Origin of the sequence: Tissierella pigra (genome assembly GCF_009695605.1) — a bacterium.
Classification (GTDB): Bacteria; Bacillota; Clostridia; order Tissierellales; family Tissierellaceae; genus Tissierella; species Tissierella pigra.
Window position 1 is genome coordinate 1 of the sequence record NZ_VUNQ01000008.1, and the last position, 102,452, is coordinate 102,452.

The 102,452-nt window shown below is 30.3% G+C and carries 111 protein-coding genes, 1 tRNA gene, 2 rRNA genes and 2 other annotated features; of the genes, 12 read left to right on the plus strand and 102 right to left on the minus strand.

The window, feature by feature from the left end; translation table 11 throughout:
- The 15 genes from FYJ83_RS04985 to FYJ83_RS05055 form a co-directional block, all read right to left on the minus strand.
- Positions 1–532 (minus strand): GTP-binding protein (locus FYJ83_RS04985; protein WP_154439237.1); only part of this gene is annotated, 532 nt, incomplete at its 3' end.
- A gap of 107 nt (positions 533–639) precedes the next feature.
- Positions 640–715: transfer RNA gene (locus FYJ83_RS04990), tRNA-Thr, on the minus strand.
- A 54-nt stretch (positions 716–769) separates the two neighbouring features.
- Positions 770–1,414, minus strand: a complete 645-nt coding sequence (sigH, locus tag FYJ83_RS04995; protein ID WP_326828302.1) for an RNA polymerase sporulation sigma factor SigH — start codon at positions 1,412–1,414, stop codon at positions 770–772.
- A 62-nt stretch (positions 1,415–1,476) separates the two neighbouring features.
- Positions 1,477–2,019, minus strand: a complete 543-nt coding sequence (locus FYJ83_RS05000) for an NYN domain-containing protein (RefSeq protein WP_154439238.1) — start codon at positions 2,017–2,019, stop codon at positions 1,477–1,479.
- Complete coding sequence (rlmB, locus tag FYJ83_RS05005) at positions 2,012–2,746, minus strand: 23S rRNA (guanosine(2251)-2'-O)-methyltransferase RlmB (RefSeq protein WP_154439239.1); 735 nt, start codon at positions 2,744–2,746, stop codon at positions 2,012–2,014. The genes FYJ83_RS05000 and rlmB overlap by 8 nt, the downstream gene beginning before the upstream one ends.
- 182 nt (positions 2,747–2,928) lie before the next feature.
- Positions 2,929–3,693 (minus strand): FAD-dependent thymidylate synthase, encoded by a 765-nt coding sequence (thyX, locus tag FYJ83_RS05010; protein WP_154439240.1) that lies wholly within the window; start codon positions 3,691–3,693, stop codon positions 2,929–2,931.
- A 16-nt stretch (positions 3,694–3,709) separates the two neighbouring features.
- Positions 3,710–4,132, minus strand: a complete 423-nt coding sequence (locus FYJ83_RS05015) for a Mini-ribonuclease 3 (protein ID WP_154439241.1) — start codon at positions 4,130–4,132, stop codon at positions 3,710–3,712.
- 3 nt (positions 4,133–4,135) lie between these two features.
- Positions 4,136–5,533, minus strand: a complete 1,398-nt coding sequence (cysS, locus tag FYJ83_RS05020; protein WP_154439242.1) for a cysteine--tRNA ligase — start codon at positions 5,531–5,533, stop codon at positions 4,136–4,138.
- A gap of 43 nt (positions 5,534–5,576) precedes the next feature.
- A complete protein-coding gene (gene gltX / locus FYJ83_RS05025; protein WP_154439243.1) occupies positions 5,577–7,058 on the minus strand; it encodes a glutamate--tRNA ligase in 1,482 nt (493 codons plus the stop codon).
- 149 nt (positions 7,059–7,207) lie between these two features.
- Positions 7,208–7,363, minus strand: a complete 156-nt coding sequence (locus FYJ83_RS05030; RefSeq protein WP_154439244.1) for a hypothetical protein — start codon at positions 7,361–7,363, stop codon at positions 7,208–7,210.
- Positions 7,364–7,595: 232 nt separating this feature from the next.
- Complete coding sequence (locus FYJ83_RS05035) at positions 7,596–9,317, minus strand: proline--tRNA ligase (protein WP_154439245.1); 1,722 nt, start codon at positions 9,315–9,317, stop codon at positions 7,596–7,598.
- A gap of 523 nt (positions 9,318–9,840) precedes the next feature.
- Positions 9,841–10,042: a binding site (T-box leader), on the minus strand.
- A 34-nt stretch (positions 10,043–10,076) separates the two neighbouring features.
- Positions 10,077–10,556: a 2-C-methyl-D-erythritol 2,4-cyclodiphosphate synthase gene (gene ispF, locus FYJ83_RS05040; protein WP_154439246.1), complete on the minus strand. Its 480-nt coding sequence runs from the start codon at positions 10,554–10,556 to the stop codon at positions 10,077–10,079.
- 17 nt (positions 10,557–10,573) lie between these two features.
- A complete protein-coding gene (gene ispD, locus FYJ83_RS05045) occupies positions 10,574–11,314 on the minus strand; it encodes a 2-C-methyl-D-erythritol 4-phosphate cytidylyltransferase (protein WP_154439247.1) in 741 nt (246 codons plus the stop codon).
- Positions 11,315–11,401: 87 nt separating this feature from the next.
- Positions 11,402–12,496 (minus strand): PIN/TRAM domain-containing protein, encoded by a 1,095-nt coding sequence (locus tag FYJ83_RS05050; RefSeq protein ID WP_154439248.1) that lies wholly within the window; start codon positions 12,494–12,496, stop codon positions 11,402–11,404.
- Between the two features lie 69 nt (positions 12,497–12,565).
- Entirely contained in the window at positions 12,566–13,072 is a 507-nt protein-coding gene (locus tag FYJ83_RS05055; protein WP_154439249.1) for a CarD family transcriptional regulator, read from the minus strand.
- Between the two features lie 234 nt (positions 13,073–13,306).
- Between FYJ83_RS05055 and FYJ83_RS05060 the strand changes: the two genes are divergently transcribed.
- On the plus strand, positions 13,307–13,720 hold the full coding sequence (locus tag FYJ83_RS05060; RefSeq protein WP_154439250.1) for a nucleoside triphosphate pyrophosphohydrolase family protein: 414 nt from the start codon (positions 13,307–13,309) through the stop codon (positions 13,718–13,720).
- 165 nt (positions 13,721–13,885) lie between these two features.
- On the opposite strand, the gene radA is transcribed toward FYJ83_RS05060, so the two are convergent.
- The 6 genes from radA to fusA form a co-directional block, all read right to left on the minus strand.
- Entirely contained in the window at positions 13,886–15,262 is a 1,377-nt protein-coding gene (gene radA, locus FYJ83_RS05065; RefSeq protein ID WP_154439251.1) for a DNA repair protein RadA, read from the minus strand.
- A gap of 53 nt (positions 15,263–15,315) precedes the next feature.
- Positions 15,316–17,742 (minus strand): ATP-dependent Clp protease ATP-binding subunit, encoded by a 2,427-nt coding sequence (locus FYJ83_RS05070; protein WP_154439252.1) that lies wholly within the window; start codon positions 17,740–17,742, stop codon positions 15,316–15,318.
- A 4-nt stretch (positions 17,743–17,746) separates the two neighbouring features.
- Positions 17,747–18,772: a protein arginine kinase gene (locus FYJ83_RS05075; RefSeq protein ID WP_154439253.1), complete on the minus strand. Its 1,026-nt coding sequence runs from the start codon at positions 18,770–18,772 to the stop codon at positions 17,747–17,749.
- The gene (locus FYJ83_RS05080; protein WP_154439254.1) at positions 18,765–19,280 is read right to left on the minus strand and encodes a UvrB/UvrC motif-containing protein; all 516 of its coding nucleotides are present in this window, start codon (positions 19,278–19,280) and stop codon (positions 18,765–18,767) included. The genes FYJ83_RS05075 and FYJ83_RS05080 overlap by 8 nt, the downstream gene beginning before the upstream one ends.
- A 15-nt stretch (positions 19,281–19,295) precedes the next feature.
- On the minus strand, positions 19,296–19,754 hold the full coding sequence (locus tag FYJ83_RS05085) for a CtsR family transcriptional regulator (protein ID WP_154439255.1): 459 nt from the start codon (positions 19,752–19,754) through the stop codon (positions 19,296–19,298).
- 257 nt (positions 19,755–20,011) lie between these two features.
- On the minus strand, positions 20,012–22,075 hold the full coding sequence (gene fusA / locus FYJ83_RS05090; RefSeq protein WP_154439256.1) for an elongation factor G: 2,064 nt from the start codon (positions 22,073–22,075) through the stop codon (positions 20,012–20,014).
- 223 nt (positions 22,076–22,298) lie between these two features.
- Between fusA and hisC the strand changes: the two genes are divergently transcribed.
- Entirely contained in the window at positions 22,299–23,378 is a 1,080-nt protein-coding gene (hisC, locus tag FYJ83_RS05095) for a histidinol-phosphate transaminase (protein ID WP_154439257.1), read from the plus strand.
- Between the two features lie 28 nt (positions 23,379–23,406).
- Here hisC and FYJ83_RS05100 read toward each other — a convergent pair whose 3' ends face one another.
- From FYJ83_RS05100 to FYJ83_RS05280, 38 genes are all read right to left on the minus strand, one after another.
- A complete protein-coding gene (locus FYJ83_RS05100) occupies positions 23,407–24,570 on the minus strand; it encodes an AI-2E family transporter (RefSeq protein WP_154439258.1) in 1,164 nt (387 codons plus the stop codon).
- Between the two features lie 102 nt (positions 24,571–24,672).
- The gene (dapG, locus tag FYJ83_RS05105; RefSeq protein ID WP_154439259.1) at positions 24,673–25,887 is read right to left on the minus strand and encodes an aspartate kinase; all 1,215 of its coding nucleotides are present in this window, start codon (positions 25,885–25,887) and stop codon (positions 24,673–24,675) included.
- Between the two features lie 179 nt (positions 25,888–26,066).
- Entirely contained in the window at positions 26,067–26,471 is a 405-nt protein-coding gene (gene ndk, locus FYJ83_RS05110; RefSeq protein ID WP_154439260.1) for a nucleoside-diphosphate kinase, read from the minus strand.
- Positions 26,472–26,559: 88 nt separating this feature from the next.
- Positions 26,560–28,122 carry a DUF4179 domain-containing protein gene (locus tag FYJ83_RS05115; RefSeq protein ID WP_154439261.1) on the minus strand — a complete coding sequence of 521 codons (1,563 nt, stop codon included), beginning with the start codon at positions 28,120–28,122 and terminating at the stop codon, positions 26,560–26,562.
- A gap of 1 nt (position 28,123) precedes the next feature.
- Positions 28,124–28,576 carry an RNA polymerase sigma factor gene (locus FYJ83_RS05120; RefSeq protein WP_154439262.1) on the minus strand — a complete coding sequence of 151 codons (453 nt, stop codon included), beginning with the start codon at positions 28,574–28,576 and terminating at the stop codon, positions 28,124–28,126.
- 153 nt (positions 28,577–28,729) lie between these two features.
- On the minus strand, positions 28,730–29,341 hold the full coding sequence (locus tag FYJ83_RS05125; protein ID WP_154439263.1) for a DNA-3-methyladenine glycosylase: 612 nt from the start codon (positions 29,339–29,341) through the stop codon (positions 28,730–28,732).
- A 19-nt stretch (positions 29,342–29,360) separates the two neighbouring features.
- Positions 29,361–30,008 carry a signal peptidase I gene (lepB, locus tag FYJ83_RS05130; protein ID WP_154439264.1) on the minus strand — a complete coding sequence of 216 codons (648 nt, stop codon included), beginning with the start codon at positions 30,006–30,008 and terminating at the stop codon, positions 29,361–29,363.
- Positions 29,998–30,372 carry a DUF2500 domain-containing protein gene (locus FYJ83_RS05135; protein ID WP_154439265.1) on the minus strand — a complete coding sequence of 125 codons (375 nt, stop codon included), beginning with the start codon at positions 30,370–30,372 and terminating at the stop codon, positions 29,998–30,000. The genes lepB and FYJ83_RS05135 overlap by 11 nt, the downstream gene beginning before the upstream one ends.
- A 144-nt stretch (positions 30,373–30,516) precedes the next feature.
- Positions 30,517–32,595, minus strand: a complete 2,079-nt coding sequence (locus tag FYJ83_RS05140; RefSeq protein WP_154439266.1) for a methyl-accepting chemotaxis protein — start codon at positions 32,593–32,595, stop codon at positions 30,517–30,519.
- Positions 32,596–32,670: 75 nt separating this feature from the next.
- A complete protein-coding gene (locus FYJ83_RS05145) occupies positions 32,671–33,843 on the minus strand; it encodes a class I SAM-dependent methyltransferase (protein ID WP_154439267.1) in 1,173 nt (390 codons plus the stop codon).
- Between the two features lie 106 nt (positions 33,844–33,949).
- Positions 33,950–34,123 carry a hypothetical protein gene (locus FYJ83_RS05150; protein WP_154439268.1) on the minus strand — a complete coding sequence of 58 codons (174 nt, stop codon included), beginning with the start codon at positions 34,121–34,123 and terminating at the stop codon, positions 33,950–33,952.
- Positions 34,124–34,344: 221 nt separating this feature from the next.
- Complete coding sequence (locus FYJ83_RS05155) at positions 34,345–35,076, minus strand: NAD-dependent protein deacylase (protein WP_326828303.1); 732 nt, start codon at positions 35,074–35,076, stop codon at positions 34,345–34,347.
- Entirely contained in the window at positions 35,069–35,275 is a 207-nt protein-coding gene (locus tag FYJ83_RS05160; RefSeq protein WP_154439270.1) for a cysteine-rich CWC family protein, read from the minus strand. Before FYJ83_RS05160 ends, FYJ83_RS05155 begins: the two co-directional genes overlap by 8 nt.
- A gap of 18 nt (positions 35,276–35,293) precedes the next feature.
- Positions 35,294–35,662: a zinc ribbon domain-containing protein gene (locus FYJ83_RS05165; RefSeq protein ID WP_154439271.1), complete on the minus strand. Its 369-nt coding sequence runs from the start codon at positions 35,660–35,662 to the stop codon at positions 35,294–35,296.
- A 20-nt stretch (positions 35,663–35,682) separates the two neighbouring features.
- On the minus strand, positions 35,683–36,285 hold the full coding sequence (locus tag FYJ83_RS05170; protein ID WP_154439272.1) for a histidine phosphatase family protein: 603 nt from the start codon (positions 36,283–36,285) through the stop codon (positions 35,683–35,685).
- An 11-nt stretch (positions 36,286–36,296) separates the two neighbouring features.
- Entirely contained in the window at positions 36,297–36,887 is a 591-nt protein-coding gene (locus FYJ83_RS05175) for a class I SAM-dependent methyltransferase (RefSeq protein ID WP_216584917.1), read from the minus strand.
- A 47-nt stretch (positions 36,888–36,934) separates the two neighbouring features.
- On the minus strand, positions 36,935–37,321 hold the full coding sequence (locus FYJ83_RS05180; protein WP_154439273.1) for a TIR domain-containing protein: 387 nt from the start codon (positions 37,319–37,321) through the stop codon (positions 36,935–36,937).
- 54 nt (positions 37,322–37,375) lie between these two features.
- Positions 37,376–37,972 (minus strand): DEAD/DEAH box helicase family protein, encoded by a 597-nt coding sequence (locus tag FYJ83_RS05185; RefSeq protein WP_154439274.1) that lies wholly within the window; start codon positions 37,970–37,972, stop codon positions 37,376–37,378.
- 76 nt (positions 37,973–38,048) lie between these two features.
- On the minus strand, positions 38,049–38,858 hold the full coding sequence (locus tag FYJ83_RS05190) for an ABC transporter permease (RefSeq protein ID WP_154439275.1): 810 nt from the start codon (positions 38,856–38,858) through the stop codon (positions 38,049–38,051).
- Positions 38,855–39,748 carry an ABC transporter ATP-binding protein gene (locus FYJ83_RS05195; RefSeq protein WP_154439276.1) on the minus strand — a complete coding sequence of 298 codons (894 nt, stop codon included), beginning with the start codon at positions 39,746–39,748 and terminating at the stop codon, positions 38,855–38,857. Before FYJ83_RS05195 ends, FYJ83_RS05190 begins: the two co-directional genes overlap by 4 nt.
- Positions 39,749–39,780: 32 nt before the next feature.
- Positions 39,781–40,566 carry a GNAT family N-acetyltransferase gene (locus FYJ83_RS05200; RefSeq protein ID WP_154439277.1) on the minus strand — a complete coding sequence of 262 codons (786 nt, stop codon included), beginning with the start codon at positions 40,564–40,566 and terminating at the stop codon, positions 39,781–39,783.
- A 137-nt stretch (positions 40,567–40,703) separates the two neighbouring features.
- Positions 40,704–40,919 (minus strand): hypothetical protein, encoded by a 216-nt coding sequence (locus tag FYJ83_RS05205; protein WP_154439278.1) that lies wholly within the window; start codon positions 40,917–40,919, stop codon positions 40,704–40,706.
- A complete protein-coding gene (locus tag FYJ83_RS05210; protein ID WP_154439279.1) occupies positions 40,919–42,025 on the minus strand; it encodes a GerAB/ArcD/ProY family transporter in 1,107 nt (368 codons plus the stop codon). The genes FYJ83_RS05205 and FYJ83_RS05210 overlap by 1 nt, the downstream gene beginning before the upstream one ends.
- Positions 42,026–43,198 carry a Ger(x)C family spore germination protein gene (locus FYJ83_RS05215; protein ID WP_154439280.1) on the minus strand — a complete coding sequence of 391 codons (1,173 nt, stop codon included), beginning with the start codon at positions 43,196–43,198 and terminating at the stop codon, positions 42,026–42,028.
- A gap of 26 nt (positions 43,199–43,224) precedes the next feature.
- The gene (locus FYJ83_RS05220) at positions 43,225–44,775 is read right to left on the minus strand and encodes a spore germination protein (RefSeq protein WP_195837922.1); all 1,551 of its coding nucleotides are present in this window, start codon (positions 44,773–44,775) and stop codon (positions 43,225–43,227) included.
- A gap of 131 nt (positions 44,776–44,906) precedes the next feature.
- A complete protein-coding gene (locus FYJ83_RS05225; protein ID WP_154439282.1) occupies positions 44,907–45,425 on the minus strand; it encodes a GNAT family N-acetyltransferase in 519 nt (172 codons plus the stop codon).
- Positions 45,426–45,445: 20 nt separating this feature from the next.
- Positions 45,446–45,985 carry a GNAT family N-acetyltransferase gene (locus tag FYJ83_RS05230; RefSeq protein WP_154439283.1) on the minus strand — a complete coding sequence of 180 codons (540 nt, stop codon included), beginning with the start codon at positions 45,983–45,985 and terminating at the stop codon, positions 45,446–45,448.
- A 41-nt stretch (positions 45,986–46,026) separates the two neighbouring features.
- Entirely contained in the window at positions 46,027–46,587 is a 561-nt protein-coding gene (locus tag FYJ83_RS05235; protein WP_154439284.1) for a DEAD/DEAH box helicase family protein, read from the minus strand.
- A gap of 40 nt (positions 46,588–46,627) precedes the next feature.
- Entirely contained in the window at positions 46,628–47,479 is an 852-nt protein-coding gene (locus FYJ83_RS05240; protein ID WP_154439285.1) for an MBL fold metallo-hydrolase, read from the minus strand.
- 159 nt (positions 47,480–47,638) lie between these two features.
- Entirely contained in the window at positions 47,639–48,055 is a 417-nt protein-coding gene (locus FYJ83_RS05245; protein WP_154439286.1) for an NUDIX hydrolase, read from the minus strand.
- Between the two features lie 69 nt (positions 48,056–48,124).
- Positions 48,125–48,661: a GNAT family N-acetyltransferase gene (locus tag FYJ83_RS05250; protein WP_154439287.1), complete on the minus strand. Its 537-nt coding sequence runs from the start codon at positions 48,659–48,661 to the stop codon at positions 48,125–48,127.
- A 51-nt stretch (positions 48,662–48,712) separates the two neighbouring features.
- Positions 48,713–49,084, minus strand: coding sequence for a 5'-methylthioadenosine/S-adenosylhomocysteine nucleosidase (gene mtnN, locus FYJ83_RS20205; RefSeq protein WP_216584915.1), 372 nt, complete (start codon positions 49,082–49,084; stop codon positions 48,713–48,715).
- On the minus strand, positions 49,062–49,400 hold the full coding sequence (gene mtnN / locus FYJ83_RS20210) for a 5'-methylthioadenosine/S-adenosylhomocysteine nucleosidase (RefSeq protein ID WP_216584914.1): 339 nt from the start codon (positions 49,398–49,400) through the stop codon (positions 49,062–49,064). The genes mtnN (FYJ83_RS20205) and mtnN (FYJ83_RS20210) overlap by 23 nt, the downstream gene beginning before the upstream one ends.
- A gap of 42 nt (positions 49,401–49,442) precedes the next feature.
- Positions 49,443–50,012 (minus strand): class I SAM-dependent methyltransferase, encoded by a 570-nt coding sequence (locus FYJ83_RS05260; protein ID WP_154439288.1) that lies wholly within the window; start codon positions 50,010–50,012, stop codon positions 49,443–49,445.
- Positions 50,013–50,057: 45 nt separating this feature from the next.
- Positions 50,058–50,606 carry a GNAT family N-acetyltransferase gene (locus FYJ83_RS05265; protein ID WP_154439289.1) on the minus strand — a complete coding sequence of 183 codons (549 nt, stop codon included), beginning with the start codon at positions 50,604–50,606 and terminating at the stop codon, positions 50,058–50,060.
- A gap of 77 nt (positions 50,607–50,683) precedes the next feature.
- On the minus strand, positions 50,684–51,187 hold the full coding sequence (locus FYJ83_RS05270; RefSeq protein ID WP_154439290.1) for a GNAT family N-acetyltransferase: 504 nt from the start codon (positions 51,185–51,187) through the stop codon (positions 50,684–50,686).
- A gap of 21 nt (positions 51,188–51,208) precedes the next feature.
- Positions 51,209–52,246, minus strand: coding sequence for a DmpA family aminopeptidase (locus tag FYJ83_RS05275; protein ID WP_154439291.1), 1,038 nt, complete (start codon positions 52,244–52,246; stop codon positions 51,209–51,211).
- A gap of 181 nt (positions 52,247–52,427) precedes the next feature.
- Positions 52,428–53,168 (minus strand): SagB/ThcOx family dehydrogenase, encoded by a 741-nt coding sequence (locus FYJ83_RS05280; protein ID WP_154439292.1) that lies wholly within the window; start codon positions 53,166–53,168, stop codon positions 52,428–52,430.
- 359 nt (positions 53,169–53,527) lie between these two features.
- On the opposite strand from FYJ83_RS05280, the gene sfsA reads away from it, so the two are divergent.
- Both sfsA and FYJ83_RS05290 read left to right on the plus strand, forming a co-directional pair.
- Positions 53,528–54,229: a DNA/RNA nuclease SfsA gene (gene sfsA / locus FYJ83_RS05285; protein ID WP_154439293.1), complete on the plus strand. Its 702-nt coding sequence runs from the start codon at positions 53,528–53,530 to the stop codon at positions 54,227–54,229.
- A 104-nt stretch (positions 54,230–54,333) separates the two neighbouring features.
- Positions 54,334–55,356, plus strand: coding sequence for an alpha-hydroxy-acid oxidizing protein (locus FYJ83_RS05290; protein ID WP_154439294.1), 1,023 nt, complete (start codon positions 54,334–54,336; stop codon positions 55,354–55,356).
- An 84-nt stretch (positions 55,357–55,440) separates the two neighbouring features.
- Here FYJ83_RS05290 and FYJ83_RS05295 read toward each other — a convergent pair whose 3' ends face one another.
- From FYJ83_RS05295 to FYJ83_RS05315, 5 genes are all read right to left on the minus strand, one after another.
- Positions 55,441–55,998 carry a signal peptidase II gene (locus tag FYJ83_RS05295; protein WP_154439295.1) on the minus strand — a complete coding sequence of 186 codons (558 nt, stop codon included), beginning with the start codon at positions 55,996–55,998 and terminating at the stop codon, positions 55,441–55,443.
- A 123-nt stretch (positions 55,999–56,121) separates the two neighbouring features.
- Complete coding sequence (locus FYJ83_RS05300; RefSeq protein WP_154439296.1) at positions 56,122–56,889, minus strand: Nif3-like dinuclear metal center hexameric protein; 768 nt, start codon at positions 56,887–56,889, stop codon at positions 56,122–56,124.
- Between the two features lie 97 nt (positions 56,890–56,986).
- The gene (locus FYJ83_RS05305) at positions 56,987–57,856 is read right to left on the minus strand and encodes a phosphotransferase (protein WP_154439297.1); all 870 of its coding nucleotides are present in this window, start codon (positions 57,854–57,856) and stop codon (positions 56,987–56,989) included.
- Positions 57,857–57,899: 43 nt separating this feature from the next.
- On the minus strand, positions 57,900–58,463 hold the full coding sequence (locus FYJ83_RS05310; RefSeq protein WP_195837923.1) for a histidine phosphatase family protein: 564 nt from the start codon (positions 58,461–58,463) through the stop codon (positions 57,900–57,902).
- A 51-nt stretch (positions 58,464–58,514) separates the two neighbouring features.
- Positions 58,515–58,793 carry a hypothetical protein gene (locus FYJ83_RS05315; protein ID WP_154439299.1) on the minus strand — a complete coding sequence of 93 codons (279 nt, stop codon included), beginning with the start codon at positions 58,791–58,793 and terminating at the stop codon, positions 58,515–58,517.
- Between the two features lie 495 nt (positions 58,794–59,288).
- Here FYJ83_RS05315 and FYJ83_RS05320 point away from each other — a divergent pair, with 495 nt between their 5' ends.
- From FYJ83_RS05320 to FYJ83_RS19895, 3 genes are all read left to right on the plus strand, one after another.
- Entirely contained in the window at positions 59,289–60,038 is a 750-nt protein-coding gene (locus tag FYJ83_RS05320; RefSeq protein WP_154439300.1) for a DUF2087 domain-containing protein, read from the plus strand.
- Between the two features lie 11 nt (positions 60,039–60,049).
- Positions 60,050–60,151, plus strand: a complete 102-nt coding sequence (locus FYJ83_RS20540; RefSeq protein ID WP_412034776.1) for a VOC family protein — start codon at positions 60,050–60,052, stop codon at positions 60,149–60,151.
- A 99-nt stretch (positions 60,152–60,250) separates the two neighbouring features.
- Positions 60,251–60,478, plus strand: a complete 228-nt coding sequence (locus FYJ83_RS19895; RefSeq protein ID WP_326828305.1) for a VOC family protein — start codon at positions 60,251–60,253, stop codon at positions 60,476–60,478.
- Between the two features lie 298 nt (positions 60,479–60,776).
- On the opposite strand, the gene FYJ83_RS05330 is transcribed toward FYJ83_RS19895, so the two are convergent.
- The 20 genes from FYJ83_RS05330 to FYJ83_RS05420 form a co-directional block, all read right to left on the minus strand.
- Entirely contained in the window at positions 60,777–61,079 is a 303-nt protein-coding gene (locus FYJ83_RS05330) for a hypothetical protein (RefSeq protein WP_154439301.1), read from the minus strand.
- A 17-nt stretch (positions 61,080–61,096) separates the two neighbouring features.
- Complete coding sequence (locus FYJ83_RS05335) at positions 61,097–62,071, minus strand: NAD-dependent epimerase/dehydratase family protein (RefSeq protein WP_154439302.1); 975 nt, start codon at positions 62,069–62,071, stop codon at positions 61,097–61,099.
- Between the two features lie 60 nt (positions 62,072–62,131).
- Positions 62,132–63,055 carry an AraC family transcriptional regulator gene (locus tag FYJ83_RS05340; RefSeq protein WP_154439303.1) on the minus strand — a complete coding sequence of 308 codons (924 nt, stop codon included), beginning with the start codon at positions 63,053–63,055 and terminating at the stop codon, positions 62,132–62,134.
- 70 nt (positions 63,056–63,125) lie between these two features.
- Entirely contained in the window at positions 63,126–64,058 is a 933-nt protein-coding gene (locus FYJ83_RS05345; protein WP_154439304.1) for a N(4)-(beta-N-acetylglucosaminyl)-L-asparaginase, read from the minus strand.
- 10 nt (positions 64,059–64,068) lie between these two features.
- Positions 64,069–64,992, minus strand: a complete 924-nt coding sequence (locus FYJ83_RS05350; protein WP_154439305.1) for an ROK family protein — start codon at positions 64,990–64,992, stop codon at positions 64,069–64,071.
- 10 nt (positions 64,993–65,002) lie between these two features.
- Complete coding sequence (locus FYJ83_RS05355; protein WP_154439306.1) at positions 65,003–65,752, minus strand: copper homeostasis protein CutC; 750 nt, start codon at positions 65,750–65,752, stop codon at positions 65,003–65,005.
- Between the two features lie 136 nt (positions 65,753–65,888).
- A complete protein-coding gene (locus tag FYJ83_RS05360) occupies positions 65,889–67,358 on the minus strand; it encodes an alanine/glycine:cation symporter family protein (RefSeq protein WP_154439307.1) in 1,470 nt (489 codons plus the stop codon).
- Positions 67,359–67,573: 215 nt separating this feature from the next.
- Positions 67,574–68,413, minus strand: a complete 840-nt coding sequence (locus FYJ83_RS05365) for a response regulator (RefSeq protein ID WP_154439308.1) — start codon at positions 68,411–68,413, stop codon at positions 67,574–67,576.
- On the minus strand, positions 68,410–69,687 hold the full coding sequence (locus FYJ83_RS05370; RefSeq protein WP_154439309.1) for an ATP-binding protein: 1,278 nt from the start codon (positions 69,685–69,687) through the stop codon (positions 68,410–68,412). The genes FYJ83_RS05365 and FYJ83_RS05370 overlap by 4 nt, the downstream gene beginning before the upstream one ends.
- 70 nt (positions 69,688–69,757) lie before the next feature.
- Complete coding sequence (locus FYJ83_RS05375; RefSeq protein WP_154439310.1) at positions 69,758–70,696, minus strand: dipeptidase; 939 nt, start codon at positions 70,694–70,696, stop codon at positions 69,758–69,760.
- 85 nt (positions 70,697–70,781) lie between these two features.
- A complete protein-coding gene (locus FYJ83_RS05380; RefSeq protein ID WP_154439311.1) occupies positions 70,782–71,549 on the minus strand; it encodes an N-formylglutamate amidohydrolase in 768 nt (255 codons plus the stop codon).
- A 68-nt stretch (positions 71,550–71,617) separates the two neighbouring features.
- A complete protein-coding gene (locus FYJ83_RS05385) occupies positions 71,618–72,340 on the minus strand; it encodes a PP2C family protein-serine/threonine phosphatase (RefSeq protein ID WP_154439312.1) in 723 nt (240 codons plus the stop codon).
- 52 nt (positions 72,341–72,392) lie between these two features.
- A complete protein-coding gene (locus tag FYJ83_RS05390; RefSeq protein ID WP_154439313.1) occupies positions 72,393–72,542 on the minus strand; it encodes a hypothetical protein in 150 nt (49 codons plus the stop codon).
- Between the two features lie 67 nt (positions 72,543–72,609).
- Entirely contained in the window at positions 72,610–73,659 is a 1,050-nt protein-coding gene (locus tag FYJ83_RS05395) for a MerR family transcriptional regulator (RefSeq protein ID WP_229768494.1), read from the minus strand.
- A gap of 40 nt (positions 73,660–73,699) precedes the next feature.
- Entirely contained in the window at positions 73,700–74,203 is a 504-nt protein-coding gene (locus FYJ83_RS05400) for a GNAT family N-acetyltransferase (RefSeq protein ID WP_154439315.1), read from the minus strand.
- A 172-nt stretch (positions 74,204–74,375) separates the two neighbouring features.
- Entirely contained in the window at positions 74,376–74,498 is a 123-nt protein-coding gene (locus FYJ83_RS20215; RefSeq protein WP_268233507.1) for a hypothetical protein, read from the minus strand.
- Between the two features lie 45 nt (positions 74,499–74,543).
- Positions 74,544–75,404, minus strand: coding sequence for an alpha/beta hydrolase (locus tag FYJ83_RS05405; protein WP_229768497.1), 861 nt, complete (start codon positions 75,402–75,404; stop codon positions 74,544–74,546).
- Between the two features lie 106 nt (positions 75,405–75,510).
- Complete coding sequence (locus tag FYJ83_RS05410) at positions 75,511–75,975, minus strand: GNAT family N-acetyltransferase (RefSeq protein WP_154439317.1); 465 nt, start codon at positions 75,973–75,975, stop codon at positions 75,511–75,513.
- A 142-nt stretch (positions 75,976–76,117) separates the two neighbouring features.
- Positions 76,118–76,444 (minus strand): hypothetical protein, encoded by a 327-nt coding sequence (locus FYJ83_RS05415; RefSeq protein ID WP_154439318.1) that lies wholly within the window; start codon positions 76,442–76,444, stop codon positions 76,118–76,120.
- 249 nt (positions 76,445–76,693) lie between these two features.
- Entirely contained in the window at positions 76,694–77,173 is a 480-nt protein-coding gene (locus tag FYJ83_RS05420; protein WP_229768495.1) for a GNAT family N-acetyltransferase, read from the minus strand.
- 336 nt (positions 77,174–77,509) lie between these two features.
- Here FYJ83_RS05420 and FYJ83_RS05425 point away from each other — a divergent pair, with 336 nt between their 5' ends.
- A complete protein-coding gene (locus tag FYJ83_RS05425; RefSeq protein WP_154439319.1) occupies positions 77,510–77,986 on the plus strand; it encodes a GyrI-like domain-containing protein in 477 nt (158 codons plus the stop codon).
- A gap of 324 nt (positions 77,987–78,310) precedes the next feature.
- Here the strand turns inward: FYJ83_RS05425 and FYJ83_RS05430 are convergent, their stop codons facing one another.
- The 5 genes from FYJ83_RS05430 to ileS form a co-directional block, all read right to left on the minus strand.
- Positions 78,311–78,676 carry a RidA family protein gene (locus tag FYJ83_RS05430; protein WP_154439320.1) on the minus strand — a complete coding sequence of 122 codons (366 nt, stop codon included), beginning with the start codon at positions 78,674–78,676 and terminating at the stop codon, positions 78,311–78,313.
- 67 nt (positions 78,677–78,743) lie between these two features.
- On the minus strand, positions 78,744–79,499 hold the full coding sequence (locus tag FYJ83_RS05435; protein WP_154439321.1) for an alpha/beta hydrolase: 756 nt from the start codon (positions 79,497–79,499) through the stop codon (positions 78,744–78,746).
- Between the two features lie 66 nt (positions 79,500–79,565).
- Positions 79,566–80,381 carry a GNAT family N-acetyltransferase gene (locus FYJ83_RS05440; protein WP_154439322.1) on the minus strand — a complete coding sequence of 272 codons (816 nt, stop codon included), beginning with the start codon at positions 80,379–80,381 and terminating at the stop codon, positions 79,566–79,568.
- A 144-nt stretch (positions 80,382–80,525) separates the two neighbouring features.
- On the minus strand, positions 80,526–81,293 hold the full coding sequence (locus tag FYJ83_RS05445; protein ID WP_154439323.1) for a hypothetical protein: 768 nt from the start codon (positions 81,291–81,293) through the stop codon (positions 80,526–80,528).
- A 194-nt stretch (positions 81,294–81,487) separates the two neighbouring features.
- Positions 81,488–84,592, minus strand: coding sequence for an isoleucine--tRNA ligase (gene ileS, locus FYJ83_RS05450; RefSeq protein WP_326828304.1), 3,105 nt, complete (start codon positions 84,590–84,592; stop codon positions 81,488–81,490).
- A 252-nt stretch (positions 84,593–84,844) separates the two neighbouring features.
- Positions 84,845–85,059: a binding site (T-box leader), on the minus strand.
- A 348-nt stretch (positions 85,060–85,407) separates the two neighbouring features.
- Between ileS and folE the strand changes: the two genes are divergently transcribed.
- From folE to folK, 4 genes are read left to right on the plus strand one after another with little or no spacing between them, the layout of a single operon-like run.
- Positions 85,408–85,971 (plus strand): GTP cyclohydrolase I FolE, encoded by a 564-nt coding sequence (gene folE, locus FYJ83_RS05455; protein WP_154439325.1) that lies wholly within the window; start codon positions 85,408–85,410, stop codon positions 85,969–85,971.
- Positions 85,972–85,987: 16 nt separating this feature from the next.
- Entirely contained in the window at positions 85,988–86,803 is an 816-nt protein-coding gene (gene folP, locus FYJ83_RS05460; protein WP_154439326.1) for a dihydropteroate synthase, read from the plus strand.
- Positions 86,796–87,170 (plus strand): dihydroneopterin aldolase, encoded by a 375-nt coding sequence (gene folB, locus FYJ83_RS05465; protein WP_154439327.1) that lies wholly within the window; start codon positions 86,796–86,798, stop codon positions 87,168–87,170. Before folP ends, folB begins: the two co-directional genes overlap by 8 nt.
- The gene (gene folK, locus FYJ83_RS19900; protein ID WP_216584897.1) at positions 87,160–88,113 is read left to right on the plus strand and encodes a 2-amino-4-hydroxy-6-hydroxymethyldihydropteridine diphosphokinase; all 954 of its coding nucleotides are present in this window, start codon (positions 87,160–87,162) and stop codon (positions 88,111–88,113) included. Before folB ends, folK begins: the two co-directional genes overlap by 11 nt.
- A gap of 34 nt (positions 88,114–88,147) precedes the next feature.
- Here the strand turns inward: folK and FYJ83_RS05480 are convergent, their stop codons facing one another.
- The 13 genes from FYJ83_RS05480 to FYJ83_RS05540 all read right to left on the minus strand — a co-directional run.
- Positions 88,148–89,440, minus strand: coding sequence for an NAD(P)H-dependent oxidoreductase (locus tag FYJ83_RS05480; RefSeq protein WP_154439328.1), 1,293 nt, complete (start codon positions 89,438–89,440; stop codon positions 88,148–88,150).
- A gap of 17 nt (positions 89,441–89,457) precedes the next feature.
- Entirely contained in the window at positions 89,458–90,684 is a 1,227-nt protein-coding gene (locus tag FYJ83_RS05485) for a BaiN/RdsA family NAD(P)/FAD-dependent oxidoreductase (protein WP_154439329.1), read from the minus strand.
- 99 nt (positions 90,685–90,783) lie between these two features.
- Positions 90,784–92,505, minus strand: coding sequence for a phosphoenolpyruvate--protein phosphotransferase (ptsP, locus tag FYJ83_RS05490; protein ID WP_154439330.1), 1,722 nt, complete (start codon positions 92,503–92,505; stop codon positions 90,784–90,786).
- A 10-nt stretch (positions 92,506–92,515) separates the two neighbouring features.
- Positions 92,516–92,779 carry an HPr family phosphocarrier protein gene (locus tag FYJ83_RS05495; protein ID WP_154439331.1) on the minus strand — a complete coding sequence of 88 codons (264 nt, stop codon included), beginning with the start codon at positions 92,777–92,779 and terminating at the stop codon, positions 92,516–92,518.
- Positions 92,780–92,799: 20 nt separating this feature from the next.
- Complete coding sequence (locus tag FYJ83_RS05500) at positions 92,800–93,888, minus strand: DUF871 domain-containing protein (RefSeq protein WP_154439332.1); 1,089 nt, start codon at positions 93,886–93,888, stop codon at positions 92,800–92,802.
- Entirely contained in the window at positions 93,881–94,213 is a 333-nt protein-coding gene (locus tag FYJ83_RS05505) for a PTS lactose/cellobiose transporter subunit IIA (RefSeq protein ID WP_154439333.1), read from the minus strand. The genes FYJ83_RS05500 and FYJ83_RS05505 overlap by 8 nt, the downstream gene beginning before the upstream one ends.
- An 85-nt stretch (positions 94,214–94,298) precedes the next feature.
- A complete protein-coding gene (locus tag FYJ83_RS05510) occupies positions 94,299–95,582 on the minus strand; it encodes a PTS sugar transporter subunit IIC (protein WP_154439334.1) in 1,284 nt (427 codons plus the stop codon).
- 36 nt (positions 95,583–95,618) lie between these two features.
- Positions 95,619–95,930: a PTS sugar transporter subunit IIB gene (locus FYJ83_RS05515; protein ID WP_195837924.1), complete on the minus strand. Its 312-nt coding sequence runs from the start codon at positions 95,928–95,930 to the stop codon at positions 95,619–95,621.
- 173 nt (positions 95,931–96,103) lie between these two features.
- Complete coding sequence (locus tag FYJ83_RS05520) at positions 96,104–98,812, minus strand: sigma 54-interacting transcriptional regulator (RefSeq protein WP_154439335.1); 2,709 nt, start codon at positions 98,810–98,812, stop codon at positions 96,104–96,106.
- 109 nt (positions 98,813–98,921) lie between these two features.
- Complete coding sequence (locus tag FYJ83_RS05525; protein ID WP_154439336.1) at positions 98,922–100,184, minus strand: uracil-xanthine permease family protein; 1,263 nt, start codon at positions 100,182–100,184, stop codon at positions 98,922–98,924.
- 245 nt (positions 100,185–100,429) lie between these two features.
- Positions 100,430–101,299 carry a radical SAM protein gene (locus FYJ83_RS05530; protein ID WP_154439337.1) on the minus strand — a complete coding sequence of 290 codons (870 nt, stop codon included), beginning with the start codon at positions 101,297–101,299 and terminating at the stop codon, positions 100,430–100,432.
- Positions 101,300–101,684: 385 nt separating this feature from the next.
- A 5S ribosomal RNA gene (rrf, locus tag FYJ83_RS05535) occupies positions 101,685–101,801 on the minus strand.
- A gap of 112 nt (positions 101,802–101,913) precedes the next feature.
- Positions 101,914–102,452, minus strand: a 23S ribosomal RNA gene (locus FYJ83_RS05540); the annotation flags it as partial.

Here is a 102,452-nt window from a genome sequence, read left to right on the forward strand (position 1 = left end):
TTAATGCTGAACCTACTACGATTGGTGTTCCATCTCCATCAAAGTCATATTCTGATAATAATTCTCTTACTTCCATTTCTACTAATTCGATTAACTCTTCGTCATCTACCATATCTTGTTTGTTTAAAAATACTACTATCTTTGGTACTCCTACGTTTCTTGATAATAGGATATGCTCTCTTGTTTGTGGCATTGGACCATCTGCTGCTGATACTACTAAGATTGCTCCATCCATTTGTGCTGCTCCTGTTATCATGTTCTTAACGTAGTCAGCGTGACCTGGGCAGTCTACGTGTGCATAGTGACGATTTGCTGTTTCATATTCTACGTGTGATGTAGATATTGTGATTCCTCTTTCTCTCTCTTCTGGTGCTTTATCTATGTTGTCATAGCTTATTGCTTCTCCTGAACCAAATCTTTTGTTTAATACCATTGTTATAGCTGCTGTTAATGTTGTCTTACCATGGTCTACGTGTCCTATTGTTCCTATGTTTACGTGGGGTTTAGTTCTTTCAAATTTTGCTTTTGCCATTTCGGTATTCCTCCTTAATATTTATATTTTAATAATTTTACTTTAAGTCTTTTTAGAAACATTCTAAGAAAACTCGTCCTGGTGTTTCATGACTTGTAAAAAAAATGTGGAGCCCACGACCGGACTCGAACCGGTGACCTCTTGCTTACCATGCAAGTGCTCTACCTCCTGAGCTACGTGGGCATTTTCACTCACTGTTTGTTATTTTACTATTTACCTTTAAAATTGTCAAGCCATTTACATCTTATTTTCTAGTATTCCCTCTAATTTCCTTTTTACCCTTTGTAAAGCATTATCAATACTCTTTACATGTCTGTCTAAGTTTGCTGCAATTTCTTGATAGCTCATTCCATCTACATAGGACATTAAAACTTCCCATTCTAGTTCAGATAATATTTCTCCTATTTTGCCTTCCATAAAATCTAGTTCTTCCCTACCTATCATTAACTCTTCTGGGTCTGATGTATTTACACCAGTAACAATATCTAGTAAAGTTCTGTCGGACTCCTCATCGTATATAGGTTTATTAAGAGAAACATAAGAATTTAATGGAATATGCTTTTGTCTAGTAGCAGTTTTAATAGCTGTAATAATTTGTCTCGTGATGCAAATTTCTGCAAAGGCTTTAAATGAAGCAAGCTTGTCCTTATCATAATCGCGAATAGCCTTGTAAAGACCTATCATGCCTTCCTGTATAATATCTTCTTTGTCAGCACCTATTAAGTAATAAGATCTAGCTTTGCATTTTACAATATTTTTATATTTATTGATTAAATATTCCAATGCCATATCATTATCAGCTTTAGCAAATGCCACTATTTCTTCATCACTCATATTCATATAGGTGGTTAATTCCATGTCGTTATACAAACTTAAATGCACCAATAATCCCCCCAGCATAGATGTTAAATTCTGTCAACTTTATTATATTCAATAGTTTTTTATTAGTCAAGGTCATTTGAATTACTAATTAGATTATTCAATCTTTTTATAGTTTCTTCATCTAATCTACCTAGTAATAAATCATTTTTCTTATTTTCATTGCTTCTTTTTCGTTTCATCAGTTTTTTTTGGTTGAATATTTCCATCTCCAATTCTCTTGCAGATACTCTAGTGCCTCCACGACCTAGTATAATCTGTTGTTCCATCCAATCTGATGTAGCTACCCGTACTGTTTTTATTCTGCCTATTTCATCTAGTTTTTTCTCTATATATTGATCTGCTGTTTCATTTTCTTTAGTATATATTACTTCCAACCCATTGTGGCTCTCCTGTGCTCCATAATTCCCTTTTACTAAATGTGCATCAAATACAACTATTACTTCAATACCAGAATAATGCTTATATTCCATCATAATTTCTATGAGTTCATTGCGTGCTTCTTCTAGGTGCGCTTTTTTTAGATTATTAAACCTGTCCCATGAATTAATAATATTATATCCGTCAACAAAAAGATATTCTTTAATCTTTTTATTTCTTTTAGCCATTGCTTTGTCTTACTACCTCATACATTAATATAGATGCCGCATTAGAAGCGTTTAAAGAAGATACTTTACCTAGCATTGGAATTTTAACTAGTACATCACATTTCTCTTTAACTAGTCTGGAAATCCCTTTCCCTTCATTGCCTATTACCAATGCTACTCCACCATTTAAAGATGTTTTATAATAATCAGCACCAGTCATATCTGCACCATAAATCCATAGGCCCTTTTCTTTTAACTCCTCTATTGCATTGACAATATTATTTACTTTTGCCACAAGCATATGCTCTACTGCTCCAGCAGAACTTTTGTATACCGTTTGATTAACTGCTGCAGAACGTCTTTTAGGAATAATTATCCCATGAACCCCTGCACATTCTGCTGTTCTAATTATGGAACCCAAATTATGTGGATCTTCTAATCCATCTAAGATTACAACAAAGGGTGGCTCTTCTTTTTCTTTAGCCTTATTTAATATATCATCTATATCTACATAGGTATAGGAGGTAACTAAAGCAACTACCCCTTGATGTGCATTACCTTCTGATAAAGAGTCAAGTTTATTTTTATCCACTTGTTGAATTACAATATTTCTATCCTTTGCCATACCAATTATTTTATTTATGGAGCCTTGGAGTTCTCCTTTTAAAATATATAGTTTTTCTATTTCTCTGTCTGTTTTAAGTATTTCTAAAACAGGATTTCTTCCTACAACATATTGAAAATCCATTTATTCACACCTTTCTTTAATTCAGTGAATAACTAATAACTAATGGTGAATAGTTGTGGTAGTTTCAAGCGAACTTGAAACTATTGACTTACCTTTTCCAAGAATGACATATCTTTCGTTTTTCACTCTTCACTGTTTCTTAACTATTCACCTTTCACTATTCACTCTTCACTATGTTTTAACTATTCACTGGTTCTAAACCTTTCCCTAACTTCAACCATTTTTCCACAACTCATCTTTCCTTCCGGACAAGGTCCATTCACACATCTAGGACCTGCATTTTTAAATAGTATTGGATATACTTTTCTAACTTCTTTTAACATTGATGTTGCAAGACTTCTTATTTCCCATTGAGCCCTATTACAGCATCTTAAATTAAAGAAATTAAGCAATGACCTTGCATTCATAGTAATTACTATTTTGGTTTCGCAGGCATTTGGAAAAATATATCTAGCATCTTCTATAGATTCTTTTTCTGCCTTGTTTTTAGATTCCTTTTCTGAAAATCCTTGGTTTATATATTTATTATAATGTTCTTGAAATAATATTTCAGTTATTTCATTATAATACTTTTGGTCATCTTCCATTGCCTTTATAAACAATTCTTTAGCACTTTTATTACTTGAAATATTAGGTGGTATTATATATTCAAATTGTTCAAGTTTTACATATCTTTGGGATTGCTGAGAAAAACTTGCAATTCTATGTCTCACCAATTGATGAGTCAATGTCCGTGATACTCCTTCAATTCCGAATGTAAAGCTAATATGTTCTATTGGACTTTCATGGTTTAAATCCATTAAGAGAGATAAAAAGGACTCAACTTTTTCTTCGTCTAAACTTTCTTCAATTTCATCAATCCCTACAGGAGAGTAGCATAGTTTTGCAGCTGATGCAACTAACTTTTCACCATCAGGTGTATATCTTAAAAGTTTTACCTTTAACATTTCAACCCCCCTCTATTTATTCAATATCCATATTTGAAATCATTTCAAATATTTCAGATATTCTTTCATCCTTTTTTTGTAAATAAAGATACCCTATTAACGCCTCAAATCCTGTAGCATATTTATAATCTATCATATTTGCATTTTTAGGCATTGTATGTGATTTAGCATTTCTTCCTTTTTTTACTATTGTTTGCTCTTCTTCACTAAGGTCTTCCTCCAATATATGGACAATATTTGCTTGTGCCTTAGCTTTTACATATTCAATTGTTGCTTTATGCAGTTTATTTACTGGAAGTTTTTTTTGCAGTAAATAAGTTCTCACTAATAATTCATATACTGCATCGCCTATATAAGCAAGCTGCAAAGGAGACAGCATAGCTATATCCTCTGCAGTTAATTTTTGGTTTGTTTTTCTAAATAAATTGTCTTTTTCCATAATCTACACTCGTTTCCATTTCACACCCTCTTGGGTGTCCTCTAAAACTATTCCTTTTTCTTTTAATATATTTCTAATTTCATCAGCTAGTTTGAAATCTTTATTTTTTCTTGCTTCAGTTCTTTTTTCAATAAATTCTACTATTTCTTCTTCTAGGATTTCTTCCTTTTTATTTAATATTCCTAGAACATTACATAATTCCATAAGAAGATCATAAGTTTTTCGTATCAATTCTTTAGAGTTCTTTTCATTTACATGGGTATTGGCATATTTTACTAGCTCAAATACTGCTGCAATAGCATCTGCAGTGTTTAAATCATCTTCCATACTCTCTATAAATTCTTCTTTAAATTTCTCGATTTCTTTCAGATGATTATCTTCTTCTTCATTTAATTCTCTATCTTCAGCCTTGTCATATAAATATTCTAAATTTTTCTTGCCATTATATAGCCTTTCTAAAGCATTTTCCATTTGATACATTATTTCTCTAGTAAAGTTTATAGGAGATCTATAATGTGCAGATAATAGGAAAAATCTAAGAATCTCCAAGTCAAATTCCTCTCCAACTTCTTTTACAGTAAAAAAATTACCTAAGGATTTTGACATCTTTTGATTTTCTACATTTAACATAGCATTATGCATCCAGTAATTAGCAAAGGGCCTCTCCGTTAACGTCTCAGACTGAGCAATTTCATTTTCATGGTGTGGAAACTGAAGATCATCTCCACCTGCATGTATATCTATTGTATCTCCTACTAAAGTCCTAGCCATTACAGAACACTCTATATGCCATCCAGGTCTACCTAATCCCCATGGACTTTTCCATGATGGTTCTCCTTCTTTAGCCTTTTTCCATAATGCAAAATCCATAGGATTTTGTTTTTCATCACTTACTTCAACTCTAGCACCACTTAGTAAATCCTCAATATTTTTCTTGGATAATTTACCATAATCCTTAGCACTATTTATATTAAAATAAACATTTCCATCTACATTATAGGCTGCATCTTTTTCTATCAAAGCTTCTATAAATTCTATCATTGGCTGAATAAATTCTGTAGCTTTCGGATGTATAGTTTTTTCTTCATATACATTTAAGCCTTTTGTATCATTCATAAAAGCTTCTATATATCTCTCGGATATTTCTTTAAATGTAGTATTTTCTTCATTTGCTTTGCTTATTATTCTATCATCAATATCTGTGAAATTTGAAATATATTTAACCTCATATCCCCTATACATAAAAAATCTTCTTAAAGTATCAAATATTACTATGGGTCTAGCATTTCCAACGTGTATATAGTTATATACCGTTGGTCCACAGGTATACATACTAACCTGTCCTTCCACTACTGGTATAAATTCTTCTTTTTTTCTTGTTAAAGTATTATAAATCCTCATACCTAACCTCCTTCTTTTTTAGTGAAGGGTCTTTTTCTTTTCACTAAATATAATTCTTCTCTACATACTCAATTCTCTTTATTATATTTTCTTTCCCTAGTAAAACTAGTATATTCACAAACTCTGGTCCGTGTGCTGTTCCTGTTAAAGCTACTCTTGCTGGCATAAATAAATTTTTGCCTTTTACTCCAGTTGCTTTTTGGATTAGCTTCATAAATCCTTTAGCATATTCTTCATCTACTACTTCTACATTGTTTAACTCTTCCTTAATAGCCGTAAGTACAGAGCTTACTTGTTCACCTTTTATTATTTCCAACGCATCTTCTTCGACTATCTCTACATGATCTTTAAATATGAATTCTACTTTTTCCACTACATCACTTATAGTATCTAAACTCTCTTGAACAGTATGAACCAATAATTTAAGCCAATCATATTTATCTCTAGTAAAAGATTTGTCAATTAAACCAGCTTCTGTTAAATGAGGAATAGCCAAATCTGTGATTTTCTCCACAGACGAACTTCTTATATAATGTCCATTTACCCAGTTTAATTTATCTTTATCAAAAATTCCACCTGTTTTTGATACTCTTTCAAAGGAAAACTTGTTTATTAATTCTTCCATAGATAATATTTCTTCATTATCTTCTGGACTCCATCCCACCAATGCTAAATAATTTACTAATCCCTCTGGTAAATATCCCTTATCTCTAAAATCTTCTACAGAAACATCTCCTTGACGCTTACTTAATTTCTTTCTGTCTTTATTTAAAACAGTAGGTAAATGCACATATGTTGGTTTTTCCCATCCAAATACTTCATATAAATAAATATGTTTTGGTGTAGAAGGCAGCCATTCTTCTCCTCTAACTATATGGGATATTTTCATTAAATGGTCATCTACTACTACAGCCATATGATAAGTTGGATATCCATCAGACTTCAGTAGTACTTGATCGTCAATATCGTCAGTATTTATTACAATATCTCCCCTAACTAAATCGTGGAACTTTATATCATAGTTCTGAGGTAATTTTAATCTAACAACATATTCTTCACCATTGGCAATTCTTATTTTTGCTTCTTCTAAAGAAATATTTCTACAGAATCCATCATATTTTGGAACTAGACCCTTAATTTTTTGTTCCTCACGAACACTTTCAAGTCTTTCTTTAGAGCAGAAACAATAATAAGCATGACCTTTTTCAATAAGTTCATCTACATATTTCTTATATATATCTAATCTTTCAGATTGAATATATGGACCATAATCTCCTTTTTGAACAATCTTTCCATCTTCCACAAATATTCCTTCATCATATTCTATTCCGGCCCAATGCAAAGACTCTATTAAATTCTCTATAGCTCCTTCAACAAATCTAGTTTGATCAGTATCTTCTATTCTCAAAATAAACTTTCCATTATTGCGTCTAGCAAATAGATAATTGTATAAAGCAGTCCTAATAGAGCCTATATGTATGAAACCCGTTGGACTTGGGGCAAATCTTAATCTAATTTCTTTCAAAACTGTTACCTCCTTAAATTAATTATATTATATTATATATCACCAGTTCATTACTGTAAACTCTCTATCTAAATAAGTAAAAATACTATAGTAAAAAATCTTTGAAAAGATTTTACTATAGTATTGCCCATTTTAAAAATATTATGGTTTTAAGATTCTAAAGAGGATTTTTCTTCTATAAACTTTTCTTTTATCTTTGAGTGTAGTATAAATTCTTCTTCTGTTATTAAATCATTTGTTTTCAGTACCTCTAATATACAAATAAATTCTTCACATACCTTAGCCAATTCTAAACCTACATTCATAACTCCCTCACCTTTCATTAGTATTATAATATATTTTTATTATTTACCTTATGTTTATATTTCTTAGAAATTACTTAAATGCTTGAAAACAATGTTTTATTTTAGATATTTTTTAGCCTTCTCCATGTTTGAATCTTCTGAAATATTATACTTATATATATTCGACATAATTTAAAAAATTCCTTCTTTTATAATAAAAAAGATAGTCCCCTTGGACTATCTTTTTATCATACTATAATTTCAAACCCTCTTTAGTAAATTCTTCTTCTATTAAAGATATTAATTTATCTACTTCTACTTCTTGTTTATCTTCTTCTCCTCTAACTGAGTATTCTACAATAGATTCTCCTGCTTTTTTTCCTACAGTTATTCTAATTGGAATTCCTATTAAATCTCTATCTTTAAATTTAACTCCTGCTCTTTCATTTCTATCATCTATTATAACTTCAACACCTAATACTCCTAATTCTTGGTATAACTTTTCACCTAAGTTTACTTGACTTTCATCCTTTGTGTTTACTACAGTTATAATTACATGATAAGGAGCTACAACTAATGGCCATATTATACCATTTTCATCATGATATTGTTCTACAACTGCTGCCACTGACCTAGAAACTCCTATACCATAACATCCCATTACAAATGGCTTTTCCTTACCATTTTCATCTAAAAAGTTAGAATCTAAAGCTGATGAGTATTTAGTACCTAACTGGAATATATTTCCTACTTCAATTCCTCTTTCCATTTTAAGCTGCTCACCACATTTAGGGCATATATCTCCTTCTCTTACTAAAAGTAAATCTTCTACTACTTCTCCTGTAAAGTCTCTACCATAATTTACATTTTTTAGATGGTAATCTGTCTCATTTCCACCTACTATTAAATTTTTCATTTTGGCAATTCTAGAATCTACTAGAACTTTAACTCCCTTCTTAATTCCTACTGGCCCTGTAAAGCCTTTATTTGCTCCAGTTATATCTAGTATAATTTCTTCATTGGCTAATTCTAAATCATGTTCTCCTATTCCTAAATAATTACATAACTTAGTTTCATTTAGTTCTCTATCTCCTGGGATGATTGCAACTATTGGTTCTCCTATATTATATACCAACGCTTTTCCAAATCTGCCATGATCAATGCCAAAGAATTCTACTAAAGATTCAATAGTAGTTACATTTGGAGTATGAACTCGCTCCATATTTAATTCTTCTTCTATTTCATTGTTTACTTTATATACTACATCTGCCTTTTCATCAGTAGCTGCATAGTTGCAATTATCGCAATAAGCAACCAAGCTTTCTCCTGCTTCTGACATTGCCATGAATTCGTGAGATATTTTTCCTCCCATGGCTCCTGTATCTCCTTGAACTACTTTATATTTCAGTTTAAGCCTTGTAAATACTTCATCATAAGCTTCCCACATTATTTGATATGATGTTTTCATATTTTCTTCATCTACATCAAAGCTATAGGCATCTTTCATTATAAATTCTCTACATCTCATTAAGCCAAATCTTGGTCTTTTCTCATCTCTATATTTTGTTTGAATCTGATAAAGATTTAATGGAAGTTGTTTATAAGATTTTACTTCATCCTTTATTAAATCTGTAAAATATTCTTCATGGGTAGGTCCAAGGCAGAATTCCCTACTGTTTCTATCTTTAAGTCTAAACATTTCTGGACCAAAATTTTCCCATCTTCCAGAAGCTTCCCATATTTCCTTTGGTTGAATTGCAGACATCAATAATTCCTGAGCACCTGCCCTATCCATTTCTTCCCTAACTATTTGTTCTACCTTCCTTATTACTCTATATCCCATTGGAAGATAAGAATACACACCACTAACTAATTTTCTCATCATACCTGCTCTTAAAAGTAATTTATGACTTGCTATTTCTGCATCTGATGGCATTTCTCTTAAAGTAGGTATATAAAATTTTGACATTCTCATAAAAATCACTCTCCTTATATTTATATAAAAAATTAAAAATGTTGACTAGGTTATAAATTTGTTGACTTAGTTAAATTCAGTTGTTTGATATGGTGACTACGCAGTTTCGAAATCCCAATTTATTTACTCGCTATGTTCTTATGAATTTGGTTCTCGTTGCCTTTTTGTCCAATGAGCATAGCGAATTGTAGATAAAACGGACAGAGTAGGTACGTTTGACCTACCATCGATTTGTTACCTTCGTTAAATTCAATTGTTTGACACGGTGGCTACGCAGTTTCGAAACTCAAATTCATTTACTCGCTATGCTCGTATGAATTTGGTTCTCGTTGCGTTTGACCTACCTACAGTTTGTTGACTTCGTTGAGTTGGATTGTTTGATGCAGTGACTACGCAGTTTCGAAACACCAATTTATTTACTCGTTACACTCGTATAAATTGGGTTCTCATTGCGTTTGACCTACCATCGATTTGCAAAAAACGCAAATCGGGTTAGGTCATAAAAAAAGCCTTTCATCTCTTTGTAAGAGACGAAAGGTTAAATTCCGCGGTACCACTCTAATAAACCTAAACAGGTTCACTCAATAGTTATAACGCACAACCGTTTAAGCTTTTGGCTTAAATGCTCTGGGGTAGGTTCAATATTAGGAAGGACAGAAGTTTTCCACCATTTAACTTCCTCTCTAGGACCTATAATACTTACTATTTCCCTTCTTTGCTAGGATATTATACATATTATACTAGTACTATTATATTGTGTCAATTATTTTCTTTTTTAAGCATACAAACACTATAGGAAGATATTCCCTCTTCTCTTCCTTCAAAGCCTAACCATTCTGTAGTAGTGGCTTTTACATTTATATTGTCTATGGAAGTATGTAAAGTATTGGCAATATTTTTTCTCATTTCCTCTATATAAGGAGCTAATTTAGGTCTTTGAGCCGCAACAGTTACATCTATATTTCCAATAGTATATCCTGCTTCTTCCATAAGTTCGTAAACTTGAGACAAAAGATAAATACTTGATATATCTTTATATTTATTATCAGTATCTGGAAAATGTTTGCCTATATCACCTAAAGCTAATGCCCCTAGAATACTGTCCATTACAGCATGAACTAAAACATCTGCATCAGAATGACCTAATAGACCTTTTTCAAAGGTCACATCTACACCACCCAGTATTAACTTTCTGTTTTCTACAAGTTTATGAACATCATAACCAAATCCAATTCTCATATTATCACCTATTTCTATTATCTACTTTGAAATACAAACTCTCTTCTGTTAAAAATCATATCCCTGTCTTTGATTAAGGACTCTGCAAGAATAATATCTTCTGGGGTAGTAATCTTTATATTTTCATAACTTCCCATAATCATCTTAACATTATAACCAATTTCCTCAACAATTGAACTATCATCAGTTCCAAAAAATCCAGTGGACATTGCATTTTCATAGCCTTTAACAAGTATTTCTTTAAAGAAACATTGTGGAGTTTGGGCGGCCCAGATTAGATTTCTTGGTGGAGTATCATCTATATTATTTTCACTGCCTACAATCTTTATTGTATCCTTTACAGGTACTCCTATGACACAAGCCCCATGGTCTATTACACCCCTTATACCATCTTCAATATTTTCATTTTTTACAAAAGGTCTAGCACCATCATGGGTAAGCACTATATTTGAGCATTCATTTAAGGCTAGTATACCATTATATACCGAATCCTGTCTTTCCTTTCCACCTCTTATTATATTAGCAACTTTATTAAATTTATATTTTCTAACGATTTCTTTTCTACAATATTCAATTTCCTCTTCTTTTGCTACTAAAATTATTTCATCAATGTATCTGCATCTTTCAAATTTTTCTATTGTATGAGCTAATATAGGCTTGCCACCTATTGCAATAAATTGTTTATTGATTTTGCTTCCCATTCTATTACTCATTCCAGCAGCAGCTATGATTACAGATACATAGTAGTCTTTATACATCATCTCACCTCTTAGAGTATTATAACATAGTACATTATAAATAAATATATTATTTTTTATACCAAAAATAAAAGACCCCTAAGGGTCTTAAACTGCTCTATCTACCATTGACTTTGGCTTGGCAAATATCATTCTACCCGCAGATGTTTGGAGTACTGATGTAACTACTACATCTATGGTTTCACCTATGAACTTTCTACCGCTTTCTACAACTATCATGGTTCCATCATCTAAATATGCAAGACCTTGACCTAATTCTTTTCCATCTCTTACTACCTGCACAAGCATTTCTTCTCCTGGAAGTACAACTGGTTTAACTGCATTTGCTAATTCATTTATATTCAGCACATCAATTCCTTGTACTTCTGCTACTTTATTTAGGTTGTAATCATTTGTTATTATTTTCCCTTTAAGTAGTTGAGTTAATTTTAATAGTTTTGAATCTACTTCAGGAACATCTTCAAATTTCTTGTCATGAATTATTACCTCAATGTCTAATTCTTTTTGTATTTTATTCAATATATCCAATCCTCGTCTTCCTCTATTTCTTTTTAGGGAATCAGAAGAATCTGCTATATGCTGTAATTCTGACAATACAAATTCTGGTATAACAAGAGGTCCTTCAATAAATCCTGTTTTACATATATCTGCTATTCTACCATCGATTATAACAGATGTATCTAGTACTTTAGGATATGTTCTATTTTGGGCTTTAGCCCTATCTCTTGGTGTCTTTCTAATGTTGCCTAAAGTTGAAGTTATATCATCCTTTTTCCTATTTGGTATAGATAATCCTAAATATCCAAGTACAACATAAAGAGCTATGGATACTGGAACTCCCACATAAGGTATGCCTAAATTGTTTAATGGCTGAGTTAATAAAAATGCAATTATAAGTCCAAGAATAAGTCCAACAGCTGATATAGCAATATCATATGCAGAAAACTTTTCTAATTCGTTTTCAATCAATCTAACTAACTTTCTTCCTTTGTCAATTATTTTAGATGATAAGGAAAAGAATATAATTCCGAATATAATAGATACACCTAAATATAAGACTAAATTCAGCCATCCTGCCTTATTAATCTGTATAATCTCTAAACTGATGAATAAAGATAAAATACCATATCCTATTAGCATACCTAGTATTCCTATTGCCCCTTTTAAAATTTTACCAATCATCTATTCACCTCCTATATATATTTATTGCCAGTTTTTCTAAAAATAAACCATTTCTTTATACTTTGACAATTATTTTTCTGTAATGTCTTCCTCTTCTTCATGTTTAATAGCCTCTAATACTACTTCTTCAACTTGCTCAACATCATACTCTGATACTAAAACCATTTCTGAAAGCAACATTTGTTTAGCAGAAATTAACATCTTACGTTCTCCCGTAGATAATCCTTTTTCCATATCCATCATCAAAAGATTTCTAACAACAGCTGCAATTTCAAAAATATCACCAGATTTTATCCTATCCATATTTATTCTATATCTTCTGTTCCAATTTTGAGGCATAGATGTTTTATTACCTTTAAGTATAGAAATTACCCTTTCTAAATCCACTTTAGTAATTACTTCCCTAACTCCTACTTCTTCTACATTGTCTACAGGAACCATAACTTTCATATCTCCAATGGGCATTCTCATAATAAAATATTTTCTTTTTTCTCCCAATATTTCTCTTTCTTCAATACCTTCAATAATTCCAGCACCATGCATAGGATATACAACTTTATCACCAATATTAAACATTCCACTACCTCCTATTCACCTTTTCTCTTTATATTATACCTTAAAATGCTGAAATTGTAAAGTTTATATTGTATCATAGTCTCATTTCAGTTGTCAATCATTTTTATTATGTTTTTTTCAACGAATTATAAAAATTATATTTTTTAAATAATTGATAGAAATATTTGACAACTGCTTGTCTCCATAAGTATAATTGAACTATAACAGCAAAAAATTTTGACGGGAGTGGAGAGTATGAGTAATAATATAAATATTGATAAAAATTCATTATGTAAGGATCTTCAAGAACAAGTTTCACAAGTTCTTATTAGGCATAAAAGTATATTAGATATAACTACCAAGCTTGATGAATATAATGCCAGAATTAATAGAGCAGTGGCAAAATCAGTTACTTCTTGCGGATGTATTTCTATCAATGCAAGTAAGCAAGACTTCAGCAACGATAGTTTTGAAGAAATGCTAGATTCAGTTAAGAACCACCTTAATGGGGAAATTTGTAATAGTTGCAAAGAAGTTCTTAGTGGAGAAATTGGTTCCTATATTTTTTACTTGGCTGCTCTTTGTAACTCTTTAGATTTGGATTTAGATGAAATCTTAAAAAGCGAATATAATACAATTAAAACCTTAGGTGTATTTAGCTTAAAATAACAAAAGCTTATGTGAAAACATTAAATGTATCTGTTGTTGATACTCATTAATTGAAAGTTCTTTATAAAATATAAAACTGTAGAACTTTCATATTCGCCATAAAATGGCTATGCCAATTTAAAATTATAATTAAAAAACCAAGCTTAGTATTTAGGCTTGGTTTTCTTAATTAAAAATACTTCTTATAACATCTCTTAAAGTCTCTAATTCTATAATCTTTAAATTATTAGTCTTTATCCCCTTTCCACTATGAGGGGCTACATATGCCTTTTTAAATCCCATTCTATCCAGTTCTCTAAGTCTAGTTTCAAGAGATGGCACTCTTTTTAGCTCTCCTGTTAAACCAACATCAGCTATGAAAACAGTATCATTAGGTATCCCAACAGATTTCACAGAAGATATAATACTCATGAGAACAGCTAGATTAGATGCCTGTTCCTTTAGCTTTATACCTCCAGTAGTTTTGATTACTACATTCTTATCATAAAATTTCATTCCACCTCTCTGTTCTATTATGGATACTAAAGTATTTAATTGCTCTCTCTTTAGACATTCCCCTATTCTTGAAGGATAAGGAGTAAATGAATCTGAAACTAAACTTTCTATTTCTAGAATAATAGGTCTAGTTCCTTCCCTAACTACAGTAATTGCATTTCCTGGCATAACTTTATTGCCTTCTCTTGATGTCATAAAATACTCAGAAGGATTATCTATAGAAATCATGCCTTTATCTGTTATATAAAAGAAACCCATTTCTCCAGTGGAGCCATATCTATTCTTTGTAGTTAATAAGGTCCTTAATTCTTCTCCACTTTCACCTTCTATAATAAGGACTGCATCTACTAAATGTTCTAATGCTCTTACACCTGCTATTTCATCTTCTTTAGTCATCTGTCCAACTAAAATAATTGCTCTAGGCCTGTCTATATTTTTTGCCACCTCTACTAAAGCATTGGCACATTCCATGGTCTGAGTAGGAGAACCTGCTCTAGAACTAGGAAATTCATCTAAAGTAAAAGTTTGAATACTATCAATTATTATTAAATCAGGGTCAACCTCATTTATAATGCCTAAAACATTATCCATACTATTATCAGATATTACCCATACATCATCATTAATTTTTTCTATAATTCTATCAGCACGGCTTTTTATTTGAGACTCACTTTCTTCTCCTGAGGCATATAGAACTTTATAGTTCATATTGGCTAAGTCATTGGCTACTTGTAACAATAAAGTTGATTTACCCGCTCCTGGCTTTGCCGAAAGTATAGTAATTGAATCCTTTACTATTCCTCCACCCATTACTCTGTTAAACTCATTTATACTGGTTACAATCCTATGACTATTTGTAGTCGCTACTTCTTGTAACCTTTTAATTGGTTTTCTTTCTGCTTTTATTTTAGATTTTGAAGTTTCTTTTTTGTCTTCCATCAAAGTCTCTTTAATACTATTCCAAGCACTACATTCAGGACACCTTCCCAAATGTCCGCTACTTTGATAACCACAATTTTCACATCTATATATAATCCTTTTTTTCATATTTATCTCCTAATACATATTTTAGGCGGTCAAAGACCGCCTTTATACATTATCTAAATTTTAAATGCTAATTTATCATTTTCATAATCAATTATAATACTATCGTCTTTAGATACATTTCCCCTTAAGATTTCTTCTGCCAATTCATCTTCTATCATTCTTCTTATGGTTCTCTCAAGAGGTCTTGCTCCATAAATAGGATCAAATCCCTTACTTGCAATATAATTTTTTGTGTTTTCGGATACATTTATTTTTACACCTATACTTGAAAGACGTTTTTCTAAATCCTTTATCATAACTTCCACAATCTCTTTTATGTGTTTCTCCTCTAAGCTATGGAATACTATGGTTTCATCAAGCCTATTTAGAAACTCTGGTCTAAAAGTCCTTTTTAGTTCTTCCGTTATGGTTTCTTTCATCTTTTCATATTCTTCTCTATTATCAGCTTTACCAGCAGAGAAACCTAATACATTTTGCTTTCTAATAGATGTAGCTCCCACATTTGAAGTCATTATAATTACAGTATTTTTAAAATCTACAGTTCTACCCTTTGAATCCGTTAGTCGTCCATCATCTAATATTTGTAAAAGCATATTGAATACATCGGGGTGGGCTTTTTCAATTTCATCAAATAAGACCACAGCATAAGGTTTTCTTCTTATGGCTTCTGTTAATTGACCCCCTTCATCATAACCAACATATCCTGGAGGTGAACCCACTAATCTAGATACTGAGTGTTTTTCCATATACTCTGACATATCTATTCTAATCATAGCCTCTTCATCACCAAATAAAGCCTCTGCCAATGCTTTCGCTAAATATGTTTTACCTACTCCTGTAGGCCCTACAAATATAAAGCTTCCTACTGGCTTTTTAGGGTCTTTAAGTCCTACTCTAGATCTTCTTACTGCACTTGCTACAGCCTTTACTGCCTGTTCTTGGCCAATGACTTTCTCATGTAATATCTTTTCTAAGTTTAACAGTCTCTCACTTTCTTCTGTTGTCATCTTAGTCACTGGTACTCCGGTCCAATTGGATACAACTTTAGCAATTTCATCATATCCGACCTTCATACTTGATATTTGTTTTTCTTGATGCCATTTTACCTTGTTGCTTTCCAGCTCTTCCTTTACTTGTCTTTCCATATCCCTTACTTTTGCTGCTTTTTCATAGTTTTGAGTATTGATTGCCTCTTCTTTTTCTTGTGACAGTTCTTCTAATCTTTCCTCTAAACTTTTAAGTTCATCTGGAGCAACATAAGAATTTATTCTAATCATAGATGCAGCTTCATCTATTAAATCTATTGCCTTATCAGGTAAAAATCTATCAGTTATATATCTGCTAGATAGTTCTGTTGCTGCTTTTATAGCTTCATCTGTTATTTTAACCCTATGATGGGCCTCATATTTATCCCTTAATCCTTCCAATATCTTAATCGTATCTTCTATAGTAGGCTCTTCAACCATTATAGGCTGAAATCTTCTTTCTAAAGCAGAATCCTTTTCTATATGCTTTCTATATTCATCTATAGTAGTTGCTCCTACTACTTGCAGTTCACCTCTGGCTAATATTGGCTTTAAAATATTAGAAGCATCTATAGCCCCTTCTGCAGCTCCTGCCCCTACTATTGTATGAAGTTCATCTATAAAAAGAATAACATCTCCTGCTTCCTTCAATTCTTTCATTACAGATTTTAATCTTTCTTCAAACTCTCCTCTGTATTTTGCTCCAGCTATCATTCCAGGTAAGTCCAATGTAACCACTCTTTTATCCTTTATGATTTCTGGTATATTACCTTCTATTATTCTTTGTGCTAATCCTTCAGCTATGGCTGTTTTTCCTACTCCTGGTTCTCCTATTAAAACTGGATTATTTTTTGTTCTCCTACTTAAAATTTGGATTACCCTTTCTATTTCCTTTGCTCTACCTATTACTGGATCTATTTCTCCTGCTTGAGCCATTTTATTTAAATCTATACTATATTTAGCCAGATTTGGAGTATTAGGATTACTAGATTCTGTATTTTGTCCTCCTTTTTGATTTGCATCTGTTATCATACTAAGAATCATTTCCGTTAGTTTATCTATATCTACTCCTAACTTTTTCAATACAACTATAGCAACACCTTCACCTTCTTCTAATAATCCAAGTAATAGATGCTCTGTACCTACATAATTATGTCCAAGATTTCTTGCCTCTACAAATCCTAATTCAAATATCCTTTTAGTTCTAGGAGTAAATCCTAAAATATCTGCTCCATATTCACCTTGACCTATGGCGGAAATCACTTCGCCTCTAGCTCTATCTAATGTAGCACCTAGTTTGGATAATGCTTTTGCAGCTACTCCTTCTCCTTCTGCAATAAGACCTAGGAGCAAATGTTCTGTACCTACATAATTATGCTTTAGGCTCTTTGCCTCCTCCTGAGATAATAGTATTGCTCTTTGTGCTCTTTCTGTAAATCTTCCAAACATTGCCATATTACTACCCCTCCATATCTATGAATTTATTCCTTATTATTTGTGCCCTATATACATCTCTTTCATCTTTCATCATTTCCTTATTGGAACTTTTTTGTATATTTGCTGGCTGTATGTCTATCATTAGTTTAACTATATCCTTAGGATTAATACCACTTATTATACCTACATCACATCCTAATTTAACATTAGATAAGTGAGCCATTGCCTCTGTAGATGATATAAGTCTACTATAGTTTAAAATACCTAAGGATCTAAATACTTTATCTTCCAACTCTATCTTTTTTCTATCTAACATATACCCTCTAGTACTTCTTTCCCTTGCTACTATTTGTAAAACTACTTTATTTAATTTTTTAATTATATCCTCTTCTTTTTCTCCTAAGGTAATTTGGTTAGATATTTGAAATAAATGCCCCAATGCTTTAGAGCCTTCTCCATAAATCCCTCTAGAGGTTAGCCCTATTTTCCCTAGACCATCTATTATAGTATTTATATGTCCTGTCATAGATAGACAAGGTAAATGAACCATTACTGAAGCTCTAAGACCTGTACCTACATTAGTTGGGCAAGAAGTTAAATATCCAAATTTCTCATGAAAAGCATACTCAATATTTTTTTCCAAATAATCATCTATTTCTGAACAAAGTTCCCATCCTTCGTAGGTATTTAAACCAGATAATAAAACTTGTATACGTATATGATCTTCCTCGTTAATCATTATAGTGGATTTCTCATCATCTCTCAAAAGAAAGCTTCCACTTTTAGTAGTTGTTGCCAAACTAGGGCTTATTAAATGGTCTTCTACAAATCGAGTCTTTTCCAATTGAGATAAATCCTCTATTCTGTAGAATTTATATATATCCTTATTGTCTTTCATAGCATTTAAAACTTCTTCTGTAACAGATTGACCTTCGTCTATAGTCATAAAATCTGGAAACTTATAATTTGATATATTCCTTGCTATTCTAAGTCTAGTGCTAATTACCACATCTTCATCTGTACCTACACTTTCTAGCCATTTAGTCATATTCATCACATCCTTGACTGATATTACAACTTAATCTTTTTATCTCATCTCTTAGAAAGGCAGCTCTTTCAAAATCTTCTTTAACAATAGATTCTTCTAATTCCTTTCTCAAAGAATCAATGGCTTTTTTATGCTGAATTTTGTTACTTGCACCAGCTGGTATCTTTCCCTTATGTTCCGTATGACCATGAATTCCCTTTACTAAGGATTCAACATCTTCCTCAAAGGCTTCATAACATTTATCGCACCCAAATCTTCCTGCCTCTAAAAACTTCTTATATGTTAATCCACATTTTGGACAAGTAATATTTTTAAACTCCTGTTGTCCTTCCTGAACTGAACCTATAAGTCCTGTGAAAATTTTTTGAAATGGAAATGGGAAATCTAAATCAAAATCATTTTTCTTCTTAGCACAACTATCACACAAATGAGTCTCTTCTATATTTCCATTGATTATTTTTGTAAAATGTATAGTAGCATTATTTTTATTACATGATTGACATAACATCAAACCACCTCCTACTTAAATAAGAATTAATAAAATATTCTTCAATATATTTGCCCTTAATTTATTTCTATTCTCTGCAGTTTCCACACTTAAAGCCCTATCTTCCATTACAGACTTTATAATTTTTCCTTCTCTTTCACTTATAAATTCTTCTTCCACTAACCCATCAATTATATGATATGCCTTATTTCTGGTAATGGATTCACCAATAGTATGTGAAATAATATTATTTATGTCTTCATTTATATCTATTCCTACTTTTATAATCTTAATATACCCACCACCACCTCTTCTACTCTCAATATAATATCCTTTATAGGGTGTAAATCTAGTTGTTAATACATAATTTATCTGAGAAGGAGCACAATCAAACTTTTCAGCTAGCTCATTTCTCTGAATTTCAATTGTACTATCTTCTGCTGCTTCTATCATAGATTTAATAAACCTTTCAATTATATTGCTTAAACCAGACATATCAATTCTCCTCTTCTTGACTTTCTCTGACCTTCCTTTTAAAATATTTGCTCTAAGAATTCGTTAGAGCAAATATTTATTATATTAAGATTATCTACCACTATTATACTATTTATTATCATTTATCATGCTAACTTTTAAATTTACTTTTTTTAGTATATTATATTCAATCTCTTAATTTTATTATAATCATATTTTATATTATTTACAATAGTTTATGTAAAAAGTCCAGCCACAATAGGCTGGACAAATTATTTCTATTCTTTTTCAATTTTTGATTCCGCTATAATCTTCTCTGCAATATTAGATGGTACTTCTTCATATCTTGCAAACTCCATTGTAAAGCTTCCTCTAGCTTGAGTCATAGCTCTTAAATCAATGGCATACTCAAACATTTCAGAGTGAGGTGCTTCTGCAGTAACTTTCTGACTTCCGTCATCCTGCTGTTCCATACCTAATATTCTTCCTCTACGTTTATTCATATCTCCCATTACATCGCCCATATAATCTTCAGGTATAGATATTTCATATTTCATTATAGGTTCAAGCAATATGGGTTTTGCTTCTTCTATACCTTTTTTAAATGCAAGGGAAGCAGCTATTTTAAATGCCATCTCATTAGAGTCTACAGGATGGTAAGATCCATCAAATAAAGTAGCCTTTACATTTACTACTGGATAACCCGCTAATACTCCTTTTTCCAAGGATTCTGAAAGTCCTTTTTCTACTGCTGGGAAGTAGTTTCTAGGAACTGCACCGCCAAATACTTCTTCTGCAAATATAAAGCTTTCTTCACATGGCTCGAATCTTATATGAACATCTCCATATTGACCTGCACCACCAGATTGTTTCTTATGTTTTCCTTGAACAGATGAAGTGTTTTTTATTGTTTCCCTATATGCAATCCTTGGATTAGTTAAATTTACATCTACTCCAAAGGTATTTTTTAATTTATCCACAATAACAGTTAACTGCATATTGCCTTGACCACCTATTAGAAGTTGTTTAGTTTCAGAGTTTCTTTGAACTATAAAAGTAGGGTCTTCTTCTGTTAATCTTTGTAATGCTGTACCAATTTTTTCTTCATCACCTTTAGATTTTGGTTCTACAGCTAAAAATAATGTTGGTTGAGGATATTTAATTTCTTCATAACGAATAGGGTCATTTTTAGCACAAAGAGTATCTCCTGTTTGAGTAAAGTTTAATTTCGCAGTGGCTCCAATATCTCCTGCCTGTATTTCATTAACTTCCACCTGGTTTTTACCTCTAAGTAAGAATAATCCCCCTAGTTTTTCCAACTTATCTTTGGTGGAATTATATAATTCCATATCTTTAGTTATTTTACCTGACATAACTTTAAATAAAGTTAATTTACCAACAAATGGGTCTATAATTGTCTTAAATACAACTGCTGAAAATGGCTGAGAAGAATCCAGTTTTCTTTCTATTTCTTTGCCATCTTTTAATCCCTTAGCTGGCTCTACATCCATTGGTGATGGTATGTATTTTTCTATTGCTTCTAATAAAATGTCTACACCTAAGGCTTTTTCTGTACATCCTATTAATAATGGAACTAAATCTCCATTTTTAACTGCAAGTTTTAATCCTTTATTTATCTCTTCAGCAGTAAAAGCCTCTCCTTCAAAGTATTTTTCCATTAAAGCTTCGTCTGTTTCCGCTATTTTCTCAACTAATTCTTCTTTTATAAATTCTATTTCCGATTTTTGATCTTCCGTAAGACTTACTTCTTTTCTTTGAGTTCCGTTATATTCATATGCTTTTTCATCTATTACATCTATAATTCCTTTAAAATCACTTGACACTCCTATTGGTAGTGTAAATGGTATTATTTTATCTCCAAATTTTGATTTTAATTCAGATACTAAATTATCAAAATCAACTTCTTCTTTATCCATTTTATTTACAAAGATAATTCTTGGAGTTATATATTTTTCTAAGTTTTTCCATGATTTTTCTGTACCAACCTCAATACCTGCAGAAGCATCTACCAATAATATAGAACCTTCAGATGCTCTCTTTGCACCATACATCTCACCGATAAAATCGAAGTATCCTGGTGTATCCAATAAATTAAATTTGAAATTATTCCATTCAACTGGAATAACAGTTGTACCTATGGATACTTTTCGTGCAATTTCTTGTTTATCAAAATCTGATACAGTATTTCCGTCGTCTACTCTTCCCTGTCTTTTTGTTACTCCTGTTGCAAATAGTACTGCTTCAGTTAAAGTTGTTTTACCACTACTACTGTGCCCTAATAATGCTACATTCCTGATTTTATCAGCTGAATATGTTTTCATTATACATTGCCCCCTTAACCAGCATATTTATTTAAAAGATTTTAAAAATCTTTATACCTATTTTACACATTTGACAAAATTTTTAGTTAATTTCATTTAAAGAAATTTAAAAAAGTAGTTACTCTTTTAATTATATCATAAGACATATTATTATCATAGTCTTTTTTTATCCTCTACATATTGATACACTAATATTAGTGTATACTGAAAGGAGATGTTTATATTGTCAATTAGTTTTAGAGAGGAAATCAGAAATTTAAAGGCATACGAACCAGGTAAACCAATAGAAGATGTAAAAAAGGAATATGGTCTTCAACAAGTTATCAAACTTGCTTCAAATGAAAATCCATTAGGTTGTTCTCCAAAGGTTAGAGAGGCAATAGTAAACGCCGTAAATGAACTAGGAATATATCCAGATGGAAATTGTACTGAACTAAAAGAAGCTTTAGCATCAATACATCAAATAAATGTTAATGAAGTATTGCCTAGTAGTGGTTCAGATGAAATGATTGACACAATAGCAAAGGCATATATAAACAAAGACGATGAAATTATCATGGCTGATATTACTTTCCCAAGATACATACAAACTACAGAGATGATGGGCGGTACTCCAGTTATAGTTCCTTTAAAGGAATTTACCTTTGATTTAGACGGAATCTTGAGTAAAATCACGGATAAGACTAAAATTATATGGATATGTAATCCTAATAATCCTACAGGTACAATGATTACAGAAAAAGAATTTGTAGATTTCTTGGATAAAATACCTTCTAATGTTTTAGTAATATCTGATGAAGCATATAGAGAATATGTTACTAGAGATGATTATCCACATAACACTGTAAAACTTTTAAAAGATTATCCTAACCTTTTAGTTATGAGAACTTTTTCAAAGGCTTATGGACTAGCTGGCATTAGAGTAGCTTATACTATTGGCCATAAAGATATTATAGAAACTATAAACAAAGTTAGAGGTCCATTTAATGTAAATACTTTAGCACAGGTGGCAGCAATTAAAGCATTAGAGGACAAAGAATTCTTGGAAAAAAGTTATAATCTTAACCTTGAAGGTAAGAATTACCTTTATAGTGAGTTTGATAAACTAGGATTCTATTATCCACCATCAGAAACAAACCATATATTTGTTAATGTAGGTAAAAATGGACAAGAGGTCTTTATAGAAATGCAGAAAAGAGGAGTTATCATAAGACCTATGGGTGGAGACTTTATAAGAGTATCCATAGGCACTATGGATGAAAATAGATTGTTTATTGAAAAACTAAAAGAAGTAATAGATTAAAAAAGTGGTGAGTTTTACTCACCACTTTTTACATATAATCATCAGTTTCATAAGGTAAATTCTTTTTCTTTAACCTATTTTCTACTATATCTTTAACTATGGAATATATAAGTACAAATAGGGGAACTCCTATGACTAGTCCTATAAATCCAAAAATCTTTCCACTGACTAATAAGGAGAATAAAATCCAAAATGCAGATATTCCAAGGGAATCTCCTAGAATTTTAGGCCCTATTATATTACCATCGATTTGTTGGATAATAAGTATTATAACTATAAACCATAATGCCTTTATTGGTGATACAAATAGAATTATTATTGCAGAAGGTATAGCACCAATAAATGGACCAAAGAAAGGAATTATATTAGTTATTCCTACTATAAAAGATATTAGTATTGTATAGGGCATTTTAAATATGGTTATGACCACAAAGGTCAATACTCCTATAATAAATGAATCCAATATCTTTCCAGATAAAAATCGTCCAAATATATAATTCGATCTACTTGTTAGCTCAGCCAGTCTATTTGCAGTACCTTCAGAAAATGTTGCTCTATTTATCTTTTTAATCATTCCAAAGAATCTTTCTTTATCTATCAATAAATATATAGATACTATAAGACCAATTACTATATTCCATACATAGGATAGAGTATTCTTTACAAAATTCCCCAAAACTGGTATAAGATTTGTTGCGAATTTTATAATACTATCTTTATATGTATTCCATCTTTCCAATAGTAAATTATAATATTCTTCTTGTATTTCGTATTTGTCATTGAAATCATTAACTAAATCAGTTGCCTGACTTACATAAGAAGGAATATCATTAACTAACCCCATTATACTTGATAGTAGTTGTGGAAATACAAAATTAAAAAATAAGAATACAAGTAATGCTACAGTTGCATAAGTCAATAATAATCCTATGGCTCTTTTAAACTTATGACTTTTCTTATTAAAAAAATCTAATTTCAGCATATTATTCTCATAAAACTTCAATATAAAATTAAATAAATATGCCATAATAAAACCTATTATAAAAGGCATAAAAGTTGCTACACTTTCTCCTACCTTAATTTGAAATGAACTTATTTCTGATGCAATTAAATAAAATATAACACTTGCGCAAACCACTAGAAATGAATATACCGATATAGTCGTATATTTAGAATTCCAATTTACTTTCATACTCTCCCCCTAACATTATTTTATAGTCCATTATACCATACTTATAAATAAATATGACAAAAAATTACAGGAACAATAAAAAAATCGTTCCTGTAAAACACTTTATTTACCTAACTCAAAATATCCATGTAATCCGTTTACTGCTCTATTTGTATACTTTGATTCTATTAAGCAAGATATTGTAGTATGTGAGTCTGAGGTTTGTAATATCTCAATATTTTCTTTAGCTAATGCAGCAACTGCCTTCGCCATTACTCCAGGTACTCCACGCATTCGATTTCCAATAAGAGTTACCTTTGTACAGTTTTCCAGCAATTCATATTTAAATCTTAATTTCTCCAATACATCTTCTAGCTTTTTCTTATCTTTTTCATCTATAATAAAAAAGATTTGATTTGGATATATATTTATCATATCTATACTAACTCCTACATTTGCTATACTGTCAAATATTAATTCATGATTATCATAATCGTCTTTTCTTGGAGTTATTTTTACTTGAATTCTATTATTTATATTTGCAACAGATGTAATTATTCTTGTATTTTCATCTATATACGACCTAGTTCTATGATAGTTTGTAATCAATGTACCATTGTAATCAGAAGTAGTATTCCTAATAACTATAGGTATATTGGAACGCATAGCTATTTCTACCGCTTTATGATGGAGAACTTTTGCACCATATTCTGTCATCTGAAATACTTCATTATAAAAGATTGTATCCATTACTTTAGCATCTGGTACTATTTTAGGGTCTGCTGTCATTACTCCGTCTACATCTGTATATATCTCCACTAACTCGGCACTTAAAGCTTCTCCCATTATAGATGCAGTAACATCACTGCCTCCTCTTCCTAAAGTTGTAATATCTCCATTTTCTGTAATTCCTTGAAATCCTGTTATTACAGGTATTTCTCCATTTTCTAAGGCTTCTAGTATTTTTTGAGGATTTACCCTAAGTATTCTAGCATCGGAGAAATTATTATCCGTTATGATTCCTGCTTGCCCTCCAGTAAATACAGAGGACTTATATCCCCTAGCTTTTAAGGTATTAGATAAAACTACAGCCGAAATTATTTCACCACAGGACATTAGAATATCAAGTTCTCTTGTATTAGGTTCTATTCCTGTTGATTTAGCTAAGTTTATTAAGGTGTCAGTTGCATAAGGGTCTCCTGACCTTCCAATGGCAGATACTACTACAACAGGATTCAAATGCTTTTCTATAGCAGCTTCAATTTTATCTATGGCTAATCCTCTTCGTTCCTCATTAATTACAGAAGTTCCACCAAATTTTTGAACAATTATTTTCATCGTCTTCAACTCCATCAAAATTCTATATTCACTTATTATATGATTATTCAGTTATTACTATTTTTGACACTATAATATATAGTCTATATTTAATATCACTATATATTATAGTTTATATTTAATATATTGTGAACTTTTTTATGAAAGATGAAAATAACTTTTTATTCAGCAAAACTTAATTAAAACTCCTCAAACCATAGATTTAATTCTCTTTTAGCAGACTCTAAAGAATCTGAACCATGTATAATGTTTTGTGTAATAGTATTAGCAAAGTCTCCCCTAATGGTTCCTGGAGAAGCTACTTTAAAATCTCTATGACCTATCATAAGCCTCATAACTTCAATTACTGCTTCCCCTTCTACCTTCATTGCCATAACTAAATCTTCAGCAATAAAATTTACTAGCTCATTAAAGAAATCTTTTTCCCTATGCTCCATATAATGATTTTCTACTAATTCTACATTAGGTTTAAACAACTTTGCCTTTGTGATTTTAAAACCTTTCCTCTCAATTCTTCCTATGATTTCACCCATAAGCCCTCTACGAACTCCATCAGGTTTAATCATTATAAAAGTTTTCTCCATATAAACACCTCTATTATATATTGATATTGTAATTATTGGTATTCTTACCCAATTGCATCATAAGTATTAAAAAAAGTAGTGGATACCACTACTTTAACTTAATCTTTATTTTTTTATTGGGATACATAGTATATTCTTGACCATGTATAATTAACTTTTCTGGAATTATTTTATCATTATTAGGTTCTTCATCCCTATTTTTTAATACTAACCTTTTTAATTTGGATATACTCCGTACATAATAATCTAATTCCTTAGGAACTTTTCCTTTTGAATTTCTATATTCAAAATCTAATATTTCCGTATACATGCGAACAAGATCCTTAGCCTTGTCCTTTGCCGTAATTTCCAAACTCGAGTCATTATACTTTCTGTTCCTTCTACTATCTTCTCTTAATATAACCTCAGTATTGGCCTTATTGTATATAATATCTTCAATGATTAATTCGTTGCCATTATATTCTATGGTTTGAGGCAATTTATCTACATCTATATCATAAACCTCCCTATTTTTTGTGGTATATTCAAAACTATCAATTATCAAGCTTATCTTTTTAGGGTCTTCAAGATATAAGGATTCTAGTCCTGCATTTGTTGTTAAATATCCATTATTCTGTGAAAGAGAACTTTTCGAATATAAAGAAGAATATTTATATTTTTTTAGTTTGTTTTTTATAGAAAATCTTACTTGATTTATATAGTATTTCTTTTCTTCGTTATAGTTTTTTATCCTATAATTTATATTAGTTGCCGTAGGAGCTATTGTAATCTTGTCTATGACAACCTTATTTCCATGAAATTCAATACTTTCATTAGGATAATATGATTTGGATTTTATTTTTTTTGCAGGAATCTTTAAATTCCAGTCTCCTTCTATATCTAAGATACTTTCCTCATCTTTATTAAACATAGTATATAAATTACTAATATTAATATCTATATTGCCTTCTTCTCCAATTAAAGTATCTGTATTTATCATAAATCTAGTGGAATTTTCATCTTCCGTATATAAACTTGAAAAAGCAACCATTGAACTCGATTCTTGACGCTCTGGAGTTAATGTATTGTTTTTAGTATATATATTTTCAATATCTCCACCTATTTTAATCGGATCATGATCTTGATTAGCAAAAACAAGTGGTGATAATCTTAAATTGTCTTTTAAATTTTCTACTTTAATAAATATAACAGTATTTAATTCATCCGCTATTACTCCTTCTGCAGTAACTTTAATGTCATTGTCTATTACAGATATATCTAACTTCTGTCCAACTCCAGCATCAAGTAATTTTTCCCATGCAGTAATTGTTACCTCACTTTGTTTTTTCCAACTTTTAAGAAAATCAAAATTATCTGCTGCAATGGCAGTCATTACTAAAGTAAAAGTAAGTATAACCGCAATAAGTATAGTTCTTCTTATACTTCTAATTGGTTTAATTTCAGATTTCTTTAATTTTAAATTTATTTCCTTATTTGTATTAATCATATTTCTCTTTTCTGATAATTTCTCTATGGTTAGTTTAATTTCGTTGTATTCTTTATTACACTGAGGACATTTTTCTAAATGGCATTTTACTTTTTCTTTATCTTCTTTACTTAAATTTCCATCAATGTAATCAATGATTTTTTCTCCTATGAAATTACAATCCATACTATTCCTCCTCTACTAAATTTCTAAGTGCCTTTACCCCCCTATATATCCTAGACTTTACTGTACCCATTGGAATATCTAATATATTGGATATTTCTTCTTGGCTATATCCTATTATATATTTAAGTATAATGACCTCCCTAAATATTTCATCAACAGAATGGATTTCCTGAAAAAAATTATATTCATCACTATAATGACCGTGTATTTCTATATATTCTTGGAGAACTTCTCTTTTTCTCTTTCTTAAACACTGCCTGCATTCGTTAATTAAAATAGTAGTAAACCAAGTTTCAAAGAGATTAGTATCTCTTAAACTTTTAATATTTTCATAGACTTTTATCATAGTATTTTGAAGTATATCTTCAATATCTTGATGATTATAGACATAAGACCAAGCTATTTTATAAAACTTATCTTGTCTCTCCATAACCCAAGTCATTAGATTTTCCATATCTCTTGATTTTATTTTTTTTACTAATTTTTTATTACTCAGCTTAATTATACCTATCCCTCCTTTCCCTCTACTAATTAGATGTATTTATATGTATAAAAGTTCCCATAAAAAAATAAAGAGCAAAATAATTTTGCTCTAATGTTTTGATGATTATTTTTTTGATACAAATGGATTATCTTTAATATAAAATCTTAGTAAATAATCCTTTGCCATTGTTGCATAATCTATATTTATTCTTTTACTTCTGACAATTTTATCTAAAGATAGTCTTGGTGAATCTTCTACCCAAATCTTTTCACTTGTTACTAAATCTAAGCCATAATCACTTTTAGTCATACCATATGCCATTACAAACTTAGCTGGTCCATTAGTTAGATTGATTATTTCTTTTCTTGGAGGATTGTTAAATTCCTTTTTATATCTGTTTTCATACATCTTATCTATACCTTCTATTGGCTCTATAGCTCGAATTAATGCTGCCCCATGAATACCTTTCTTTTCTGCAACTATATTAAATAAAAGATACATTCCATATATTGTGTAAATATAAATATGTCCACCAGCTTCATCTATTATTTTGGTTCTGTCAGTAATGCCCTTATTAAAATGAGCACCATCATCTTTAGCATTTATATAAGCCTCTGTTTCCACTATTCTTCCTTTATATATATTTCCTTTATCATTATATACTAAAGTCTTTCCAAGTAAATCTCTAGCAACTAAAATAGTGTTTCTTTCATAGAATTCTCTCGTTAATCTCATGTAAAACTTCCTTTCAAATCTATGATACCTTACTAATGCTCTTTAATGGCCAAATTCTAAAGGTTACTTTGCCCTTTACTTGACTATAGTCTATTAATCCTAAGTCTCTGCTATCAAGACTATGTTCTCTATTATCTCCTAATACAAATACTTTATCCTCTGGAATAGTCAAAGGATAGCCTAAATCTTCTCTTGCAAAGGTATTTCCTTTTATATAATCTTCTTCTAACTTATGTCCATTTAGGTAAACATCTCCATCTTTAATATCAATAATATCTCCAGGTACTCCTATTACTCTCTTAATTATATATTTTTCATCTATATTATTAGTAAACTTATTTAATATATTAGTTATAATATCTTTACCTTCATTAATGATATTTTTAACTATTCCTCTTTCTTGTCCTTCATATCTATTTATAATAACAATTTGATTTCTTTTAGGTGCTGTAAAATTATATCCTAATTTATAGTTAATTACCCTTTCATCTTCATAAAAAGTAGGTTCCATTGACTGTCCCTTTATTCCAGTTAATGAAAATATATTTCCAGAAATAAACAAGGCTATTATAATTGTTAAAATAATTGTTGTTAACCAACTTATTACCTCTCTAATAAAAACATTTCTTCTTCTCTTTTGATGTGATACAAATAAATTACTCTTCATAACTAGTTTTTATCCTTTCAAAATTTTGGTATCTTGTTCCTTGAAATGTAAGCTTTCCAATATCGCCTTCAGCTAACTTTCCATATTCTTTCCCCGAGATATGAAACTCCATTCTATCTCCACTTTCTACTTCAAAAGTAGCATAATAAGTAGTATCTGCTGTTGAGTGAATATTATTGTCATTCGTATGATTGTGCCTACTTACATTGGTTCTTTTAGATACCACCTTAGCCGCCACTGTTAAAACTGGTTGCTGATTATTTGAATGCCATTGTCCAATTCCCTTTACAGCAGTAAATATAAATATTCCAAATATAACTATAAAAAATATTGGAACTATTAATCCTATAAAAGAAAAATACATTGTAATCCCTCCTTCTAATTTATTATATCACAAATTTTATTAATATAAAAAAGCTTATATTGAAATATTAACAATGCAGATTTTCTTGAAACCCATAAATAGTTGCCATAAAAAAACTGAATAGGAAATCCTATTCAGTTTTTATTATAACTTAAATCTATTAACTAATTCATTTAATTTTTCTATTGTGTGAGCTAAATTGTCTGTGTTATTTGATATATTTTCCATAGTTGCAGCTTGTTCTTCCATAGATGCAGATAATTCTTCCGTTGAGGCTGCTGTTTCTTCTGTTACTGAAGATATGCTCTGAATAGCCAATATTACATCTTCCTTATCATTATCTACAATCTCTAATCTTTGTTCTAACTGAGTAATCGCCTCCATAGATATACTTATGGCTGAATTGATTTCTTCAAAGGCCTTCTTAACCTCCGATAAAGTTACATTAGCCTCATTTAAGGCAATTTCAGATTCGTCCATATTCTCTTTTGTATTTTCTACTTCAGATTGAATAATACTTAATATTCCTTCTATGTCCCTAGTAGCATTTCCTGTTTGTTCAGATAGCTTTCTGATTTCTTCAGCTACTACAGCGAAACCCCTTCCAGCTTCTCCTGCACGAGCTGCTTCTATAGCCGCATTTAGGGCCAAAAGGTTTGTCTGCTCTGAAATTCCAGTTATAATATTTAAAATGTTTCCTATTGATTTAGACTTTTCTAGTAAAGAATCAATATTCTTTACTACAGAATTAGTAGACTCATTGGTTATATTAAACTTTTCTATCATTTCATCCATTGATTTTAATCCATGTTGGTTCATCTCTTGAGCTTTTATAGAACTTCCAACTACTGTTTCTCCATCTACTACTGCCTCTTTTATTTCATTAGCTAACTTATATAGTTTCTCTGAGCCTGTTTCTGCATCCGATGCTTGTCCCATAGAGGCTTCTGCTAATTCCTCCACAGTTCTAGCCACATCACTTATAGACTGTGCAGTATCTTCTGTAGCAGAAGTTAAACTATTAGTGTTCTCAACAATATTTGTTGTGGTTTCTTCTATTGCACTTATTATTCTTCTCATTTCTTCTCTTAAAAGCCCAGTAGCTCTAAAAATAGAACCTACTTCATCTTTTCTATTAAATAAAAGTTTTATCTTCTTGGTCTCTTCAATATCTGTTAAGTCCAATTTTGATGTAGTCTCTATTACTTCAGTAATAAATACTATTGGGTTAGAAATCATTTTTCCCATAACAAAGGATATAATAGCAGCTAGTATAGATGCTACCAATACAACCCCTAAAATAACATAAACTGTACTGTACATCTCCTTTAATATTTCAGTTTTAGGAACTGTTAAGACTATTATCTTTCCATCATTTAGTTTAGCAAAACCCATGATTTTACTTTCTCCACCAAATTGCATATCTTTGGTTCCAAAATCATTGCTTCCAATCTCATCAGCTATACTGCTATATATTCCACCGTCTATAGTTTTAAAATTGCTGCTACTATCTAAAGTAGGATGAACTAAATAGTCATAATCTTTATTAAGTAAAAATCCATATCCCGTATCATATAATTCTATTGCTTCTATACCTTTTATTAAATCTCTTACACGTAAGTCTACCCCTATTACTCCTAATGTTTCATTATCTACAACAATAGGAGCTGAGTAGGTCATTACATTAATATTTCCATGGTTTAAATAAGGGTCTCCCCATATTCCTTCTCCTGCTTTTATAGCGTTATAATAGAATGCAGCTTCAGCATCATCTTGACTCGTACCTGCTATATCTGTTGGTAGCCCTTGAACCAAAGTACCATTATCATCTATCCCAATCCAAGTCCCTTCTGTTTTTCCTGTGTATTTTGGATCTATGGCTATGTATATTCCAGCACATTTCTTAGTTGTCCTAGATGTTCCTCTGACAACAGGTCTTAAAATAGTGTCACTATAGTTAGCTAAATAGTCCTCTTCATTTAATCTATTTGTATCTATAGTCCCACTAACTAATTGGTGTAAACTGTTTAGAGTTCCCTCATATAAAATTAAGTCCTTATTAAATTCTTCAGCATATATTTGTGCTGTACCAACAAGATTCTTTCTTGCCTCTTCTTGAATTACACTGACACTTTTAAATACACTGGTGACTCCTACTACTAAAGACATAGCTATGGAACACATTAAAACAGTCACTACAATTCTTGTACTAATTTTTTTCAATGGCTTCCCCTCTTTCTATTTTTAATTCAAAACAATATTACTATTATCGACAAATTATTATATTTATTTAGTATTTTAGATATATTTATCCAAGTTTTCCTTTAATTCTTTCTCAATATATAAGTCCTTTAAATTCCAAAATTCCTTAAACTTTCTATATTTATCTATGGCTTCTTCCTTATTTTTATCATTGGTTCTAGTAGCCCTTATTAAAATATTTTTAGGTGTATGTTCCATATCTATAAACTCCAGTAATTGAACATTATAGCCTAAAATTTCTAGTATATTGGCTCTAAGGCTGTCTGTCACTAAGGATGATAGTTTTTCTTTTATTATTCCATGACTCAGCATAGGTTCCAATATCTCATTCTCAATCTTATTATAAAATTCATGTTGACAGCAAGGAACTGAAAGTACAGTTTCTGCTCCCCAATTTATAGCCTTGACTAAGGCTGCATCTGTGGCAGTATCACAAGCATGCAGAGTTACTACCATATCTACCTTGTCTATCCCCTCATAGTCTCTAATATCACCATGGATAAACTTTAATTTATTATAATTTAAATCGTTAGCAACCTGATTGCAAAAAAGAATTACATCTTCCTTTAAATCTAGCCCTATTATATTTATATCTAAATTTAAAATATTAACTAAATAGTAGTAAAGTGCAAATGTTAAATAAGATTTTCCACATCCAAAATCTATAATATTAAGGGTATTTTCACTACTCATCTTTGGAATCACATCAGCTACCATTTCTAAAAACCTATTTATCTGTCTAAATTTATCATACTTCTTGGCTACTACCTTTCCCTTTTCAGTCATAACCCCAAGTCTTACAAGAAAATCAACAGGTTCTCCTTCTTGAATTATATAAGATTTTTTTCTATTATGGGATAAATCTAAATCTTCTTTTGTGGGTTTTTTCTTCAATATATTTACTTTACCTTTTTTGCTTATTAGTATTTGATAATCTGCTTTTTTTGTAAATATTATTCCTTGTTTAAATTCTTCATCTAAAAGCCTTCCTATTTCTTTTATGGATTCGTTCAACTCAAGATTTTTATGTATTACCTTAGTCTTATATTCATAAGTAAATTGTAATTTCACATCATCTTTTATAAGAACAGGCTTCATGGTTACCTTAGTAAAGCCATCTTCACCTTTCTTTCTTAAATTACTAATAACCCCATATATAATTTCATTATTCAATATAATTTCATCAAGTAAAATTTTTATATCATCCATTTTATCTCTCCTATTATTTAAAATAAGCTAATGAAAACTCACTAGCTTATTACATACATTTTACGTCTATTTCAAATTTTACTATATAGTCCAATTATTGTCTAGATTAATCCTTTGCTCGTTCTATATATGTTACTATGGCAAAAAATACATTTCCCTCCTGATTATATTCAATATCTACAATCTCCAATATATTTTCTTCATTTTCAGTTATCCAAGTGTCTACCTTATCTTTAATGGCAGAACCATCTTTATAGTCTACTATATACATATATTTCATTATATCACTCCTAATATAATATTTATAATTATTATATTAGATATATATGAGGAAATTGCTTAGTATTTATTTGATTTATTAATTATGATAAATTTCATAAATATATTATCTTCTATATCTCACAAATAATTACTATTCTAAATTCTAAAAATGGTTTTACATATTGAATTACTCTTAGCTCAGGATAGTTTTGATATGTATTTTATCATTTATTCCACCTTTTATAATATTTTGTTTAATGTTTCTCCAATATTACTATTAAATGTAAGCATTGCTTTATTATCATATTGTGTTTCTGATTTATTGATTAAAATCAGGTTATTTTTTCTATAATACTCAATTAGACTTGCTGCTGGATAGACAGTTAGAGATGTACCACCTACAATTAAAACATCTGCATTTATTATATATTCTATGGATTTATTTAATATATCCATATCTAATCCTTCCTCATAAAGAACTACATCTGGCCTTACAATTCCACCACATTCATCGCATAATGGAACTGACAATGAAGAAAGTATATATTCTAAGGGGAAAAACTTATGACATTTCTCACAATAATTTCTATGTACTGAACCATGAAGTTCTAATACATTTTGTGAACCTGCTATTTGATGAAGTCCATCAATATTTTGTGTAATAATTGCTTTAAGTTTTCCTCTCTTTTCTAATTCTACTAAGGCAATATGAGCCATATTAGGCTTTGCATTATTATAAATCATTTTAGTCTTATAAAACTCATAAAAATCTTCAGTATCCCTTTTATAACAAGTATGGCTTAACATATATTCTGGAGGATATTTTGAATTTTTAGATGTAGTATATAATCCTGTTGCAGACCTAAAATCTGGTATATTACTTTCTGTAGATACACCAGCCCCACCAAAAAATACTATACTGTCACTGCTATCTATAATTTTTTTTAATTTATCTATAGTCAAATCATTCACTCCTATATTTTTCAACGCAAGATTTACAAATACACGCTTTTCCTCTTTTTTCCTCTGGAATCATTTCTAAAAGCTCCTTTGGAATTGTAACACTAAAACACCAACATTTCTCATTATGCTTGCAATTATTATTTTCCCCACAAATAGGGCAAGTAGTTTCCTCAGTATGAGCTAAGGGTTTATCTAAATTGTTACACATTTTTGTATCCCCAATCTATTAAAGTTTTTTCCCACATTTAGGACAATATTCAAAATCATTATTTATAATATATCCACAATTAGAACAAAACCTTTCTTTGCTATAATTAACATTCAGAGGTTTTAATTCAGATTCTTCAATTTTACTTTTTTGTCCTCGTTCTATTGCTTTGCCTAAATCATTGTCTATAGTATATAAACTACCACAACATACACTTCTTACATAATATTTTTTATTCCATTTAATAATTGGAATAAAGAATAAACTAAAGAATGTATACGTCATAAATACCTCTAATCTTCCATAAGAACCACAACTTGTACAAACTATGGTCTGTGCAAAATCGATATTTTTTTCCTTTGTGGAAATTCCAAATACAAAAAACATTTTTCTGTTCTCCTATTCTACTAATCTAAATGAGATATATCGCCTTCTAGTATCATATTGATTTTATCATCTGTTACCTCTACTACTGTAAGTGAAGTACCATGTAAAAAGGGTTCTCGACTCCATAGTTCTTCTAAGGCATATCCCTTTATGATAGCATAGATGACTTTAATAACCACAGCATGAGAAACTATTAAGATATTCTCTGCCTCTTTATTGTCTACTATCTTAGTTAACACATCTTTTACTCTTTTGAATAATTCATCAAAACTTTCCCCTTCAATGGAATTATATAGATGAGGCTTGTTCCAAAAATTAAAATGTTCTATTGGATATAGTTCTTCTATTGTAGTATGCTCCATACCTTCCCATTTTCCAAATCCCATCTCTTTAAGGGAATCCATTAAGATTATTTCTTCATCTTCTTTGATATATTTTGCCGTATCCACTGCTCTTTCTAAAGGACTAGAGTATATATAATCAAATTGAACATCCTTTAATCGTTCTCCCAATTTTTTCGCATCTTCAATACCCTTTTCAGTTAAATTGGAATTCTTCCATCCCTGCATTCTTCCTTCTTTATTCCACTGAGTTTCACCATGTCTAGTTATATATATTTTCATTTCTCTGCCTCCTATGTTGTTTTAAACTCACTGCTTTTCTTTTTTAAAATATAAGTTACTAAAAAACCTCTTTTACTGTCATCTTCAATATATTTTATCAATTGAAATGATTTTTTTAGCATTTCAATATCCATCGGTTGAATCAAGTCTTGTTTTCTTATTCTTTCATCTACCTTGTGTTTATACCCAAAACCAGATATAAATAAAATTCCATCATCTGATATATGACTTTCAATATCTACAAGATTTTCCTCGCTCAATCTATAGTGGTTAATTACAATATTATCAAATATACCAATATCTTTTAATCCACTGGGTTTACTTAAATCTATTTGCCGTGTTTCTATAGAATGATTTGATTTTTCTGCAAATCTTTTTAAACGTTCTAGGGCATTAAGGCTAAAATCAACACCTGTAATTTTAAACCCATTTTCAAGAAAAAACAAGGCATTTCTACCATCTCCACATGCTATATCTAAAACAGAACCTTTTTTAAAACAATTAATATTGTCTATCAATACACCTTCTGGACTTAAGGGTTTATCATTTCTTTGCTTAAATCTTTCATCCCAATATTCTTTATTTCCCATGTATTCCAACATTTTCTCCTCCCATAAGCTTTAGTTAAAATATATACTACATTCATATTCTAAAGCTTACTAAGTAAACTATCTATATCTTCAATATTATTATAAAAAATTACTTTTCTAGAGATACCTTCTAGGGTTTCAGAAATGTCTGCCCTTATGTCTGCTATGGTGATAATTGGTATATTCCGTGCAAAGGCATATCCTGCTTCAATCCCTAGACCTACCCCCTTTTCACTTAAATCAATAACAACTAGATCACATTCATCAATTTCTTTAAATGTCAATTTCATTAATTCCTGTGGATTATATTTAACTTGATGATTTTGTATATCTCTGACAATACAACTAGTTCCATACCCATTTCTTTCAAGGGCTGATGAAATCTTATTAATAATTTCCTTGTTTCTATAGTCTTCATAGTATTTAATTCCAATATATGCTTTCATAAGCCTTATCCTCCACTTATTCAACAGATAATCTTCATAAGTAAATCTATAATATCACTTCAATATTCTAATATGTCTAAGCCATATTTTAGTTTTATCTAGCCTTTTCTTAACTAGATTTCTCTCATCAGGTAATAAATCAATATCACATGATTCACCTATATAATCAACCACCTCATAAATTGTCATTTTATTTGTATCAATATACTCTTTAAAAATAGGATTAGATAAATCTTCTATACATCTATTAATCTGCTTAGCAGCCCATGAATTACTGCTATCACCTCTTTTTCTCAGTCTTTTTATTAAAGTCTCCTTATTAGCTACTAAAGTAAAATGTTTAATGTCTATATCTTTTCTCCTCAATCTTTCAAGTATTTCAGTATAGTATAGTTCACTTGTTATTGTCATAGGAACTATAATTATCCCATCATAATGTATACTCATATATTCAAGCATTTGATAATTAAAATCCCTCCAAATGGTAAAATCTTGAAAATCGCTTAACTTTAATTTATTAGGTATATTATCTCGAATAAAGTATCCTGCTTCCTCTGGATCGTATACATATGAATTCTCTATTCTTCTATTTAATTCATATGCTGTATTTGTTTTTCCACTTCCAAATGCTCCGTTAATCCAAATTATCATAGGATACCTCCATATTTTTTATATTCTAAGCCTTTTTTCAGTAGTTATCTTTGATTATGATTTCGCCTTCCTATCCTTATAAAAATATTGCACCTAAGATAAATGGAAGTATTGCACCTACAGCCCATATCTTTCCTTTAGATTTTGATGTATTGTTGTTATCCAACTTAAATAAATACCAAGATAAATAATAGCTTATTATACCAGAAGCCATAAGTAATCCTAAAGAAATTATAGGGCTAAAGGAAAAACTCCCTTTTGTTACCAATGCTTCATAGGCATCCATTGCATAAGTTGTAGGAAGAAGCTTACTAAATCTTCCTACAGATTCTGGTAAAAAACTAGATGGAAACATCAATCCCCCTATTAGCATACAGGGTAAAAATAAGGCCTGTGCCAAAATTACAGTTAAAGATGTACTATCGGCTATAATACCAATTAAAAGAGCTAAACCAGAAAATGTTATGGCAGAAGCTATAAAAACTATAATCAAGCCTAAAATATTCACTGGTAATTCAGCATTATATAAGATTGGAGCTGTTATTAGTATTATAGCAGTTACTATTATTGTATGTAATATAGTAGAAACAGTTGGTATAGCAAGCATTGATAATTTAGATACTCCATTGATTTTATAAGATCTAAAAATACCACTGTTTCTTGATGTTACCAAAATATTTGGCATCCCTAAAACTGTACTGACCAATATGTTGAATATCATCATTGATGGTATTAAAATACTAATATACTGTGGATTTAGTTTTGGCATAATAGCTCCGATTACAAAATAAAATCCAAGGGGAAATATATAATTCATAAGTAGTAGCTCCTTGTCCCTTAAACCCGATTTTAAATTAAATAGAAAGTGTATTGAAAAGGCTTTCATTGTATCCCTCCTATTGAAGTTATCTCTAAAAATCTTTCCTCTAGAGATGGTCTTTCTACTCTAAGATCGATTAAACTATCTCCTTTTTCTTCTATTACATTCATTAATTCCATTACCTTAGTACCAGGTTTATCAGAATAAAAAACATAATATTCATCAACAACTATATCTGTAAGGTCCACTAAGGAAGTTCCCACTGTTCTGACTGAAATCTTAGTCTTCGATGAGCCAGAAGCTACTATCTTCTTAGGTGTATCTATAATCATGATTTTACCCTTCAATAAGATTGCGATTCTATCAGCCATTTTCTCAGCCTCCGCCATATCATGGGTTGCTAGAACTATAGTAGTTCCTTGGCTCTTTAATTCTTTCATCAAAGTATGCAGTTCCACCCTAGATTCTACGTCCAATGCAGCTGTAGGCTCATCTAAGATAAGTATCTGTGGATTGTGACATACTGCCAAGGCTATTAATAGTCTTTTCTGCTGACCTCCAGACAACTGGCTATACTGAATATTCAATTTATCCCAAAGGTCCATTCTCTTTATCAAATCATATCTCGGCTGCACATTATGATAGGCTGAAAATAACTGCATTGCTTCTTTTACAGTTATTGTTGATGGTAATCCCGATGATTGAAGCTGTACCCCTATTAAATTCTTTAATTCCTTAGAATTCTTTGACGGATCTATTCCCATAATATCAATTGTTCCGCCATCAGGAATTCGTAAACCTTCAAGACATTCTAGGGTACTTGTTTTCCCTGCTCCATTAGGTCCTAGTATCCCAAAAATCTCCCCTTTATTTACTTCAAAGCTTATTCCATCTACAGCTATAAAATCTCCATAGGTTTTTGTAAAGTTACTTACTTTTATTGCTAGATTACTCATAATATCCCCCTCTAATAGTATAAGTTTATATATTACTTCCTCAAAACATGCCAAATATCATTTCCAGTAAATCCACAGCTTCTATATAATCTTTCTGGATTCGTTGTATTATCTACTTCCCCTGAAACTATAGTGAAATTAGCATAAGGTTCTAATCTTTTTAATAACTCTGTAACCAATACCTTGCCCAATTTCTTACCATGATAAGATGGAAGTACTTGAATCCATTCCAAAGCGCCTTCCTTTATATTCATATCCAATTCGGCTATTCCAAGGGCAACAGGTTTTTCTGTTTTTTTCTCTATTATCCATATCCATAAATCTTTACGAAATACAGCATGATTTATCCATTTAGTTACTTCATTGATATTTGGTTTTATATCATCATAGCAATTACATATTAAATCTGAAACCATAGATACTTCTGTATTAATATCAACATCTCTAATATAGTAATCTTCTGGTATCTGAATATCTACAATATCTTTATTATTATGTATTAGTTTAAAATATGATTTTTTGCTCCTAAATTGTTTTTTTATACTCTCATTAATTTGAGACTCATGGACTATAATCATATTAAATAGTTGTAAATCTTCCTCATCTATATTTATATGATTCCTATCTTTATTCCAGAATGTATATAACATATTATCATTCCAAAGTTTTAAACTTTTAAGCTCAGCTTTTTCCATAGTATAATCGCTATAAAAATTATTAATCTGTTCAAGTGTTTTCCACAAAGCAGTAGCTTGAATCCTGCATGGATTATGTACATAGGCTAAAGCTAATGCCTCTGAAAGTAATTGTATCTTCATTAAAAACCCCCTCCTTAATAAGCTGAAGCAACTGTTATATAAATTATACAATATTTAAACAATAATTGTTAGAAAATTTAATAAAAACCATAAAAAACAAATAACTATAAAATTTGATAATCAAATCTTATAGTTATTTACTCATATCCTAATCCTAATACGTCTCTGACAAATTTATCTAAGGCAAGCATAATACTTGGTAGTCTGTAGTCTAATACATACAAAGTTGATAAAATAAAGGCTACTATCATTAGAAATATAGTTACTTTAAGTTCTTTATTTTTATTTGCTTTTATTAAATCTCCCAAATCCATTAATCCTACTATTGTAAATACTATTAATACATATACCATTAAATCATCCCTTTTTTTAGTTTAGGCAACTTTCTAATTTTTGCAACTATGATTGTAATAAATGGTAATATGGTTTCAAACATAAACCATTGAAAAGGTGCTGTTTTGCTTGCTGAATTCATGTGTACTATTATTGAAGGATATATACTAAAGGAATACATAATAATAATTATTCCTACACTTATAACTAAGGATTTAAAGGATTTTAAATTGAAAATATATGCAATACTCATAACTGTAACATAGTATAGTATACAAATTTTAAAAAACATAAGCATAATCAAACTAACTGCAAACAGGACTTCTATCCTGCTTAATCCAGAATATATACTTATGAGCCTAAGAGTTTCAAAGGGAGGCAAAGCGAATATCTTTATTGTATTCCCAAGTACTGCTGTATCCCTAATAACTATAGTTAATAGAGTCAATCCCCCTATTATAAAACCGTAAGTATAATATTTTCTTCTTTGCTTAGGTTCAATTTCTAAATTTGGATGAATCATTAAAAATACCATAACCTCACCAAAGGGAATAGTTGATATAATATGAGCTCCTTGAATATATATCATTCTCGGTTGATTAAGCATAGGTAAAAAATTATCTATTTTCATTTGATTCATAGTTAGAAAACTTGTGGAAATAACTATGAATATTGCAATTAATGTGAAAAACATGCTGTATCTAGTTACAACCTCTATTCCATTTCTTACAGCCCAAGCACATAACAACATGAATATTCCTAAAATAATTATGGCAGGAGTTTTTTGCATAGTTGTCTTATGTACAAAATCTCCTAAATCTTTTATATTTAAGGATGATAGTGTCATAAAAAACCATAGATACACTATTGAAAATAATTTTCCTATAATAGGACCAAAAACTATATCGTTTACTTCTACTAAATTTTTATCTGGAAATATTTTCATAATATATGTGTATATTAACAGAGAAGGTATTGAAACTATAAAACCTAATATTGTAACTATCCAGGAATCTTGTTTTGTAATGGATGTGAAAAAAGATGTCAATAGAGATGAAGATTGTAAAAAGCAAGCCACTGTAAACATAAATTGAATCCCTGAAATTTTTCCTTTATCTATTTTCATTTAATTTTCCTCTTTCATATTTAAAGAATTTACAATTTTACCAGTATCAATTAAATTTAATTCTATTTTAGTAGATAATTCAACTTCTTGATACATATCGTTCCAATTATTTTTTATTTCCTCCCATTGTTTAGGAAACTTCTTATGGAACTCTTCACCAAATCTTAAAAAATCTGCATTCAATTCTTTACTCTTGTTGAAGCAGGTTTGTATTTCTCTATTTATAACTTTTTTGCCTTCTTCTAATAATGTATCTGTTACTGCTTTAACTGTCATATTATCAAATCCCTGTATCTCAGAAATTACAATATCTCCAATAATTTCCAATGATATTATCAGCTTATTTTCATTATTAATTTCTGGTTCTAGATTATATTTAATATTACTTATATTTAAATTTGAAAACCCCTCTTCTATATCAATCTCTATAAAAGTGGTTTTAAATTTATCCATAATCCAAGTATATCCCCTAGTTTCAATTTCATTTAACTGTCCAATAAGTCCTCCATCATTAAAAATAGCCAGTCCTGATAAAAGTAATCTTAACTCTTTTTCGTGCTCCTCTAATCTTACAATTGGGATTGTAGGTGCTGTAGTTTCTTCTATTATCATAGAAACTAGATCCAGTACTCTTACTGAGTAAGACTCACTATATCTATTAGTGGCATCAACCATCCTAGTAATTCCTGAAGAAAACGCACTATCCTGCTCCATACTATTATGAAGAATATCCTTAGCTTTACCTTCTGCAACAAAAACTAATGTTTCCATACGCATATCCTGCTGTCTAAGAAAGGCATCTATATAAGGTTTAATTCCTTTTTCAGCTTGTTCTTTTCCAAATATAACTGCCTGATTATGATGCATAAACAAATCCCTAGTAACTTGTTTCTGAAGTTTTTCTATGGCAGATAATATTCCCTTTGCTTCTGTCTCTAAAATGATTGAACTATCATTAGTATTTGCCCCTTCCAAAGGGGAAGTGTTATGTTGACTTACCCTCTCTATTTGTAATATAAATTCAATTTTATCCTCATCCTCTGTTGCATCTATACCAACACCAGTTACTATTGAAATAGTATCCAACTCCTTATTATCCCAACATCCTGTTAAAATAAAAGTAATTGGTATAATTACAATAATTTTAAATAATATCAGCTTTTTAATTACCATATATTTACCTCTATTTTTCTATATTATTATTTTTTTCCATTTGGAGGAATAAAAGTCTTTTTCCTTTTTTCATCTATATAAGATAATCCTTTTGGTCTATCTTCCATAACCCATAGGGGTAATCTGACAAAGCTGTCTTGCTGATCCCTTGAAAACTTTACAGAGGCAAAATATGGTATACCAAAAGGCTCTAATATGGCTAAATGTATAAGCACACCTAAAAATCCTACAGATAATCCAAATCCACCTAATGCAGACGCTAGAAACATCATAATTATCCTAAGTATAGAAATAGAATCTCCTTGATCTGGTATTATAAATTCAGATACAGCACCTATTGCAACTGTTATTACCATAGGTGCTCCTACTATTCCAGCAGAAACTGCTGCATCTCCCATGATTAAAGCACCTACTATACTAATTGCTTGACCTACAGGACGTGGTAGTCGGAGTCCTGCTTCTCTTAATATTTCAAATGATATAACCATTATTAGTGCCTCTATTATAGCAGGGAATGGAGTTGCCTCTCTGGCTTTTGCTACTGTAAACAAAAGAGTCGTTGGAATCAATTCTTGATGAAAAGTTGTTAATGCAATAAAACCTGGAACTGCATATATTGCAATAAAATATGCAAAAAATCTCATTAGTCTAATAAGAGAGGCGTATATTGGCCTTACATAATAGTCCTCTGCACTTTGAAAACTTTCCACAAATAACATGGGAACCGTTAATACAAAAGGACTTCCATCTACTACAACTGCAATACGTCCCTCAAGTATTTTTGCGGCAATAACATCAGGTTTTTCACTATATCCTATTGTAGGAAATATAGAAAAGGGATAATCTTCAATATATTGTTCTATATAACCGGAGTCCATTATAGAGTCTACATCTATTGCTCTTAACCTGTTTCTTAAAGTTTGCAACACTTCTGGTTTTGCTACTCCTTCTATATATGCAATACATATATTAGTATATGTTTTTCTTCCAATTATCATATTTTCCATTTTAAGTTTAGGACTCTTAATTCTCCTTCTTATAAGAGAGGTATTTGTTCTAAAGTCTTCCGTAAATCCTTCTCTTGGACCTCTGACTACAGACTCTGTCTGTGGTTCTGTTACACTTCTTTTCTCCCAGCCTTTTGTACTAATAACTAGTCCTGTAGAAAGTCCATCTACTAATAATATAGTATTTCCAGAAAGACATCCTTCAAATAAATTTGAATATATACTACTTTCTGTAATATCCCCTAAACAAATAATAGATTTCTTCAAATTCATCATGGTAAAGTTCTCTATTGCATTTTCTTCAAAATTCTTATTTAATATAATAGGTTTTAATATGCTCTCTGTAATCTCTAGATTATCTACAAGTCCATCAATATATATAAGCACTCCGCTGAATTCACAGTTGCTGCCAAATATAAACTCATGTATTTTTATATCATTGCTATCACCTAAGATTAGTCTAAAAAACTCTATATTTTCAGCTAAACTCATGGATATATCTTTTTCTAAATAATCTGCATCGTGGTGTTCTTCTTTATTATAATGTTGCCACAATACAATCTTCTTCATAATATAACTAAACAGCATTCATAACAACGCCTTTCCATTATGTTATAAACAATTATTAACAGTTTCTTTTTACATTATTCAACAAATAACAAAATAGATGGCAATTGCCATCTATTTTACTCCTAAGTATTCTATGTCCTTAATCTCAAAACATAAGAATATCCATCTTCAGTTTCTTTATATTTTTTAAATCCTGCCTTTTCAAAAGTCTTCTGTGAGCTTATATTATAGGAATATATTTCATTGACATATATCTTATCAAACATAAGTAGTTCTGCTCGCTGTATTAATGCTCTAATGACTTTATATCCTATTCCCTTGCCACGATAATCTTTATGTCCTATTACTATGGGCATATCCTCTTTCCAAAATGTTACATCTCCTATTGGAATATATTTGTTTTCTTCCTTAATTTCAATAAAGTATAGTTCTCCCTTATTATTTAAATAATCATACATTCTTTTAAGTTTATCAATAGTATATAATTCAGCATCTTTCCCATCAACTAGTTCTACTGTTTCCTTATCCCTATACCAATCTAGAGCAAAATTAAATTTACCATCAAATTTTCTTAAGCGTAAATTCCTATCTATATTGATAAATTCAGGTTGATGAGTATCCTGATTATTGGATATTTCCAATATTATCATTTCCCTTCATAGTTTCTATATCATTTCCATTCTCGTTTAAGTATTCCATAAACCAAAGAATTTACATAACCATCGCACAGCAACTCTCCATCTCGAATTATACCTTCTTTAGTAAATCCTAATCTCTCTGGAATAGCTCCACTTTTAAAATTATCTTCTGCACATCTAATTTCTACTCTATTTAATTCCAAAGTATTGAAGGCATAATCAACAAATACTCTACATGCCTTTGTCATTATTCCTTTACCTACAAATCTTTCGTTTAACCAATAACCAATACTTATTCCTTTTATACTTGGATTTATATTATGAAAACCTATAACTCCCGCGAATTCTCCTTTGTACCAAATTCCAGCATCAAATCCCTTATTTTCAGCATATTGCCTTTTGCTGTTATCTATAAATGCTCTTGTATCAATTGCAGATTTTGTAGTATCAACCCATGGTAAATACTTCCTTAAATGTTTTCTACTAGAATCTATTGATTTGAATATTTCCTCAGCATATTGCACATTAACTAATCTTAATTCTATATCATTATCAATTATATGTTTAAACATTGATTATCTCTCCATTTCTTTCACTCAAATTCTAATATTTATTATAGCTTAAATCTTTCTTTAATCATTTCTGCTACTTCCAATGGCTCTAATGCTGTATTATTTATTCTAATATAGTTTTCATTTTTAATCTCACCATCTATTGAATTTAATCTATATTTCTTCATAGAACTTATTAACTCATTTTCTGAAAACTCCAGATTTCTCTTAGTAGGTTTATGCTCTAATCTAAGAGGACTCTTGTTACGTTCCAATCTTTCCTCTAATTCTGCTTCAAGCTCTACAAAATAAATCTCTCCGCCTTTTGACTTAAATATATTACAAACACTATCTACATAATCCCAATCTTCCTGCATATTAAAGGCCCATACATAAGTGAATATTAATCCTTTTAAGTCACTTTTTGCTACCTCTTCAAATATTTCTTGACGGAATAAACTAACTAATCTTTTTCCCTCCTTTGAACCATAACTAAAAAAATTAGATACCAGTTCAATGGTCATATGATTATGAAAAAGCTTTAGTCCAGTTATTTCTGCTAACTCCTGTCCAACAGTCATTTTACCAACTGCCTGTGGTCCAAATACTATAACCAATTTCATTTACTATCACCCACCTATTTTGCTTAAATAATATTTTATTCTATCTTTTAACTTTATTCATATCAGCAAAACAATTAATAAAGAAAATTTCATTTTCAGAAGGTTCTCTGTTAAATTTATCAATGAATTTCTTTATTCCATCTTCATTAGATTTGTTATTTCCCACTATTTCACTAGCCACTCTTAAATCATTCCAAAAATCAGTGATTTCTTTTCTATCACATAGGGACTCATGAGATGCTATATAATACTCTACACCATTATATCCCTCTATAAGGTCTATCATATTAAATAATTTGTCTTTATCATATCCATATAAACTATCATATCTTCTACCATATATGGAGTCTCCTAAAAACATGGTTTTCTCTTCTGGAATATATATCATAGTAGAGTCATCTGTATGAGGCCCTCCTATTGCTTTAATAATACAATTCACTCCACCTAAATCAAGCTCTAAACTGTCCTTATAGGTAATATCAATTTCCCCTATTTCAATGTCTTCTCTATCCTCAATTTCTTTTTTTATACATTCAACAGAAAACTTAGATAATATTCCATTTTCAATATGCTCTTCCAAGGACTCATCGTCCCACTTTAAATCTCTCATTTTATCAATTTCTTCTTTTGTATTCTCATGTGCAATAGTTATTAAATTCATCTCTTTTATTCCTAACACATGATCCCAATGATGATGAGTTAAAACTAAATACTTAATAGGTGCTATATCAACTTGTTCCAGTTCTTTCAAAAATTCCTTTGCATGATTTGGAGAATTTCCAGAATCAATAATCATACTATATTTTTTACCTGATATTACCCCTAATATAGGTCTATCAGTTTCATCTTTATGTTCCATATAAAAGATTTTATCAGACAGTTTATGTAACATAAATTAACCCCCTTTATTATAAATTCTTTCTATTCTTTATTCGTCTACTACTACCTAACAGATAAGCTATATACAATTTCATCATCAATAATTCTATCAGTATCTTCAAATCCAGTTATCCTGGTTTATCTCTCTAAAGCCTATATACATATATATTCCTTATATTTTATTGCAACTACTTTTGATGTCATCCCAATTCCATTTCATCATTTTTACTCTAAATACTTCGTACATCATTTGCAATGACTTTTCGTCTGTGTCTATCCATTGAAATCCATCATGTTCATCTGATAATCTTACTTCGCCTTCTTCAAATTCACATAAGTATATAATCCCTGTTATTTGATAATCCTCTCTAATTAAATTCCATGTATCTAATAATTTTATTGGTTTAACAACTAGCCCTGTCTCTTCAATCATTTCACGCTTTAAAGTTTCTTCTGCTGTTTCACCAAATTCCATTCGTCCACCTGGTAGTTCCCACAGGTTTTCTTCTACTCCTTTATTGTGCATCACTAAGAATTTTCCTTCCTTGAAGATTAATGCCTTAACTCCAATATCTATTCTCTTACCCATGATAATCTCCCCCATTTTACAATTCAAAAATTATATAAAAAACCGCTAACTCACTCTAATCTCTCATGTCTAATTAATTTCTAATCCCATAAATATGGAACTATAATACTTACCATCAATATAAAATTCTCTAGATATAATTCCTTCTTTTTTAAAGCCTAGTTTTGTATATAGATTTATAGCTGTTTCATTATCCTCCCTTACTCTTAAATTGATTTTCCTTACTACATTCCCTTTTTCTGCCCAGTCTATCATATATTTAATTAACTCTTTTCCTATTCCTAGCCCCCAGTATCTTTTAGCAACACTAATGCCAAATTCTCCTGTATGTTTAGTTCTTTGTCTAGCCCGTCCACTATAATTTAAGCTTCCAGCTATTTCATTTTCAATCTCAGCTATAAGATATATTTTATTTTCTACACCTATATGACTTTCAAGTATAGCTTCTTCCTTTTCAATGGTTATGTTAAATTCATTGTCCCCAAATGTAAGAAAATCTGATTCTCCACCTATTTTATTTACATATCTTATTAGATTTAAGGCATCTTCTTTTTTTGCTGTCCTAATAGTTAGATTTTGTCCATTTTTCAACTTTAATTGTTTCATTATATCTCACTCCAATCATTATTCCTTAGAATATTCCTTAACTATATAATATTACAACATTTGCAGCATACTCAAAACGATTTCTGCTGATTTATTAGCCGCAATAGTTTCAAAATCATTATAACTAATTGTAGCCTCATCATCAGCATTATCTGATATACTTCTGATGACCACAAAAGGTATATTATTTATATAAGCAACATGTCCTATTGCAGATCCTTCCATTTCAACACAATGTGGTGAGTAGTCTCTAAGTAGATTTTTCTTTATTTTGCTATCTTGAATAAAGCTTTCTCCGCTTATTATTCTTCCAATATGATAATTCCAATTTTCACTATAATGTGATTTACATGCGTTGACAGCAATTTCAATTAATTTTTTATCAGATTCAAAACAATCTCTATAGGGAAAACAATTTTCCATCTGAGCCCTTTCTTACATCATGATGTGTTACATTGTTAGATATTACTACATCGCATATTTTAACTGATTCATGTAATCCTCCAGCAATTCCTGTATTTATAATACTGTCTACTTGAAATCTGTCGATTAAAATTTGTGTACATGAGGCTGCATTTACTTTACCTTCACCACAGCGGGTTATGATAACCTCTTTATCATCTATAGAACCTAAAAAGAAATCAAATCCAGCAATATTATCTTCTTTATTAATATTAATCTTATTTTTTAATAACTCAATTTCTGGAGCCATAGCACCTATAATTCCAATTTTTTTCATGATTTTCACCTCTTAAATATATATTACTTAAATGATTGCGATTTATTTTTTAAATATTATTTTAAACACCTTATCTCTTACTTCCTCTTTTATTACGTTGAATCCAATACTTTCTCCAATGTCAATAAAATATTCAATATCCTGAACTTTATCTTTTCTTGAAATCCCATAGCCAGTTTTAATTAATCTAATAGGAGTTTCTATTTCAAGCTGGATTACAAAAATATCTTTTATACCACCATCATATTCTGGTATCATGGCATCCCACAAAACAAATTCTCCATTATCCTTTAATACTCTATATATCTCTTTAAAAACCTTTTCGTGATAATTATTATCTATATACATTAATGTAAAAAAGGATGTTACAGAATCAAATGTATTATCTAAAAAAGACAATTCTTTTGCATCCATAACTATTTTTAGGGGTTCTTCAGGAGCTTCTTCCAACTCATCTATCCTTGGGTCAATGGAAATTACCCTATTACCATAGCATAATCCTATTATCCCTTCTCCACCTCCGCCAATATCTAAAATCCATTGTCCCGTCAGTTCTCTTTCTACTTTTATTTTCTGATTTCCAACAACATACATTCTTTCCTCTTGATTCAATTTACTTCACCCCTTATTAGTTGGAATATGTTTTTAACACTATTATTATAAGTTACTCAATTCAAGATTCCTCCATTCTTCAAAAAGTATAGCCATGGAATACTCGTCCCAATATTTACCATCTCTAAAGAGTTCTTGCTTTAAAATTCCTTCAACTTTAAATCCACATTTCTCATAACATTTTTTTGCCCTTTCATTAAATGCAAATACATTTAATTTAATCTTATTTATATTCATTTGTTCAAATATAAACTTATTTAAAGTCCTTATTGAATCTGTACCATATCCTTTACTCCAATAGTTTTTATCTCCAATATATATTCCTATTATGGCTACTCTGTTTAACCAATTAACATTGTTTATTCCACAGCCTCCAATATATTTTCCCGTTTCTAAATCTTCTATGGCAAAATTATAAGTATCTTTAGAATTCAAAAGACTTTCAAACCATTTTTCTTCCTCCTCAAGTATCATGGGATAGGGTATTTTATTTACTAATAACTTCTTTACCTCACTGTCATTCATATATTCATAAGCCAACTTAATATCTTCTTTTTTATATGCTCTTAATTTTACTTTATCTCCGTAGTACAACAAACTCTCCTCCTTATGTTCATATAATAAGCACTTACATTACATGAATTTTTCCTTAAATAAAGACTTGAATAAAACTATACCTCTATATCATCTAAATCCCTAAACATAACATATACATCTACATATCCCAATTCTAAATGTCTATATGCTTTAGGAAGTGTACCTACAATTTCAAATCCCAAACCCTTCCATAAATTTACAGCTTTAGTATTAGTAGAAATTACAAAGTTAAACTGCATTGCCTTAAATCCTGCTTTTTTAGCCTCCTTTAAACAATGTTCTCCCATTAGTCTGCCTAGTCCTTTTCCTCGAGATTCAGACGAAACCATAAATGATGCGTTTGATACATGAGAGCCTAAATCAGGTTGATTAGCAATTAATTTATACATTCCAAGAATCTTTCCATCACATTCTGCAACATAGGATATAACCTTATTTCCAAACCAATAGTCATATGCTACTTCTTCACTAGAATTTGGAGAGAATACATAGGTGTCCCCTTTCACTACAACATCTTTAAATATATTCCATATATCTTCAAAATCCTTCTCTTCTGCTTTTCTTATATTTATATTCATACTGATTCATCCTTTCTATAGTTATATCAATTCATTTAATGAATATACTTTCTTCCCATCTCTACCAACAGAACTAGTGGAACATATTAATGAATTCAATATTGCCTCTTCAGTGGCTTCAACTATAGCTTTAAAAACTTTATTTATCTTATTTTCATTAATTACCTTAATATCAACTACATTATCTTCTTCATAATGCTTAATTATATTAGCTGTTGAAAATCCTATGACTATCTCCCCACTTCCATTGCCTGTATAACTACCAGTCCTTGATATACCAGGATATACCCTCTTTATAATTCTTTTAAGCTGTCTTGAAGATAGGGGAATATCTGTAGCCAATAGTATAATTATAGACCCTTTTTCTTCTGTTGAATTTTTTTGATTAATCTTTTCAACAAGTTTAGGTCCTATATGTTCTCCATTTAAAATAAAATCTTCTAATGAGCCAAAATTACTTAAAACCAATATTCCCACTGTATATTTTTTATCTCCTAATTCAATAATCCTAGATGATGAACCAATACCACCTTTTAAACCATAACAAATCATACCTGTACCAGCTCCAACATTTCCCTCAGCAAATTCAACATCACATTTCTCTATGGCATCAAAGATATGATCTTGTTTTATATGAAGACCTCTAATATCATTTATTACACCATCATTACATTCACATATAATAGGATTTACAGTACCTGTTGTATCTCCAATATCTTCATTTTGCTTTAGCATATATCTTATTAAGGTTTCATGTGCAACTCCTACACTAAGGGTATTAGTTAAGACTATAGGTGTTTCTATAGTACCAAGTTCTTCAATCTGAACAAGACCAGTAGATTTTCCAAATCCATTTATAATATGACTGGCAGCTATTAGCTTTTTTCTAAATATATTCCCATCATGGGGTAGTATCACTGTTACTCCAGTTTTTATGTCCCCATTATCTAAAGTTGTATGTCCTACCTTTACTCCCTTTACATCAGTAATAGAGTTATTTTTACCTATTGAGAAAGTACCTATATTTATTCCATAATCTCTTATCTTTTTATTTACCATAAATATCACCTCATAAGTTTCAAAAGTAAATTGTCTTATGATACCATATATATACTGATGAAATCAAGATTTTTTCTCAAAACCTTTCATTATTTAAAATAATTATAATAATTTAAATTTATATAGCCTCAAGTTTTCCTTACTTGAGGCTATGTAATGACTTAATAATGTTTATAAACAATTAAATTTTACTTACAGGAGCCATGTAAATTACAAACTCATCTTCTCCATCTACATCTATCATTTTATCCATAAGATTTTGGTCATATGCTGCTATGGCACAAGTACCTAATCCTAGCACTTCACAAGCAATATATAAGGCATGACACACATGTCCTGCATCTATTAACATTACCTTATGAGAACGTTTATCGTATCTCCACTCTCCTCTATATGGTATACAACTCCATATAAAATTTACTGCAGCACTTCCAGCAAATTTCTGTCCCAAAGTTCCATCTGTTATTTTATCTTTTATATTTTTTTCTTCATATAAAAATAAAAGTTTATGTTCCAATGAAAGGTATCTATAGATTCCTTCTTTAAGCCCATGTACATTTTGAATAGCCAAATAAGTTTCAAAAGGATGTCTTGCTCCAGCTGATGCCACTGGTCTTACTGTTGCATAATTATCTCCTCTAATTTCCTTTACTCCTTGAGTAGCCCATAAAAGATATGACAATTCATCTATAGTTAAAGCTTCAGTTGTATATTCACGATGACTTTTCCTATCTGCAATACAATTGTGTATATCTTTCTTAGATATAATTTCTCTATTTATTTCTGGTAAATCAATTATTTCGGAATCATTATCATAAGGTTTTTGAAGTGGTGGTTGGGGAAGTTGCTTTTTCTGGTCAGACAAAATATCTTCCATAAAACCTGATTTCATAAAATTTCTGTTTTCTTCAAATCTTTTCATTAGAATTCTCCTTTATAAAAAATATAATATATTATAATATTCTATATTTGTTTCAAAATTCCTTCTTTTCTTCTATAGGATTTTCCTTTCATCAACTTTAGTAGTTTATTGAATATTTCTTTATTTTCTTTAATCTTTCTGTATGTTTTAAGGGATTCGAGAAATATGAACCTACTGTACTGGCAACCTTTTTAAATTTATATTATCTCAATACCTAATTTTTATTTTCTAGAAATAATTGCTGTTGATTTCAATATCTTTATCTATATCTTCATGAGTACTTAAAATGGAAAATTTGATATATATAGTCTATGATGATAAAATCAATATATTAAATACTAGTTGTAAAAGGAGAAAATATGAAGTATAAAAAAATCTTAAAAGGAATATTTTTAGAAAGACCTAATAGGTTTGTAGCTAAGGTTTTAATAGATGGAAAAGAAGAAACTGTTCATGTTAAAAATACTGGAAGATGTAGAGAATTACTTTTACCAAGGGCAAAAGTTATACTGGAGGATTGCAGTGATAATCCAAATAGAAAAACTAAATACTCTCTTATATCTGTTTGGAAAGGAGATATGTTAGTAAATATGGATTCTCAAGTTCCTAATGCAGTTGTTTATCAAGCCCTTAAAGAAAATAAAATCCCTGAAATTACAGATTTAAGCAAAGTCAGAAGAGAAGTTAGTTTTGGCAATTCTAGGTTTGATATATATTTTGAATCTGAAAATCAAAAAGGATTTATTGAGGTAAAAGGAGTTACTTTAGAACATCAAGGTATTTCTATGTTTCCAGATGCACCTACTGAAAGAGGGACTAAACATATATTAGAAATGATTTTAGCAACAAAGGAAGGCTATAGAGGAATAATATTTTTTCTAGTGCAAATGAAAGGTCCCGATTTATTTAGACCTCATTGGGAGATGGATAGTAAATTTTCTGAAGCTTTAAAACTTGCTAAAGAAAATGGAGTTGAAGTACTTATATATGATTCCATTGTAAAAGATAATAGCATTGAAATAGGTAAGCCTATTGAGCTTGACCTTATTACTAGACCTTAACTTTATAATATTTTATTGTTTTTAAACAAACTTTAAAGTTTTGTATATCTTCTGTATAATACAATTGTTATTATATTAATTATAACTAATAGGAGGGGTTGAATTTGAATATAAATGAAGTTAGAAAAATTGCAAAAGAAAAAATGAAGGGATATTGTAGAGTATGTCCTGTATGTAATGGTGTTGCTTGTGCAGGAGAAGTTCCAGGAATGGGAGGTTCACTGACAGGCTCTGCTTTCAAATCTAATATAGAGGATTTAAATAAGGTTAAAGTAAGGCTTAAAACTATTCATGAGGCCAAAGAACCTAACTTAGATTTTAATTTCTTTGATATAAAACTTGATGCGCCAATAATCAGTGCTCCAATAACTGGTACTGAATTTAATATGGGTGGTGCTTTAAGTGAGGATGAGTATATAGATAGTGTAGTAAATGGCAGTTTAACTGCTGGTACTATAGCCATGATTGGAGATTCTGCTGTTCCAGAGTTATATGATTCTGGCATTGACGCTCTTAGAAAAGTTCATGGTAAAGGTGTTGCTATTATAAAACCTAAAAAAAATGAAGTTGTTATAGAAGCATTAAGGAAAGCAGAAAATATCAATGCCATTGCAGCTGGAATGGATATTGATGGTGCTGGACTTGTTACTATGGCTTTAAAAGGTACTCCAGTTGGACCTAAAACTGTAGAAGAATTAAAAGAAATTATATCCTCTACTAATTTGCCTTTTATATTAAAAGGTATAATGACAAAAGAAGAAGCTCTATTAGCTGTGGAAGTTGGTGCAAAGGCAATAGTAGTATCAAATCATGGAGGTAGAGTATTGGATCATGCACAGTCTACAGCTAAAGTTTTACCTGAAATAGCTGAAGCTGTTAAAGGGAAGATAATGATTCTTGTAGATGGAGGAATCCGTACAGGAGTAGATGTGTTTAAAATGATTGCCTTAGGTGCAGATGGAATTTTAATAGGCAGACCTATTGTTATTGGTGCTTTCGGTGGCTATAGGGAAGGTGTTTCTTTGACAATTCAAGATATGAGAAACCAACTTCTTCAAACTATGATATTAACTGGTGCAAAAGACTTAACTTCCATCAATAAATCCATGATCTCCATTGAATGGTAAAATATGAAATGTTAGTCTATTATACTAAAAAATAATCTTAATTAGTTAAAAAAGTTGTAGGAGTTTTTTCTACAACTTTTTTAACTATTCTCCTCTTGTTAGAAAATCATTTTTAATAAATTTAATATAATCCTTTAACAGTTCTTTATCATTGATTTTAGAAGCCTTTTTCCTATCTTTTACTATTAGTATAATTACTAATACTTCAAAAATAGTTAAATAACAATCCTTTAGGTCAAATACAAAGAATCCTTTTAATAATATATAGTCTAGACTCCCATTCCAAAAAACTTTGTCTATTAATGAGCATATAGTCCCTGCAAATAAAAATATCTTCATTGTATTAATCATTGAATTCTTTGTACCTTTAGCTTCTAAATATTTAAAAGCATAGTAACTAAAAAACAAAACAAATATTACAAGAAGTATATGAAAAATCCTACCCCAACCCAAATTAAATAATGAGTTTATATATGAATAGTTGTCATTTAAAACAGGTGCAAAGTATAATATATTTTCTATTATTGGAGCTTTCACACCATAGTAAGCTTTGACTATTATCTTAATCCCCTGCTCCAGTATAATTAAAGATAGAATCATGATTTTAGTAAATTCATTCTTACTTTTTATTATCTTCTTCATACTTATCTCCTAACCCGTTTATTCTTTGAACCTATTTTCTAATTTTTGCTACTGGATTCCATTCGTCTTTTCTATTTCTAGATACTTCATAATTTACTTGAAATATATATTTTCTTATTATACCTATATTGAATTTTGGGTTGTTTCTAAGTGTTCTTCTTTTAATCTAACTATTTCAATATCCTTATATTTATCCTTAATCTTCTTAGCAAGACTTTGGATTCCAAATACTTCAGTAAAAGTATGACTTCCTACTATTAAATTTATCCCTACGAATTTTGCATATTCAATTGTATATAATACTTTTTCACCGGTTATATAAACATCACAATTTCTTTCTACTGCTTCTCGTACATCTGTAGTAAAGCCTCCACCACCACAAACTAAACCTACTCTTTTTATTTCTCTATCATTAAATTGCCATGATTGTACTGGTTCTTCTAATACGATTTCTATCCTCTCAACTAAGTCTTTAAAATTGATAGGTTCTCTAAATTCAGCAACTCTTCCGCAGAAAAATCCTTCTTCTTTATGAGTCTTTTCAATAATTTCTAATCCTAACTTTTCAATTAAAGAATTATTCGTTCCAAAGTCGGAATCATCTAATGGAAGATGGTTAAAATAATGTGAGATACTATATTCTAAAAGCTTTTCTTTGCAGGATTCTTTCAGCCCATATATAAATTCCCAGGCATCATGATGAGTTACTATTAAATCAACATTATTCTTTCTTGCTTCTTCAATGGTTTCAAGTGTTAAATTTGTACAATACCCAACTCTTTTTATATCTTCTGTACCTCTTACTGTTATCCCACTTTCTTCATGAAAGTTTTCATTGTCTCCAGTAGTAAATAATCCTAATATATATTGTTCTATTTCTTTTAATTTCATGTTTATCCTCCTTTAAATTTTTTACTATTCATTTAGATCTTCTCAGATACTATGTTCTTATACATTTCTATTCTTACTCTAGAATTATCTCTATAAATTAAAGTATATTTAATATCCCCTTATACAATTCCCCATTGTCAACTTTATCTAATGCCTCATTTGCCCAATTTGGAAATATATCTCTCTTGCAGGCTTGTATTAAACTAACCAAAATTGAAATAACCTCATCTATCTTCTTTTCATTTTGATTTATTTCTCCGTATTCACTTATAAATATGTTACCAGCCTCATCAGATAAAGAAGAGCAGACATTTCTTATATCACTATATCTAAATCCTACTCCCAACATATTATAGTCAAACATAAATGCCTCTTTCTTATCTTTTCTAACCACTAGATTAGTCCAATAAAAATCATTATAAGTAAAAGTTTCCTCAAATTCCTCAATCTTTAGAAATATTAAATCTAAATGTTCGATTAAAAGCTGCCATACTTTATTATCTCTAGTATTTGTTTTATTCATAATCAATTCTAGATTCTCTTTTGTTATATAATCAATCTCCTTATAGAACCTCCTATCATTGTTTTTTAAAAACTTTACCCCTTCATAATGCAATTTTTTATACCATGATGCCAAAGCTTTTGCTACCTCTATGTCTGAAAGATCAGATTCAATCCCTAGGCGATAATGTAGACTTTTATCCAAATCTTCCATTAATAAAGTATTTTCCGTATATCCCATTACTTCTATTATAGGTATATCTAGACTTTTTAAGATTTCATAATACTTAATTTCCCTTCTAAATTCATCTTTTTCAAAATACTTAATCACTAAATCTTTATTCTTATATTTTATCCTATAGAGATAAACTCCATTTTGATTTCTAATCTCTTTCAAATTATCTATTTTATCATGAGATAGTCCTAGTAATGACAATTCTTGATAAATATGTTTTAATACATTCAAATAAACACTTCCTTTTTTACTGCCATCATTTTATCCTAATATATTAATTATCCTCTATAAAACCACACCATTTAAAATTTTCATCATATTCTACTTCAATAATTCCACAATAAGGTATCTGTCTTTCAAATTTAAACTGTCTCATTAACATCCCATGACTTACAACAATAATTTTATTATACTCTAAATATTTCTTTAAACTATGATTAGCTCTAATAAACAAATTCTCTAGATTCTCCCACTTCTTTTCTATATTCTCAGGACATATACCTTTATGAACTGCACACTGTCTACTGGCATTTATTGCAAATTCATCTGAATCAAATGTAAATGTTAAATCCGGCAGCCATTCATGTAAATCTAGCTCTATCTCAATGTCTAAGTTTCGTTCTTTAGAAATAATTGCTGCTGTTTGTAAAGCTCTTGTATATGGAGAAGAAACTATCAATTCTGAACCATCTAATAACCTATCTCTAGCTGCTTTTCTAGCTTGTTCTTTTCCAAGTAAAGTTAGTTCTGATAAATCTCTTCCATGTCCTATATATTTCCGTTTACTTACCTTTGAATAGTCTGGTTCTCCATGCCTAACAAAAATTAATTTTGTCATTAACATACTTCCTTTCTCTTGATCTCTTGGTATAATATATTATCTAACTTTTTACTTTAAATCCACTGTTGCTTTCTTCGTCATTTTCACAAGAATTTTTCCCATTGGTAATGAAAAAGCATAACTAAATCTTACTGATATTTTATCAGCAAATGAAGGAGTAATGATAAATTTCTTGCTGTCTATATTTTTAATAAACCCTTTTCCTACTTTCTCAGAAGATGCTTTAAATTCTTTCGGAATTGGAAATGGCGAAGATGACTTTGTATCAGTCAAAGGTGGATGCATTATATGAAATGTAATGCCACTATCTTCATATCCAATATTCATACATTTAGTAAAAGCTTCTATAGAAAATCTATCTATTACTTTATTCTATAACTCTTATTAAATTCCTTCTTTTTATAGAATTTTTTTATTTAAAAATAGTATAAAAATCTAATTATCCGAATAAGCACTGGACTTATCACATTTTATCAAGGTCAAAACCTCTCAATTGACTACTAATTTACTACTTATGAATGAGCTTTGCTAGCAGTGAAGTATTTCGACTAGCAGACCAAAGCAACGCAAGTATCACAATTTGATTGGGTGCTAGAAATAGTGAAGGTAACTGAAAAATAATTAAATGATATAGCCAATAGTGTAGATAAGTTATTGAGCATATGACTTATCTACACTGTAATAAAGTATTTATCTATTAAAAATAGGTAGTGAAAGTTTCATAATATCTTCCTCATATTACGTTACGATGAAATTAATTGTTGACAATATTTATAAACAATATTACAATATGTTTATAAATGTAAAAGGAGAACCATAGATATGGATTACGGAAAACTTACATTAGATGAGTTGAAGAAAGGTTATAGGTATAATAAAGAAAGTGATACCTATATTTGCAACTATTGTGAGCAACGCTTTGAAGTTGGACAGATTTTTTCAATTGACAACAATTTTTATGTGGCCGAACACGCTGCTGCTAAACACATAAAAGCCACCCATGGAAGTAATTTATCACAATTAATTACTTCCGAAACAAAATACAACACTTTAACCCAGAATCAAAAAGAATTGCTAACTCTCTTTAGCTCTGGAATGTCTGATAAGGATATGGCAAAAAAATTAGGGATTACAGAGGCAACTATTAGAAGGCAACGCTTTACGTTCCGAGAAAAAGCAAAACAGGCAAAATTATATTTATCTATATATGAGCAAGTTTTTGAAACAAAAACACCTGTAGAAAATGCTATAGTTCCTATTCATAATAATGCTATATATGTAGATGATCGTTATTTAATTACAGAGCAAGAAAAACAGAATATTTTAGATACATTTTTCAGTAGTCTATCCCCCCTTGTTCTGAAAGCTTTTTCGCCCAAAGAAAAGAAAAAGGTTGTTATTCTTACTAAGATAGCTGAGCAATTTGAAAAAGGTAAAAATTATAGTGAAAAAGAAGTTAATCAAATCTTAAAACCAATTTTTGAGGATTATATAAGCATTAGACGCTATTTAATTATGTATGGTTTTATGGAACGTACACAGGATGGCTCAAAATACTGGTTAACAAAATAAAGGAGGTAATTATGCAACCTATCATAGACCATATTCAAATAACAGTGAAAAATATCAAACAGGCAGAACAATTTTATGATAAGCTTATGCCAATTTTAGGATTTGACCTTTAAAAAAAAGTAAGTGCCATAATTGAAGAACATGATCTATATGTTATAGAGTATTGGCACGAAAATATAGATTTTGCAATCTGCTCTCCGCGAACAGCTTATATAAACGATACTGTTCACAGACGTAAACCTGGAGCATTTCATCATTTGGGTTTTAGAGCTGATTCAAGAAAAGAAGTTGATGAACTGTATCAAAAAATTGAAGCTATTGGAGCAAACATAGTATATCCCCCCCAAATATTTCTTGAACATGGACCAAACTATTATGCGACTTTTTTCAAGGATTTAGATGGGATAAAATATGAGATTGTTCACAACAAACCCGTCTAAACTATATAAAAGCTCGAGGTGATATATATGGAACGAAGTAAGTAACAGTAACAACTTGTCGCTTAGTAGTAATAATTGAATTTCCTACTTGTTTACCACTTTTGACAGCCAAGACATAAGAAAATATATAAAGGAAATGTGAAGTATCTACAGATAGTAAAAATGCTCGAAAAGTCTTAGAATAAAGCTATGCCAGCATATAAGAATATATAAAAAGATAATCAGAAATTTATACTTTGTTTATATATAAAAAAGATAGATGGGTTATTCCATCTATCTTTTTTATCTTATCTAATTTTTAATTTCCTTTTCTTTTTTTCCTAGATAAAGATAATCCACCAAATCCACTTATTATGGCTATATAAAACCCTAAATCATACCCAAATCCAGTATTTATTGTTTCATATATTCTAATATTACTTTTACCTATTGAAAATATCAATGAAATCGGCGCTATCCATCCATGCCATATACCTGATAAGAAATTAGCAGGTTTTTGTGAATTATACGACCCATCTCCTGGCATACAACCTGTTGAAACTAATAATACTAATATAATTAAAATAGATAATTTGAATTTTTTAGATAAAACTTTACTCATGTTTTTTACCTCCAATTTTATTTATTAGTATTAATTCCTAATTCCTTAAAAATCTCTTCTTCAACACAAATAATATCTTCTTTAAAAGATATGCTGTCTTTATTTGTTAAATACCAGTTATAACTATTCTTTAATCCCATTATAAAATCTGTTTCTTCACTATAGATATAATTGATTTTATCTACATCTAATACATTGCTATAATCATAAAAGGGGAAAAAGTCCCTTTCTTTACGTCCTTTAGACTTATAATCATACTCAATTATTTTAGCCTCTTTACCAACTACTTCTGCACAATATTCGATCCATTCTTTAATAGTAACGGGCTTCTTATTCCCAACGTTGAATATAGATACTTTTTCTTTTTTGGCTTTAAGCAATTCTATAATAATATTAGCCAAATCTGTTGTATAAATAAATTGCAGATAAGTATTTGGATTTGGGATAATAATCGGTCTATCTTTGCAAATATGATCAAAGATAAAACTTTCCCTTTGAGCATAATTATTTTCTCCATAAACGTAAGGTGGTCGTAAAATAATAAGATCTATAGAGGAATCTCTGAAATTTTCAATATAATAATCTTCAGCTTCTATTTTATTTTTTCCATAGGATGTCCAATAAGTATTTTCTTTTAACAAATCACTTTCTTTAAAAGGAAACTCCAAGATATCTACATCATATACAGCACTTGAACTAATAAATATAAAGGATTCTAGTTCTTGTTTATTTAGAGATTTATATAGGATTTCTCCCTGTTCTTTATTTAAACCAGATACATCTATAACAATATTGAACTTATATTGGGAAAGGATATTTTCCATTTGTTTCATATCATTTCTATCACATATTAGGTTATGCACATTATCTAAATCCTTAACTTTAGTTCCACGATTTAGAGTAAAAACATCATATTTATTTTCACAAAAAACATCTACTATTTTCTTACCTATGAAATAACTTCCACCCATTATTAAAACTTTCTTTTTCATATATGACTTCCTTTCCTCTAAAGAAATTAAAACATCTTTCTATATTTTATTTGACCCAACTTATTTACAGATTGGTTTAATTGCTATCCATACTTCTTGTCTATTATCTTGTAAATAACATTCTATTACAGGCAAATCATCTAAATCATAACCTGAGTTAGGCAGCCATTCTGTATAAAAGTTTTTATACACATTTTGAATAGAATCTGGCAATTCTCCATTAGCCTCAATTATTACCCATGTAGCTTTAGGTAATTGTAATTCATCCATATCTTCAGGAGTAATTACTTTAGTACATTCAGGTACATCCACATAAGTCGTCACCCCTAGATAATAATCCATTTCCTCTGAATCTCCCCATTGTCCTCCTGCACTGACTCCAAGGAGTCCTACTGGACGCATATCTGCTTGACTCAAAAGTTCAAATAATCGGTTCATTGTACCATCATTCCCTGCTGTTTGCCAAATCTTAGGAACTACTTGAAATGCTTTTTCTGTTTCAATTCTTTTTCTTATTCCTGAAATAGTAAATGCTGCCCATTGTTCAATTTGATAATTCATATGATTACCTCCTGTAATAGTTATTTGGAAGGAAATCTTCGGACATGTTCTGAGACTGACCACTTCTGTCCGTACTTTAGATGGAAGCACACCATGAAACCTTCTAAATGCTCTGGTGAAAGCATCTTGAGAATTATATCCATACTTTAATGCTATGTCAATTATATTTTCTCTGGTATTTAGAATATCAAAAGCTGCTAGTGTAAGTCTTCTGTTTCTAATATACTCACTTAAAGATTGATTTGCAATATAGGAAAACATCCTTTGGAAATTATATACAGAACATACTGCAAGTTTTGCAATTTCATCATAGGAAATTTCTTTATCAATATTTTCTTCTATATAATTGACAACATTATTAACACGTTCAATCCATTCCACTGTACTTATTTCCTCCTTTAGACTATATAATATACTAATCATAAAAAATAATCTCGATTTTTCTTGCCCCAATTTATCGATTTTAAATTTATATAATGATTTCTTTATTATTCTACTCTGTATGAGTATCAATCCATTCTTGGGTTGCCTTCACATAAGTGGTTTTGCCTTCGTTAAAAGATGCAATATATACTGTAGGCTTTTCAGTTTCAGTTGCTACAACAAAAGAAAACTTACTTATATTTGTTGCTACACCCCATTGTCCTTTATTGTTCATACATACTACAGAAATATCTTTTGCTTTTCCTCTTTTTGAAATCAATTTTTTATTTAATTTATTTACAGCTTTTTCTGCAGCATCCTGTGGATGAAGTCCTTCTTCCATAAGACGTACTATCTCATATGAGATACAACCTTTCATTATATCTTCACCTACTCCAGTGGCACTGGCAGCTCCTATTTCGCTGTCTGCATAAAATCCTGAACCTGATAATGGTGAGTCTCCAATTCTTCCAGGTCTTTTCATAAAAAGCCCACTGGTAGATGTGGCAGCAACTATCTTCCCATTTTTATCTAGTCCAACTACTCCAACAGTATCATGTCCATCATATGCTTTAAGTTTATCTAATTTCACCTGACTTTTCTTTTTTTCCCATTCCTTCTTTGAGTAATCTGTAAGCATATTTACTCTTTCAAATCCCATGGTATGTGCATATTTTTCAGCACCTTGCCCTACTAAAAATATATTATATTTTTCATCCATTAGTTTTCTTGCTATTGAAATTGGATTTTTAAAATCCTTAATACTTCCTACTGCCCCAATAGAGAGGGTATCTCCATCCATAAAAGCTGCATCAAGTTCAACTTCACAATCTTGATTTGGCAATCCTCCATAGCCTACTGACCTATATTCTGGATGATCCTCTACCATCTTTACTGCCAGTTCAATAGCATCTATTGATGTTTGTCCATCTTTTAAAAGTTTTTCTGCCTCTACTATTCCTTCTAAAGCCATTCTCCAAGTACCTATTATTCCCCAGCTCATTATATACCTCCTATTTTATATAATTTAATTTTTTTAATACACTATAACAAACGCCTACTAAACCTGCATCATTTCCTAACTTCGCCTGTACAATTTTAGTATATTCACTATAGGAAGGCATTACTTTTTTTGAAAAAATATTATTTATCTCTTCAAAAAACAAATCCCCCGACTCTGAAATACCACCACCAACTATAATTAATCCTAAATCCAATATATGAGTGATATTCACTAGTCCAGTCACTACATGGTTTAAAAATTTATTATAAACTTCTACTGCTAAAATCTCTTTATCCTTAACCTTATTCATTATATCTTTTCCAGTAATTGAACCACTTAAAAGATTGGCTTTTCTTTCATATTCTCTAACAAGAGAAGAAGTGGAGGCGTATCTTTCATAACATCCATTACTGCCACAGTTACAATTTACCCCATCTTCATTAATAATTGTATGACCTAATTCTCCCGAACCCTCACCAACTCCTCTATGTAGTTTTCCATCAATCACTATTGCTGATCCTATTCCCGTTCCAATAGTCATACATACAAAGTTTTCTATGCCTTGTCCAGCACCTTTCCAATACTCTCCCAAGGCTGCTGCATTAACATCATTTTCTATAAAAGTTTCTAATCCTGTTAATTCCTTTATATCCTTTGATAGTTTTGCCCCAGTATATCCTGGCAAATTATGACTTGCAAATATAATCTCACCTTTATTACTATTTATCTTACCTGCAGTACTTATTCCAATAGCTTGTATAGTATAATCATTCTTGAGTTCTTCTATCTTTTTGCCTATCTCTAAGGGGATTTCCTTTTTACAATCTCTTTTAGGCGAAGGAAACTTTTCTTTAAATAAGATACTGCCATTTATATCTAATATACCATATTTTATGAAAGTTCCCCCTATATCAAAACACGCTATATTTTTCATTTTATTCCTCCTATGGATTTAAAATTTCAATTATAGTCTTTACAGTATCTTCACAGGTAAAGTAATTATCATATTCGGGAATTGCTATGCTTCCTCCCATATTTACACTTTGATTTCTATATTTCATAACACTTTCTACCTTTTTTTTCGCAGATAAATGGACTTCTTTTACCCCTGTGGTTTCAATTATTGTATTTATATTATTTTTATTAATTCCTGCCCCTGGCATAATAATTATCTTTCCATCTGCCCTATTGACTAATTCTTTAATTAAGTTTATTCCATCTATGGCTTTATTTTCTTGTCCAGATGTTAGTATTCGCTCTACACCAAGTTCAATTAATATATCTAAAGTCTTAAAAGGGTCTTTAACCATATCAAAAGCTCTATGAAATGTAACTTTAAGAGGTTTAGATAATTCTATTAATTCCCCCATTTTTTCCATATCTATTTCACCATTTTGATTTAAGATACCAACTACTATACCATTCATTCCACATTGTTTAGCATGTTCAATATCTTTCTTCATTACCTCAAATTCAAAAGAAGAATAACAGAAATCACCACTTCTTGGTCGAATCATTATATTAATATCAATGGCTAAATACTTTCTAACCAATTCCATCATTCCCAAACTCGGCGTAGTTCCACCGCCTATTAAATTATCACAAAGCTCTATTCTATTTGCTCCTCCTCTTTCAGCTGCTAAAGCCGATTCTATAGAATCTACACAAATTTCCGTAATTATTTTATTTTTCAAATCTAACACCTCCTAATAGGATTGTAACATTTAATTCCAAAAACATAAATAAGGTAGACAGCTTTTGCTGTCTACCTTTTTACTTTAGGATATTATCCCTGTGTCATAAAATTTATTACATCAATTTTGAGGATTATTACTTTATTATTGTTGTACTTAAACCTTTTCTTAATACTGATTTTTTATTATTTTTCTTTTCTTCAATATTTTGATATTCATATTCCCAGTGAAGCTTTCCAACTGCTACTTTTGAGTCATAGTCATCTAATATATATTTAACTTCTTTAGATAATAAGAATAAAGCGATGATATTTGGTACAGCCATTATACCCATAAACATATCTGCTAACTCCCATACAAATGTTGGATCTATTACTGTTCCTATTACTAATGCAGTAAGAACAATACCTTTAAAAGCATTTATAGTTACAGGCTTAGCATTTAGTACCATCTTAACGTTTGATTCTGCAAAGAAGTACCATCCTACTATTGTAGTAAGTGAGAAGAATGATAAACAGATTGATAAAAACATTCCTCCAAATGATCCAAATCCTGCTGCAAATCCATTCTGAGTCATTACAGTTGCTCCTTGAGTCATTTCAGCTGCCGATATACCTATGTTATATGCTCCTGATGCAATATTTACCATTACTGTTGATGTACAAATTAAAAATGTTGATATAAATACTCCTATCATTGCTGTAAATCCTTGTTCAGCTGGATGTTTCGTATCTGCCACGGCATGGGAATGTGGCGTTGAACCCATCCCAGCTTCGTTTGAGAAAAGTCCTCTAGCTAGACCAAATCTTACCGTTTGCTGAACAGTTATACCTAGTACACCTCCGCCAATTGCTCCAGGTGAAAATGCTCCTATAAATATACTCTTTACTGCTGGAATAAAATTAGCATAATTCATTACTATAATTGCTAAACTACCTAATATATAAGCACCTGCCATAATTGGCACTACTGTCTCTGCAAAGGATGCTATTCTTCCCATTCCACCCATCAATATAAGTGCTACTACTATTGCAAGTCCAATGGTAACTGCGATTACTGGTACTCCAAAAGCTTGACTTACAGATCCTGCCACTGAATTGGATTGTACCATTATACCAACAATACCTAATGCAATAATTGCAGTTACAGAGAAAAATATTGCTAAACCTTTAGATTTTAAACCATTCTTTATATAATATGCAGGTCCACCTACTAGTTCTCCGTCTTTTGTTTCTCTATATTTCTGAGCTAAAACTGATTCACTAAAAATTGTAGCCATTCCAAAGAATGCTGATATTAACATCCAAAATGCTGCTCCTGGTCCTCCAGCCGCTATGGCTGTGGCTACCCCTACTATATTACCTGTCCCAACTTGTGCAGCAACTGCTGTTGACAAAGCTTGAAAAGGTGTCATCTTTCCTTCTTCAACTTCTTCTTTATTAACTATACCTGCTACCATTTCTTTTAATGCTGGAAATAATCTTGTGAACTGTGGGAATTTAAGTCTCACTGTCATATAAATTCCAACACCTATTAGACCAAATATTAATACATAGTCCCATAGTATAGTGTTTACAAAACCAACTATAGTTTTTACTACTTCCATTAATATAACCTCCTGTTATTAAGTAATTTTGCTATTAATTTTAATACTCACACAATGCAAATTAGTTTTCTAATTCACAAACTCATTATAAACTATGAACTTCAAATAGTTATTAAAAGTTTCAAATTCAAATAAAATTTTATTAAATTTTTCTATAGTTGATCTTGTAGCAATAAAAAATCTGCATAAGATAATATCTTATGCAGATTTTTATGTTATTGTAGCTTTCCGTAATATACCATTCCATCTATAAACTTTTTAATATTTACTTTTCCTCTTTTTTTTGTTTTTCCTCTAATGAAATCCATCTCTATTTTTAATTGTTCAAAATTATATAATCCATTGGAATACTCAGTAAATATTTCGTTCATATAATCCTCAATTCCAATATTGGCTAAATTAATCATTCCCACTGTTGCTGTTCTTCTGATTCTTTGCTCCATAGTTTTAGGATTATCAGTGAACTTGCTACAAAGTTCTTTTACTGTGAAATCAGACATACTTTTACTTGTATCTATTAAATATTTAGTCACATCAAGTATATCTTGACTTCCCAGTTCACCTATTAATCCTATTCTTTGCATAACTCTTTTTACCCCTTCTATATCTTGAGACTTATTAGACACCTTTTTAGTATCTTTTTCTTCACCTGAAAATAAGCTTTGGATTTGAGATAATTTCTTATTCATATTAATTTTCTCTTTTACTTTATTAATAACAGTCTGAACTTCTATGGCATCTATTGGCTTTGAAATATAGTATTCTACACCACTTTGATAAGCCTTTGAAATCATGTCCTTAGAAGATACTTGAGAGATCATAATATATTGTACATCCGGATAAATCATTTTTGCCTCTCTTACTAAACTGATACCATCTTTCCCCGGCATAAGTAAATCAACTAATACAATATCTGGTTTCAATCTTTCTATCTCATTTATGCCACTATTTCCATTGCCTGATTTTCCTATTACATCACCTAAACTTTTATCTATAATAATTCTTTCAAGAATTCTAATAATATTTTCATCATCTTCAACTATATATATTCTCATTCTACTTCTTCCTCCAATGATTCTTTGGGAATAGATATATAAAAGTCAGTTCCTTCTCCTTTTTTAGAACTAGCACTTATATTCCCATTTAATTGTTCCTCAACTATATACTTCACTATACTTAATCCTAGCCCTCTATTTATTTCACCTGTACTATAATTTATCTTCGTTGAAAACCCAGGTGAAAATATATGATTTAAGCCTTCTTCATCAATACCAGTTCCATTATCGGCTATTGTAAATCTATGATTATTTTTATCTACTTCATGGATCACAATTATTACCCCATCTTTTTTATCCTCTGGCATAGCATCCATACTATTCATTATAAGATTGCGAAATATGGACATGAGATAATAGTGCTTAGATGTATAGAAATTCTTCCCTGTATTAAATGTAAGGTTTATATCTTTATTTACTCTTTTTATTTCTCTCTTCATGGTTTCAGAAAGTATATTGATAATATCTTTAAAATCCATACCCTTATCATTAAGTTGATTCTCTGTAATCTCTTTTATTCCACGAATTACTAATCCATTTTCCTTCTTTATTTCATGTACATCTCTAGCAATAGACAATGCTAGATTAGCCCAAGTTTCATTATCTATATTAAGATTTATTTTTTCAAATAGCTTATACGACTCAGACATAACTTTTTCAATATGATCCATATTCTTTTCAATCCAATACATCTCTGTCTTTAATTGGGAAGTTAGCCACAATAATCTTTTATATCTTCTTTCATGCTCTTCCTTCATAAGAAACATCCTATAATATTTTAAAGCATTTAATACTAGCCACAGGATAGCTGAACGAATTATACTTACTACAAGTAAAGTACCTCCCACTTCTTTAAGAGAAGAAAAAACATCTATAGAAGTTCTTACATATACCTCTATAAAGTTAGCACCAAAATCACTAATTACCATAGTAAAAAATAAAAAATTTATATTATTTTTATTTCCCTTCCTTATTAATAGAGAGTATATAATAGAGTAAAACATATAAAATAGTATTTCTTGCTGATAGGATGTTATGGCATCCATAATATTTCCTTTTCCTAAGTAATGAACTAGTACCCTAAGAAGATATACCATTATCCCTGATAATATTCCTGTTGGAATAGGCTTTAAATCTTCATAATAAAAAAGAAATAGCATGAAAGATATTATTCCTGCAGACACTATAAAGTCACTACTAATAAGTCCAAGCCCCACCTGAGACGCTACTGCAACTACTAAAGAAACAAAAATCATCTTTTTATAATCTTTCAATCAATTCACCTCTATATGAATATAAGCAAAACTTGTTTTTACAATCACAAATATTCATCTTTATAACAAATTATAATACATCCTTAATTACTCTCAAAGCATTTTTATAAAATATCTTATCTATTTCATCTTCTGAAAATTTATTGTCCTTTAATGCAAATGCTAACTTTTCTATTTCACCTATATTGTCTATTTCACAATTTGGGTGAGATCCATCATAATCAGAACCTAATGCTATTACATCTATTCCGCCTATATTTTTAATATGCTTAATATGCCTTACCATATCCTCTATCCTTGCATTTTTACTTTCACCTAAAAAATCTCTTTCAAAACATATACCCATAGTTCCACCTTTTTCTGATAAAATCCTTATCATATTATCTGTAAGGTTCCTAGAGTGATCCTTCATTACCCTTGAATTTGAGTGAGATGCTATAAATGGCTTAGAGCTTAATCTAGATACATCATAAAACCCTTTATCCGAAAGATGAGAAACATCTATAAGCATACCTAATCTATTCATTTCATATACAACTTCCTCACCAAAACTAGTTAGACCCTTATCTCTATAGTCTTCCTTTATATTAGGATAACCTATTTCATTAGCTGTATTCCATGTAAGAGTTATGGCTCTTACTCCTATTCTATGGAAATTTCTTAAATTATGTATTTCTCCTTTAATAGTTCCCCCTTCTTCTATGGCAAGTACAGCAGAAATCTTACCTTCCTCATGATTTTTTATTATATCTTCATAATTGGTTGCTAGAGAAATATTATTGGCGTTTTTTTCAAGTTCTATATAAAACTTATCAATCATCTCAAAACATACTTCCAATGAATTTACAGCTTTTTCTAAATCTACCCACATAGCAAAGAATTGAGCTAATGAATTTCCTTTCTTCAACTTCTTAATATCTATACTAAAGTCATTCTCATATAATCCTATATTTTCCTTATCTTCCATCATTCTTAAAACTGTATCACAGTGCATATCAATTGTTTTCATTCTTTTCACCTCTATAAATAATTTAATCCTTTATTATATACTACATCTAATATATCTTTATTTGAAACTATTTTCTATTTAATTATTAGTTGTCCACCATTTTCACAATGTTTTTAAAAACTCTCTCTAAACGCTCTTTAGTTTTATTAAATAACATATTATCTCTATGGTGTATTTCTTCTTCTCCAAAATATCTATCCTCTATGTAAGTAGTATATCGTATCTCAATTTGTATAGCTTCAACATTTTCTATTGAACTATAATGTGATACTATATATCCTCCTTTAAGACCTTTTTCGTCAACCTTTACAGTAAAGCCTTCATCAATAAAAGCTTTATAGACAATATTCAAAAATTCCTGGGAACATGTACTTCCACCACATGTTCCTAATACAATATCAGCTGTGGATTGTACATAAAAACTATGTAAATCAAGTAAATAAACTTTGTTTCTTTCTTTTAAGATATTGTTTATTTCATTTAATAAACAGGTATGATATGGTTCGTAGAATACTTTTATCCTACTTTCAATCACTTTATTAGGTAAAGAGTTTTCATAAATATGTTTACCAAATGTAGTTTTATGATAAATTAAAGATTTTGTATAGTCTTCTTCCATATGTTTTTTACTAATATTTCTATTAACATCAATTACATATCTGCTATAGTTAGCTGATATTTTTGCAATATTTACCTTATATAGAAAATCATAAAGATCATTTAAAAACCAATCGTTATTCGTAAGTAATACATTTTGTATCATGTTATTTTCCATTTCAGACGTAATACAAGATGAACCATGGGGAATACTAGTGATTACAGATGATAATATTTCTGGTCTTTCTATATTCACTGATTCTATATTACCACTCCTTCCTTAAATCTCTACTATATTTTAACATAAATATACTGAAATAGTCCTTAAACCTGTACAACAATTATAGTTTTATCATCTAATCTATTAGCTGGACATCTTTCATTTACAATTGAAAAGAATTTCTTACATCCTTGTTCAATAGAAGATGAGTCTCTTAATATATCTAAAAATTCATCCTCATCTATCCAGTCAGAAACACCATCAGTACAAATAATTAAAATATCATTCTGTGAAATTAAATATTCCTCTACTGCAATTTGAGGTATTACCATAGGCAGAAAGTTGTCAAACATAGACCACATTTCACATGGTATAGAAGAAATAGCTTTATCTATTTCTTCTTCTGTTAAAATTCCTAACTCAATTAGTTTTGCGTATCTTTTCTTTGGCTTTATTATTTTTCTAATCTGATTCCCTTGGATTAAAAAAGCTGGGCTATCTCCTACAGCTCCTATATTCAATCTTCCTTCATCAACCACTGCCATAGTCATTGTTCCGAATGACAAGTAACCGTCTTCTTGAGATTTTTTTATTAATCTATTATTTGCCTCATTAATACAGTGCAAAATATATTCTTGTGGTTTTAATCCTGAAGAATAGTAGTTCAATTCTTTAATTACGTTCATACATATAACTCCTGCCCCAACCTTATCAAAAGCACCTGAGGCTCCATCTGCTATTGCAAATATTTTTTCATCTTGTGATATATAATAACTATCAGCGTTGATTCCCGAAGCCCCTACCTCTGTTAAACCATAGTATTCCATCTAATATTTCCTCCCATTGTATATTCCTATATTTCTAAACTTGATTAAGCCTTCACTCTATATGTATCTCCAAATATGATGTTATTTTACCATCTGGATGACATTTTTCAAAAATTCCAAATTCCGGGTCATAAAATATACCTTTGAAATGCAAAACCCAATATGTATAATCTGGCATCATCATATTAAATGAATGCTTCATTTTTATCCTCCTAAGATTTATTTTAAATATAAATAGAATAAAAGGGAGTATATACCTCCCCATTAGCCTATTTTTGTTCTTTCAATTTTATTGGAAACAATAAATCAAGTTGATGTTCATCCTTCTCTGACCAATTACGACCATAACGGTATAGATAATTAAGTGATTCCTCTAGCAGACCTGCCATACATTCTCCACCATCATCAGTATAATTTGCCTCATATTTAGAATTATTGACATTAACCCAGTTTGATAGCCATTCCCATTCATGAAAGTTTCCAAAAGTAATCATATGAGCAGCATATAGTCCTCCATTAAAATGCTTTTTCTCAAGAGGAGCTGATACTTCCATATCTTCAGGAATTGTAATCCAAAATTCATATCCATAATCAGTTCTATCATTAGATGGACATGGATGATTAAATCCAAATACACGAGCATCTGGTTTAATCTCATATAAATTAGTTGTTTTTATAAAGTGTTCTAATTGTTTTTCTGCACTTTCCTCAGGATTTGCTCCGATATAATGACTTGCAGCTACTGTAAATGGTGGTAAATGAACAATTCTGACATTTTTAAGTGTTGATAAGCTTTCTGTTGCCTTGTTTAAATCTTCCATTGACTTTTCCTCCTTAAAACTAATTTTTTGTAAGGATAAGGAATCAATTGCATCAAGTATATAATCATCACCTAATATGTCAAGTTTCAATTTAAGATTTACTTTCTTCTGCAAAGTTTCAATAAGACGGTTTAGAATCACTTTGATTGTTGATAATGCCGCTATTTCGTTTTCTAAATTAGTTATATTTTGTTTAAATACCTCAATGGCTTGAACAACATCTTCATTATTCAATATGTCACCAATTTGTTTTAATGGAATACGTAGCTTTCTCAGAATGACAATTTGTTGCAACCGTAAAATTGCATTCTCATCATAGCTGCGATAGGCATATCCCTCTTTTTTGGAACTGGCTAAAAGCCCTATTTCTTCGTAATATCGAAGTGTTCTTGTAGAAATTTTAAAAGCATTTGAAACTTGACTAATTGTTTTTAATTCCATAATAAATTCCTCCTTACTTAAAAGTAAGTATAATGTACAACACGACGTCAAAGTCAATAGAGTTTTGTAAAAAATATACATTTAATTATCATTCTTCTCATATATCCAATATATATCTTAGTTCAATTGGTTTATTGGAAAACTGACTATGCTTTTTAGTGCCATCAAATATAAAACCGTACCGTTCATAAAATCCTATTGCCCTTACATTATCTTCATAAACCCATAGTGAAACCCTTCTACAGTCCTCATCTTTTAATATACTTATAGCTTTATCCATTAACTTAACAGCTAACCCTTTTCCCCAGTATTCTTCAAGAAGATATATTGAATAAATAGAACCACATTCTTCTAATTGCTCATCATTATCTTTATTTGCAAATATTAAACCACAAGGTGTCCCCTGGCAAATTCCAATCAAAATAATTTGTCTATCTTGAATCAATTTTTCAAACTGCTGTTGTCTTCTTTGTTTATCTAAAAACTTAACCATCTCATCAGCAGGTATAAAACTAGAATAAGCTGATTTCCAACTTTCGACGATAATATTTGCTAGAGATTCAGCGTCATCTATCACAGCTCTTCTAATCTCATATTTCAATAAAATCACCTCACTTAGAATAATTTTCTGGCTTTGATTATTTTATAAAGTTATAGTTATCAGGTATTCTGATATATCCCCTTATATTTTTATTCTTATTCCTTTTTACAGTTCCAGATACATTATTGATATTTCCTTCAGCGACTACTATATAGCTATCATAATTTTCCAGCTACGTCCATTTAGGAAATAAATTAATTATTGGCTCAATGTTGGATTCAAGCCCCATAACATTTCCATGAAAACATCTTTGTGCTTCTAATTTAGCAATTTCAGCTAGCTTGTCTCTTTTCATAAATCCTCCTATAAATAACAATATTTCTTTTTCTGTCTTACGTTTTTAAATCAAGGACTTTAAACACTCGATTACTATATCTGGTCTATCTATATATATTAGATGATCACTACCCGAAGCAATTATCAATTCCCCCTGATTAGATAATAGTGTCAATTCTTCTTGTAATTCACGCCATTTATTTTCATGTCTAACTGCTTCTTCCTCTGGAATATCATATTTCATCCAATCTCTAACAGATGCCATCTTATCCCTAGCAATTACTCTTAAAGGAACATCTGGGAATGTATCCATGCTTTTAATATCTTCTCCATCATGTATCCAATTTGCAAATTCATCTGCCACTGTCTTATAAAGATTTGGGTTGCCAAAAAACTCCACGACATCTTGTAACTCTTCACTACCTACATACTTCTCATATTTAGAGACCATATCTGTATTTTGACTAATAAGCTCTTCTCTGGATTCCAAAGATAATTCATTAAATAAATCAGCCATCTTATTTATTGAGGTATGAGAATTTATTATTGGAGTATCTAGGTTATCTAATTGTGCCAAGTTATATGAAGTTGAGTCCAATAGTACTATAGCTTTAATTTCATTGGGATACATTTTTGCATATTGTTGTACACATAGTCCACCGAAAGAATGTCCCATTAAAATATATTTTTCTTTGATTCCAATTTCTTTAAGCATTGTATTTAATTCGTATGCTATATTTCTTGTTGTTCTGGGGGATTTTGGAAGGCTACTCTTACCATATCCTTGTCTATGATAAATAATAACTGTAAAATAATCCTTTATCTCTTCAAAAAGTGGATACAAATCATAAAATGAATTCCCTATTCCTACATCTATGACAAGTATTGTATTCCCATTACCAACAACTTTATATTCATAGTCCATATTATCCACTTTTATCCTCCTCAAATAATGAATTTTATTTCAAAAAACCTATATCAAACTAAAACTTGTATATAAATTATAAGAATTTCAATATTCTAATACTAACCTATAAATCCATACTTAATCGAATCATATCTCTGCAAACAATTCCATTTTCCATAATTTCTTCTTCATAATGTTTCGTAAAAAAGTCCTTATCCACACCTATTATACGAAACCCACATTTTTGGTATAATCCAAGTTGCTGCAAACTTGAATTTCCTGTTCCAATTTCTAATGTATTCGCCCCTTCCTTCCTAGCCATAAATATTGCATGTAAAACTAATTTTTTTCCAATTCCCTTTCCCTGCATATTTTCCTTTACTGCAACATTCACAAGTTCCATAGTATTTGGTCTAGTCTTTATTAATACATAGACTCCAACTATTTCATCTGTTTTATATACAAAGCAATTTCCCCTATATAAATAATCCTCTATAACATTTTTAGAAGGATCAGCTAATAATAATAATTCAAAGGGTATAGGGTCTTTATCATCTAATTTATAAATATTATATTTTAATTCTTCCATTTTCATAGTCTATTTTTTAGTAAGGGAGTGTATAATAAGTATCCTTACTAAAGCTTGCCTCCATTCTTTTTATACTATTTTCTGTATATAACATGTTAATAAATTTATTAATAATTCTCATATAAGAATATTGCGAAACAGACTAAGCATTATGGCACTCTAAATAATCAACCCTTTTTCCAGTCTTTATAGCGTATTCTATTTCAACTTTTGTACTTTCGCCTATATATCCATTTTTGTTAATCACATAAATTTCATCCGACATATCAATTTTTCTTTTATGTATATCATCAAGCATTACTTTAATTTCAGGAGTTATGACATTTTCAAACTCACCATCTGCATGTCCAAACAATCCTACTGAAATAACTATATTCCCTTCTAGAGTTAATTGTTTTTGTACTTTCAAAAACTCATCTTTAAACCTCGTACTCCCACACAAAGTTATTACTTTATACTTTCCTACCATAATATCCTCCATTTAATTTGCATTATTTTACTGATGTGACGCTAAGATTTACTATTGCGACTTATTTAATACTTTTTAATTTTCCTAGTTGCTCTTTTAATATTTTGTTTTCATCTTTAAGTTCTTCCATTTCAACTGACTGAATAATTAAGTTTTACTTATCTTCTTTAAGTTTCTTAATTTCTTCATCTAGTTGCCTAATTTCATCGTCTTTAGCCTTTATTTTTTCAAATAAATCTAAGATACCAACTAATATTGTCCAATATATTCCATATAATAAAATTCATCTTCTGAGTCATCAAAAGTCTTTTTTATATATTTATCTTTAATTTTAAAACCAACATTTATATAACAATTAATTGCCCTTTTATTAAAACTTCTTACTTCAAGTGCTATCCTATTATTAGGAAACTTTCTTTTACATTCTTCGATTAACAATTTCATAATATCTTTTCCATATCCTTTTCCACAACAACATGGTTTTAGTCCAATTCCTATATATACCTTATCATCTTTTAGGCTTATTCTACCATAAGAAATCAATTTACTATTTAAAACTATAGAAACAAATTCTGATTTCCTTTTCTCTTCTATTGACAGTTCCCATCTATTCTTTACTACAGTTTCCCAGTCTGAAAAATTATATATTGAATATTCTCCTTCATATCTCCAATTACAAATCTCTTTAGCTTGTTCTTCTGATAGCTCCATAAGGGTATAATCATCCATAAACATCTCTCCTTATATTAAGTTTTTCATATAGTACCTATCTAAAGGTCAGTATAATATCACAATTCACTTAATACGCAATATTAAAATTCAATCTATTATCTGACTTTCCTACAAGATTTCTAACAATATAATATTCTACAATTTTTTCTAAACTCCTTCTTTTATCATTAAATCCTTTTCAATAAAAAACAAAGCAAATAATATCTCTCATTTATATAAAATATGGTCTAAATAACGCTTATATAAAACTGGTGACAATATTCTGAAAATATGGTATGATGGCTAAAACAAGAATTTAAACTTTTAATTACCATTAAAATAGGGGGTTATAGTATGAAGTTTAGGATTATATCATTGCCAGCATTTAAAGCAGCTTCATCAGGTGTGGATAAAAATTTTGATTTTTCTCCATCAGGTATTTTGGGAAAATTCAATGACTATTTTTCTATCATCAAACCATCTGATAGGGATAGTTTTTTGCCACGAGATTTCTTATGCTTTGATGAAGAAAAACAGGGACTTATATGGATATTTGCACTTAGCGAAGATATAGATAGTGGTGGAAATGAAGTAATTGATTTTGACGGAGGTTTGTACCTGACATACGCATACAAAGATGGCGATGACGATATTAGGACAAAACTCTATAATGAAGCTTTAAAATATATTGAAGAATCCGAGGTCTTTGAACTAGACATAAGACCAAATCATTATTCCATGGGACATATTATTACTCCTCCTGAAGTTATTGAAGCTCAAGGCTGGGCTCAAATGGAAGCCTTTATTCCAATTAAGTTAAAAGATAATTAAAATCTTGTAATAGTCACTTGTAGAAAACCTTAGATTGATTTTATCGGATTCAAGCTATGAGTTGTTTAGAGATAAAAAATACTTACACCATAGATACTCTATTTATCTCGACAACTTAGTATAATCCATAAGATATAAATAAATGGAAGTCAAAAATGACTTCCATTTAAAATATAACGTTTTCAATACTATCTTAAATCAAAAACAAGGCAAATAGTATTATCTCTTTGCCTTGTTTTATCAAAGATTAAGCAAAATTCATATAATATCCTCGTATATTAATCTCACTTTTTTATATATAAACTCTTACATCAGATCCCATGATTATCCCTTAAATGCTATAGCATCAAGTTGAAATTGAAGTCCATCCTTTCCACCGCCATGAGCAAATTCTGTTTGTATTGATTTTCGAGCAGGATATTTTCCATTAAATCTTTCTTTTATTACCTTTTCTAACACTGGTATATTCCAAATATCTCTAAACATACAATCAATTTTTACAACTGATTCTAATGTCAAACCAATTGATTTCAATCTTTCCTCCAAATGGTCAAATGCACCATTAATCTGATTTTCTATGGGTTGTCCAATATTGCCAACACAATAATTTATAAAAGCAAAATCACCAGCTTCAACTATTCCTGAATGTACCCAGTCTTGGTTTATATCACTTCTGACAATTTCTCTCATATAATTTTCCTCCTTATTGACTAGTTTAATTTTAAAGTCATTTAACTACTCCATCATTATAACAATATTAACCAAGATGTTTTGTAAACCATTCCGTAGCTAATTTTATTACTATATGAAAATGCTCAAGGAAACTATGATCTGCTCCATCAATAACTTCTAATTTTGAGTCCTTTGAAAGCAATGCCATTGCTGATTTGGACCTATCATAGAGTAACTTTTCTTCCTCATCATTATTTCCATGGATTATTAGAACTGGACAATTAACATCCTTTAATAGCTCCCTCTGATTAATCAACTCAAAATCTTTTAGAATTCTTTCGTCAATTATAGTCTTCTTTCTCTGTTCTTGTGGTGTATACTGTGTCAAATATCCTTTTTCCTCCAGTTCTTCCATTTGTTCTTTTGTAAAAAATTCATACCAGTTATACTTCATCGAATCGGTTGCAGCACCTGATAACACCATTGTTATTATTTCAGGAGTGTAATTTTTTAAACAAATAAGAGTTCCAAGACTATGACCATACAGTGCAATTTTTTTATATCCTTTTGACTTTACAAATTGAATTGCAGACTTCAGATCATCTGCTTCTTTTTCAACAGTCAAAATATCATCATCACTTTCTCCACATCCACTAAAATCAAAAAGTAAAGCGTTGTAACCTGATTTATTAAATGCTGTAGCAAGTCTTTCAAATCGTCCCTTTGAATGTTTATTCGACATAAAGCCATGGCACATTATAATTATTGATTCAGAAGTGGACGGGTATAGATGTCCAACTAAGTTTAAGTTCCTTGAATTCCTAAATGTAACTCGTTCCATTATGGTTCCTCCTCAACAATCTATCTTCTATCTCCAATTTAATTTAAATAGTTTATCATACTTCATTTAAATGTCAAACCAATAAACTTTATTTTTTTTAAAGAACTGAAATCCAACTCTTTCAGCTGTTTTTCTTGAAGCTATGTTAGAATCCATACAATCCCATTGTGCTATAACTCCATTATCTATACATTCATTTACGAAATAACATGCTAAGGCAAATGCTAATCCTTTCTTTCTATGACTATTTTCAGTTTCAATATCAATTGGTATTATATTTTTAAACCTAGCTGTTCCAAGAATAACAGCAACTATTTCATTTTGATTAACTGCTACATACCCTATACTTTTATTTAAAAAATTATCATAAGTACCCCAAGACTCTAATAATCTTTCAGCTAAAAAATCCTTATTTTCAAATAGACCACTTTCTAACTTCTTTAAAAATTCATAATCAACTTTAAATATCTCATATCCATCTGGAACAATATTATTTCCATTATATTTATCAGTCTTTCGAAGTATATATTCATCTTCACTCTGAATAACTTGATTATTAAATATGTCCAAAATATATGGTTTTGTTTTTTCTGATTCGACAGAAAACTCAAAATAATCAATACCCTTACCCTTTAACTGGTGAAACATATTTTCTAGTAGAAAATCTTTGAATTTATTATATATCTGAATATTACTAGGTTCTCCTAATATTGAAAAACTATCTGCTGCAAATGAATACACCAATGCAATATTAGGATTATCTAAGTCATCAACCCACATATCACCTTTACATTCTCCAGCAACAATTCCTGAAAAATTTGGACTATCATCATATGTTAATTTTTCAATAGCTTTTAAACTAAGTTTATCTACTTTAAACAACTATATCCACTCCTTAATTATATAATTCATCCCCAAAATTAACTTTTTACTGATATTCAAAATCATTTTTATTGATAATGAACTCATTGGATTATGACAACTACTCCTATATATCTTAGTATTTATCACATTTCCTAATCAAATTTATTTATTAATATTAAGTAAATAAATATCTTTATAAATATTTATCCACTCTTGGCTGTCTATACTTATAAAAGGCTTTTCTGGATAATCATATCTAGCTGGTATTTCAGTTATAGTTCCATCTTCAATAGTTGTCATAGTTACTTCACTACTGGCTTGGTTATCAGCCCAAGGAATAAGATACTCTTTTTTATATACTTTCATTAGGTGGCTTCTTTCTTCTCCTTCAATTTCTGTAATTACTATATCAAACATATTGTAGTATTCAATATGTTTTTTCATAATATTAACAGCGTTATTGGTATACTCATAAGATTGTTTAAATACATCTAAATCCCTTTCACTTAACTCATATTTTTTCATGGAATAACCATCATATTGTTCCCTACCAAATAAATCATCAATATTATAATAAAAGTAAGAATACGCCCTGTTAAAATCATACTCTTCTTTCACACTAAAAAAATTAAATTCTTTAAACTTCATTGATATTTCATTAACCTCATCTAAACTTTGTAAATATACGTAAAATCGGTGATTTAGATATTCTAAATCATTATCAAAGATATACTGATTTTTAATTGCATTTTCAATGATTTCATTAGAATTTATCATATAATCACAAACTCTATAAAAATGCTGATTAAGTTTTTCATTTGTATACTCTTTATATTTTTTCTGATTTTGATTGTATTTGGATAATACTAATGTAATTGCTACCATTAGTATTATTATAACTATAGATATTATTTTACTTCTATTTCTCATATTATCACACTCCAAAACATCTTAGATAATCAAAAATACTAAGTTCCTAGTATCATACACCTATGGACTCAATCCTTTTTTGTCTTATATACTAATTCTACAAATCCTTCCAAATTCCTTCTTTTTCTATGGTTTGTTTTTATCTATATACCAAACAAGGTAGATAACTCTCGCTATCTACCTTGCTTTTATTTCTATTCCGTTTTTTCTAATCTTATTCCTGTCATTTGTCCATTTAAATCCTGTTTTTCTAAATCTTCTTCTGATACTCTTTCTATAGATTTAGCTAAAGTTTCAGATTTAATGAATTCCTTATATTCATCTATTGCTGCCTTAATTTCATCACTGCCATCGTAAAATATATTGATATTATCTAGAACTTCATATCCATTATTCTTTCTCATTTGTTGAATTTTGGATACAAATTCCCTAGCATATCCTTCATTTACTAAATCAGGAGTAAGAGTTGTGTCTAGAATTACAAATAGATTGTTTTCCATAGCAACATCAAAGCCTTCTTTAGATGATATAGTAACTAATACATAATCCTTTTCAATTTCTACATCTTCCCCATCTAAGTTCAATACTAGTTTCTCACCTGATTCTAGCTTTTCTACTGTTTCATGGGCATTAAGTTCTCCTAAAGCTTTTCCAAAGGATTTAATTTTCTTTCCAAGTATTGAACCAGCTACCTTAAAGTTTGGTTTTAGAGAGTAATTCATAAATTGAGATAAATCCCTTTCAAATACTACTTCTTTAACATTTAACTCCTCCATAATTAACGGAACTAAATCTTTGATTTGTTCTTCATATTTTCCATCTATAACTACTTCTTTAAGTGGTTGACGTACTTTTATTCTTACTGATTCACGAGATGCACGGCCAAGCCCTACTAAATCTCTTACTAAATCCATCTTTTCTTCTACTTCTCTATTTATTAACTCTTCATTTACTTCTGGATAATATGCTAAATGTACTGATTCATCTTCTGTCAGATTTTGATATATTTCCTCGGAAATAAATGGTACAAATGGAGCTACCATTTTACATATTCCTACAAGTATTTCGTAAGTTGTATTATATACAGCTTTTTTATCGTCATCTAATTCAGTTGACCAGAATCTTCTTCTATTTCTTCTAATATACCAATTGGATAGATCCTCTATTACAAATTCTTGAATATCTCTTACTACTTTTGTTAATTCAAAGATGTCCATATTTGCCTTTACTTCTTTTAATAAACTATTATATTTTGACAATATCCATCTGTCGATTTCTGGTCTATCTTTATATTCAATGAAGAATTCTCTTGGATTTACACCATCTGTATTTGCATATAATGAGAAGAAATTATATACATTTCTTATGGATCTAAAGAATTTACTTTCCACTTCTCTAAGTCCATCTTCATCAAATTTCGTTGGTGTCCATGGCGGAGATACATAGATTACATACCATCTTAGAACATCGGCACCATATCTATCGAATAAATCAAATGGATCTACAGTATTTCCCTTTGATTTAGACATTTTCTTTCCTTCTTTATCTAATACCAAATCATTAACCAATACATTTTTATATGGCGCTTTACCTGTTACAAATGTTGATATAGCAAGTAGTGAATAGAACCATCCTCTAGTTTGGTCGATTCCTTCACAGATAAAGTCTGCTGGAAATAGTGAATCAAAATCATCTTTATGCTCAAATGGATAATGATGTTGTGCAAATGGCATAGCACCACTATCAAACCAAACGTCTATTACATCTTTTTCTCTAGTCATTGTACTATTACATTTTTCACATTTTAAATGAACATCATCTACATATGGTCTATGAAGCTCTATAGTTTCGTCTATATCTTCAATGGCTTTTTCTGCAAGTTCAGCTCTTGAACCTATGGAAGTAGTGTGACTACAGTCATTACATCTCCAAATTGGTAGAGGCGTACCCCAATATCTGCTTCTTGAAATTGCCCAGTCATTTAAATTGTCTAGCCAGTTTCCAAATCTTCTCTCTCCAACAAAATCCGGATACCAGTTTACCCCATTATTATTTTCTATTAATTTATCTTTTAATTTAGTTGTTTCTATATACCAAGAAGGTTTTGCATAGTATAGAAGGGGAGTCTTACATCTCCAACAATGTGGATAATTATGGGCTACTTTTTCCTTTTTGTATAACTTCCAATTTTCTCTTAACCAAAGGATTATATCTGGGTCAGCGTCCATTACAAATTTACCTTCCCATGGTGTTTCAGTGAATTTACCATCTTCAGATACTGGTTGAATAACTGATAGTCCATATTTCATTCCAATATTGTAGTCATCTTCACCAAAGGCTGGAGCAGAGTGAACTATTCCTGTTCCGTCTTCTGTGGTTACATAGTCAGCACAAGTTACAAAGAATGCTTTTCCATCTACTTTTATAAATGGAATCAATTGTTCATATTCTATTAATTCTAAGTCTTTACCCTTCATTTCTTCCAATACTTCATAGTCTTCACCTAATACCTTATTTGCTAAATCCTTACCTACATAATAAACTTCATCATTTTGTTTTACCTTTAGATAGTCTACTTCTGGATTTACTGTTAAAGCAACATTGGAAGGCAATGTCCAAGGTGTTGTTGTCCAAGCTAGGAAGTATTCATCTTTATCCTTTAGCTTAAACTTTGCTATTACAGTTTCAGTTTTTATTTCTTCATAGCCTTGTGCGACTTCATGGGACGCAAGCCCTGTACCGCATCTTGAACAATATGGAAGTATTTTGTGTCCTTCATATACTAGGCCTTCTTTATAGAATTTATCTAAAATCCACCATACTGATTCAATATAATTATTGTCTAAAGTTATATAAGGATTATCTAAGTCTATTAGATACGCCATTCTTTCTGTCATATCTCTCCAAAGTTTTTCGTATTGGAAAACAGACTCTTTACATTGTTTATTAAATGCTTCTAATCCATAGGACTCAATATCATGTTTATTCTTTAAATTCAACTTTTTCTCTACTTCAATTTCTACTGGAAGTCCATGGGTATCCCATCCTGCTTTTCTTTTTACTTGGTATCCCTGCATAGTCTTATATCTACAAGTTAGGTCCTTTAAAGTTCTAGACATTACATGGTGTATTCCTGGTTTTCCATTGGCTGTAGGAGGCCCTTCAAAGAATACATAAGGTTTATTTTCATCTCTTGTAGTTACAGATCTATGAAGCAAATCTATTTCTTCCCAGTACTGGCTTATATTATGCTCACGCACTTTTACGGATTCATTTGATAACTCATTAAATCTTTTCACTTTTCTCATCCTCTCAATATAAAATTTCAATCTCAGTTTCGTAACTCAAAGCTATTTACTCGTTGCGTTTGACCTACCATCTTGTTATTTAAATTGATTTTGAACCTCGGTTGTGTTACGCAGTTTCAAACACCAATCTATTTACTCGCTACGCTCGTATAGATTGGGTTTTCATTGCGTTTGACCTACCATCGATTTGCAAAAAACACAAATCGGGTTAGGTCATAAAAAATTCCCTAAGTCTAAAAAAGACTTAGGGACGAAATTTCCGTGGTACCACCCAAATTACAAGAAATATAAATATTTCTTGTCACTTAATAAGTATAACGTCTTCACGTAATACCTTACTTTTTTCAGGTATTATGCTCAAAGGTGATTTTCGCAAAATAATTTATAATAATCTTCCACCAAATGATTATCTCTCTTTAATAAATTTACTTTGTTACTGTCCTTATCAAAGCATACATTTTTACTTGTATAATAATATACTTTATTTACAATTATTTGTCAAGGATAAAATTTCATTTTATCCTCTTTTCTCAATGTATTTATATCTTGACCGTCCATAATTATATTCATATTTCTCACAAAATAAGTTTTATCATATATTATACAACTATCTGCATATTCTGGTTTGAATTCCTCCTATATCTTTTAGATTTTTCTTTATCTATATATAGACTAAATATTTCTATCTTACCTATTAATATAAGCACCTCTTTAACTTGATATTAAGTTTTATTTCATATAAAATATAACGTATATTTCAAGTAATAACAGCATTTACCAAAAGTCATTTTATGGAGGGATACAAAATGGATAAAGAAAGAATAGAGAAAGCCATACGAGAAATTCTATTTGCCATAGGAGAAAATCCAGATAGAGAGGGTTTAATTGATACACCTAGTAGAATTGCAAGAATGTATGAAGAAATTTTTTCTGGATTAAATCAAGACCCTACAGAGCATCTAAAAATTTACTTCCAAGAAGAAAAACATGAAGAATTAGTTTTAGTAAAAGATATTCCTTTTTATTCAATATGTGAACATCATTTAGTTCCTTTCTTTGGAAAGGCCCATGTAGGATATTTACCAAAGGATGGAAAATTAACTGGTCTAAGTAAATTAGCCAGAGTAGTAGAAACAGTATCTAAAAGACCTCAGCTACAGGAGAGAATCACTTCTACTGTTGCTAATACAATAATGGACACTTTAGAGCCTTTTGGTGTAATCGTTATAATAGAAGCGGAACATATGTGTATGACAATGAGAGGCGTTAAAAAAGCAGGTTCTAAGACCATAACATCTGCTGTTAGAGGTGTATTTGAAACAGATGCAAAATCACGGGCAGAAGTTTTATCTATGATAAATAATTGTTAATAATAGGAGGACTAAAATGCTAAATAACCTTTTTCATTTTGGAAGCAGAACATATATTATGGGAATATTAAATATTACTCCTGATTCATTTTCAGATGGGGGAGAATATGTATATACTGATGCTGCCATTTCCCATGCCCTAAATATGTTAGCAGAAGGTGCTGATATTATTGATATTGGTGGAGAATCTTCAAGACCTGGTCATACTCAAATTTCCATAGATGAAGAACTATCAAGGGTAATCCCTATAATCAGAAATCTTAGAAACAAAACTGATGCTATTATCTCTTTAGATACAAGAAATGGAGAAGTAGCAGAAGAAGGTATAAAAAATGGAGTAAATATATTAAATGATATTTGGGGATTACAAGGGGATCCTGAAATGGCTAAGGTGGCTGCTAAATATAATGTTCCTATTATTATTATGCACAATCAAAATGGAACAGACTATAAGATGGATATAATTTTAGAAATGATAGATTTCTTTAAAAAGTCCATCAAAATAGCCATTGATGCAGGAATTAATAGTGACAATATTATTTTAGACCCTGGAATTGGATTTGGAAAAACTGTTGAACAAAATATTGAAGTATTAAGCAGGCTCCAAGAATTTAAGAAATTAAAGTATCCTATATTATTAGGTACGTCTAAAAAGTCTACTATAGGTAAAATATTAGATTTACCTCCCAATGAAAGAGTAGAAGGAACTATAGCAACAACAGTCTTGGGAATAAATCAAGGTATAGATATTGTCAGAGTACATGATGTCAAAGAAAATCTTAGAGCTGCTAAAGTAGCTGATGCCATAGTTAGGAGTAATTACAATGGATAAAATTATCATGAAAAACATGGCTTTCTATGGATACCATGGCGTATTTCCTGAGGAAAAAAAATTGGGTCAAAAATTCTTTATTACTGCTATATTATATTTGGATCTCAAGGAAGCAGGTATAAACGATGATTTAAATTCTTCTGTTAATTATGGAGAAATCTATGAAATTATAAAATTCATAGTTGAAAAAGAAAACTTTAAATTATTAGAAGCTTTGTCAGAAAAAATTTGTATCACCATTTTTAACAATTTTAATAAAATCCATAGAATTCAACTGGAAGTCTGTAAACCAGAAGCACCTGTTTCAGGTATTTTTGATTACTTTGCTGTATCAGTAGATAGAAAGAGGTCTGATTATGAAGAGTAAAGTGTTTCTGGGTTTAGGAAGTAATATTGGAGATACAATGCAAAATATGAATAATGCTTTAGTTTTTCTTCAAGAAAAAATCCATATGACCAATAAATCATCCTATTATAAAACAGAACCTGTAGGATATAAAGAACAAGACTGGTTTTTAAATATGGTAATTGAAGGAGAAACACATCTTTCACCACAAGAACTATTAGATTTTACGCAAAGTATAGAGATGAAAATGAAACGAGTTAAAACCATAATAAATGGACCTCGTATTATTGATATAGATATTCTTTTATATTCTAATATTGAAATAATATCTAAAGAATTGACTATTCCGCATCCTAGAATGTTTGAAAGGGCTTTTGTTATAGTTCCTCTTAGTGAAATTGCTCCAGATATGATTATTAATGGAAAACCTATTAAGGATATCCTTTTTGACATAAATGACGAAAAAGTATATAAGGTAGTCAATGATATGGAAAAGATTAATTCTATTCTCTCAGATGAAGAATATATTTCATATTTAGAAAAAAATAAAAATAATGAAGAATGCAGGATTTTTTGTCATCATGATATAACTCATTTCTTAGATGTTTCAAGAATTGCTTGGATACTAAATTTAGAAGAAAATTTAAACTTAGATAAGGAAGTAGTATATGCCGCATCTCTTCTTCATGATATTGGAAGATGGCAAGAATATGAAATGAACATAAACCATGAAATTGCCAGTGCAGATTTAGCAGAAAACATTTTAAATAAATATGAATTTACTGAAAAACAAAAGCACATGATATTAACTGCCATTAGAAATCATCGTTCTAAAGAAAATACTGATAATATAAGTAGGATAATTTATACTGCTGACAAATTATCACGACCTTGTTTTAATTGTGCTGCAATAGATAAATGCAAAAGGTTCAAAGACGGTGAAAAACCTAAATTATTATATTAGAATATTTAAAAGGAGCATATGAAAATGCTCCTTTTTAGCTGTTTTCTTCCTGCATTTGTCTTAACTTATATATCTCCGTTGTAGTGTCTAATTCTACCATATCATAGGTAATAAACTCACCTTTTTTAATATCTTTCTTAACTATAGTATTGTTATCTATAAGTCCTATGGGAACTAAATTCTCTTTTTTTGCTACTTCATAAGTATCTATACTTCCTAGAATTGTATATTCTCCCATACCATCCAGTCTTTCTCCAGCCTTTAGATCTTTCTTAGCCATTGTAATTACTTCTGCTACTAGCTTGTTATATTTCGGTGCTATAGTAGGTTCATTATATAGATATGCCCTTGCAATGGAAATTGGTGTTTCTAAGCTTGTTAAATGGTATGGTCTATAAAGTACATAATTTGGTCCTGTTCCCATTTTTAGAAACTGCATTTCATGATGTACTTGAGGTAAAGACGTGGTTACAACCACAAATACTCCGGGAGCTATACCATGAGCATAATCCACTATTTTATACTTATCTAATAGTCCTCCATTTTCCTTTAAACTATATACTGTAGGCAAATCATCTACAGTTGTTGTTGGTCCATATCCCCCTCTTATATCGGGAATAAATCCTGTAGAATTTGCCATGGCTGCCATCTCCACCATTGTATTTGTTCCATCTACAAATGATGCTAACTTTTTTGGATTAAGCTTAGATTTTAAGGCGTTTTCCCTTACACTATCAGGAGTAGCATTATAATCTATAGGATTATTTTTGCCTTTTCCTATGGCTAATACTTCAAATCCAGTGGCTTCTGCAAAATCAAAAATCTCCTTAACTGATCCTGGTTCATCTCCTGCTGTACCTGTATATACCACTCCTGATTCTTTAGCCAATTTATTAAGTATTGGTCCTACTACTATATCTGCTTCCACATTTAACATTACAATATGTTTTTTATTACTTATTGCATCCATGGCTATTTTTGCACCAGTATTAGGTACTCCTGTAGCATCTACTACTACATCTACTAAATTTCCCTTAGTTCCATATTCTGTTATGTCTGTTGCCACATATTTATTCTTTTCCATGGCTATATTTATTTCATTTAGAGTTTTTGCTACTACAATATCATCTTTAGATACTCCTGCCAAGGTATAGGCTTCAATGGCATCGGATACTTTGTTGCTGACTACTAAAGAAGGAATCATACCCTTTACTAGCATCATTTGACTTACTAAACCTTTCCCCATTAGTCCTGCACCAATGATTGAGACCTTTATATTTCTATTATCTTCTTGAAGCTTATTTAATTTATTATTTAAACCTATCATATTGTCCCCCATTATCTTTAGTTTCTAGCTGCATTTGATCCAGCTATATATCCTGATGACCAAGCCCATTGAAGGTTAAATCCACCACAATCTCCATCTATATCAAGTAGTTCTCCTACTATATATATTCCTTTAACTATTTTGGATTCCATAGTTTTATTATCTACTTCATCAGTATTTACACCACCTGCTGTTATTTGAGCATTACCCCATGACTGACTGCCTACAACTTTAAATTTCCAAGATATAAGTATATTAGTTAATTTTCTTATTTCTTCTTTAGATAGTGATGATATTACTTTTTCTTTATCTATATTGATTTCTTTAAGAATTGGAATAATCAATCTTTTATTTATCAATCCTATTAGTCCAGCTTCTATGGCTTTTTTAGGCATGAAGCTGAATCTATTTAATAGATATTCAAATAACTCTTCTTCAGTTTTAGTATGAATTATCGAGACCTTTAACTCTACATTTTTCCCCTTATTTAAATAGTCTAAGGCTATTCTGCTTAATTGAAGAACCGGTGGTCCTGATATACCATATGACGTAAATAAAATATCTCCCTTGTCTTCTAGAACCAATTTATTATCTATATAAATACCTGCTATTCCAAAAAACTTTACTCCATCTAAAGACCTAAGAAAATTGCTTTCAAGCTTTAATTGAACCAATCCAGGAAATATATCAGTAATTGTATGTCCTAGCTTTTTACATATTGTATAGCCACTGCCATCTGAACCACTGGAAGGTAATGCCATACCTCCTGTGGCTATAATTACCTTATCACCTATAAATGTGGTCTTATCCTTTAATATTACACTAAATCCATTTTTCCTTTTTATCTCTGATACTTGTGCTTCTGTTATTAACTCAATTCCCCTATCCTCTATTTCATATCTCAATACATCTAATACAGATGATGCCTGAAAAGATAGTGGAAATACTTTTCCATTTTCCTCTATGGCTGGAGTTATGCCCAATTTCTCAAAAAATTCTATTGTTTTATCCACATTAAATTCAGATAACCCAACATAAGAAAACTTAGGATTATTTCCATGATAGTTATTTATATTTAAATTTATATTTGTATAATTACATCTTCCATTTCCTGTAGCTAAAAGTTTTTTTCCTACTCTATCATTTCTCTCTAGAATTAAAACTTCACTGCCATGTTCTTTTGCAGCTAGTGCTGCCATCATTCCTGCAGCTCCACCACCTATAACTATTATTCTATTACTCATAATAAACTCCTTTATAAAATTTACTTAACTATATTTTATCTCTTTTACATAGTTTTGTCTATTTTATACAAAAAGAAACTAAGATTTCTCTTAGTTTCTCTATATAGGAAGTATATTAATCATTATATTTTCATCAATAAATTTTTCTACATCTTCTGCTGTAGGTAAAGATAATATTTCATCTAGTATACTTTCCATTTCTTCCTTTGAAATATTTCTAATTAAATGTCTTGCTTTTAAAATTGATGAAGAGTTCATACTAAATTCATCTAATCCCATGGCTAAAAGCAATGGAATTAACTTCTCATCTCCTGCTACTTCTCCACACATTCCTACCCAAATACCTTCCTTATGTCCATTATCTATGGTCATTTTGATTAAAGATAATACTGCCGGATGAAATTGATTGTATAAGTGAGATATATGTTGGTTACCCCTATCTACTGCTAAGGAATATTGTATCAAGTCATTTGTACCTATACTAAAAAAGTCTACTTCCTTTGCAAATACTCTAGAATGTACTGCTACAGCAGGTATTTCAACCATTATTCCTATTTCTATATTTTCATTAAATAATATATTTTCCTTTCTTAACTCCTCCATAACTCCTTTAATTATTTTCTTTCCTTCCCTTACTTCCTTTATATCAGAAATCATCGGAAACATTATTTTTATATTTCCATAGGCACTGGCTCGCAATATGGCTCTTAATTGAGTCCTAAATATTTCTGCATTCTCTAAGCAATATCTAATGGCTCTATATCCTAAAAATGGGTTCATTTCCTTTGGAATATTTAAATAAGGAATTTCCTTATCCCCACCTACATCTAAAGTTCTTATAACTAAAGGTTTTTGTCCTAGTTTTTCAGCAACTACCTTATACGCTTCAAATTGTTCCTCCTCAGTGGGAAGTCTATCTCTATACATATAAAGGAATTCAGTTCTATATAGCCCAACACCTTCTCCATCATTTTCAATTACTTTGTCTATATCCTCTAATGTGCCTATGTTTCCTGCAATTTCAACTTTATAGCCATCTTTAGATATGCTTTCTTTTCCCTTCATTTCTTCTAATCTTTTTCTTAATTCTATAAATTCCTTCTGCTTACTTTCATAAATAATTATATCTTCATCAATGGGATTTACTAATATATCCCCTGTACTACCATCTACAATCATTACATCATTATCTTCCACCATATTAATAATGTTTTCCACTCCACTTATGGCTGGAATATTCATAGTTCTAGCCATAATAGATGTATGAGATGTTCTACCTCCTATTTCTGTTACTATACCAACTACCATTTCCTTATTTATTTGAGCTGTATCAGAAGGAGTTAAATCATGGGCTACAATTATGGTTTTTTCAGTGATTGATGTTAAATCTTTAGCTTCTATATTCAATAAAATTTTAAGAATTCTATTGGACACATCCTTTATATCTTGAACTCTTTCTTTTATATATTCATCTTCTATATTATTAAAAATCTCTATATAAAAATTAGTCACTTCTTTAATTGCCCATTCACTATTTATATTTTCAGTTCTTATCTTTTCTTTTATACTACCTATATATTCTGGGTCTTCAAGAATCATTTTATGGGCCGTAAATATTTCCGCTTCTTTTTCTCCTACTGTAGTTAATGTGGTATTATATATATGCTCTATTTCTTTTATAGCCTTTTTAAGGGCATTTTCTAGCCTACTCATTTCCAATTCCAAGTCTAAAATATTCTCTTTAACTATATCCATCTTAGGTTCTTTATATATTAAAACCTTCCCTATACCAATACCAACTGAAGTTCCTAATCCTTCCATAAGGTTCCTCCTAATCTTTTATCTTATTCTGAATGAAATTGGCTAATTCATTAACTACATTTTCTTCATTTTCTCCTTCAGCCTGTATTATGATACTATCTCCTTTTCCTGCCCCCATACTTAATATACTCATTATACTTTTAGGATTATATTCCTTTCCATCCTTTATAACCTTTATATCACATTTATACTTAGAAGCCTCTTTTACAAACATGGAAGCTGGTCTAGCATGTAATCCAGACTCATTTAACAGTACTATCTCCTTTGTAATCATACTATTACCTCCTCTATATTTTATTCCTTTAACTTTAACTTTAACTTAAATTTTTGCCATGGTTTTATATAGTCAAGCAAAAATATTTCCTCATCTACAATTCTTCCTACAACTGAAGATTTTCCACTATTTTTCATACTCTTTAAAGCTAATTGCATTTCCCCGGCATAATGAGCATATAGGCTGGACTCTATAATAATATCTCCCTTTGTTATATCTTTGGGGTCTATTAATTTAAATTCCTGTCCCTTATATTTGACTCTAGATTGTGTTGACCTAATCATATACTCTGAAACATCACCTCTATTGAAGTGAATTTCTTTTAATAATATATCTTTTTCCATATTGGAAATATCCTTATTTATTTCTATATTTAATTCTAATATATCCTTATTCATCCTGCCTAAAGCTTTAAGCTCTTCTTCTGATGGAAAACAATTGGATATTATAATATCATCTATTAAACCTGTATTTAGTAAATCTTTAGCTTGAACTTCTATAAGTAAATCTCTATGTTCTTCTAAAGTTGGTAAACCTTCGTTTACATCCCAAGGTCCAAAACTTGCATTATTTGATGAAATAAAAGCAGCAGTTCTAAGTCCATATTCTTTAAATTCTTCTGTTGTTCTTATAAAATGTTCCCTAGATAAACCTGTATATCTATGGGGATAAAAATTGTGACAACCAATTATATTATCTTTATTTGGTAGATAACTCATAATATTATCTAAAGATTTAGTTCCACTACTGATATTTAATTCTATTTTTAAGTCATAGGGGTTAAATGACATTATACTTTCTTCATTACCACTAAACCCCATATCTAATCTAATTCCTGCAAGTCCTATATCATGAAATACTTTTAAATCATTATAATTTATACCTAAATCCTTAAATACTACAGGTGCAACATCTGCTATAACCTCCATATTTAATTTATTGGCATAGCTAACGATAGATTTAAAATTATCTAAATCCTCTTTATTTTCCACAGTTAAAAAGTTTAGAAACACTCTACTAAACCCATATTTCGATGCTGATTTTAAATAATTTTTATTATCTTCTAAATTAGATTTTTGTGGATAGATAGAAACCCCTAATTTAGTCATATCTTTTCTCCCCTTTTAATTCCATAAGAACCTCATATAAATTTATAAATTCATTTGCCATATCTCTTACGGTAATAGCGTTCATTAAATGATCTTGAGCATGAACTAACAATAGAGATACTGATTTTCCTTCTCCTCTAGCTTCTTCTTGTATTAACTCTGTTTGAATTTTATGGACTTCAGATAGTCTTTCATTTGCTTCCTTTATAGAATCTTTTGCTCTTTGAAACTCTCCATCCTTAGCATATTCAATGGCTTCCATACAAAGGCTTCTAGCTTCTCCACTATAATTAATTATATTCATTATTATTAATTCTAAATCCATGTTATCACTCCTTATTTTATGCAAGTATTTTATTATAAAATAAATCTTATATGTAGAAATATGGAAGGGATAACCCTTCCATATTTTAACCTTTTACCTTTTCTCTTTCAATTGCTTGTTTTTCAGCAATCCTAACAAATGGAAGATAGATTAAGACTGCTATTATGAAGTTGATTACAGCTAAAAGTGCAGCCATTACACTTCCAATTCCTTTAGCTCCAGTTGCCATAAATGCTCCTATACCTACAGGGGTAATCCATGGTGCTGCAACATAAGTAACTGGAACAATTCCAACTACTGTAGCCACATAGGATATAACAGACAGTATTCCCGGTATCAATATAAATGGAATAACCAATATTGGATTTAATACTAAAGGAAGACCATACATAACTGATTCATTTATATTGAAAATTCCCGGTGCTAAAGATAGCTTTGCTACTTCTCTATATTCTTTTTTCTTTTTGTTTACAATTAGAACAGCAACTATAAGTGCTAAAGTTGCTCCTGCACCACCTAAGTGTACAAAGGAGTCGTAAAATGATTTTGTAATAAGATGTGGCGCTGGTAATCCATTCATTATAGCATCATAATTCTCAGTTAAAGCTGGTAAATAAATACTCTGCATAATTGGCTCAAATATGTTTCCACCATGGATACCAAAGAACCAACATAGATTTATTAACACAGGAATTAAGATTACTGAAATCATACCTTGACCAAGTCCCATAAGAGGTTTTTGAATTACATTAAATATTATATCGTATAAACTTCCCCATCCCAAAATACTGATTACATAAGTTATTGCACCAAATACAAATAGTGTTATAAATCCTGGAACTACTGAGGCAAAGGCTTTACCTACTGCTGGTGGTACATTATCAGGCATTTTTATAGTTAATCCTTTTTTAGTAAGTTTTACAAATATTTCTGTTGCAATTAATGCTACTATAATTCCCGTAAAAAGTCCCCTAGCATCTAAATATCCCCAGTGTAAGTATCCCCATCCTGCATCTCCATGAGCTTGTGGTAAAGTAATTAAAAATGATGCCATAGAAACTAATGCTGCTGCTAATCCATCTTCTCCATAACTTTTCCCTAGATTATATGCAATGGAAAACGTAGCCAATAAAGCAAGCATTCCAAAAGTTCCCCACCACACATTACCATTTATAGGAGTCAATATTTTTCCTATGGGCTCTACCCAAGCACCTAGGGTATTATTCAGTAAAACTGAAAAAGATCCTGCTAAAACAATAGGCATAATACCAAAAAATCCATCTCTAATCGCTGCTAAATGTCTTTGTGAACCAATCTTTCCTGCTACTGGAACAAACTTTTCTTCCATCCATTTCATAAAGCCACTCATACTTATCCCCCTCACTTAATTAATTTAGAAAACTAATTATTTACTTTCGATCATAGATATGGCCTGTTTTAATACATTTTCTCCCTTCATCATTCCATAATCCACACTGGAAATAACATCTACAGGTATTCCCTTAGGTTCCGTTGCTGCTTTTATCTTCGTAAGCATATACCTTACTTGAGGCCCCAGTAATACAGCCTGAACTCCATCTAAGTTATTTTGTAAGTCAGTTTCTGCTATAGCCTTTACCTTTACTTCTATTCCCTGTTCTTCTGCTGCCTTTTCCATTTTTGTTACTAATAGACTAGTAGACATACCTCCAGAACATACTAGTAAAATACTATACAATTTAATCCCCCCTTTCTTATCTTAGTACCAGTGTACTATTATATGAAGCAATATTCATGCCAAGTACTTTAAATTTTTCATTTTATTTAAGTAAGTATTTTACACCTTCATAAAGGAATAAGTGTAATTTTAATGTGTAAAATAACTATATAAAGCAAAAATACTGTGTAATATTATTGCACAGTATTACACAGTATTTGATTCCCCTTAAGAGATTTCACTATAAAAGCAATATCGTCATCTCTAAGTTTTACTTTGTATTCTTCTTCTATATCTTTAAATAGCTTTCTAACTATATTTATATCCTCCATATTATTATTCATGAAATCTACTAATTCAGGAAATTTTTTTGAATTTCCTCTAGATACAAGATTGTCTATTAGAGAACAAATGTGTAAAGTCAGCCCAATCTTTACTTCACAAGGTATTTCTAATTTTAATTCCTTTTCTGCCCTTATTATAATATTTCTAGTATGGTCTAATACTTTTTTTCCATTAATATTAATTAAGTTTTCTTCCATAGAGTCACTTATTTTATCACATATCTCTCCATATTGAATTATTTTGTCCAATATGTTTTCTCCATCTTTATTAAATAATTCAAGGGCAGATATAAATGGAATACTCTCTATATTACAATCTATCATACTTACTATTGCCCAAATATTATAATCCTCTTTTATTTCACTAATTCTATCTTTCAAGTTTCTCTCGTCAACTATATTTATATATTTAACTTCTATATTTTTGTTTTGAATCCGTTTATTGATTATATTTCCAATTATCTTTGCAGAACCATCACCTGTGTAGCAGGCAGTAAGGATAATATTTTTTTTACCTTTCTTATCTACCTTCATATTATGAATAGATGGTCCACTATATATAGAATGAATTATTTCATTTATTTCATAGTTCATCATTGCTTTTCTTGCTACTTCTAAAACTGAAAGTGTACTTACCATATCTATTGTTCCTATATTAATTCCCGTTTCTTCTGAAATCATAGCTCCAAAATTTGTAAGAGAACCCATATCCACCATTAATATAACTCCGTATCCCTTATCTATATCTTTAACTTTTTCTTTTACTATATTGTAAATACTTTCTGGTTTCATAGATAATGGCATGTCTATTGGTACTATATATTCTATTCCGATTAAATCATTTACCACTTCAGCCATGGAACTAGCAGTGCTTCTTCCGTGCATAGCCACTATTATTCCTATTTGAGGAATTTTTTCTTTTTGAACTTGAGATGATTCTTTAGTAAAAAACATAGATAGATAGCCTATTTCATCAACTGGAATTTCAATACTAAATCTATTATCTATTAATTTTGCTATTTTCATTGCAAAGAGAAATTCATCCTCATAATTAATTCTAATAAAATTTAGTTTTGGATTATATATCTTATCTCCTTTTTTAATTCTCTCTATACTTCTTTCTAAATGCAGTGCTAAACCAAAATATATCTTTTCATCAAAATCTCTATTTAAGTTTGTCTTTCCTAGCATTAGTATCTCTTCTGTAATATCTAAAATTTGATTATCTACTATATTTTGTATCTCATCTTTCCTAAATCTTTTACTAATTTCTCCTATGTATTTTTCAAAATGAGACTCTATATCTAAATTTAATATTTCATTTATATCATTATCCTCCATGCCCAATACTTTAAGAGAATCTATTTTTTCCTCTATAATGCTATAAAAATCTTCTCCTATTATTTCTTCTTCATGGACCAATTGTAAAAAAGGCTCATCATCTTTACTATATTTAAGAATATCTTCTGCTGAGTTTAATAACTCATCTATTTCTTTTCTATATTCCTTAATATGTAGCATTCCTTTTCTAACATGGTTAGGTAAATCTCTTTGATTTATAACCAAATACTTTTGATCATTGGCTTTATAGTTTAAAAAAGCTTTAGCACAAGCCAATTGAATATCGGATTTTAACTGACCTATATTATTGGAACAGTTGTAGAGTAAAAAAGAAATAATAGAGTTTTTATTTATATATATACTTTTTCCTATTCTATGAGATTCTTCTTTTACAAAAGTTTCTACTAGAGAATATCTTTCTGATAAAGTCCTTTCTGATAAATCTGGTAATGATATTACCATAGGAATACGTCTAGAAAATGTCTGCAACAAGTAAGATGATGGATTTTCCGTTGTAGCAGCAATTATTCTTACATCAACATAAGTTAGATTCTCGGTCTCACCTAAAGGTCTATAGAACCCCTTATCTATATATGTAAATAACATCTCTTGACCTTGGGGCGACAGTCTATGAACTTCATCTAAAAATAATATCCCCTTATTAGCTTGTTTTAACAACCCTTCTTTATCTCTGTCTGCACCAGTATATGCTCCCTTTTTTACTCCAAATATTTGAGAAGTCAATAGATTTGGGTTATCTGCATAGTCAGCACAATTAAATCTGATAAATGGTGAATCTGGACTTAGTATATTTATTTCTTTTGCATATTCATACATCTGCTCGGCAAATAAAGACTTCCCTACACCTGTACTACCTAAAATTAAGGAGTGAAGTCCCTTTGGAGGATATATTATGGCAGCCTTTGCTTTTTCAATAGGCACACTTAAACTTTGCTTTGCACCTGCTAACTTATCTAAGCTATTCAAATTATATTCTTTTATATCTTCGTTTAAGCTTTGGAAAGATATGGGTTTATATAGAACAGGTCTACCATCTATTTTCATAAGCTTGTTATCTTTATATAGAGTATTTAAATATCTGCTAACATTAGACCTATCCAATTTTATCATTTTAGCCACTTCCATAGCTGATACACCTAATGGATTTACTTCCTGTAGTTTTAGAGCTGCCCTATAAACTTCATCTATTTTTCTCATCTCTTCCACCCCTTTAGATAACTATATTATACCAAATAAAAAAGATACATAAAAGCCTACCAGATTATATCTGATAGGCTTTGTTTATTTATATATTATTTATATATTATTAATTTGTTTTTCTATTTAGTACCGCATTTACTATTATACCTACTAAAGCTGCAAAGCTCAGTCCTGATATTTTAACTGATTCGTTTATGGAAATTCCTACTGTAAATCCTAGTATCTTTGACAGATATTCTCCACCTAAACCTAAAACTAAGATTGTACCCATTATGATAATATTTTTCCAGTTAAATTTAACTTCTTGATTTTTTATGGTTTTTACACCGATTAAAGAAATCATACTAAATAACATCAATGATATTCCACCCATTACAGCATGTGGTATAGTAGACAGTGAAGCTCCTATTTTTGCCACAAATCCTAAACACACTGCAAAAATTGCTGCTAGTCTAAGGATTGATGGGTCATAGTTTTTAGTTATAGCCAATACCCCAGTATTCTCTCCATAAGTGGTATTTGCAGGTCCTCCTATTAGTGCTGCTACTGTAGATGCTAAGCCGTCGCCTAATAAGGTTCTATTTAAACCTGGATCTTCTATAAAGTTTTTACCTACCACTTGACCGTTAGTAGTTATATCTCCTAAATGCTCCATAAATACTGCTAATACTACTGGTGAAATAATTGCTATAGCTCCTAAATCAAATTTAGGTAATCTAAAGTTTGGTATTGCTATTATTGAAGCTTCCTTTATTGCTTGTGTGTTTACTAATCCAAATTTATAAGAAATCACATATCCTACAATAACTGCTATTAAGATTGATAATTGTTTTATAAATCCTTTTCCTTTGAAGTTTATAAGTAGTGCTGTACCTAAGGTTATTGCTGCAATTAAAAGATTTTCCTTAGCCATTCCAAAAGCTGTTGGTATCATATTCATTCCTATTACTATAATCATAGGCCCCACTACTTGAGGTGCAAGATACTTTTCTATTCTCTCCATTCCAATTTTCTTAATCATAAAGGATATAATTACATAAATTAATCCTGCTACTACTATACCGCCTTGGGCATAGGCTAAATCACCATATAGTTCTTTTACTGATATAATTACTGGGATAAATGCGAAAGATGAGCCTAAGAATGCAGGAACTTTTCCTTTAGTGCAAGCATGGAATATAAGAGTACCTATACCTGCTGAAAATAAAGCTATAGATGGGTCTAATCCAGTTAATATGGGAACTAAAACAGTTGCACCAAACATGGTGATAAGATGTTGAAGAGCTAATATTACCTTTTTTGAGCTACCTAATAAAGATATTTCTTCTGATTTTGACATGACTGACTTTTTGATTACATTATTAATCATTATTTTCTCCCCTTTCCAGCCTCACAGGACTGATTTAAAAGTTTTTATGACCTAACACAACGAACGCTAGTGAGTTGATGTAGGTCAAACGCAATGAGCACCAAATCTATACGAGCAAAGCGAGTAAATAGATTTGTGTTGCGAAACTGCGACGGCTCATCCGTCATCCAAAATATTATATCACCATTTAATAATTTGTACAATGTTTTTTTGCAGAATATTTCTTACAAAAAAAGGAAGGCCTTCTAAAGCCTTCTAAATAAATCTTTTTCTTCTAAATTAGATAATTCAAGACCTTCTTCTATTTGAGATAAAATTAAATCTTTGTCTTGAGGCAAAGTTCCCTTTAAAGAAATATAATTTGAAGCATGATTGGATCTAAAAATACAACTATCTACATCTATATTTTCCACCATTTTCTTTGTTTCCAAAAGAATTTCTCGTGGACTTAAAAGATTGAACTTATTTAAGTGTACATCATCATATAGGGGAGTTCCGTCTTCAACAATTAAAGTTAGAAGTCCTACATAACTGGGATTTATTTCGTTTATTATTCTAGCTGATTCTAGAGAATGTTCTAAAGAATTCTCTTTTCCTCCTATACCAGAAATAAGGGTTATAGAAAGTTTTATACCTGACTCTACTACTTTTTTTCCTGCCTGAATCATTTCTTCTCTAGTTACACCTTTATTTATATTTCTAAGGATTATTTCTGATCCTGATTCCACTCCAAGATATATAATTCCTAATCCCAATGACTTTAATCTTTTTAAATCCTCTTGATTTTTAGATAATATAGACTTTGGCGAGCCATAAATACCTATACGTTCACATTCTGGAAAATTTTCTTTTATAAAAGAAAATATTTCTATTAATTCCTCATTTCTAATTGCCAAAGCATCTCCATCTGCAATAAATATTCTTTTTACACTTTTATATTTTCTTCTAGCAACTTTAAAATCTTCTATTATTTCATCTAATTTTCTTACTCTAAATTGCTTATCTTTATACATGGAACAAAAAGTACATTTATTGTGAGTACATCCTATGGTTGCCTGAACAATTAAACTATAGGCTTCACTAGGTGGCCTATATAGTGAACCTTCATATCTCATTTTATCACCTCATATTTTCCAAAACTGTCTATTTTCAATTATATATTATATAGATTAGTAATACAATATGACTTTTATTAGTTTATAATAGAATAAGTCTTAGCCTTTTTGTCCAATGAGCATAGCGAATTGTAGACAAAACGGACAGCGTAGGTGCGTTTGACCTACTAGAACTCTCTTCGTTCGTTAGATTGAGCTGTTTGACACAGTGACCACGCAGTTTCACATCACAAATCTATTCACTCGCTACGCTCATGTAGATTTGGAGCTCATTGCGTTTGACCTACCATCAATTTGTGAACAACGTGAACAAATTGGGTTAGGTCATAAAAAAAAGAAAGCCCTACTACGACCAACGTAATAGAGCCTTCTATATATATATGTAGCCCGGCAACTTCCTACTCTCCCAGGTCGTTTCCAACCAAGTACCATCGGCGTTAAGATGCTTAACTTCTGTGTTCGGTATGGGTACAGGTGTGTCCATCTTGCTATCGTCACCAGACGAAAACTATTAAATGCAATATACACAGTTTCGTAACTCAAATCTATTAGATTTGGTACTCATTGCGTTTGACCTACATCAACTCAACAAAGTTTCATTGTGTTAGGTCATAAAGGTCAAGTCCTCGACTTATTAGTATCTCTTAGCTTAAAGTATTACTACTCTTACACCTGAGACCTATCTACCAAGTGGTCTTCTTGGAGTCTTATCTTTAAAAGTGGGAAATCTTATCTTGAGGGGGGCTTCGTGCTTAGATGCCTTCAGCACTTATCCCTTCCAGACTTAGCTACTCAGCCGTGCCATTGGCATGACAACTGATACACCAGCGGTCTGTCCATCCCGGTCCTCTCGTACTAAGGACAGCTCCTCTCAAATTTCCTACGCCCACGACGGATAGGGACCGAACTGTCTCACGACGTTCTGAACCCAGCTCGCGTGCCTCTTTAATGGGCGAACAGCCCAACCCTTGGGACCTACTCCAGCCCCAGGATGAGACGAGCCGACATCGAGGTGCCAAACCTCCCCGTCGATGTGGACTCTTGGGGGAGATAAGCCTGTTATCCCCGGGGTAGCTTTTATCCGTTGAGCGATGGCCCTTCCACTCGGAACCACCGGATCACTAAGTCCAACTTTCGTTTCTGCTCCACTTGT

Bases quoted from the DNA above. Each gene is read 5' to 3' on its own strand.
- FYJ83_RS05215 (WP_154439280.1), bottom strand. From the start codon at position 43,198: ATGGTAATTAAAAAGCTGATATTATTTAAAATTATTGTAATTATACCA.
- mtnN (WP_216584915.1), bottom strand. From the start codon at position 49,084: ATGGAAAATTGTTTTCCCTATAGAGATTGTTTTGAATCTGATAAAAAA.
- FYJ83_RS05275 (WP_154439291.1), bottom strand. From the start codon at position 52,246: ATGGTAAATAAAAAGATAAGAGATTATGGAATAAATATAGGTACTTTC.
- FYJ83_RS05125 (WP_154439263.1), bottom strand. From the start codon at position 29,341: ATGAGATTAACGAGAGAATTCTATGAAAGAAACACTATTTTAGTTGCT.
- FYJ83_RS05115 (WP_154439261.1), bottom strand. From the start codon at position 28,122: ATGGATTGTAATTTCATAGGAGAAAAAATCATTGATTACATTGATGGA.
- FYJ83_RS05415 (WP_154439318.1), bottom strand. From the start codon at position 76,444: ATGGTAGGAAAGTATAAAGTAATAACTTTGTGTGGGAGTACGAGGTTT.
- FYJ83_RS05505 (WP_154439333.1), bottom strand. From the start codon at position 94,213: ATGGATTTAGAATTAATAATAATGAATATAATTAATTATAGTGGAGAA.
- FYJ83_RS05060 (WP_154439250.1), top strand. From the start codon at position 13,307: ATGAGTAATAATATAAATATTGATAAAAATTCATTATGTAAGGATCTT.
- folK (WP_216584897.1), top strand. From the start codon at position 87,160: ATGAAGAGTAAAGTGTTTCTGGGTTTAGGAAGTAATATTGGAGATACA.
- FYJ83_RS05420 (WP_229768495.1), bottom strand. From the start codon at position 77,173: ATGGATGATTATACCCTTATGGAGCTATCAGAAGAACAAGCTAAAGAG.
- FYJ83_RS05510 (WP_154439334.1), bottom strand. From the start codon at position 95,582: ATGAGTGGCTTTATGAAATGGATGGAAGAAAAGTTTGTTCCAGTAGCA.
- mtnN (WP_216584914.1), bottom strand. From the start codon at position 49,400: ATGAAAAAAATTGGAATTATAGGTGCTATGGCTCCAGAAATTGAGTTA.
- FYJ83_RS05520 (WP_154439335.1), bottom strand. From the start codon at position 98,812: ATGAGAAAAATAGATGAAGTTTATAGGGCAGCTCTAAAACTACAGGAA.
- FYJ83_RS05160 (WP_154439270.1), bottom strand. From the start codon at position 35,275: ATGTGTAACAATTTAGATAAACCCTTAGCTCATACTGAGGAAACTACT.
- FYJ83_RS05270 (WP_154439290.1), bottom strand. From the start codon at position 51,187: ATGAATATAAATATAAGAAAAGCAGAAGAGAAGGATTTTGAAGATATA.
- ispD (WP_154439247.1), bottom strand. From the start codon at position 11,314: ATGTATAAAGACTACTATGTATCTGTAATCATAGCTGCTGCTGGAATG.
- FYJ83_RS05385 (WP_154439312.1), bottom strand. From the start codon at position 72,340: ATGGAATACTATGGTTTAACAGAGGTAGGGGCTTCGGGAATCAACGCT.
- FYJ83_RS05360 (WP_154439307.1), bottom strand. From the start codon at position 67,358: ATGGAAGTAGTAAAAACTATAGTTGGTTTTGTAAACACTATACTATGG.
- FYJ83_RS05495 (WP_154439331.1), bottom strand. From the start codon at position 92,779: ATGATTACAAAGGAGATAGTACTGTTAAATGAGTCTGGATTACATGCT.
- FYJ83_RS05295 (WP_154439295.1), bottom strand. From the start codon at position 55,998: ATGAAGAAGATAATAAAAAGTAAGAATGAATTTACTAAAATCATGATT.
- FYJ83_RS05390 (WP_154439313.1), bottom strand. From the start codon at position 72,542: ATGAAGCATTCATTTAATATGATGATGCCAGATTATACATATTGGGTT.
- FYJ83_RS05425 (WP_154439319.1), top strand. From the start codon at position 77,510: ATGAAGTTTAGGATTATATCATTGCCAGCATTTAAAGCAGCTTCATCA.
- FYJ83_RS05055 (WP_154439249.1), bottom strand. From the start codon at position 13,072: ATGTTTAATATTGGTGATAAAGTTGTATATCCTATGCATGGTGCTGGA.
- FYJ83_RS05100 (WP_154439258.1), bottom strand. From the start codon at position 24,570: ATGAAAGTAAATTGGAATTCTAAATATACGACTATATCGGTATATTCA.
- folP (WP_154439326.1), top strand. From the start codon at position 85,988: ATGCTAAATAACCTTTTTCATTTTGGAAGCAGAACATATATTATGGGA.
- FYJ83_RS05075 (WP_154439253.1), bottom strand. From the start codon at position 18,772: ATGACTAAATGGCTAGAAAGTGTAGGTACAGATGAAGATGTGGTAATT.
- folB (WP_154439327.1), top strand. From the start codon at position 86,796: ATGGATAAAATTATCATGAAAAACATGGCTTTCTATGGATACCATGGC.
- ptsP (WP_154439330.1), bottom strand. From the start codon at position 92,505: ATGGAAGGATTAGGAACTTCAGTTGGTATTGGTATAGGGAAGGTTTTA.
- dapG (WP_154439259.1), bottom strand. From the start codon at position 25,887: ATGAAAATAATTGTTCAAAAATTTGGTGGAACTTCTGTAATTAATGAG.
- FYJ83_RS05405 (WP_229768497.1), bottom strand. From the start codon at position 75,404: ATGGACTATGAATATAAAGTTGTTGGTAATGGGAATACAATACTTGTC.
- FYJ83_RS05085 (WP_154439255.1), bottom strand. From the start codon at position 19,754: ATGTCTGGTTTAAGCAATATAATTGAAAGGTTTATTAAATCTATGATA.
- FYJ83_RS05050 (WP_154439248.1), bottom strand. From the start codon at position 12,496: ATGATTGGTAAAATTTTAAAAGGGGCAATAGGAATACTAGGTATGCTA.
- FYJ83_RS05015 (WP_154439241.1), bottom strand. From the start codon at position 4,132: ATGGAAAAAGACAATTTATTTAGAAAAACAAACCAAAAATTAACTGCA.
- FYJ83_RS05330 (WP_154439301.1), bottom strand. From the start codon at position 61,079: ATGAGTAAAGTTTTATCTAAAAAATTCAAATTATCTATTTTAATTATA.
- FYJ83_RS05225 (WP_154439282.1), bottom strand. From the start codon at position 45,425: ATGATAATATTGGAAATATCCAATAATCAGGATACTCATCAACCTGAA.
- FYJ83_RS05175 (WP_216584917.1), bottom strand. From the start codon at position 36,887: ATGTTGGAATACATGGGAAATAAAGAATATTGGGATGAAAGATTTAAG.
- FYJ83_RS05235 (WP_154439284.1), bottom strand. From the start codon at position 46,587: ATGAAATTGGTTATAGTATTTGGACCACAGGCAGTTGGTAAAATGACT.
- FYJ83_RS05080 (WP_154439254.1), bottom strand. From the start codon at position 19,280: ATGTTATGTCAATCATGTAATAAAAATAATGCTACTATACATTTTACA.
- FYJ83_RS05335 (WP_154439302.1), bottom strand. From the start codon at position 62,071: ATGAAAAAGAAAGTTTTAATAATGGGTGGAAGTTATTTCATAGGTAAG.
- sfsA (WP_154439293.1), top strand. From the start codon at position 53,528: ATGAAGTATAAAAAAATCTTAAAAGGAATATTTTTAGAAAGACCTAAT.
- FYJ83_RS05280 (WP_154439292.1), bottom strand. From the start codon at position 53,168: ATGAAAAGATTTGAAGAAAACAGAAATTTTATGAAATCAGGTTTTATG.
- FYJ83_RS05480 (WP_154439328.1), bottom strand. From the start codon at position 89,440: ATGATAGGTTTAAATAATAAATTAAATAAGCTTCAAGAAGATAATAGA.
- FYJ83_RS05430 (WP_154439320.1), bottom strand. From the start codon at position 78,676: ATGAGAGAAATTGTCAGAAGTGATATAAACCAAGACTGGGTACATTCA.
- FYJ83_RS05190 (WP_154439275.1), bottom strand. From the start codon at position 38,858: ATGAAAGCCTTTTCAATACACTTTCTATTTAATTTAAAATCGGGTTTA.
- FYJ83_RS05210 (WP_154439279.1), bottom strand. From the start codon at position 42,025: ATGAAAATAGATAAAGGAAAAATTTCAGGGATTCAATTTATGTTTACA.
- FYJ83_RS05195 (WP_154439276.1), bottom strand. From the start codon at position 39,748: ATGAGTAATCTAGCAATAAAAGTAAGTAACTTTACAAAAACCTATGGA.
- rlmB (WP_154439239.1), bottom strand. From the start codon at position 2,746: ATGGATTTTCAATATGTTGTAGGAAGAAATCCTGTTTTAGAAATACTT.
- FYJ83_RS05500 (WP_154439332.1), bottom strand. From the start codon at position 93,888: ATGACTAAATTAGGGGTTTCTATCTATCCACAAAAATCTAATTTAGAA.
- FYJ83_RS05030 (WP_154439244.1), bottom strand. From the start codon at position 7,363: ATGAATGTAGGTTTAGAATTGGCTAAGGTATGTGAAGAATTTATTTGT.
- ndk (WP_154439260.1), bottom strand. From the start codon at position 26,471: ATGGAGAAAACTTTTATAATGATTAAACCTGATGGAGTTCGTAGAGGG.
- FYJ83_RS05035 (WP_154439245.1), bottom strand. From the start codon at position 9,317: ATGAGAATGTCAAAATTTTATATACCTACTTTAAGAGAAATGCCATCA.
- FYJ83_RS05240 (WP_154439285.1), bottom strand. From the start codon at position 47,479: ATGTTACATAAACTGTCTGATAAAATCTTTTATATGGAACATAAAGAT.
- FYJ83_RS05375 (WP_154439310.1), bottom strand. From the start codon at position 70,696: ATGAAAACAATTGATATGCACTGTGATACAGTTTTAAGAATGATGGAA.
- ispF (WP_154439246.1), bottom strand. From the start codon at position 10,556: ATGAGAATTGGATTTGGTTATGATGTTCATAAACTTGTAGAAAACAGA.
- FYJ83_RS05250 (WP_154439287.1), bottom strand. From the start codon at position 48,661: ATGAAACAATTAAAGTTGAAAAATGGACAAAATCTAACTATTAGGACA.
- FYJ83_RS05320 (WP_154439300.1), top strand. From the start codon at position 59,289: ATGGATTACGGAAAACTTACATTAGATGAGTTGAAGAAAGGTTATAGG.
- FYJ83_RS05000 (WP_154439238.1), bottom strand. From the start codon at position 2,019: ATGGCTAAAAGAAATAAAAAGATTAAAGAATATCTTTTTGTTGACGGA.
- FYJ83_RS20540 (WP_412034776.1), top strand. From the start codon at position 60,050: ATGCAACCTATCATAGACCATATTCAAATAACAGTGAAAAATATCAAA.
- FYJ83_RS05345 (WP_154439304.1), bottom strand. From the start codon at position 64,058: ATGAGCTGGGGAATAATAGGTACTTGGAGAATGGCTTTAGAAGGAATA.
- FYJ83_RS05525 (WP_154439336.1), bottom strand. From the start codon at position 100,184: ATGATTAATAATGTAATCAAAAAGTCAGTCATGTCAAAATCAGAAGAA.
- FYJ83_RS05530 (WP_154439337.1), bottom strand. From the start codon at position 101,299: ATGAGATATGAAGGTTCACTATATAGGCCACCTAGTGAAGCCTATAGT.
- FYJ83_RS05145 (WP_154439267.1), bottom strand. From the start codon at position 33,843: ATGGATGATATAAAAATTTTACTTGATGAAATTATATTGAATAATGAA.
- FYJ83_RS20215 (WP_268233507.1), bottom strand. From the start codon at position 74,498: ATGAAAAGAGACAAGCTAGCTGAAATTGCTAAATTAGAAGCACAAAGA.
- FYJ83_RS05485 (WP_154439329.1), bottom strand. From the start codon at position 90,684: ATGAGTAATAGAATAATAGTTATAGGTGGTGGAGCTGCAGGAATGATG.
- FYJ83_RS05185 (WP_154439274.1), bottom strand. From the start codon at position 37,972: ATGATAATTTGGATTAACGGAGCATTTGGAAGTGGAAAAACAAATACA.
- FYJ83_RS05365 (WP_154439308.1), bottom strand. From the start codon at position 68,413: ATGAGAATATATATAGTTGAAGATGATGAAAATATTATTAGAATTCTT.
- FYJ83_RS05350 (WP_154439305.1), bottom strand. From the start codon at position 64,992: ATGAAAAATATAGCGTGTTTTGATATAGGGGGAACTTTCATAAAATAT.
- FYJ83_RS05205 (WP_154439278.1), bottom strand. From the start codon at position 40,919: ATGGTATATGTATTAATAGTATTTACAATAGTAGGATTAATGGATTTG.
- FYJ83_RS05315 (WP_154439299.1), bottom strand. From the start codon at position 58,793: ATGAATATTGGATATGAAGATAGTGGCATTACATTTCATATAATGCAT.
- lepB (WP_154439264.1), bottom strand. From the start codon at position 30,008: ATGAAGAGTAATTTATTTGTATCACATCAAAAGAGAAGAAGAAATGTT.
- FYJ83_RS05230 (WP_154439283.1), bottom strand. From the start codon at position 45,985: ATGTTTAAACATATAATTGATAATGATATAGAATTAAGATTAGTTAAT.
- FYJ83_RS05310 (WP_195837923.1), bottom strand. From the start codon at position 58,463: ATGACAAAATTAATTTTTGTTAGGCATGGAGAACCAGACTATTCAAAG.
- FYJ83_RS05300 (WP_154439296.1), bottom strand. From the start codon at position 56,889: ATGAAATTAAAAGAAATAGAACAATATATATTAGGATTATTTACTACT.
- FYJ83_RS05120 (WP_154439262.1), bottom strand. From the start codon at position 28,576: ATGGAAAATCTAATGACTTGGGTTATGGAGAGACAAGATAAGTTTTAT.
- FYJ83_RS05435 (WP_154439321.1), bottom strand. From the start codon at position 79,499: ATGGAACGAGTTACATTTAGGAATTCAAGGAACTTAAACTTAGTTGGA.
- FYJ83_RS05200 (WP_154439277.1), bottom strand. From the start codon at position 40,566: ATGAAGATACAATTACTTTCAGAGGCATTAGCTTTAGCCTATGTACAT.
- FYJ83_RS05165 (WP_154439271.1), bottom strand. From the start codon at position 35,662: ATGTTTTTTGTATTTGGAATTTCCACAAAGGAAAAAAATATCGATTTT.
- FYJ83_RS05070 (WP_154439252.1), bottom strand. From the start codon at position 17,742: ATGGCAATGTTTGGAAGATTTACAGAAAGAGCACAAAGAGCAATACTA.
- FYJ83_RS05150 (WP_154439268.1), bottom strand. From the start codon at position 34,123: ATGAAATATATGTATATAGTAGACTATAAAGATGGTTCTGCCATTAAA.
- FYJ83_RS05135 (WP_154439265.1), bottom strand. From the start codon at position 30,372: ATGTATTTTTCTTTTATAGGATTAATAGTTCCAATATTTTTTATAGTT.
- FYJ83_RS05245 (WP_154439286.1), bottom strand. From the start codon at position 48,055: ATGGGTAAGAGAATAGATATTGGAGTTAAGGCATTAATCTTCAAGGAA.
- FYJ83_RS05170 (WP_154439272.1), bottom strand. From the start codon at position 36,285: ATGAAAATATATATAACTAGACATGGTGAAACTCAGTGGAATAAAGAA.
- FYJ83_RS05180 (WP_154439273.1), bottom strand. From the start codon at position 37,321: ATGAAAGCATATATTGGAATTAAATACTATGAAGACTATAGAAACAAG.
- fusA (WP_154439256.1), bottom strand. From the start codon at position 22,075: ATGAAAACATATTCAGCTGATAAAATCAGGAATGTAGCATTATTAGGG.
- FYJ83_RS05340 (WP_154439303.1), bottom strand. From the start codon at position 63,055: ATGATTAGTATATTATATAGTCTAAAGGAGGAAATAAGTACAGTGGAA.
- thyX (WP_154439240.1), bottom strand. From the start codon at position 3,693: ATGTTAAAGGTAAAACTTTTAAGATATACACCTGATGGTGAAAAGTTA.
- FYJ83_RS05410 (WP_154439317.1), bottom strand. From the start codon at position 75,975: ATGGAAGAATTAAAATATAATATTTATAAATTAGATGATAAAGACCCT.
- radA (WP_154439251.1), bottom strand. From the start codon at position 15,262: ATGAAAAAAAGGATTATATATAGATGTGAAAATTGTGGTTATCAAAGT.
- FYJ83_RS05220 (WP_195837922.1), bottom strand. From the start codon at position 44,775: ATGAAGAAGATTGTATTGTGGCAACATTATAATAAAGAAGAACACCAC.
- folE (WP_154439325.1), top strand. From the start codon at position 85,408: ATGGATAAAGAAAGAATAGAGAAAGCCATACGAGAAATTCTATTTGCC.
- cysS (WP_154439242.1), bottom strand. From the start codon at position 5,533: ATGAGGATTTATAATACTTTAACAAGAAAAAAAGAAGAATTTATACCA.
- FYJ83_RS05445 (WP_154439323.1), bottom strand. From the start codon at position 81,293: ATGAGAAATAGAAGTAAAATAATATCTATAGTTATAATAATACTAATG.